Genomic DNA, 83,785 nt, shown 5'->3' with positions numbered 1-83,785 from the left:
ATGTTATCACCTAAATGGGTTATGAGTGAGATCATAACATTTCTTATTAGGTGGCCAAATTCAGTGTGCCACTACACACCACCTTAAGAAAAAAGTATGTGTATAAAAGGAACTATCAACTATGAAAGAAAAAAGATCATTAATAATCAGAATTATATATGGTTCAATGAGGGCATCCATAGGTTACCTCAAAAAGGAAAACATCATCATTTAAGCACATTTTCCATACATTTATAGTTTTCCATAGTGCTGCGATTTATTAACAAAAAGTTATAATTATCGTTACCACGCCGATCATCATCAATTTCTCTGACTTTTCGAGTGTCAATTTTCCATTGTTCAACTAAGTAATAAAAGAGTACAGCCTTCACGCTAATCGTAAGCTGCTCAGTATCCCTATCCATATCAAACTCGTAAATAAGTGTCTCTTTTTGACTTCCTTCAATTGTTGGATGAACTTTAAGCACGACTGGTATGGATATATGCCATTCCTTGTCACTTTCAATACGCTGAGTTGGTGACGCCGATATATTCGGAGCTTCTGTGACTGCTTTCAACCTAGAAAAATTGAATGACTTGAATCCATCATTATTGAACTTGCTACCTAAGCTATATGCTCTAAACATCCATGAAATGCCATCATAAAAAATAGCTGTAGGAAACAATTGTCTTTTGATCTGGGTGCCAATCGACTTGGAAAAATACTCACAATCAATAGCGGTTCTATTACTGATAGCCCTAGTTACTTTTGAAATCATTTCAACATCTAATTTTTTAGGTAGTAGAGCAACTCTTTCATACGGTATAAATCTTTGACTATCAACCTTACCCTTGTTAAATCCATTAGCCAGCATACTAAGCGCACTTTCAGCACTAAATCTAAGAAGTGGATTGAAAGTATCCAACTTTATTACATTCCTACCTTCCCTATGTTCGTACAAGACATTATCTTTTCGATACTTCTTGTAGTCAGAAATGGCTGCTGATGCAGATGCCTCCTTGATACCAAAGAAATCAGTCAAATCACTTCGATTTAACCCCCCTTTAAACATCAATATAAAATCAATGAAAGCCAAACGATCTGCTTTGGAAGTGCTTTTGGTTTTCTCCAAAAGCTCTAAGTAACTGTATTGATTGTTCATAATTCCATTCATTGCACGTTGTGAATAATCGCTATTACTGCTTATCTATCATGTACTAAAAAAAGATCACTAACAAGCACTTGATCACCGAACCAGATCTAATTATTATACGTGGTGTAGTATTAAATTTAATCAAATACTATATGATGTGCTTACACATCAATATCTGCTCAACATGTAGTTAGCAGTGTAAGTCTTTAGTACAATATGTTGATAGGTAGGTCAACTTTCTTCATCGCACAAGTAAGTGATGAATCAACGTTAAAGGGATTTCCTGGCACTCTAAAACATTGAATGAGGTATATCGTGACCGAATTATTTACTAATGCCCGAGCTCTCAGTGAGCATAAGAAATCCATGTTGGTTGAAATGTTGGACTCTGTGTTTGACAACCTAGATCTGACGAAAACTCAGCGCGAACGTATTGAGACAGCCTATAACACTGTTGGTAGCTATCTGGCGAGTTGTGACCATCCATTACTTAAAGAAGCGCAAATATATCCACAAGGCTCGATGAGACTGAGAACAACAAACAAACCTCTATACCAAGAGGAATTTGACGTCGATCTAATCCTATTTTTACCTAATGCAGGCCATGCAACACGAGACGAAATAGTGAAAGTAGTCAAACAACATCTTAAAGATAACGAAGTCTACAAAGAGTTGGTGGAAGATCTTCCAAGAGGCCTTAGGATCAACTACAAGGGTGATTATCACTTAGACATCACACCTGCCAAAGAATACGACCTTCCTGGGTTACAGGGCCATCCTTTGTGGGTCGTGGATAAGCATACAGGCTTTAAGGAGTCCAACCCTGAAGGGATGGCTCAAGGGTTTGAGAAAGCCTGTTCTATGTTGCCAGTAATACGCAGAAGGCACGAACTTCTGGAAGCCTTGGCCAATAAATCCGTTACGGAATTACCTGATCAGTCAAAGAAGAAACCGCTCAATAGGATTATCCAAATTTTGAAACGCCATCGGGACGTTTGGTCTCAGCAGGGCGAAAACCTACACGCTGATTTCAGACCAATCTCCGTGATAATCACGATGTTAGCCAGTTTAGCTTACGTCGAGGTCGTAAAGTCTGGAAAAGAATACGAAAGTGAGTTCGATTTGATTCTGGACGTTATTGAGCTGATGCCTCTTCATATTGAGATCAATTTTGATGGGGTCTTTGTCACAAATCCCACAATGAGACCGGAGAACTATGCTGAAAAGTGGAATAGGGTCGAAAGGCAAGAGGGGCAAAAATACCGAAATGCATTTTATGCTTGGCACCAGGCAGCAGTCGATACATTTGAGCGTCTAGCGAGTGCAAACAATCAAGGTATGGATAACGTTTTCGCAGCGCTGTCCGGTGCATTTGGGGAAAAGCCGGTACTTGCCGCCAAAAATCGAATTATCGAAGCCATTAATGAGAACAGAAATAATGGGAATCTGCGCGTTGCGCTTGGTACAGGAGCTTTAGCTGCTGCCACTGCAGGAAAGGTACATGCGGCTTCGCGGGTTGTTAGCCCAGTAGAGTCTGTTAAAAGGAATCAGTTCTATGGCGACTGATCCATTATTCCTAAAACGACTTGAACAACCAGAAATTGGCATTCGCAAACAATACCTATCTTTGAAGCAATTTTGTCCGGGAACAGTCGTGATTACCGACAATGATAAAACGGTGCTGTGGGAGGGTACACTTCAACCCACACCACTTTCAAGAGAATACCGTATGGTGATTAAGTATACACTCAACCATTCTCCTGTCTGCGTCATTAAAGAGCCCGATTTATCGGTCTTGGCCAAAGGTCGAAAAATTCCCCATATTTACCAGAACCAAACAGGCATAAGGGGCACTCAACTCTGTCTCTATTTACCAGTAATCAAACAAAAAAACAAAGTCAGCGAATGGCAACCAACCATGTTCTTGGCAAACACGATTCTGCCATGGGCTTCAATGTGGCTAGTGTACTTTGAGTTCTGGTTATCCAGCGGTGAATGGGACGGTGGCGGTGTTGAACATGATGCAATTGCGGAGAGCGGAAGATGAAAAAATCTATCAGTTACTTTATTGAAAAAGCCGCAGATTGGTTGTTTAGGAAGCGTTCACCGGCATTGATGGTTTTCAGGGCTGGGGTTTACTTGTTACCTCTAACATTGGCAGGAGGTTGGGCTGTATCGATCATGTACAAAGATGCAGAGAGAACCTTGTCGTTGGGATATCAATCTTCAAGTACAGCACAGTTTATTGTAGGTATTTGTTTAATTGTTGACGTCGGTTTGATGGTGTTAGGGGCTGTCTGGGAATACCAACGATATCGAGACGAAAAGAAGCGAAACGATAAAAAGAAAACCATAGTCATCGAGCAACGAGGCTTGGTCGATACATCGGATTCACCATTGAGTGAGTTTATAAAAAATAAGTGCTCATGGCCGGTCGAATCAATAGTCAATGACATCCGGGAAAAGATTACTGACAATGTAATCTCTAGGCCTGATGTGGCGTTAGCCAGAGTTAATAATTTGAAAATGAGTCTGTCTGAGAAGACGGCTCAGTCAGCAGCGTCTGATATCTCAATAGCATATGGCGGAGTATCTCCAGTTCCATTTACGTTTTATACCGGCTACCTATTAGATGATGAAAGTCAGATCTCTGTGTATGACTGGGATAGAGATGTAGGGGACTGGCGAGGACTAGATGACGTTGACGACGGAGAACAATTCAGCATTGAACCTTCATCAATTAAAGGTAATTCCGTTGTACTCGCGGTCTCGGTTTCTTATCCTGTTGATAGGCAGGCTATTGCTTCGGTTTTCACTGGTTTGCCGGTTCACTATTTGTCGCTGCCTCAGCTGGACAGAAACAACCACTGGTCGAAAGAAAAACAGGACCGACTAAGCGGGCAATTCCTAGAATATTGCAAAACGCTTCTGGGGCAAGGGGTCGAGCACATTCATTTAGTGTTGGCCTCACAAAACAGCGTAGCCTTCAGATTTGGACAGGCCTATGACAAGCGTAACCTACCAAGTGTTTCTGCCTATCAATACGAACGTCACCAACCAGTGAGATACCCCTGGTGTGTACAGATCCTACATGAAGCTGGTAAAAAACCATCAGTCGTTCAAACCGAATTCAAGCATGTCGCTTGATGTTTAAAAGTGAAAAAGGAGTCAATTATGACTAACAAAAAGCAAAGTTCATCGCAAATGGCTTCATTGGCTTCATCTGTTTTGACGAGCAATGGTTCTTCTCAGATTCAAAAAGCCTTAGCAGGTTCAGTACTAAGTCAATCCAGCACATCACATCAAACCGGTGCAGAAATGGAAAGTGTCGCTTCGGCTGTGTTACAGAGCGAAAAATACAATGATGTTACCAAATCTTTAGCTGCTTCAGTGCTTTCGCAATCCAACAAAAAGCGTTAGTAAAGTCAGGGCTGTGCATGCAGCCCATTCTTATTAAACCTTATACGAAACTAAGAATGGCTAGGTAAACCAAACACACTTTATGAGGGCAAATGAAATATGCTATTAAAGTACAAACCGGAGGGACAGATTAAAAATTTGTTGGCTAATTCAATTTAGATCGCCCCTCCGAAACCAAATATGGACGGATACCAGTTTGACACATCCAGAAGACCGTCAGCTTTAAAGTAATAATTACACAAGTTAATGACGCATTAAGGTGTGAGCACCGCTAGCACCTAATCTCGACACATTAAGCGGGGTGCTAAACGTTAAACGAGGAATGCAACACATTGAGAGTATTACTAAAAGCTTTTTTAAATATGAGAGTGACGAGCAGTGGCCTCATTCTCCATTACAACAAAATATGCATTCGGAGGTAACCTTTCATAGTCACATGGATCCCCACTATGACCTTGTGCACCAACCAAAGTACCGAGAGCTTTACAGTTATATAATACCTGCCAAACACCACCTAGTTTAATAAAGCTGACACCGATACTATCTACATAAACAGCTCTTTTCTTTGGGTTTGATAATGGATAAAACCACCATAGATATGGATACGAACCATTTTCAATGGCATTTCCTAGAGCTTCAGACTGAAGTTCACGCAAGGTTGTGCTCTGTTCCTTGATATTGAGACTTTTAGCCCACCTAAGATTTACTGGGCATTCCCAACCACAGTGAACATCAACATTGGATAGCATGCAAACTTCACCGGTAGGTTGAGCCGGAGGATATAAAAAGTGACTAGCTTTACAACGACCAGATGCAAGACGGAGACGCTCCCCCTTTAACTCGGGAACATAGACTTCTGTATAATGTAACCAACTCCTAGTTATTAACTCTTCCAACATACTCGGCATTTCATTTGTCTGGCTAAAATTCAGCATTAAGGGGCTGACAACAGTTGTCCGTATTGAAATCATTTTACCGTAAACACCAATCCCAACCTTGAGCCCAAAAGTTCAAGTATTGGGGGGCTCTCTTAAGCCACCGTTAAATTCGTCCCCTGTATTAAGCTCTGCACAACTAGCTTTAATCTCCTGCGCCTCAAAAGCACTTAAACAGTATCACTCCTAAAGATCAAAGTTCCCGAGCCTCGACTTTATGTAGTTAAGAATAGATTTGAAAAAATTATGATTTCAGTTGGAGGTGACGTTTATAATAGTACAGACTAAAAAGTACTGTACTATTATTTTATAGAATATATTCAGATATTTGAATTAATTAGTATGATTCGAGTGGTACTTTTAATTGATCCGCATTTTCACTTCGATCGCCCTGCGCGGCGGCCTCTTGCACTTTGAGGGTGATCTGCGGGCGATATTCCTTCCACAGGTATTTTAATTCTTTATCTAAGGTCATCCAGCCTTGGCGGGTGATCAAATGCGCTTTCATGTTAAGACTCTATAGTTAACTAACAACGAGCATAATTTTAAACAGGCGTGCACTGATGATACTCAGAGTCGACGCCAAAGTTAAGGACTAGCAAAAAGCACCGCTGCCAGAAATGCCAATTTAGTTACAATTTCATATGTATAGTGAATATATTCAACGATTCCCATGCAATTTCATTTGCTTAGTATTAACATGAGTTGGCAATTTGTCGCATTCGACCGTGGTTGGCTTACATCATGAGCTAGTCGCTCAGATTGAATCCAGCTATATTAAGCGCATTCTTGGCAGATTCGTTTTCAATTTCAGCCAGTTAATCTTTGTTGTATGACGGCATAAAAAACAAAAGCAATAATCCGAGCAATTTAAGGACATCCCATGGGACAAGAAACCTCGAAAATCCTCGTTGTCGATGATGATATGCGCCTACGAGCACTACTCGAGCGTTACCTGATGGAGCAAGGCTATCAGGTACGCAGTGCGGCCAATGCTGAGCAGATGGACCGTTTACTGGAGCGAGAAAACTTTCATTTGATTGTGCTCGATCTGATGTTGCCCGGGGAAGATGGCTTATCTATCTGCCGTCGTCTGCGTCAACAGGGCAGCACCATTCCGATTGTGATGCTCACCGCCAAAGGCGATGAAGTCGACCGCATTATCGGCTTAGAACTCGGTGCCGATGATTATCTGCCAAAACCCTTTAACCCGCGGGAATTATTGGCACGAATTAAAGCGGTGATGCGCCGCCAAATACAGGATGTGCCCGGCGCGCCCGCGCAACAAGAAGCCGAAATTAGCTTTGGTGAGTTTTCCCTCGACCTAGCTACCCGTGAGATGTACCACGGTGATGAAGCCATCGCGCTGACCAGTGGCGAATTTGCGGTATTAAAAGTGTTAGTTACCCATCCACGCGAACCGTTATCGCGGGACAAACTGATGAACCTCGCCCGTGGTCGTGATTATTCGGCGCTCGAGCGCTCGATTGACGTGCAGGTATCGCGTCTACGGCGCTTAATTGAAAAAGACCCCGCTAATCCGCGCTACATTCAAACCGTGTGGGGATTAGGCTATGTATTTGTACCCGACGGTGCCGCCCGTCGATGAGCTGCTTTTGGCCTGTTGTTGACGCTTTTTTGGCACGACTATGAAACTTAAGTGGTGGCAGCGACTCCTTCCGCGCAGCGCCTTTAGTCAAACGGTACTGCTGATTGGTTGTTTGCTGCTGATCAATCAGCTGGTGTCCTATGTCACTGTCGCAGTGTATGTGTTAAAACCCAGCTATCAACAAATCAACCAGTTAATCGCCCGTCAAATCAATCTGTTATTTGTCGATGGTGTCGATATCGGCCGCGAGCATTTAACCATAGTCGATGCACTCAATGCCAAAGTCCGCGACGATGGCATGAAGGTGTATAACCAACAGCAAGCCCGTGAAGCGGGCATCGAACAAGCCACCTACTACGGTTTTTGGTCATCACAGATGTCGGAATATCTCGGTGGCGATGCCGAAGTCCGTGTCACCCACGGCAGTGTTTTGCAAATTTGGATCCGCCCACCGCAGGCGCCGTCTGTGTGGATTAAAGTGCCGCTGATTGGGCAAAATGTTTCCGACTTGTCGCCACTGACCTTGTACTTGATGGTGATCGGCGCACTCAGTGTTGCCGGCGGATGGTGGTTTGCTCGCCAGCAAAACAGACCATTAAGGCGCTTACAAAAAGCCGCGATCTCGGTGTCCCGTGGCGAGTTTCCCGATCCTTTGCCGCTTAAAGGCTCCAGCGAACTGGTGGAAGTGACCAACGCCTTTAACCAGATGGCCCATAGCATGAAGCAGCTAGAGCAAGATCGTGCACTGTTGATGGCGGGAATTTCCCACGATTTGCGCACGCCGCTGACCCGCATCCGCCTTGCCTCTGAGATGATGGTTGAAGAAGATCAATATCTTAAAGACGGTATCGTCAACGATATTGAAGATATGGATGCCATTATCAGCCAATTTATTGCCTATATTCGCCAAGATCAGGAAGCCAGCCGCGAGCCCGGGCAAATCAATAAACTCATTCAAGATATTGCCCAAGCCGAAGCCAATCGCGATGGTGAAATTGAAGTCGTACTGAGCGATTGCCCCGAGGCCTTATTTCAAGGGCTGGCGATTAAGCGGGTGTTGAGCAACTTAGTTGAAAACGCCTTTCGTTATGGCTCCGGCTGGGTGCGGATAAGCTCGCAATTTGACGGCAAACGCATAGGCTTTAGCGTTGAAGATAATGGCCCAGGGATAGATGAATCACAAATTCCTACACTGTTTCAACCTTTTACCCAAGGTGATATTGCCAGAGGCAGTGTCGGCTCAGGGCTTGGGCTCGCCATCATCAAACGGATTATCGACCGCCACCAAGGCCAAATTACCCTCTCGAATCGCGCCGCAGGCGGTTTAAAAGCCCAAGTTTGGCTACCGCTAGAATAATCCCAAAATCATAATGACAACGCTGACATTTGATTGGTTCTGTCATATTTATGTCACGCGAAATTCATAAACTTTAGGCAGTTAACTTACCTTAAGTTTCCAATGAAGATTGCATCATGAAGATTTCGACCTTGTCACGTACTGCTTCGGCGCTGTTGTTATTGCTTGCGGGATTATTAGCAGCAGTAGTACTTTGGAGTAGCGATCAAAGACAGCAGATTGAGCAACAAACCCAAGTACTCCAAGGCCTGCAACAGGACTTTCTCGTAGGCGTTCGCCGCGATCTTGATGGCTATTTAACCAGCGGCAACGCGACCCAACTCGAAGAAGCCAAAGCCAAGCTGAGCAAAATCAAAAACCAACTCAGCGAACTCAACCTTGCCGCATCAGGTAATGCCGATGAGGAATTACAGGCCGGCCTGAATCAATTCATTCAAGACTTAGACACTAAATACCGCGCGGCGGGCAAACTAGCAGGTAACCCAAGACAACTGCTGGCTCACGCAGAATCCGAAATGCTCGACTATAACCGTAGGCTTGGTAGCTATGCCGACAAAGGCTTAGCCGTTAATGCAGCAATAGCCGAGCAATATTTGCAATTAAGCCGTGACTTTCCCAGTATTGTTTATCAACTGTCGCAGCTTACCGATGGCTATCTCATTGATAAAAACCAGCAACTTAAGAATATTCTCGACAGCACCAGTAAAGCGCTAAACCAATGGCGCGATCAACTCAACGCCCTGCCATTAATCGGTGTATATGAACAACAGGAAGCCGATGAATTTGCCCTCGGCGCAAGTGAGCCGCAGCAAATTGAAGTGGGCGAAAATGATCGCAACGAGCTGTTAAGCCTTGCCAATCGATACAATAAAGAAGTCGCCAACACCCACCAATTGCTGCAAGCCAATCAGGAGATGCAAGCGCAATTAATTCAAGCGATTGGCAGAGTTGAACAGCAGCTCATTGCCCTCGGTGAGGCACAGGCCGCCAAAAACCAACAGCTCAAATATGAGTTACAAGTCATTCTTTATGCAATGGTTTCGATTATGGCGCTATTTGCGATCGGCTATTTAATCCTGCAACAGAACCGCGTGGTTAAACCCCTTAAACGCCTCAATCAAGCCTTTATGCAATTAAGCGAGTCCAACAGCCGTGAACGTTTGGACATCAATCGCCGCTGCGAAACCGGCCAAATTGCAGGGCATTTTAATCAGCTACTGCATCGTTTTGAACAGGAAGATGAACTCCAACGCCAACAAATGACTAAGGTTTCTCAATCCTTAAGTCAGTTGGTCGCGCGCATTACTCAACTGTCGCAGCACACCGAACACACTCAGACCATAGTCGCCGACACGCAGTCGCAAACCGAGCATATCCGTAGCCTCGCCAATGAGGTCAGTCATACCTCGGCTCTAGTCGAGCAGAGTGCGGTCGAAACCATGCGCCAAATGCAGTCGAGCCAAGCCGAGGCCGAAGCGGTACTGAGTGCCACAGAGCAAACCCAAACGGCGGTTGGCCTTTGCCATGCCTCGCTCGAAAGCCTGAATAACTCAGTGGCAGATGTGGCAAAAATCATTGATGTAATTGGCAATATCGCCGAGCAAACTAATTTACTGGCACTTAATGCCGCTATCGAAGCCGCCCGTGCAGGCGAGCAAGGTCGCGGTTTTGCCGTGGTCGCCGATGAGGTGCGCAGCCTTAGCCAACGAACTCAGGTATCGTTAAATGAAATTGTGAAAATCCTGCATCAGCTCACCCAATCTAACCTTGCTCTCGGCGAGAGTGTCGATGGCATTGCCCAAGCGACCGATAGCCAAAAACAGCGGGCACAGAGCCTATGGCAAATGGCACAAACCGTACAAAATCAAGCGAGTGAAATGGCCAATACCGCCAAACAAGGCTCGCTCAACGCCAAGGAACAGGTGGATTACCTCGATGAATTTGTTCGCAGCATGGATAACCTGAAAGACCAAGCGCAAACCAGTTCGCAGCAGAGCGAAGTCATCGCCCAAGAAGTGCAGCAAAGCGTGGAAAATATCGAAACCAGTTTAGGTATTGCCGACAGTCGTGTCGTGCCAATGCGCGCGGCTTAAGCTTAAGCACATAAAAAATGGCAGCAAGAGATCAATCTCGCTGCCATTTGCAGGGGTTAACGAGCGTTAGTCGTTAACGAGCATTAGTCGTCAATGCGGCAACTGTGGATTTGCATGCCATCAAACTGACATTCCACATTAACCCATTTACCATCAAAGGTTGCTAATGAGGCATCACTAGCATGGTAACCCCACAGACTGTTCTGGCTCACCTTTCCGGTTAACTCCAGTTCATTACTCTGCTGTTCAAGATCAATTTCCTTCACTAGCCATTGGCCATCGGCTAATTCAACACCTTCAATTTGCAGCCATTTTTGATCAAGGGTTGCAAGGGTTAAGCCATCATCAAACTGGGTTCTCGCGTCGATAATAAAGGTAAAGCCATTGATTTGTAGCTGGTTATTGCTATCGAGCGTAGCTCGCCCTTCAAGCTCAAACTTGTTACCTAAATCGGGTAATGGGCCACCCGCATCTGAACTTTCAAAGTCGACCTCTTTGGCCCACAGGCCCTGCGCAGTAGATTGAATATCCACCTCTAGGCGCTTACCTTCCAGCAAATTGGTGCGATTACCATCTTCAAATTGAGTCTGTTCAGTCACATAGAGTCGTGTGCGGCTATTAAGCTCAAACTGGCTCTTGTCTTGGTTAACCCAAGTTACTGTGCCCTCTAACTCCATCTCGTTGAATGTCGGCACATCACTCGCATCTTCTACGTCGACTTCATGGGCCTTAAATACGGCGCCATCCTGTTGACCTTCAACCTCAACCCACACACCTTCGGCTAACTGCCCTTCTAACTCGGCATTGGCGTAATCGATCAAGGCTGAGCCTAGGCGGAATTGCTGCATAACAGGATCAAGCTCTGTTACTCGACCTTCAATTTCAGCAATTGCGAGATTCGGGAAAAGGTTAATCGACTCTACCTGCCATTGTCCGACCACTGTGGGGTAGCCATTTACCGCTACCCAATCGCCCTTTTTATATTGGCTAGCTGATGCAACGGCTAACTGTATGCCATTGACCGTAATATTATTTTGATTGATGGCACTGATTTCACCAACCAGCGCAGGATCGACAGCAACCGTTTTAGCCTGCTGACCTTGGTTAACCAAATCTAGGCGCATCCCCACTTGAATAGCTTTGGCATCCAGTGGTTGTTGTTGATAACGAATATCTGCATTGGCGATATTAATCTTGTATCCATTCACAGTGATCTGTTGGTGGTCTGCGGACACTTGAGTCACAGTCCCCATCACTTTAGCGGGTAAATTCGCGGGAGGTGGCGTCACATCCGTTGATGAACCGTCGCCACCACAAGCGGTTAATAGTAATGCGCTAATACCTACTAAGTGCTTATTCATTTTTTTCTCCCTTATTTACCTTGTTAAATCAACGGCTGGCATCTTAGTATGGGAAACGTCAAGCAAACGTGAAGAAATGAAGATAACTAATGAAAGTATTAATTGTTGATGACAATCATGATGTTATAGAAACAATCATGGACTATTTAACCCTCGAAGGCATTATTGCTGACTGCGCCTATCACGGTGAAAGCGCCATCAATTTAATACAGCAAAACCATTATGACGTGATCATTATGGATATTATGATGCCCAAATTAGACGGTATTCGTACGGTCAAAAAACTGCGCGAAGAGCTGTTTTGTAACACGCCGATTTTGTTCTTAACCGCCAGAGATAGCCTGCAGGACAAAATTGACTCCTTTACCTCGGGCGGTGATGACTTTTTAAATAAACCCTTCGCCATGGAAGAACTATGCCTGCGTCTACGGTCACTGCATAACCGCGGGCCGCGTTTAGATGTAGGTATATTGCGCTTTGGTGAAATCAGCTTAAATGTCGCAACGCAGCAAGTATGCCGCGCGGGTAAGGAAATCAAGCTGAGTAAAATCCAACGCACGATTTTGACGCTACTACTCAAACATGCCCCCGCCATTGTGAGTAAAGAACAAGTTATCGATGCGGTTTGGGGTGACGAAGCCCCCTGTAGCGACGCGCTTCGTAGCCATATTTACGGCCTGCGTAGTGCATTGGATAAGGGCTTTACAGATTCCAAACTAGAGACGATTCATGGCCAAGGTTACCGACTCCTCCCCTAAGCCATTACCGAGCTTATACAAAAAAATTCGCCTAACGTTTTTAGTGCTAACGAGCCTAATGTTCGCGATTTTCTGGGGTTTGATTTATATCGCCGAAGAACAAATTGAGGTCATTAGCCTTGAACACAAACTGGCGACCGAAACACGCGAATACCAAAAAAACTATCAACGATTTGGCGATAAAGCTCAGCTCCCCGATATCCACGAACTCACCACCTATTGGAGCAAAGAGTTTGTGCCGCAATGGCTGCAAGCTTATCAACAAACGGGTTTTTATGAGCACCAATTGGGCGCCGAAGATAAGCACTTTTTGATTTCGCCGCACCCATCAGGACAAGGTTTATTGTATGTGGTGTATAAGGATGATGCGGATGACTTTCTCGATGGATATGAGGACAGGCTGCATATTTTGATATCCTTCTTCGGGGTAGGTTTACTGCTGTTCATCATGGCCTATGGCTTATATTTTGTGCGGCTACTATCGGCACCATTTTTTGAAATTGAACGCAAAATCAATGCGCTGACGCCAGAGGAGCCAAGCTTTATCCCTAGCACACCCTACCGTGAAACCCGCCATATCGAACAAACACTACTGGAAAATAAAGCCAAAATTGCCGCCTATTTTACTCGGGAGCAGGAGTTTAGCCGCTTTGCCTCCCATGAACTGCGCACGCCCATTATGGTGATCCAAGGCTCGACAGAATTACTTAAAAAACTGCCAAACAACGGGAACGAAGCCCAGCAGCGGATCGCTAACAAAGCCATTGCCCGCATTGATTACGCAGGCCAACAGATGAAAACCCTCACCGAAACCTTTTTGCTATTAGGTAAGGAACAAATTGAATCGCAACACTATGATCAAGTTGATTTAGCCGCACGGCTTACGCAGCTATTAAGTGAAATGGCGCAGCATTTTGCCAGACACGAAATCCGCTATCAGCTCAGCGTTAACCAAAATACCGCCATTTGCGCACCGGTGAGTTTTGTAGACATAGTGATAGGCAACTTAATTAAAAATGCCTTTAACTACAGCAGTGGTGATATTGAAATCACGCTGAATAACAATCAACTAACCATAAAAAATCCGCTTAGCCTCCACAGCGCCGAGCCCACGGGCTATGGCTGTGGTTTGATCATTATTGAACGTATCTGCGAGCGCATGGGGTGGCACTTTTCGGCCCAAAGCCTAGGGAATGACTATCTGGCAACTATCCAATTTATGGATAACCGCGAGCCACAACAGCATCTAAATGAATCCGCTTAAATTCTTCACAACTGCTTCACGCTCGTCTTGGCATGATACTCGCCGCAGATGAGTCGCCCAGCGGCGTAAGATTAGAAAGAGGACATTTAGATGAATAAAATCACCTTAAGCATGTTAGCAATCACATTGTCATTGAGTGCCTTGTGCAGCCAAGCTGGATTTCAACCAACAACGGGCGAACCCCAATTACGTGGCGGCTTTCAAGGCCCCAGCGCACGGCAAATCATTCATGATGTCGTCAGTGCACTCAATGCCAGCGATGACACTCAAGTGGAGTTAACCGGTCATATCATGTCGTCAATTGGCCACGATGATTATATTTTCCGTGACAGCACGGGCGAGATTAAAATCGAAATTGACGATGATCTGTGGCTCGGACATACCGTCACGCCTGAAACCCAAGTGATTATTCGCGGTGAAGTGGATAAGGACTGGTCAGAAGTCACTATCGATGCCGACAGCATTCAACTCGCTCAATAACCGTATAAAAAAGCCCGAATAAAAAAGCCAGCCTAGGCTGGCAATTCTCTCGCTCAAGCAAGCGACACATCTGCCCCATAAGTTCAGGGGCATCCGCTTATCTTAACTTAAAGCCGCCAACACCACTTCGGCCTTGCTGACCTCGAATGACTTAGGTGCTTCAACATTCAGTAACGTTACCACGCCATCATCGATGATCATCGCATAACGTTGTGAACGCACGCCGCCAAAGCCTGCGGTATCCATCTCTAATCCGAGCGCCTTAGTAAAGCTGGCGTCACCATCGGCAAGCATCAGTAACTCAGACGCATTTTGCGCTTCGCCCCACGCTTTCATCACAAAGGCATCGTTTACCGATACACAGGCAATTAAATCAACGCCTTTGGCTTTAAACTGATCGGCCAGCACCACATAACCTGGCAAATGTGCTTCAGAACAGGTTGGTGTGAAAGCACCAGGCACTGCAAACAATACCACTTTTTTACCCGCAAACAGCTCGGTAACTTGATGATTTACCATGCCATCTTTTGTTAATTGGCTTAACGTAGCCGCTGGTAATTTTTGACCTTGAGCAATCATGTCTCTCTTCCTTTAGTTAACGTAACTCGCCCATACTAGCCCGAATCCGACAGGATAAACACCGAGAGAAAAAGGGGGATTGGCCATTGTTACTTCCAACCAGACGATAGATTGATTCTTACCTTCAAATCCTCAAACTGTGACGGAACGCTACCAATATTTATAGTGAGGCTTAGTGAACCAGCATCACTAGGAAAGAAATTAAAATATCGCATACTTTTTGTTTTAGCTGGCATTTCAATTGATAACGGTACAGCTCTATCACTCACATCTTGGTTTTTATAGCTATATCTTCCATTCCACTCATATTCATTAGCCCATGATGCTTCTTTAAGTTCTTGCATCCTTTTGAAATGAGCATTTAAAGGAGATTTCCTGTAAAAAAAGGTAACGCCTAAATCATTTACAATTTTAAGCTCAACTTCGGTATCAAGCTCAGCAAAATCATGTTCATTATCACTGAATAGCTCGATACTTATAGTCGAAGTTTCATGGGACTTATACCCTTTTAAATCAAACTTATGCTTTGATCCAGTCTCAAAAGGAAAATCTGGCAAAGTAAGCTCGTACGTGATAAGTGGCCAATAACCATATGATTTAAAATCCCCATCCCCCTTATATCCGCAAGACATAAGGGAAAGGCAAAAAGAGAGTAATATCCATTTTTTAATCAAAGCAAACTCCATGCTTCTAAATTTAACGTCCACCAAAATAAATTAGAGTACCCAAGATAAAACAAAAACATCATGCACTTTAGGTTTGCCCACAACTTACTCAGGCCAAAGTGGCTTGAATAGCTGCCTTTAAAAGTACTTGGGCAGCATCATCGAAAAAAATCGACGTTTTAAGATGGGTGTCCACTTTCTTTCACTTTCTTCTTATCAGTTAAGTAGGTACAACCCATGCATCGTTGTGCTGAAAATAATCAAACAGAAATACAGCTTGCTCCAAGCCATAAATAAAATGCTTTAATTCATTGAATTGCACACGTTCGCTCAACTCTACGCCTAAGTTCCCAATCAATACTTGGTTAGCTAATAACTCGTGAGCGGCATGGTTTCGATCTTTAACGACTTGCTTTAATAGCTTTGTATAATCGGCTCGTAAACCAACAGTTTCTAGTTTTACTCGCGACTGCCCAAGTGTGAGCTTTTCCGTTTCCGACTCAGGTATGTCAAAAGATTCCTCTAAAAGTTTTTTTAAGGCAAACTCGAGAATTTGTGCCGTACCAAGGTAAATCGAAAAACATTCTAAGAAGGACTTATCATTGTATTTCTCCATTCGCTGGAATACTTCATTTTGTACATCGCTACCTGATAGCTCTTCTTTTTCGTAGATCGAAGACATTACCCTTCCTTGTATACATAACGATTTATATCGTGCGCTTGCGTCTAATCTCACCACCAACACTTGGCAAAATTATTCACAACTCACTGATTTAAAATTTGATTTCCACAATAACAAAAATCATTCTGGGTAGAAAGTGCGCAAACGCATGCTTTCTGCTTGTTTTGCGGTGTGCATTTTGAAATAAAAAAGCAGCGTATCGATGGATACGCTGCCTTGTTAGGGTGAGACCGACTTCTTACTCTGCGTGCATAGTCAGTATGGCCTTTGATAAACTCAGTCAAATTGCATATCAAAATCAAATCTTAAATAAACTCTTCACGTTTACGCAGTACCGCCAACAGTCCTAGGCCAAGCAGAGCAAAGAAAGAAACAGCACCGCCTTCTTCGACAATAATGACCTCACCAGAGCTATCGCGATCACGACTTTCTAGCGGCAAGGCATATAAGCCATCGGTATCATCGGCGCTAATGGTGGCGACAATATCGCTATAACCAACCTCATAGACATCGATTAATACATCGTAGTGATCCGTTTGATAGCCAGTGTAGAGGGTGGTCAGCACTTCGTAATCATCCTGAGTCGAGTCACCGTAGATGGTAAACACGTCCGTGGTGTAGTAATGCACCCAAGGGCCACCGTTACGACTGAGGTATAACTCGGCAAACAGGTCGGCGCGCTCATTAAGATATGCGCCAAACACATCCACATCGAAGGTTACGCTAAAGGTTTGATAAAACCCATCGTAATCAAAGTCTTCAAACAAACGGCTGCTGGCATCGAAAATCGCAAAGCTGTGATAAATAGGGGCGCGATAGGGATCTTCAGTGGCGGCGCTTGAACTGGGGATCGGCTGACTCGTATGTTTGGCGATCACTTGTTCGCGAGTCATGGGAGTTGCACCCATCAATTGTACTCGCTGAACATTCGCACCTTGTGCCGAGAAGGACGGTGCCAGCGATTTAACCGCAGCGGCAGTAGCTTCCGCTACACTTTGAGCGGGAGCCGACTGTTGCAATAGGCTTAAGGCTTGCTGCTCTTGCTTGACGGCTTGCTCGGCATCGGTCTTTTTCATCATACCAATACTCGCTGCACTAAAAGGTGCCAAGTTTGACTCGTCGCTCGGCTGCGCGCTCACCATTGTCGATGCCAGTAATGCACTGGCCAATACCACAGCCTTCACATAAGTCGTGGTTGCGATAACTTGTTGTTTCACTGTGTTCATCTTGAATACCCCATTGGATAATCCGCTCAAATTGGTGACATTAGAGGGCACTCAAGGTGAACATAAGCTGAATGCTGTATTTCAGAGCAACACTGCTGTTCAGCCTTAATTCATCTGCTGTGGTTAACACTACTAATATGTCACAGGATATGACTCCTGATATGTAAAGAGGTTCGATGAGGATTAACTCGATAAAATCTCACGAATCACAGTGAATTTTAAAGGAATTGTGTTTACCAATTGGCTGATCTCTATGTGTTTGTTATGGTGATGAGGTATTCTTAGTCGACTCGATAAGCTATCAAGCTCGCCACTTACTTAAGATCGCCGAACCTGTACGGGTAACAGATATGAAACTTGGTTTGACACTGACCCTAGTCGCTTGTTTATGTGCCTCCTTTGGCTGCATAGCGGGCAATGATAAACACGATGATCGCAATCAATCGCGCGACCAAGGCGTTAAGAATGAGCAGCGCCGCCTTGTGGTGAATAGTCCAGACCAAGCCGTGGCTATGGCACAGCGTCAATATCGAGGCAAAGTGCTCAGCGTGCAGTCGAGCGGCTCAGGCTATAGAGTCAAAATCCTCAATAATGATGGCCAGGTTTTTTCAGTTTCGGTGGATGCCGCTACAGGACGCGTGTCGAGGAATTAATATGCGACTCTTACTCGTTGAAGACGACTTAGCACTGCAAGCCAACTTAAAACAACACTTGCTTGATGCCCATTACAGCATTGATGCCGCCAGTGACGGCGAAGAGGGCTTGTTTCAAGCCGTTGAATATAACTATGACGCAGCCATTATTGATGTCGGTTTACCTAAACTCGACGGTATTAGCCTTATCCGCCGCATTCGCCAAAAAGAGCGCGCTTTCCCGATCTTAATTTTAACCGCGCGCGACAGCTGGCAAGATAAAGTCGAAGGCCTCGATGCTGGTGCCGACGATTATCTCACTAAGCCCTTTCATCCCGAAGAATTAGTGGCTCGGCTCAAAGCCTTGATCCGCCGCTCGGCAGGTAAGGCAAGCCCAATCATCACTAACGGCCCCTTTAGTTTAAATACCAGTAGCTTAGAGGTCCGCAAAGGGGACGAACTCGTCACGCTAAGCGGCTCTGAATACAAGCTATTTGAGATTTTTATGCTGCATCAAGGCGAAGTGAAATCTAAAACAGCACTCACCGAACATATTTATGATCAGGATTTTGATCTCGACTCTAACGTTATCGAAGTCTTTATCCGCCGTTTACGCAAAAAGCTCGACCCCGATAACCAATACAATCTAATCGAAACCCTGCGCGGCCAAGGCTATCGTTTAAGAGTCATTGCTCCTGAGCAAGGTACTGATGAGTAAGCGCGCGCTTGTCTGGCAGTTATTAAACTCCCTCAAAACTCGGCTCGTCCTTAGCGCGCTGCTGTTTATCTTAGTGCTACTGCCGCTGATTGGCGTCGCCCTCAATGACGCCTTTGCCGAGCAGGTAAAAAGTGCCGCTAAAAATGAGCTGAGTGCCTATGTGTATTCGATATTAGCGGTCACTGAGGTCGAAAATAAACGGATTTTTATCCCTGAATTAGTACTCGAGAACCGCTTTAACCTTATTCAATCAGGGCTTTATGCCATCGCGACTACAGAGAATGCCGAGCTTAAACAAAGTATCGTCTGGCATTCGCAGTCGTTTATGGGCATCACGCCACCAGCACAGTTCACCATTCCTCCAACGGGCAAAAGTGCCTTTGAGCAAATCGACCTCGCGGGCGCGCCACACCTTATCTACAGCTTTAGCGTGAGCTTTGCCAGCCTGAATGAAAATGTGCCGGTGACTATCCATATCATTAAGGATGAACAGGAGTTTCAGCAGCAGATAGCCCAATTTAATCAACAACTTTGGACTTGGTTACTGATATTAATCTTGGTGATGCTGGTGTTTCAATTGAGTTGGTTGATTTGGACCATTAGGCCGCTGGCGCGCTTTACCCAAGAGCTGCACGATGTGGAACAAGGTAAATCAACCCAGCTGAGCAGCCAGTACCCCAGCGAGTTACAGGCGGTCGCACGGCAATTGAATATCCTACTCAATACCGAGCAAACCCAGCGTAAACGCTATCGCAATGCCCTTGCGGATTTAGCCCATAGCCTAAAAACGCCACTGGCGGTGATTAAAAGTCAGGTGGATTTAAGTGAAGCCTCGAGTGAGCAAGTGTCGAACATCAGCCGCATTATCAGCCACCAGCTCAAACGTGCCCAAACCGCGGCGGCCGCCTCCTGGCATTTAGGGATTAAGGTGGATGAGGTCGCCAATAAACTGCTACGCACCTTAGCCAAGATTTATCGAGAGCCGCAGATTAACCTCAGTGGCGACATCGCTGAACTGGCGGTCTTTAAAGGTGATGAAGCTGATCTCACTGAGATTTTAGGTAACTTGCTCGACAATGCCTGCAAAGCCGCCAAATCAACGGTCAAATTAACCGTCACTGGCAATGCCTATCAATTGCAACTTTGTATTGAGGACGATGGTCCAGGGATTAGCGATGCCTTGCAAACACAAATCTTTGAGCGCGGGATCCGCGCCGACTCTTATCACCAAGGTAACGGCATAGGCCTCGCGATTGTCCGCGATTTAGTGGATAGCTATAACGGCCGAATTTCCGTATCGCGTTCAGAAACCTTAGGCGGAGCCCAGTTTACCGTTAGTTTTACTCATTCAGTTTAATCTTTATTTTCAATACCATATATCGTTTTATTGGTAATAAAATAAATCTGCAACGCGCTTTTTGCCGCACAACATACTTTCAGCTTATGTTCATATTCAAGCGCCTATGATGCCAATAACATCCTCAAATAGGATTATTGGAGCAAACCATGAACAGATTACATCGATGGAACTGGTTAGTGTTATCGGCGGCATTAGTTGCCCTGCCTTTCACCGCACCAACGCACGCCACAGGCGTATCCGTCAGCCAAGGTTCAAGTGCTTCACTCAGTCAGGCTGAACTCGAACAAATGCTCGCGCCAATTGCCCTCTATCCCGATAGTTTGTTGAGCCATATTTTGATCGCCTCAACCTACCCCCTCGAAGTGGTACAAGCACAGCGTTGGCTAGAGGATCATCCTAAGTTATCGGTCGAACAAGTGATGTCGCGCACCGAAGATAAGGGCTGGGACCCAAGTGTTAAGGCACTGATGGCCTTCCCCAATGTATTGCAAAAAATGAGTGAAGATTTGGATTGGACCCAACGGCTTGGCGAAGCCTTCTTGGCCAATGAGGGCCAAGTGATGGACGGCATACAATCACTCAGACAACAGGCGGACAAAGCCAACAGCTTGGCCAATATGGATAATATGGCGGTGACCCGTGCCAACAATCAGATCATCATCGAGCCAGTACGCCGCGAAGTGGTATATGTACCCTATTATGATCCCCGCGTAGTTTACGGCACTTGGCGCTGGGGCGTGGCCTATCCGCCCGTTTATTGGCAGTTTGGCGGCTATGTAAGCAACCCTTATCGCCCAAGTCACAGTTACTTTTACTGGTCACCCGGGATCCACATTTCCTTTAACTACTTCTTTAGCTCGTTCCATTGGCATCGCCATAAAGTGGTGGTGATAGATCACCATCACTCACACCATTATCGTCCACGGGAAAGGTACTCGGTCAGCCATGGCGCGCAGTCTTGGAAGCATAAACCCGAGCACAGACGCGGCGTGGTTTACCATAATCCAGCAGTAAAACAACGCTATTACAGTGACAGCAAATACCGTGGTCGTGATTCTCACTCCAGCGGTAGTGGTCAGCACTTTACCAGCCAATACTCGAAATCACGGGAACATCAAGACGCACGTTATAACCGCGACAACGAGGGTTATAACAAGCGCCAAGATAAGGACAGAGGCAACCACTATAGCTATAGCCGTGAACGTACGCCTAACTTGCAACATACTCAGGCCGAGTTAAAAGAGCGTCGAGCGACGCCAATGGACTCATCCCAAACTCACAGAGACAATTACCAGAGAGAGCATCGCCAAAAAGAGCGTAGCGACAATGGCCGCCATGATAATCAAGTGAGACAAAATCAGGCGAAGACGATGAGGGAGCAGACTAATGACAGTTGGCAGCGGCAGTATCAACCGCGAGAGTATCAAAGTAGCGATCAACAACCTCGCCATGTTGAAACCCGAGCTCAGCCACAGCGACACGAAACGCGCCCCGAGATCAGACGCCCAGAGCCACAGCGGATGGAGCAACCCCGTCACACCACACCAAGACAGCGGGAAGAGGTTAGTGTAAGACAGAGCGAACCGCGCCAACACATGCAGGCCGCACACAGTGTGGAGCGTAATCAAGGCCGCTCGACTCAGAGCCAAGAACGTCGCCACCGGGAATAATTAACTTCAACTCAGGTTAAGCAATGGATAAATGCCATCAATACAGCAAAAAACTCAAGTAATGTCCCCTCAAACTTGCGCGTTGTACCAATGATAGGGCGAATTGATGCGTTAATAGCGAGTTTATTACAAGTCAATTCAACACTGTGAGCGGTGCAACGATCTGTTTGATATGCATTTATCATCCAAAGTTAAGGTTATACCAATCACATTAAATATCTAATCAGTTCAGAGCCTCACAGGCATTTCAATCCAAGGCGCATTGACGCAGAAATGGTCATTCCCTTTTAAGTCAATGCAACACCGGAGTGGGATGCCTGTGTGGCTCCCAAAGGGCGGGTTTCAACGCGCTTTATACTGCGTTTAAGGCTTTCGACAGAGCACCACTATGCCTTCAAGCCTTCGCCTAGTCTAAAGCGCGTTCAATTCCCGCTGAATGAACAGATATTTAATACGATTGGTATTAATTAAGCACGGCTTCCCGTTTAGTCCCACAAACAACTACCTTCTGGACATATTGTTGCGCTGGTGAGGATCAACCGTCTTTCGATTAAGATCCTAAACTCATCTCATATTTCCAAATAAACTAAATAAACAGATTTTAATAACCAAAATTAGTTATATAGTCATAGAGAAGCCTAAAATGTGGCTTTATCGTTTTATGAGTTGAGGTTGTATCGACACACACTCGGAGGAAACAATATGACTACGTTATTAATAGTGCCAGGATTTGGTGGCAGCGGCCCCTTACATTGGCAAAGTTGGATTGCTCAAAAGTACACATCATCTTTATGGGTCAATGACTTACCTTTACTAGAACCGAAAATCCATATTTGGGCCGATGCAATATCCCGTGCAATGGATAACATCGAGGGGAAAATCCTCATTTTAGCCCACAGTTTTGGCTGCTTAGCCTCAAGCCTAGCAATTGCTCGTCATCCACAACGAGTAGTCACGGCGATTTTAGTTGCACCTGCATCACCAGAACGCTTTTCAGAAAATGGCCATATTCTGCCCGAACACGATGGCACGCCGACAATTAGGAATTTATTACCGAAACAAACACTTGGTGTCACAGGTCTAGTGATTGCCAGTGAAAACGATCCTTGGATGCCTTTCAATCAAGCAGCTTCATTGGCCAAATCCTTTGGTTTCCCGACCATTAACCTAGGCTTAAGTGGCCATATCAACGTGGATTCAGGGCATGGGCAATGGCCACTGATTGATGTTCTGGTAGGTAATTTTTTGTTTAAAAATGAAAATGTGCCACCAATGCCATCCATAAACATAGCTCAAGACAAAATCACACCACGCTTATTTCAAAATGGAATATAAAATCACAAAATACACCTTTTTAGTTATCAATGTTACCCTATAATCATCGTTATGGTGTCAAAAACCACTAAATGAGGGCATCAATGGCAACCAAAGAAGAGTTAGAGCAAACCTTAGTTCCAACGCTGCTCAACAACCTTGAAAAATTGCTCGGGCGTATTGAGTTTGGAACGGTGGAATTAACCTTTCACCATGGGAAATTAGTCCAACTAGAAAAGAAAGAGAAATTTCGATTAGACCAATTATCCCAATCGAAGTAGCTGTAAAAAGATAATTAGTGACAACCCAACATCGCTGACCGGTCCACCGGAAGCCTTATTAAATAATATGAGGATTTCGGTATGAATATTTTATCTCACCTACAAAAAGCAACACTCACCTTAGTTTTGGCCTCGGCTAGTTTTCTCGCGCTCGCTGAAGATACGCTATTGAATGTTTCCTATGATCCAACCCGTGAATTTTATCGGGAATATAATCAACTCTTCAGCCAATATTGGCAAAAACAAGGCCATAAAACTCCTACCGTTCGTCAATCTCACGGTGGCTCAGGCTCGCAAGCTCGCTCAGTTATCGATGGCTTGGAAGCAGATGTTGTCACTCTAGCATTAGCCTATGATGTTGATGCATTGAGACAAAAAGCAGATTTAATTCCTGAAAATTGGCAAAGCCGCCTCCCGCATAATAGCTCCCCTTACACTTCAACTATTGTGTTGCTAGTACGTAAAGGAAATCCAAAGAATATCCATGATTGGAATGATTTAGCCCGCAAAGGTGTAGAGGTTATTACCCCGAATCCTAAAACTTCAGGCGGGGCGCGCTGGAACTATCTCGCCGCTTGGGGTTATGCACTGAAGCAATACGGCTCAGAAGAAAAAGCGTTAGAGTTTGTCACGCAGATTTATAAAAACGTACCAGTGCTGGACTCAGGCGCCCGCGGTGCGACCAATACTTTTGTACAACGACAAATTGGTGATGTTTTTATCGCTTGGGAAAACGAAGCATTTCTGGCTGTCGAACAACTAGGTAAAGGGGAGTTTGAGATTATTGTCCCGAGTGTCAGTATTCTTGCAGAGCCACCCGTCACTATTGTCGATAAAAATGTTGCTCGCAAAGGAACTCGCAAACTGGCAGAGGCCTATTTGGCTCAGCTTTATTCTGATGAAGCGCAACATCTTGCTGCGAAACACTTTTATCGCCCAGCCAATCCAACCATTTCTAATCAATATAAGGATAAGTTTCCCCAGTTAACCCTATTTACTATTGATGACGTCTTCGGTGGCTGGAACAAGGCACAACAAACTCATTTCAATGATGGTGGTTATTTCGACGCCATTTTAAGCAAAATCAGTAAATAAACTTTGTGCGGTTTCGTCCACGAGAAACCGCTTATCTACTTGATTCACCATGGAATAAGAATATGAGTAAGGCAGCTATGAAATCGGTTTTGCCAGGTTTTGGTATTACCTTGGGCTTCTCAGTTTTATATTTAAGCCTCCTGTTTCTACTCCCTGTGGCTGGATTGCTCCTGTTTACGCTGCAAATGAGTTGGGCTGATTTTTGGGTCGCAATTAGTCATCCTCAGGTTGTAGCCTCCTACAAACTATCATTTGCGGCGTCTTTTATTGGCGCCACGATAAACGCTGTCTTTGGTACGTTAGTCGCTTGGGTGCTTGTGCGCTATCAGTTCTTAGGTAAGAAAGTCGTTGATGCTTTGGTGGATCTCCCGTTTGCATTACCCACTGCAGTGGCTGGTATTGCATTGGTTACGCTCTATTCAACCACGGGTTGGGTTGGCCAATATCTATATTTATGGGGCATTAAAGTCGCCTACAGTGAGATAGGCGTTGTTATTGCTTTAACTTACATAGGCTTGCCCTTTGTAGTTCGCACCGTTCAACCCGTTTTAGCCGACTTTTCTAAGGAATTAGAAGAAGCCTCAGCCTCCCTTGGTGCGAGTCGATTCACAACGATAAAACGAGTCATTTTACCTGCAGTATTGCCTGCATTATTGACGGGTTACGCTTTAGCGTTTGCCAGAGCGGTGGGCGAATATGGTTCTGTGATTTTTATCTCAGGCAATTTGCCCTATCGCACCGAAATTACTCCACTACTGATCGTCTCCAAAGCTGAGCAATATGATTATAACGGTTCCGCCGCCATCGGCGTAGTTATGCTCGCAGCCGCATTCATCTTATTGTTAATCATTAATAGCCTACAGTGGTGGGCGAGTAAAAGAGGCTAACTGAATGAACACCTTATCTCCGGCAACCAACCACGCCACCACAGAAGCACCTTGGATAAAGTGGAGTTTGATTGGCCTTGCGTTAAGTTTTCTCGCGTTATTTTTAGTTCTACCCTTAGCAGTCGTACTCTACGGTGCTTTCGAGGCTGGTATTAATGTTTGGTGGCAAGCAATCACAGATCCTGACGCGCTTGCGGCCATTCGCTTAACGTTACTGGTATTAATTATTGTTGTACCAACCAATGCTATTTTCGGCGTAGCAATCGCTTGGGCTATTGCTAAATTTGAGTTTAGGGGAAAAACCTTACTGATCTCGATTATTGATATGCCCTTTGCCATCTCACCTGTCGTCGTGGGATTGATTTTCGTGATCCTCTTCGGTGCCCAAGGATGGTTTGGACCTTGGCTCGCTGCCCATGATTTAAAGGTCATATTTGCCGTCCCAGGAATCATCATTGTCATCATGTTTGGCACTTTACCCTTCGTGGCGCGCGAATTGATCCCACTGATGCAACAACAGGGCAAAGATGAGGAAGAAGCCTCGCTAACCTTAGGCGCCAATGGTTTGAAAACCTTCTGGTACGTCACGCTACCGAATATTAAATGGGGCTTACTCTACGGCGTGATCCTCTGTAATGCCCGTGCGATGGGCGAGTTTGGCGCGGTCGCTGTGGTGTCAGGTCGCATTCGCGGTGAGACCAATACTATGCCGCTACATATAGAAGTCCTCTACAACGAATACATGTTTACAGCCGCATTTGCAGTATCGTCCCTGCTCACAGGCTTAGCACTGGTGACTATCGTGCTCAAAAGCATGGTGGAGTGGAAAGATGAACGTAAACATAAAACCCACTAAGCGCACTACTTTATTGAAGAGACCACTATGAGCATACATATCCAGCAAGTTAATAAGCATTTTGGTAACTTTGTCGCGGTTGACTCTGTGAACTTAGAGATAAAAACAGGCGAGTTAACAGCCCTGTTAGGTCCATCTGGCTCAGGCAAAACAACATTATTACGTATCATTGCCGGACTCGAGCAGGCCGACAGCGGAATCGTCAAATTCAACGGTGAAGACATTACCACTCAACATGTGAGTGAGCGTGGCGTCGGCTTCGTATTCCAACACTACGCCCTATTTAAGCATATGACTGTGTTCGAAAATGTAGCCTATGGACTGACGGTCAGGCCAAGAAAAACACGCCCAAGCAAGGCGGAAATTGCCGAGAAGGTGCATTCATTACTCAAACTCGTCCAATTAGATTGGACCGCTGATCGCTATCCATCACAACTCTCTGGTGGGCAAAGACAACGCATCGCCCTCGCACGCGCATTGGCGGTAGAGCCAAAAGTCCTACTGCTTGATGAACCCTTTGGCGCACTTGATGCAAAAGTTCGCGCTGAATTACGCCGTTGGCTCAGACGCTTACACGATGAAATCAATGTGACTACAGTATTTGTCACCCATGATCAGGAAGAAGCACTCGAGGTGGCCGATAAAATTGTAGTGATGAATAAAGGTCGTATCGAGCAGCAAGGCACACCAGAAGAAGTCTATGACACCCCAAGTAATCCGTTTGTGTATGAATTTCTGGGTAACGTAAACCTATTCCATGCAAGGGTAAAACACGGCCATAGCACTATCGGCAATATTCATATTCCCTCACCAGAACATGCGGAGAGAGAAGAACAACAAGGTTTAGCCTATGTACGTCCACATGAAATCGAAGTTTTAACCCAACCAACGGAAAATGCTATAAAAGTTAACTTAGATCTAGTAACCATTGTCGGCCCAGTTGCACGATTAGAAGTATTGACTGAAATAGATGAGCAACTGATCCACGTTGAACTGTCCAAAGTGCAATTTAAACAGCTCGGGATCAGTAAAGGCGATAATGCTTGGATACAGCCGCGCTATTCCAAAGTGTTTCTAGGAGAGGGTATTTAACGGTTTAGAGTGTGTCGCAAAAGAGCGCGAAGATTCGCGCTCTTATTGATAACTCAGTCGTTAAAACTTTAGGGTCAAGGACTGGCCTTCTCCCATACCTTGCCACTCGATGGTAAGCTCCATTATCTCATTGATAATATGTTCAAAGTCAGATTGTGAAATCTCAGGTACGGCTAATTTACGGTTACTACAGGCCTGCTCGAGTAAATAGATAAATCCCGCATAGCTAGGCGTATCAGCAGACCATAGCAGAGATTGCAACGCTTCGACGATCGATTCGGTTTGCCAAATATCAGTTTTATCAGCAACCGCTAAAGAAGCTTCGTTATGCTCAAGGGTGAAATTGATATCGGCACCAGCACGTATTTGTGAGAAGAAAGCCCCCTGAATCCGCAGGCGTTTTTCAACGACGTAGTGAATCATATCGTGGGGAGCAATCCCCTGCTCAGGCATCTGAGTTTGTGTGGCACTACCATCCATGCGAACACAACGTAATTGAGCGTAACGGGTCGAACCTTTAGTGAAGATAACTTGCATAGCGCTGTCCTTAATGTATCCATGTCCTATCGCCAGACTGACTCAAGTATAGTGCTAAATGGATAAAAAACGGCCTAAAAATTGCGTTCAATAAAACGCAAACAATCATCGGCAGATAAGGGTTTACTGAAATAATATCCCTGCACCAGATCGCAACCCATGCTCGAGAGCAACACCAGTTGTGCCTCGTTTTCCACTCCTTCAGCCACCACGGTTAACCCTAACTCATGGGACATCGAAATCGTGGCCGCGCTGATTGCCGCATCGTTTGGATCATTTTCAATATCCTTCACAAAGGATCGGTCTAACTTTAGCCTATCGAGGGGGAGCAACTTCAAGTACGAGAGTGACGAATAGCCGGTGCCAAAATCATCAATTGCCAATTCAATCCCATATTGACGCAACTCGGCCAGCAACTTGGCATTTTGCTCAGGATACTGCATGGCGACACTTTCAGTGATCTCAAGCTCCAATGCTCCCTTGCCAAGATCATATTGAGCTAACACATTGATAATATCAGCAACTATGGTCTCTTTACGCAGTTGATGCGCCGATAGATTAACCGCCATTCGCAAGTCTTTCGCGCCCTTTTTACGCCACTGCGCCAGTTGTGCGAGTGCTTGCTCTAATACCCATTGGCCGATGGGGATAATCATGTCGATCTCCTCGGCAATAGGAATAAAGCGATCGGGAGCAACCAATCCCAATTCAGGATGCTGCCAGCGGATCAACGCCTCAACACTCACCATTTGTCCGGTGTTGATATCGATCTGCGGCTGATAATGCAGCAGTAACTCATCACGGGCAATGGCTTGCCTGAGCCCAGTTTCAATTTGCTGGCGCTCAGTCACTAAGGTATTCATTGCAGCGGTGAAAAACTGATAGTTGTTTCGTCCCGCCGCCTTGGCGCGGTACATGGCCATATCGGCATTTTTCATCAATGCCTCAACACTGTCACCATCGGTTGGGAACAGGCTGATGCCTATGCTAGGTGATGAATGTAGGGGCTTGTTATCTATGATGTAGACTTGATTCAAACCGCTGCGCAAGGCTTCCGCCACCTTAGCGACGCTATCGTGATCCGTATCGGACAACACCACGACAAATTCATCACCGCCTAAGCGCGCGACGATATCGTCACTGCTTACAATACTCTTTAAGCGCCGCGCCACTTCGAGCAACAACATGTCGCCGACATGATGTCCCAGGGTGTCGTTAATATTTTTGAAATGATCCATATCGATAAACATTACGGCAATCTGGGTTTGGCTGACAAAAGCCTCCTGAAAAACCATCTCCAAACGCGATTGCAGACTCAAACGATTCGGTAGCAAAGTTAAGGAATCATGATGCGCTAAGAAATGAATGCGTTCCTCATTAACTTTGCGTTCGCTGATATCGGTAAAACTGCCGATGTAATGGCTGATTGCCCCAGTTTCGTCGCGAACCACAGACATCATCAGCCATTTCGGGAAATCATAGCCATCTTTGTGGCGATCCCACACTTCTCCTTGCCAAAACCCCGTTTGCTCAAGCGCAGCTCGCACTTGAGCATCAATGTTTTTATCGGTTCGAGCGGCTTCAATAAAACGACAGTTTTTACCTATGATTTCATCCCTTGAGTAACCAGTAATTTGGCTAAAGGCGCTATTAACATCCACGATGACATCATTGGCATCAATAATAGTGATACCTTCCCCACTTTGCTGGAATACCTGTGCCAGCAAGTTAACTCGGGCAATAGTGCGCTCTTGCGCGGTAATATCTTCCACAATAAACAGGATAAGCGGCTCACCATTAGCTGCGGCCACTAAGGAGCCATTCAGTCTGACGGCGACTAGCTGTCCGTCTTTATGCCGATAGTGCTTCTGATAAGGACCATAACGGCGTGTTTGCTTGAGGCGTTCGAGCTGCTCAGCCTCAGTCACTTGGTAACGAATCGGGGTAAGATCCCAAGGATCAAGCGCCTGAAGCTCCTCTAGTGTGTAGCCCGTAATTTCAGTAAATGCTTGGTTAATGGCGACAAAGTGCCCATCCTCAAGACGTTTTAACACATGGCCAACGGGTGCCTTATCGAATAGGTTACGGTATTTTTCTTCGCTCTCGACGAGGGTGGCTTGAAATGCTTGATTACGCGCAATCTCCTTCGAAAGTGCCATAGTTTTTTCTGCCACTTTATCCTCAATCCGATGACGCTCACCGGAAGAGATTAATGTCACACCACTCACAACGGCACAGGTGATAAAGGCTAAAAGTAATAGCAACAGTGACAGACTGTAAGATTCACCCATCAGTTGAGCATACGACTCGTAAATCACAATATGCCATTGCCTATCGGCAAGCGTTAAGTGGGCCTGATAGTATTGGCCTGTTTTATCGCTATGTAACTTACCAGAAAAGGTAGGAAATTCTTTCTGACTATTAGCATAGAGCAAGGCTCCATCAGCACTCATATCCGTTAGCCGCCAATGCAAACCTTTTACCTGTTCGACTTTATTGATGATGCTTTGGATATCGATCACCGCCGAACAAAATCCTTTAATGTTACCGACGCGATCGAAAGAAGGCACCAATAGTAGCGTGCCTCCAAGGCCATGAGGATCTTCAGCTAATTGGATTTTGCCTGTGATCACCGGCGCAAGCGTTGATCTCCCTTTTGCTATGGCTGCCGCCCTCGCAGACTCGCTGTTGAGATCTAATCCAAGTACGGCGCGACTGCTATACATAGGTTGCACATACTTAACAGGCACAAGCCAGCCGTCGGCGTTTGGTTTGCCCCCCTCTAAATATTTGATATTGAAAGGTCGCCCCAGCTCAGCTGTGGTTGCAGACTCAAAACTCTGTTTATCGCTCGCCGCAACCAATGGTGACCAAGCCCAAGCCTTAAAGCCATCTAATTGGAGTCGATTACGTTTACCGAACTGAATAAATTCATCTTCCGTGACTATTTCACTGTTATCAAACAGGCTGGCAAGGGCAACTAATTGTTGTAGATTGGTTCCCTGAAAAGTTTCCACACTACTGATAATCGCATTGGATTGAATTTGAAACTTATCCTGCAGTTGCTGCCGCTGGTTCATATCTGCGTAATAATAAATCCCCACGCAAAGTAAAAAACCAATCACCAAAGGTAGTCCTGTTTGAATCCGCCTTGAGCGCCAAATGGGTCGCCGATCAAACACTAATATGGTTAGCGGGATAAAAATGACCGCTCCAAGGAAATCGCCCATCCACCAATTGAGCATACTGGTAACGAGATCCGAACTTGGAATCATGCCGTAAACTGCAAGTGCAGCATTACCCAATAGAGAGGCAATAATACAACCAGCACTGAGACTAACCATTGATTTTATAACAGTTTCTGGTTTATCAAAGGTCAGTAAAGGATCGATGTATCGAATAATTCGAGCAGAAATAATGGTCTGTAGTAACGTGCCCAAGGCAATACTGACGGGCAACCAACCGAGATGTAGTTGCCCACCAATATTAATATTAATCAGCAATGCCCCTATAAAAACCCCAATCCAAGGCGCATATGCTTTCCATAAAAGACAAGCAGCGATTGCGATCCCTGCCGCGGGCCAAATTGCCGCAGAATATCCGGGAGGTAAGGCAATCATCAAACCCATTTTACCGACAATAAAGTAGGCTAAGGCTATGAATAAATTGACCTTAAAATAGTGCGCAAATGCGTTGATATTTAATCCCTTGTAGTAATTGGGTTGATAATCAGAATGGGCCCATAATGCCTTAATCTGCAAATCAATCTCAAGAGTAGTCAAACCGTTAGCTCATTGGGAGTTGAAAGCCAAAGCGGTACCATGATGTAAAAATTATTTTTACGCTATCTAACCAGTTAAACTGCCACAAAACACCCTAGGGTGATAGCTACGCTTTATTGTAGGATTCAGCATTGAATATCGGCAAGGCATCACTAAAATCAGAAACTATAAACAACCAACTCGGCAAATAAGCGCGCTAAACGACTCACAGTGAAGCCAAGACATTTGCATATCTTCATCACATTTTCCACACAGAATGTGAGTGAAATCAGTTTTTATTTGGTTAAATATGTAACTATCATGTTTAATTATGGTTTTAATTAAGGTTTTTTTAATGCAAAAGCCCTTTTGTGACCTAGATCTACTTTCAATCAATCCCCGCTTCTTGTTATCCTCCCGTCCGCACAAAAAAGTTGCAGCTTGAATTTTTATTCAGCCAACAATTCTTCTCGCTCAACGCCGGACCTGTTAATTGAAATTCGCACTCAGCCAATTTTGCGCTGAAGGATTGAATCTCGTTGCGAGGTTCTCCCACTTCAGTATGACAAACTTAGCCCTGCTTTTTGGGTTACTGTTTGTGCTGCCCGCAGCTGACTTAGTGTCAGTGATGGTCGGCGGCTGCATCGATATTGGCGAATTAATCACCCTAAGTGATGGCTTTTTAATCGAGTTCTTCGGCGCCACGCTGCTGAGCATTTTGCTGCTCAATCCCCAGATTATTAAGCAATTGTGGAATTTGTTCGACAATGGCTTCAAGTTTTTCAACAGCTTAGATTTAACTAATGCTGCCCTGTTTTTAGCACCCCCAAGGCTAAAACCCCTCGAGCACCTTGCGCACGGTTGTCGCGCCCCACCATTGTAACTCTTTGTTTTAAAACTCAATTTTAGCATTAAGCGCTGAAAGTCGATCCTCAATCTCGTATTGAGGTGGCAGGCATTTTTGTGCCACGCTCGAGCCACTTTCGGATTTGCCTTCGGATAACGCCGCTCAATGCTACTGCCAATCTCTCAGGGCAGAGTTGTAAACCTTAGGGTTAGAGGAATCTTCCTTTGTTAATTCGAAATTTAAGTAAAGTAGCATTCGCGGCGCTTGCCCTGATGCTCGCAGGCTGTGATGGCGGCGTATTGGATCCCAAGGGCCAGATCGGTGCCGATGAAAAGCACCTGATCATCATCGCTACCCTACTCATGCTGATTGTGGTTATCCCCGTGATCTTTATGACCTTGTTCTTCGCTTGGAAGTATCGCGATGGTCGAGATCAGGAGGTTTACGCGCCCAAATGGTCCCATTCGAGCGCGATTGAAACCGTGGTTTGGATTGTGCCGATAGTAATCGTCGTGATTCTAGGGGTGATTACCTGGGGCTCTACCCATGATCTCGACCCTTACAAACCACTCGAACACGAGGCCAAGCCGATTACGGTTGAAGTGGTTTCTATGGACTGGAAATGGTTGTTTATCTATCCAGAACAAGGTGTTGCATCGGTAAACGAACTGGCTTTCCCAGCGAACGTACCAGTGAACTTTAAGATCACCTCTGATACCGCAATGAACTCTTTCTTTATCCCGCAGTTAGGTAGCCAAATCTACTCAATGGCAGGGATGACGACTAAGTTGCACCTGATTGCCAACGAACCCGGTACCTATGACGGTATTTCCGCTAACTATAGCGGCGCAGGTTTTGCGGGCATGAAGTTTAAAGCCATTGCCACGCCAACGGCAGCCGACTTCGATGCTTGGGTAGCCAAGGCAAAACAACAGGCGACTAAGACCTTAGACTCTGCGACTTACCAAGCCTTAGCACAGAAGAGTGAAAACAATCCTGTTGAATACTTTGGCTCAGTGAGTCACGGCATGTTCGATCAAATCGTTATGCAATACATGCACATGGACTCAAACGAGCACATGGCAGGCCATGAAGGTATGGAACACATGAGTACCGACCACAATATGGCTGGCATGCACCACGATATGGCGCATATGGCGAGCGAACAGAAGATGGCCGACATGGAAAGCTCAACCCATTCTGACACTTCATCAACAGAACACTCATCCACTCACCAAGTGGAGGCGGAGTAATCATGTCTTTTCTCGGTAAATTAAGCTTAGATGCGATCCCGTATCATGAGCCTATCATCATGGTGACCCTTGCGGTTGTTGCCGTGATAGGCCTGTACGTCGCAGCCTTGATCACTAAACACAAAAAATGGGGTGTGCTTTGGCACGACTGGTTAACCTCGGTTGACCATAAACGCCTCGGTATCATGTACATAGTGCTTGCCTTTATCATGCTGATCCGCGGTTTTTCCGACGCCATCATGATGCGTACCCAGCAGGCACTGGCCACCAATGGCGCCGCAGGTTATCTGCCGCCAGAACATTACGACCAAATCTTCACCGCCCACGGCGTGATCATGATTATCTTTATGGCGATGCCATTTATGATCGGTCTAATGAACTTAGTGCTGCCACTGCAAATCGGTGCCCGCGACGTAGCCTTCCCCTTCTTGAACAACCTCAGCTTCTGGCTAACCGCGTCTGGTGCCGTGCTGATCAATATTTCATTAGGTTTAGGTGAATTCGCCCGTACCGGTTGGGTAGCTTACCCGCCGTTGTCTGAACTAGCTTACAGTCCGGGCGTTGGGGTCGATTACTATATCTGGGCGCTGCAGATTTCGGGGATAGGGACAACCTTAACCGGGGTCAACTTTATCGCGACTGTGCTTAAGATGCGTGCTCCAGGCATGAAGCTGATGCAAATGCCCATCTTCACTTGGACTTGTACTTGGGCCAACATCCTGATCGTGGCGTCGTTCCCGATCCTGACTGCGGTTTTAGCGCTGTTAACACTCGATCGCTACATGGGTTTCCACTTCTTCACCAATGATGGTGGTGGTAACGCCATGATGTATATCAACCTGTTCTGGGCTTGGGGTCACCCTGAAGTGTACATCCTGATTTTACCTGCGTTCGGTATCTTCTCGGATGTGATTTCAACCTTTACCTCTAAGCGTCTGTTCGGCTATTCCTCAATGGTATGGGCCAGTGGCGCGATTTCGATCCTCGGTTTTATCGTGTGGTTACACCACTTCTTCACCATGGGCTCGAGTGCCAACGTCAACGCCTTCTTCGGCGTGATGACCATGGTGATTGCGGTCCCGACTGGGGTAAAACTGTTTAACTGGTTGTTCACCATTTACCGCGGCCGCCTGCGCTTAACTGTGCCAGTGCTGTGGACCTTAGGCTTTATGGTGACTTTCACCATTGGTGGTATGACGGGCGTGTTATTGGCCGTACCTGGCGCCGACTACGTACTGCACAACAGCTTGTTCCTGATCGCTCACTTCCATAACACCATTATCGGTGGTGCCGTGTTTGGTTACTTAGCCGGTTTTGCTTACTGGTTCCCGAAAGCGACGGGTTTCCACTTAAATGAGCGTTTAGGTAAAGCGTCATTCTGGTGCTGGCAGATTGGTTTCTATGTGGCCTTTATGCCGCTGTATGTACTCGGTTTTATGGGTATGACTCGCCGTATCAACCACATTGATAACCCAGCATGGAACCTGTGGATCTATATCGCTGCCGTGGGTGCTTGCATCATCATGGTCGGTATCATTCTGCAATTCGTGCAACTGTACGTGAGTATCCGTGACTGCGACCAAAACCGTGACACCACGGGCGACCCATGGAATGGCCACACGCTGGAATGGTCAACCGCCTCACCACCACAGTTCTACAACTTTGCTAAGTTGCCACAAGTGTCTGATATCGACGCCTTTACCGATGCGAAAGAAAAAGGCACCGCCTATCAACGCCAAAAACACTATCAGCCAATCCATATGCCGAAAAATACCCCAAGCGGGATCTTAATGGCGCTGGGTATTACCGCCGCGGGCTTTGCTGCGATTTGGCACATTCTGTGGCTCGCGATTGTGGGCATGGTGGGCGCGTTTATCGTGTTCTTATTCCGTGCTTATAACAACGATGTTGACTATTACGTTCAACCCGATGAAGTGGCACGCATTGAAAATGCTCACTTAAACAATGTAGTAAGGGGCTGATATGAGTGTTGCAATCCCAGCTGATTTAGACGTTGCTCACGCCGAGGAGCACCACGAGCACCATGACACGGGTGGCAACACCCTGTTTGGTTTTTGGCTCTACCTGATGACCGACTGCATCCTGTTTGCATCCGTATTCGCCACCTACGCCGTGCTCTATATGAACACCGACGGCGGTGTATCGGGTAAAGACATTTTTGAACTGGACTTTGTGCTGATCGAAACCGCAGCCCTGCTGCTCAGTAGTATTACCTATGGTTTCGCGTTGATTTTCGCTAAGCGCCACAACAAGGCGGCAACCCTCACTTGGTTAGCCATTACCTTTGCACTGGGCTGTGTGTTTATCGGCATGGAAGTCTATGAGTTCCATCACCTGATCGAACATGGCAACGGCCCACAACGCAGCGCCTTCCTGTCATCTTTCTTCACCTTAGTGGGCATGCACGGCTTGCACGTGACCGCAGGGTTAATTTGGATGGCAATCATGATGATTGAAGTCGCCAAAACGGGCTTAGGCAACCGCAGCATCACTCGCCTGAGCTGCTTAAGCTTGTTCTGGCATTTCCTCGACATAGTGTGGATTTGTGTATTCACCGTTGTGTACTTATTGGGAGCACTGTAATGGGCGCACATACTCAATCACATGACCATAGCCATGGCGCAGAGGATCTGGCCGCCAGCATCAAGTCCTACTTAGTCGGTTTTGTGCTGTCAGTGGTGTTAACTGCCATCCCATTCTGGGCGGTAATGACCCATCACTTCGAGCAATCGACAACGCTTGCTATCGTCGTTGTCACAGCACTGGTGCAGATTTTGGTACACCTTAAGTACTTCCTGCACTTGGACTTCTCTAAGGAAGGCAAGATCAACACCTTCTCCTTCCTATTTACCGCACTGATCATCGTGATGGTGGTTGGCTTGTCGGTATGGATCATTCTCGAAGCTAACGCTTTGATGATGTAACGAGACACAGCAAATGAACACACAAGCTAGATTGACATCGACGCAATGGAAAGCACGCTTCAAAGGGTATGTACAGGTAACTAAGCCTGGCATCATTTTCGGGAATCTGATTTCCGTTGCTGGCGGCTTCCTATTGGCCGCTAAGGGCGATGTGGATCTGGTCTTGATGCTGGCAAGCTTAGTGGGATTATCCTTAGTCGTCGCCTCAGGCTGTGCGATTAATAACTGTATCGACCGTGACATTGACGCCAAAATGCAGCGCACCTGCAAACGCGTCACCGTCACGGGCGAAATCCCCCTAAGCCATGTCTTGCTGTTTGGCATCGCCTTAGGCGTGCTTGGATTTGGCATCTTAGCTCTGTTCACTAATGCCTTAGCCCTGCTGTTTGCCGCTATTGGCTATGTCGTTTATGTCGGGATTTATAGCCTCTATATGAAGCGAAACTCGGTTTACGGCACCTTAGTCGGCAGCTTTTCGGGCGCAGTACCGCCCGTGGTGGGCTATTGCAGTGTGACGGGGCAAATGGATATGGGCGCAGTGATTTTATTGCTGATGTTCAGCCTCTGGCAGATGCCACACTCCTACGCCATCGCGATTTTCCGCTTTAATGACTATGCAGCCGCGAAGATCCCCGTGCTGCCAGTCGCCGAAGGGATGGCCAAGGCGAAGCACCATATAGTGCTCTATATCGCAGTGTTCGCCTTGGTCAGCACTATGCTGCCACTCGCAGGTTACACAGGCACCGCCTTTATGGCCGTGACCTGTGCCACCAGCCTCTGGTGGCTAACTATGGCCCTCAAAGGTTATCGTCAAGATGTGGATATGCCACGTTGGGCCAGACAAGTGTTTGGTTTTTCAATTATTACCATCACAGCACTCAGTGTAACCATGGCGCTGGATTTTCAAGCGGTCAGTCAAACCCCACTGTTTACCTTAGTGCGATAAACATAACCTTTATTCAAAAACAAAAGCGCTAACCTAGGTTAGCGCTTTTTTATTGCCTTAATCCTCAATAACTAAGGGACAAAAGGGCGTTAAAAAATGGATGACGAGCACTACTTCATTGCCGATTTTATATAGACATCGAAACGGTTTTTCTTAGTTTCGATAACCATGCTGGGCTTAACGCCGGCGAGGTCTTCGGCATAATCGGGGCGCTTCACCACTACACGCTTACTGGCTAAGGCCATGGCGGGGGCGAGCAAACCGTCTGCATCAAGATCCGCGCCGACTAAGGTTTGGAAGACCCGCATTTCTTTTTTTACTAAGGCTGATTTGTCACGGTGGGGGTACATAGGGTCGAGGTAGACGACATCAACTTCTTGCTCCAATTTTGCGAGTGCTTCGAGGCTGGAACCATGGAAAAGCTGCATACGTTCACGCATCCAGTCGCCGATTTCGGCATCTTGATAGGCGCGGCGTAGACCGTCTTCTAATAATGCGGCCACCACAGGATGGCGCTCTACCATAGTCACAGTGCAGCCTAAACTTGCCAGCACAAAGGCATCGCGGCCGAGGCCCGCAGTACCATCGACCACTTTTGGCGTAACGCCCTGCTTTAACCCAACAGCCTTGGCAATCGACTGACCACGACCGCCACCAAACTTGCGTCTATGGGCGACCGCGCCTGTCACAAAATCCACCACTATGCCATCGAGCTTAGGCTCATCACGCTTATGTAGCGTCAAGGTGTCTGATTCAAAACGCAATTCAAATGGCGCATCGACATCAAAAACCAGTTGCCAGCGGGCACAAATGTCCACAAGTGTTGGAAATTGCTGATTAAAAAAGACTGGAATAGGCAAAGGGATCACTGTTTAACGGGTAGAAATTGCGGCCATTATGCCAAAGAACCGCCTTGATGAACATGCAAGCAAATCACCTTGTTTGCGAGTATTAAGTTGTTGGTCAATTTGTCTAACTGCTCCTATAAAAACTCAAACATCAATCACAATGTAATTGACTGATTTATAATGGAAGAAATCTATTTATGTAACAAATTAGCGATTTATGTTATATGTCTTATTCCCAGTCAACCTTAGCGACTTCCGTATGGAATAAGGACATTTTTTGCTTAACTGGCTGAAAGGTTTTTTGTTTATCAGAGAGCAAGACTTTTTAAACCCTGATAGAACCATATTAAAAACCAGTTTATTGCGGATTATTTTGCTAAGTGGTGCAGTATTGACCACCAGCATAGTGCTGCACAGTTCATTGATTGCATATGAACTCAACCTCAGTTTTATTATTGGCATCACGGTCAGTTTTTTAACTGTGCTATTTCTTGCGCTATGGTTTACCCGTCGATGTTTACTGGCGAGTTCAATCAGCTTGCTGGTCATGGTGGTTGCAGCCTGTTTGTCTATCTTGTTGTTTGTACCTAATTTCAATTTGTCGCAGGCGGGTATTACTTTTCTGTATACGCTGCCGCTGATGGCGCTTTTTCTGTTTGGCAGAAAAGTCGCCTGCTGGATGATGTGCTTCAATGTGTTGCCTTTTTTATTATTGCTGCGTAACCAAAACCTCCCGCCCCTTGTCGATGTGGATATTAGCCTGCCCGCAACTCACGCCTATCTAAACGGGTTACTGTTTATGTTTTTTAATATCTGTATCCCCTTATCGGCAATGCGGCTATTAAAAACCCAAAAAATCCATGCACAGCAGATGATTAAGCATCAAAAGGCACTGCAACATACCTTAGATCAATATGCTGAGATTTTTGATAATAATGGCACAGCGTCTTTCTTCTGTAATGAGGATGGAGTGATTCTCAACCTAAATAATGCGGCAAAGAACATTGCTACCGATATCACACTCAATAGCACTCGCCTATGTGACATTTTTGATTTAACTGAAGATGCCAGCGTCAATTTACTCGCCGCGTCATTTCAGACCCGTTTAAAAAACAACCAAAGCAATCGATATCTCCTGCAAAAAGCCTCATTGGAGCACCACGATACCTTGTTATTTCACTGTCACGATATCACGGCGCAAACCAATCATGCGCTTGAATTAAGTCGACTTAAAAAGCACCATATCAGCACTCATTATTATGATTTAGTCACGGGTTTACCCAACGAGAACCATTGGTATAACCCCGCTCCAAGCGCGACTCATCAAGCAATGACCGTCGCTTTAGTTAAGATAGATAATCTCAGCCAAATCAATGCCGCATTTGGGATCGGCGTTGGTGATGCAATTCTAAAAGCCTTTGCCATAGAACTGAAAGAACGTGTCGGCCATCAGGCCAAAATATACCGCTTTAGGGGCGCATCCTTTGCCCTAGAATTCACCGAACTACCGTTAATCTCCCCAGAGACGCTTGCACAACAATTGCGGCAACGCATACCAACCAGTTTAAAACTGAAGCAAGAACAGCAGATTGAATATCATCTCGAATGTCGAATAGGTTGCTGTTCAGGTAATAAATCCGCGCCGCAGCAAGCCGCCGAGCAATGCTTAATTGCCATCAAACAAACCACCCAAGCTAACCCTGTCATGGTGTATTACGTTGGTTTGATTAACAATTTGCTTGAGGCCTCCTCGCAAGAAAGTAAAATCCGCGATGCGTTAAAACACAACCGTCTTGAAATGTGGTTACAGCCTAAAGTGATGGCTGATGGCCATATCATTAGCTTTGAAGCGCTCGCCAGAATGTTCGATAAAGACGGCAGCATGATCATGCCAAGCACCTTTATCCCCATTATAGAGTCGTCACAATTACAGGCGATTTTTGCGATGAAAGTGCTTAGACAGTTACTCCAACTGATCCGCTCTTGGCCAAAAAATGTCCCTATGGTCAGGATAGCTTTCAACTTGTCAGGGCAAGATATACTGTCGGATCGCTTCTTTAAAGTCTTGATCCAAACCTATATGAATCATCCTGAACTCATCCCATTATTAGAAATTGAAATTACAGAAACTTCAGTATTTTCAACATATAAAGAAACTGGCAGACGTTTAAACACTCTTGCTCGTATGGGCGTATCCATTGCGATTGACGATTTTGGCACTGGCCATGCGTCACTAAGCCAGTTAATCGATATCAGTGCCGACACCATTAAGATCGACCGTTACTTTGTGAGTCAGCTAGGTATTAGCGAGCGCCATACTCAAATTGTCAACGCCGCAATTTTATTAGCTAAAAGTTTAAACCTGAATGTCATTGCAGAGGGGATCGAAACCGAAACGCAATTAATGCAACTGACCGCACTAGGGTGTGAACAGTTTCAAGGTTACTTATTTGGTAAACCCGCCCCCGCTGGGCTTTGGCTAAAAACCTTCCAGATGCAAACCCCTTCACATTGGCTAGCCCATAAAAAACGGGCGAAGTGAGGCATTAATTTTACGCCATAGGGCATCCTAGGTATAATTGCCGACATGCATTTGCCTCCCTTTGCTTTGTTTGCAAATAACTAGGATCCCCCATGTTAAGTTACCGTCACGGTTATCACGCCGGCAATTATGCCGATGTGCTGAAACACGCTATGTTGCTGCAAACCTTGCAGTTAATGCATAAAAAAGACAAACCGCTCGTGTATATCGACACCCATGCGGGTGCAGGCGGTTATGCGTTAACGGATGAGTTTGCCCAAAAGACAGGTGAATACCTCGAAGGCGTAGCTAAGCTCTGGGATAAAACCGATCTGCCAAAATCCCTACAGGATTATGTGGATGCAGTGCGCCACTTTAACGAAGATAATCCAGAAGATCTCAACTTCTACCCAGGCTCCCCCGCCATTATCGATATGGAGCTAGGGCCAAAGGATCGTATGGTTCTGCACGAATTGCACGGTACCGATCATCTGCTACTGGATGAGTATTTCGAACAAGATAAGCAAGTTAAAGTGATTAAAGGCGATGGCTTAAAAGGGCTGATTGCCGCAGTACCGCCACTAGAGCGCCGCGCACTGGTACTTGTTGACCCCAGTTATGAGATTAAGACCGACTATCAAACAGTGGCCGACACGTTAATCAAGGCGCACAAACGCTTTGCCACGGGCGTATTTATGCTCTGGTATCCGGTAGTCAACCGCGCGCAAACAGAAGAAATGCTCTCCCGCTTAGCCACTAGCGGTATTAAGCGCCAACTACGTATCGAGCAAGCCATCAAGCCCGATTCTAACGAGTTTGGCATGACTGCCGCAGGACTATGGGTGATCAATCCACCTTGGCAACTGGATGAAATTGCTACCGAAATGCTCGATTACTTAGGTAAAACCCTCGGCCAAGCAGATGGTCATGTCAGCGTAAAATGGGAAGTTGGCGAATAAGCTCTGCCAGATTGGCTTCAACATTATGAAGCTGCAACATAGCGCAGCGGATACTTTACTTGTCCCGCTGCGTTTGTTGTTAAAGCAGAATATCGATAGTTACAGCGAACCTTATACCTTAGTGCTGCGGTAACGCTTGAGCAGAATTTGCACCCGTTCTACGTAGGCTTGGGTTTCTGGATAGGGCGGAATACCGTTGTACTGAGTCACAGTTGTAGGCCCAGCATTATAGGCCGCGCAGGCCAGCGCAATATCCCCATTGAACTGTTTTAGCATTTGCGCCAAATACTTACTACCACCGAGAATATTCTCCTCTGGCAAAAAGGCATTAGTCACACCCATCTCTTTGGCGGTTTCGGGCATCAATTGCATTAACCCCATAGCCCCCGAGCGGGATATCGCTCTAGCATTAAATGCTGACTCAGCATGGATAACCGCACGGATAAGTGCAGGATCTAACCGATGTTTATGGGCCGCGCGGCTGATTAAACTCTCGTAATTACGGGTAAACAACCGAATACCATTCCAATCGATAGTCGAGTCTGGGCGACAAGCAAAGCAATCGTACAGTAGGATCTGGTAATCGCTGCTCGATGGCGCTTTATCGGTAAAAACAGTTACGCCATTGGCCTGTTGATATTGATAAACCTTAAATTTTTCTTGGCCTTCCGCGCTGACGATGCCACTGTCAGAATAGCGCGCCACAATGCGCGGCTTAGTCGGTTTGACCTCTTCGGCGAACACGGTTGCAAAGCTCCCCCAAGTTAACAATAAGCCGAGCCCATATAGCGCAATCGACTTAAGGTAAGTAGGTGGTTGGTGCATTGCTATCATCAAAGTCCCGTGTATTCGTTTAGTTTAAGTATTTCAATAATAGCAAAGAGTTGCTTCATCTCACGGTTTAACTGGCTAAATTCTGTCGAAAAATTCGCACTATCAAAGATAGAGCGCATTTGGAAACGACTCCTACGATTGGGCAAAAATAGGATCAGCCGGTTGCGAAAGAAGGCACATTGGATATCACCAGCAAAGACCTTTGCCAGTTGCTGTAATCGCTCCATAAAAGCGGTGTTGAGCAAATAACGTGATTCAATTTGATCTGTTGAAAACACATCAAACTCTTTTTCAAACAAGGGGTCTTCTAGTCGCACTCTTTGCAGCCCCGAATGACTGTCGGATAAGAAATTCGCTAATCCGCCACGATCCTTTAATACCACGGTATGGCCGATAAACTGCTTGTGACTACTGAGCTCGACCACAGTGCCGCGAAAACGGGTTTCAGTGCGGGTTACGGTTTTGCGTTTATTACCGTCCCACTCTTCCACTCGCACATCTTTGGTCAGGGTTAACTCATTGACGATTAGTTCTACGCCTTTGTATTGACCGTGAATATAGTCACCAAAACTCACCTTGTCGTAATGAGGTAAGACTTTTGCCGCCGAGAGCCGATTTATATCAAGGCGCATCTCGCGATTGTAGATAAAGTCTTCACCAAAATACTTAAACATGATGGGATAGATTTCTTGCTGCACTTGACGCGTAAACTGCCTTGTCGGGGTAAAACTCCAAAAACCTAATAACAGTAGTGCAATGATTGGTAGCGGAAACAACACCAGCCCACGGCTATGTCCCAATATCGTTAATAGTACGAGCCCTGCAACAATCACTAAACTGAGATACAAGCGTTGACGTGTTGCCTTCAGGCTTGCTACGCGCTTGGTTTCATAACGGGCAGCAAGCGGTGCAAGGTGGGAATCATAATACTGTTGCAGCGACTCCCTATCCGCAGGCTCTGCCGACAGTTTTACCGTCTGTCGCTGGGCCTTGATGGGACGACCCAAGATAAAGGTGAATATATTCATTGAGATCGTTATTTTACGGGGGCATTTTGCCCCCGCAAATATTAAAGATTACAGATAATCTGCGGCGTCTATTGGTGCTTTAGATGCCTCACTGACTTCATAAAATGGCATCACTTTAATCTTAGCCATTGACGCAATAATCGACCCAGGAAAAATTTCAACGGCTGTATTTAACTCCGACACCGCTGAGTTATAGAAACGACGAGCCGCCGAAATATGTGCTTCGACCTCGTTATAGGTTTGCATGGCTTCAAGCATAGTGTTGTCGGACTTCAGCTCGGGATAGTTTTCAACATTAACCATCAAGGTAGCCATTTTGTCGTTTAACTGCTCGGCTTGTGCAATATGCTCTTTAACCGCATTGGGGTCAGTCTTGTTGTAATGACGGGTTAATTGCGTGCGTAGCTCAGTAATTTCAGTGAGCAATGACTTTTCATGATCCATAAATCGCTTGGCGATTTTGAGGATATTGGGCACGAGATCGGCGCGTTTAGCCAACTGCACATCGATCCCCGACAGAGCCTCAAGGGCGGTATTGCGTTTTTTGACTAGGCTGACATACCAAAGATAGGTCACGATAAAAATCAGCGCTAATCCCAGTAACAGTTTGTCCATCTTCCATCCTTAGTGTTTATTATTGTTTTTAATGGCTACAGCTAACCATAAATAAGCAAGAATTTCATCTAAAGCGTTAGCTAGTGCAATGAAATGTTATCTTTTACTGCACAGGTAAGAGCATCTGACCCAAGATTTTTTGTGACAAGATTAAACCCGAATTGATTGAAAACATTCAGCTTGGATACAGAAAAACTAAGCTATAGTTAATTTGCACAACGTTTAGAGCAACCTTTTTGCTCGTGAATACTGGACTCCCCGTGAGTCCATTTTTTTATCCAAAATCTGCCTACATACTGCTCTAGCCTCATTTAAGTTTTATTTAAAGCACAAGCATCATACTTTTCGGCCAATTTTTTCACTTTTACCTTAGCGTTAATCCAATCACTTGAGCGAGAGGCTCCTCAGCCAAGTCACGCCGCATCGATTCAGCTCACGGATAAAAAATGCGCTAGCAAAGGTCGACAGAGGCAAGGCATGAGTTTGAAATCCAATCATATTCCCATAAAGACATCGCCCCCACATGACATCAGCTCAAGTGGCTGGTTTGTACGCTTTCTGAATATTGTCGAACGGTTAGGTAATTTATTGCCACACCCTATTACCCTGTTTGCTCTATTTTGTGTCGCCGTGATTCTGGTGTCTGGCATTGCTGGCTACTTTGAGTTGACGGTGGCCGATCCACGCCCCGAGGGCGCCCACGGCCGAGGTGCCGATGGACTTATCCATGTGGTCAGCCTGATGAATGCCGAAGGCTTGCGGATGATAGTGTCCAACTTAGTCACTAACTTTACCGGTTTTACCCCCTTGGGCACGGTTCTGGTTGCCCTACTGGGTGTGGGTATCGCCGAGCGTTCAGGACTATTATCCGCCGCCATGCGTGCACTCGTCATGGGTGCATCTAAGCGTTTAGTGACAGTGACTATCGTGTTTGCGGGAATTATGTCAAACACCGCGGCAGAGCTAGGGTATGTGGTATTAATTCCCATGGCGGCGATGATTTTTCATTCCTTAGGCCGTCATCCGTTAGCAGGCTTAGCCGCTGCATTTGCAGGAGTATCAGGGGGATACAGCGCAAATCTATTGCTCGGTACTGTCGATCCACTGTTATCGGGCATAACTGAAGCGGCGGCGCGGATGATCGACCCCGACTACAACGTCGGCCCTGAGGTTAACTGGTACTTTATGTTTGTCTCGACCTTTGTGATCACTTTCCTCGGCGCCTTTGTAACCGAGAAAATTGTCGAGCCCAAACTGGGCAAGTATCAGGGCGATGATGCCGATGAAAGCGTGCATCAATCCATGGGCAATGTCACTGAGCTGGAAAAACGCGGCCTCAAGTGGGCGGGGTTATCTATGCTGGTGCTAGCGGTAATCCTTGCGCTGTCAGTCGTGCCAGAGGGTGCGCCACTGCGCGATCCTAAAACCGGTCTGGTTTCGGGCTCACCCTTCCTCAAGGGGATTGTCGCCTTTATCTTTATCTGTTTTGCGATCCCGGGTTTTGTCTACGGCAAGGTCGTTGGCAGCATTAAAAACGATAAAGACGTTATCAATGCCATGTCGCACAGTATGAGTACAATGGGACTGTATATCGTACTGGTGTTCTTTGCGGCACAATTTGTGGCCTTCTTTAACTGGAGTAATCTCGGCGCCGTGTTAGCCGTGCTGGGCGCAGATGCCTTGCAATCCATAGGGTTAACTGGGCCAATCCTGTTCCTGTTTTTTATTATGCTGTGCGGCTTTATCAACCTAATGCTGGGCAGTGCTTCAGCACAGTGGGCCATTACCGCGCCCATTTTTGTGCCCATGCTGATGTTGGTTGGCTATGCGCCAGAAACCATTCAAGCGGCTTACCGTATTGGGGATTCGGTAACTAACTTAATCACACCAATGATGAGTTATTTCGGATTGATTTTAGCGGTGGCCTGTCGCTATCAGAAAAACCTCGGCATAGGCACACTGATCGCCACTATGTTGCCTTATACCTTAGTGTTCTTCATCGGCTGGACGGCGTTTTTCTTTCTGTGGGTATTCGGTTTTGGTTTACCTGTAGGGCCGGGGGCAGCAACTTACTATACGCCTTAGGCACGAGTTTAACTTTCGCTAGGTTGATTAGGGCGTCGCAGCTAGTCTCGGCGCCTTTTTCATGGACAGATTTAACGGGCTAGTCGTACAACCATTCCATTAAAAAGCCACAAATCAGTAAGAAAACCCCAAAGTTAAACACCATCGTTTGTAATTTCGACTTAGGCGACTTATCGTCGGCTTGGGTCATGACCTGACTTAACGGTGTAAAAAACATATTGGGTTCGAGTCCCATGCCGATAAAAAATACCGCTACGGCAACACTACGGATGAGCTCGGGGACGACAAGCTGCTCAAGATAAAACTCATAGGCACCATAGGCCAAAATGCCAATAGCGATAGCATGGCAAATCATCGCTACGACAAGTTGCTTAGTGATAAGACTGCTCACCGATGACACGATTTTGCTCCTACGCCAGCGCTATGTATTGATTATGGACGATATTTGCCGCGCAGTTTATCTCTTCTGTGATTTAACTGCATCCATAGCGTCCAGCCAAATAGCACGCCACTCGCGGGATAAATATATAGTGCGACTTTCATTGCCTGCCAAAATGGTGTCTCAGCGGTGAAGTATTGAAACCCCGCCACCAAAAGTGACGTCACCCCCCCCCCAATACAGTACGCCAATCACCAAGATGAAATACCACTTTCCCCTTGCGAGAGATGCCTCTAATTTGATTAATTGATCCTTACTGACTGCCGACATCACCTGCTCTCTTTTTATCTTGACTCATTTAATATGCCCGAATTAATTCATGGTAGCTATCCATCCTTGTAACGATAATATTTTCGCCCAACAAAAAGCCCTGTAAATACAGGGCTTTGATTAGAACGCTAGATTACTCCGCCGATGTTGGCTTTTCGTCTTTCGCTTTTCTCTCTCGTTTACTAAAGATCCGCTCAACAATAACGAAGAACAGTGGCACGAAGAAGATACCTAAGAACGTCGAACTCATCATACCGCCAAGTACTCCAGTACCGATGGCATTCTGGCTACCTGAACCTACACCCGTACTAATGGCTAACGGCACAACCCCCAAACCAAACGCGAGCGATGTCATCAGAATCGGACGCAAACGCACACGTACAGCATGTAACGTCGCTTCAACCAGACCCGCCCCTTTCTCGTAGAACTCTTTCGCAAATTCCACAATCAAGATGGCGTTCTTGGTTGCCAAACCAACGGTTGTCAGCAGACCTACTTGGAAGAACACGTCGTTTGGCAAGCCACGGCCATTCATCGCCAGCAGGGCACCGATAATACCTAGAGGAACCACTAGGATTACCGCAAACGGAACTGACCAGCTCTCATACAGTGCAGCCAATACGAGGAATACCACCAGAATCGACAACGCATATAGCGCAGGCGCTTGGTTACCCGATAAACGCTCCTCATAGGATAAGCCGTTCCACTCGATGCCAAAGCCCGGTGGTAACTGTTTAACTAGGTCTTCCATAATATTCATGGCCGCACCAGTACTAAAGCCTGGTGCTGTTGCGCCTTGAATATTCACCGCAGGTAAACCGTTAAAACGTTCTAGACGTGGTGAGCCGTATTCCCAAGAACCTGTCGCAAAGGCTGAAAACGGCACCATATCGCCCTTGTTGTTACGCACATACCAAGTGTCTAGGTCTTCTGGCTGCATACGGTATTGAGCATCACCTTGCACAAATACCTTTTTAACACGGCCTCGGTCGATAAAGTCGTTAACATAGGAACCACCCCAAGCCGTTGCCAACACACTGTTAACGTTAGCAATCTCAACGCCTAATGCGCTCAACTTAGCATGATCAATGTGCAATTGATAAATTGGCGCATCTTCCTGACCATTAGGGCGAACCCCCACAAGGTTTGGATTTTGAGCTGCCATACCCAGCAATTGATTACGCGCCGCCACTAACTTATCGTGACCTTGGCCGTTTTTATCTTGCAGGTACATATCGAAACCATTGGCCGTACCCAACTCGATGACCGCTGGCGGTACGAAGGCGAATACGAAGGCTTCTTTCATTTGGCTGAATACACCCATAGCGCGGCCCGCAATGGATTGTACATCCATACCTGGCGCTTCACGCTCTGACCAATCTTTCAAACCAACGAAGGCAATACCCATGTTCTGGCCTTGACCCGCAAAACTGAAGCCCGCAACACTAAATACCGACCTTACGCCTTCTTCAGCCATAAAGTGATCAGAGACTTTCTCTAACACTTTCATGGTGCTTTCTTGGGTAGAGTTGGTTGGCAAAATTGCCTGCGTGAACAAGATACCTTGGTCTTCGTCTGGTAAGAATGCCGTTGGCATGCGCATGAAAATCCAGCCCACTGCCACCACTAATGCAGCGTAAATCATCATGACCCTGAAGCCACGCTTCACAATGCCAGCCACGCTCGATTCGTAACGGTTCGTTAAGCGATCGAAACCACGGTTAAACCAACCGAAGAAACCCGTTTCGATATGGCCATGACCCTTCTTCAACGGTTTAAGCATAGTCGCACAGAGTGCGGGGGTTAAAATCAAGGCCACCAGCACAGACAGCGCCATCGCAGAAACGATTGTGATCGAGAACTGACGGTAAATTACCCCAGTAGAACCCGACATAAACGCCATAGGTACGAATACCGCAGACAAGGTCAGACCGATACCGACTAACGCGCCAGTAATTTGATCCATCGACTTACGGGTCGCTTCGAGTGGACTTAAGCCCTCTTCGGCCATCACCCGCTCAACGTTTTCAACCACCACAATCGCGTCGTCCACGAGTAGACCAATCGCCAGTACCATTGCAAACATGGTGAGGGTGTTGATGGAGAAGCCTGTTGCCGAGAGAATCGCAAAGGTACCCAGCAATACCACAGGTACTGCAATCGTTGGAATTAAAGTCGCACGGAAGTTCTGCAGGAAGAGATACATGATGACGAACACCAGTACGATCGCTTCAAGCAGAGTGTGGACTACGCCTTCAATCGATTTATCAACGAATGGTGTTGTATCGTAGGGGTAAACCACATCTAACCCAGCAGGGAAGAAGGGACGCAACTCTTCCACTTTAGCGCGAACCGCTGCCGCCGTATCTAAGGCGTTAGCACCGGTTGCCAGCTTAATCGCAATACCCGAAGCAGGTTTACCGTTATACAGAGACTCTACGGCATAACTTTCTGAACCCAACTCGACACGCGCCACATCACCCAAGAACACGTTCGCACCCGACGTATCGGATTTAAGAATAATCTTGCGGAATTGTTCTGGCGTTTGCAGACGACTCTGTGCCGATACGGTCGCGTTTAGCTCTTGTCCTGGCAGTGATGGCGTACCACCGAGTTGACCAGCAGATACCTGTGCGTTTTGCGCGCGGATAGCACTCACCACATCTAAGCTAGTGAGGTTATATTGAGTCAGTTTCAGCGGGTCTAACCATATACGCATCGCGTACTGAGCACCGAAAATCTGAATTTCACCCACGCCCGGTACACGGCTCATAGGATCTTGGATGTTAGCGCCCACATAGTCGGCGATGTCACCCTTGTCCAAAGAACCGTCGGTCGATACGAAGCCCAATACCATCAGGAAGCCAGAGCTTGACTTGTTAACGTTAACCCCTTGAGATTGAACCTCTTGTGGTAACAAGGTCATTGCGCCCTGTAACTTGTTTTGTACCTGAACCTGCGCGATATCCGGATCGGCCTCAGCGTTAAAGGTTAAGGTAATCGATGCGTTACCAAAGCTATCACTGGTTGAAGCGATATAACGTAGGTGGTCGATACCCTTCATACGTTGCTCAATCACCTGAGTTACTGAGTCTTCAACGATTTTGGCCGATGCACCTGGATAGTTCGCACTGATCACTACTGTCGGTGGCGCAATACTGGGGTACTGCGAGACTGGCAGGGATCGGATCGATAAAATCCCCGCCAACATAATGATTAAGGCGATCACCCACGCAAAGATGGGACGATCAATAAAAAAACGTGCCATAGCTATGCCCTATTTTGCTTGGGTTTCAGAAATAACTTTGGTGGTGACTGGTGCACCTGGACGGATCTTTTGTAATCCTTCCACAATCAACTTATCGCCCGCTTCTAAACCAGAAGTAATACGCCATTGATTGTCGATAACTTCAGCTGTGGTAACAATTTTTGCTTCCACTAGACCTTGATCGTTCACCACCATTGCCACTGCCTGACCCTTAGCGTTACGGGTAATGGCTTTTTGCGGCACTAGGATGGCTTGAGGATCGGTACCGGTATTCAATACAGCACGAACATACATGCCAGGCAGTAAGATGCCATCTGGGTTAGGGAACTCGGCGCGTAGGATCACTGAGCCAGTATTTTCATCCACGCTCACTTCAGCAAATTGCAGCTTACCGTTGTGACCATAAATTGTGCCGTCTTCTAAGACTAGCTGCACGTCAGCGTTATCCGCCGCCTGCAGCTTACCTTGCTTCAGCTTGGCTTTTAGGCGTAACAGCTGAGCACTCGATTGAGCGATATCCACATTGATAGGATCAAGCTGTTGAATGGTTGCCAGAGTTTGGCTTTGGTTAGCCGTTACTAGCGCACCCGCTGTTACACTCGACTTACCGATACGGCCTGAAATCGGCGCTAATACTTCAGTGTATTGAAGATTGATTTTCGCAGTATTAATCGCCGCTTCTGCTACAGTCACGCTGGCCAGCGCTTCTTTGTAAGCGGCTTCGGCTTCATCGAAATCTTGTTTACTGATTGCGTTAGTTTTAACTAACTGCTGATAACGAGCCGCTTTTGCCTTAGCAGAAGCAAGGCTTGCATTTGCTCGAGCTAAGTCAGCATTTGCACTGACAAGTGCAGCTTTATAAGGCGCAGAATCAATTTGATAAAGAGATTCGCCTTGCTTCACATTGCCGCCTTCGACAAAGCTACGCTTAGTGATAATGCCATTCACTTGAGGACGAACTTCGGCTTCAAGAAATGCCTTGCTACGACCCGGTAACTCGACTTGGATAACCTGTGGCTTAGCCTCCACTTTGATTATCCCAACTTCCATGCTCTGCGGCCCCGCGCCGCCATGAGCGGCTTTATCCTCTTGAGGGCTACAAGCTGCCATCCACAACGCCACGCTGATTACTGAGGCAAGTTTAATTGTCTGCCGCATGAGAACTCCTTTAAATTTTAACGCCACCGTGTTCACACAATATGGATGATTTCACGGCCATAATTATAACTAAAATCAAAGCTATTACTTATCGTATACCCTATAAGGATCAACAAGAAAGATAAACAAACAAAAGTGTAAACTAATGAAAATATTCACACCTTTTCCAATACCTTATTAGTAGAATTGTTATCCTATTTAAGAAGTATGTTAACTGTAGATAAGATTGTTAGCGTTATACGATACAAAGCACTTATTCAGCCTACTCTATATCAAAAATGTTGCAAACATGTTTGGCGACACAAATGTTTATACTCGATTAACCTGAGTAAACATTTATTTGATACAGCTAGGGCATATTAGCACAAGCTTTTACATAAGGTTTTGTGCATATATAACCCCTGTGTGGTCATATTGGATCAAGCATGGAATGACCATACCTTGCTATCCGAATGCCTACTATTGCTACGTAAATCCTTGTTACAAATGGGTCAGGGAAACGAATAGATATTCAAACCTTTGGACGCGACATTTTATGACCAAGCGTTGTATAGCGCAAATTGGATATTACATTTTGCACCCCATTTAATGAAACTCAGCTTCCCAAAAAAATGCGGTTTTATAAATTACGCTTTTATTGACCCTGTTATTTCGCTGCTTATTCACATTCATTCATATCTTTTCGTTATTGGTTCATCCCAGGCGGCACCGCTATTAACAATTTATTTTTACGATATAGGTGCGCTAACAATTTCCAATCACTTTGAGATGATGATTATGAAGACTCGTACTAAATTGCTGCTCACTGGGGCGTTACTTTCTTTGGCGGCCAGCTCCCACGCTGCTGAAGATAATCAACTCTTTGGTGGCACCCTTAACGGCAATGTTAATTTTGCTTCGGACTATGTGTTTCGTGGTGAATCCGAGACCTTAGATGGCGATATTCCGGTCGTCCAAGGCACATTAAGTTGGAACCACAATCAAGGTTGGTATGCTGGGGTATTTAGCTCCAACATTAAGTTTGCTGACCCAAACTTAGAAATTGTTACCGCGCCTTTTATTGGTAAAGCGGGAGAGTTTGGCGATTCTGGCTTTACCTATGATGTCATGCTGTTTTCATACCTTTACCCCGGAGCTTCCTATTCCAACTACACCGAATTATGGCTAAAAGTGGGTAAACAATTCGGTCGAGCCAATCTGCAACTCGAAGTCACCCCAACGGTGGATGACTGGTTTGGTGTCGATGGCTGGCACGGGGTGAACTACGCTCTACACCCCAGCTATAGCTTTGACAACGGTGTAAAAATCTCAGCATCTGTGGGTTATCAAGACCTAACGGGTGATGGTGCTGAAGGTTGGGGCCACTGGAACATAGGTTTAAGCAAAGCCTATTACGGCCTTAACTTCGATTTACGCTACCACGGCAGCACTGTCGACAGTGACCATAAAGTCTATGGTACACAAACTGAAATCTTCGATGACAGAGTCGTCATTGGGATCAGTAAAAGTTTCTAATCCTGTTTTTTGCTTATACGTTCATCCCGCTGCTTCCCTGCAGTACTCCAATTGCTTGAAATATCGAGCCTTGACCAGCCAAATTTGGCTGGTCTTTTTTTATCTAAATACGATTATCACCCACGCTACAGGCTAACACCCGGCTGATATCCGCAAGGCAACGGCCCGACTCCTGTTGCCATTGATTGAACACGGCCTGTACCTGTTTTAACGCCGTTTGCGAGCTAAAGCCGGCATCTACCAGCTTGTGCGCTTTAAAATAGCCTTGCACATCATCGGTTAACAAAAAGGTATCCTTACCGATTGCGCGCAAAAAATACGGCCCGGTATTGCCACCGAGACGAGCACCGCGCTTCTTTAAGAGCGCCCAAAGCCCGACTATGTCTTCGGTCGGCCAGTCGGCAATCAGCTTAGCCAAGCTGCCATGTTCGCGGGCAATATCATGGATCATCAAAGCATTATCATAAATTGCTTGGGTTTTCTTTAGGTGGCGAATCAAGGTCGCATCCGCAGCGCGAGCTTGGATCTGCTCGGGTGACAACATTAATACCTTCTCGGGCACAAAATGAAAGAAGGATTTTTCGTAAGCAGGCCATTTATTATCGACCACGCGCCAGACAAAACCACTCTGGAACACTTGTCGGCTCATGGCCGAAAGCAGCGTAGCATCATCGTATTGACGAATTTCAGCACTCGTTAGGCACCCAGGAAGTAAGGCTTCGAGTCCCTTTTTACCGCCTTTGCGCTCACTCGCTCTGGCATAGATGGATGAGAAACTTTCTAATTGGCTCATGCTGTTACCTTTGATTATCGATATTTCACTAGCGTTTCTAGGCGTTAATAGTACCGAATTTGAGCCCACGAGGATCATTCCGTATGGAAAACCTGTTTTACGTCCATTTCTGGCCCTTTGAAGAAATTCCCACTGCACGCATGTTGATACCGACTAAAGTTAAGGCGTAGAGTCAAAAAATGCAGTGGTTATGGGGTCGGTACCTATGGAGCTTTTCTATCATCCGTTATCACGATATTCACAGAAAGTATTAATTGCTCTCTATGAGAAACAAGCGAACTTTTATCCGCGGATCACTGATTTACGCGACCCACTGGCACGCAAGGCCTTCCAGCAATTTTATCCTCCTGGCAAACTGCCATTGCTCAAAACGCAAGAAGGCCAACTGATCCCCGAATCCAGCATTATTATTGAATACTTAGACAGGCATTTTCAAAACGGTACAGAGTTATTACCCGCGGAGGCTGAACGGAATTTGTCGGTACGCCTATTCGATCGCATTATTGATTTTGATATCAATAACCCACTATTCCAATTAGAAAAATTAAAGTATGCCCCTGATGGGCATGAGTTCGAAATCAAGCAGATTGAAAAACAAATGCTTACCCAATTTCAACGCTTAGATAGCCATCTTAGTCAAAATCATTGGGTGTGTGGCGACAGTTTTACCTTAGCCGACTGTGCACTGATCCCCTGCTTAAGCTACAGCTTTGCTCACTTAAACCTATTGGATTTAGATGAGCTAGTCCGTTATTGGCAACAGGCGCAGCTTCGCGGCGCCTGGACACTCGTGCTTGAAGAAGTGCTACTAGCCGAAATGGAAGAAGACACTGGGATTAGGAGTATTCCCTAGTACCAGCGCGCCCTAAAGATTGCGCTCTTTCTTTAATTGTAAAAATGCTTTCCATTTCACGACTTCGGGCGGTAACTCAGGAGCCGGATCGGTATAGCCTGCTTCTTTAACTAATACCTCTAAAGGCACTTGCTTACCTTTACACACAAACACACCACGCACATGCACTATACAATGCAGGCCGCGCTCACTGATAAAGCGTTGTTCAATATAGAAATATTTTTCATCCCAACCCACGACCTTGGTTTCAATCTCAAACTTTTTTAAGGGCTTGATATCGCGGATATAGGTAAATTCGGCGGCGTTAACAATTGGCATCCATTTTAATTTGAGGAAACGCTTCAGCAACCCCATTTCGGCCAACATATAGGTGCGGGCCAGATCCATAAACGCTGGGTAACGGGAGTTAGTAAGATGGAAATTGATATCGCAATCACTGGGCAACGCGCGATAAGTAATGCGGCTCGTCCCCAAAAAATCAATCTTACGGCAATGGCGCGTGCGCCAAAATAACAACCAAAACAAACGGAAATACAGATTCATATGCAGTCGCCCTAAAAAGAAGAGCCACAGGCTAACAGAGGTCATACCAGAGGGCAAGCGAGATCTGGCTCACAAAAAAGGCGCCATTTGGCGCCTTTTTATGCTCAAGCACAGCTATTTAGTATGGCTTAAGCGGCAATCCCAGAGTGGCGCAGCAGCGCATCGATACTCGGCTCGCGGCCCATAAACTGTTTGAACAAGTCCATAGGCTCGGCTGAACCGCCCATTTCGAGGATGTTGTGCAGGAAGCTACGGCCCGTGTCAGGATTGAAGACGCCTTCCTCTTCGAAGCGAGAAAACGCATCCGCCGACAGCACTTCTGCCCACTTGTAGCTGTAATAACCCGCAGCATAGCCACCGGCAAAAATATGCGCAAAACCATGTTGGAAACGGTTAAATGCTGGCGGAATTAACACGGCCACCTGACGACGCACTTCGTCTAAGGTCTGTTGAATACGCGCGCCTTTTGCAGGGTCATATTCGTGGTGTAGTCTAAAATCGAACAGTGAAAACTCCAGCTGGCGCAACATCATCATGCCGGATTGGAAGTTTTTTGCCGCTAACATCTTATCTAACATCGCTTTTGGTAAAGGTTCACCGGTTTCGTAGTGACCGGAGATCTCCGCTAAGGCTTCTTCTTGCCAGCACCAGTTTTCCATAAATTGGCTAGGTAATTCGACCGCGTCCCAAGGCACACCATTGATACCTGATACGCCAGCAACATCGATTTTGGTCAGCATATGATGAATGCCATGGCCAAACTCATGGAATAAAGTCGTCACTTCATCGTGGGTGAAAAGCGCAGGCTTACCATCCACAGGGCCATTAAAGTTACAAGTGAGGTAGGCAACCGGTTTTTGTAAGCCATTGGCGGTTTGACGGCGCACGCGGCAGTCATCCATCCAAGCGCCGCCGCGTTTACCAGTGCGGGCATATAAGTCTAAATAGAAACTGCCTCTGTGCTCGCCCGTTTCGTCAAAAATATCAAAGAAACGCACGTCTTTATGCCAACGGTCAAACTCGGTGTGCTCAACAATCTTTAAGCCAAATAGGCGTGAGACAGTGTAAAACAAGCCAGATAGCACTTTATCTTCAGGGAAGTAAGGGCGCAGCAACTCTTGGGAAATCTCATACTTATGTTGCTGTAATTTCTCAGCGTAGAAACTTAAATCCCAAGAAGCCATTTCGCTCACACCATAATGCTCCAGTGCAAAGGCTTTTAACTCGGCTAATTCGGCCTTGGCTTGGTCTTTTGAACGCAGCGCCAATTCATTTAAGAAGGCCATCACCTGCGCAGGCGTTTCAGCCATTTTCGTGGCGAGGGATTTTTCGGCAAAGCTATCAAAGCCTAACAACTGTGCCAATTCATGGCGCAGTGCGAGAATTTCATCCATCAATGGACCGTTATCGAATTCGCCCGCATTTGGACCTTGATCCGAGGCGCGAGTCACGAAGGCTCGGTAACACTCTTCACGCAAGTTGCGGTTTTCGCTGTAGGTCATCACAGGTAAATAGGAAGGGAAATCTAAGGTAAATAGCCAGCCCTCTAATTCGCGGGCCTCGGCCATCGCTTTTGCGGCCGCTTTAGCTGAATCGGGCAAGCCAGCGAGTTCTGCCTCATCGGTAATTAACTTAGTCCAGGCTTGGGTTGCATCGAGCAGTTGATTGGAAAAGCCGCTGGTAAGTTCAGAAAGACGCTTAACGATTTCACCATAACGCAGTTTTTGCGCATCGTCTAAGCCGATACCCGAAAGCTCGAAGTCCCGTAAGCTGTGCTCAATCACCATCTGTTGTGCTTGGCTTAATTGAGCAAACTCTACCGATGCACGCAGTGATTTGTAGGCCTCATATAACCCTTGGTGTTGGCCAACGTAAGTGCCGTATTCGGATAACAGTGGCAAACAAGCATCATGGGCCGCGCGCCATTCATCGGTACTCACCACTGAGTTCATATGGGAGACGGGTGACCAAATCTGGCTTAACTCATCATCTACTTGCTCCAGCGGGGCGACTAAGTTATCCCACGTAAAAGGCCCAGGGTTTTGCAGCACTTCATCAATCTTGGCACGACACTGAGCAATGGCTTGCTCAACGGCAACTTGAATATGTTCAGGTTTAATCTGTGAAAAAAGCGGTAATGCAGCGCCGTTAAGCAAAGGGTTGCTCATAATGATTCCTCTACAATCTGTGTAGCTAATAAATAAGGGCTTATGTTCAATTTATCAAGGCGAGAAAACCGATTGCTATCTTCGTTTGTAGGCCTAACGCCATTTCATCAATAAAAAAGTGAACCAGCTCTCAATTAGGATTTACACTAAATTTACCCTTTGAATCTTGATAGTTTGATCGCAAATCAAATCCATTCTCATTAACGCTTATATGTATATAGGCTAACATCTGTGCATATTCTATATTTTCAATTAGATTGGCTTATTTATGGCAGCATCAGTTAAATCCATCATTAGCGCCGTAGGCGCCATTAGCTTAGTTTGCTTTAGCCATCCATGTTTGGCCAACGAGAGCTTGGCGCAAACCGAAGGGATATTAAACAGCAAATTATCTGCGGCTAACGTGCCTTTAACTGCTAACATCGATTTAGGCTGGGATAGCAAGTATGTTTCGCAGGGGCGCAATAACTTGGCTAAAGGCGGTATTTATTGGATGAATACCAGTATTCAATACGGCAATCTCACCACCTATGCCCTCGTTGGCCGTGGTGATAGCCAAGCCTATACTGAGTGGAATATTGGCCTAGAATACGCTTTGGATTTAAGTGAACATTTAGAAGCGAATCTTGGCTATCAACGTATTGAAGGCTATAGCAGTAGCCGCTGTCAGGATAACGAACTGTTTGCTGAATTGGCTTACACCGCCAAGCCTTGGCTAGTGCCTTCCGTGAGTTATGTCTACTCCACCGAGGCGGCGGGCTATTTTGTGGAGCTGAGCCTACACAGCTATTGGCAAGTTACAGAGCAATTCACACTCTCCCCCTACGTAACACAAGGCGTTGATTTTAAATATCGAACAGAAGAGCACAATGGTAGAAATCATCTCCAGTTTGGGCTAGAAGCAAGCTATAACCTTACCGAGAATATGAATATTAGTGGCCATATTAGCCACAGCATTGCGCAGGCAGATATAGAGCAAGAAGCGGCCACGAATGGCGACTTTAGCTCACAGGATCAAACCTATGCGGGCATCCACTTTAATATCAGCTTCTAAGCGTTACTCGGCCTAACTCCCTTCGGCTTGGCAAACCGTTCCCGTCCAAACTACACTCAAGATGTCGATGGAACGACCTTGATTTAGCGAGGCACAGGGAATGTTGGCTCAACAGTTAAAAATACTCACGAACACATTTATTACACTAGCATTTTGTACTCTGCCATCCTTAGCGGCACCCGAGAGCGAGCCTGAATTAGTATTAGAATCTCTCTCAAAAAGTAGCACGACTGACTCACTACCACTGGGGACATTGCTCGACAGTCAAGGTAAACCGCTGCCCATTCCCGCAGAGCAAAGCGCTTTGGATTATTCACCTCCCACCGTCAATGTTGACAATACGTCTCCAAAAACAAAGACCAACAAGACGCAATCCACTAAGACTAAAAATAAAAAATTGAGTCGCAAGCAACAACTCGCCAGCAGAGATAAAATCGCTAACGATCCTAGTTGCCGTTGGCTTGATGCGCGCATGTCACAGCTCGAAACCCAGATCGGCAATAAGCGAGAGCAAGCCGCCGACTACCATAGCGATGAGCTCAATGCTCGCAAGCAGGAGTGGCAATGCCTTAAATGCGGCGTAGAAGGACCAAACCCTGATGATTACCATCGCTGCCAATATCGCCGTTAAGCTTAAGCTAACCGCCAAGGGATAAAATCTCAGCTTCATGGAGATTTTTTGTGACAAACCAAGGTCTATACCATGGCGACTTAATGGGCTGGTCTGCAAACCCATTCCAACCTACAATGGCCTTCTGCTAATAAGCACCTCATTCTTAGAGTTAGACGGAGAAACTCATGGCTCAACATTTTGACTATATCTGCCTAGGCGCAGGCAGCGGCGGTATCGCCTCAGCTAACCGAGCTGCCATGCGTGGCGCTAAAGTGCTACTCATCGAAGCAAAACACGTTGGCGGCACCTGCGTAAACGTGGGCTGCGTACCCAAAAAAGTCATGTGGTATGGCGCGCATATCGCCGAAGCCATGAACCTCTACGCCAAAGATTATGGCTTTGATGTTTCAGTCAACAAATTCGACTGGAACACCTTAGTAAACAGCCGCGAAGCCTATATTGGTCGCATCCACGAGGCCTACGGTCGCGGCTTTACCAATAACAAAGTCACCCTGCTCAATGGTTATGGCCGTTTCGTTAATGGCAACACCATTGAAGTAAATGGCGAGCACTACACGGCTGACCATATCCTGATCGCTACTGGCGGCGCGCCAACCATCCCTAACATTCCAGGTGCAGAATATGGCATTGATTCCGATGGCTTCTTCGCCCTGCGTGAACAACCTAAACGTGTCGCAGTCGTCGGTGCTGGCTATATCGCCGTCGAAGTCGCGGGCGTGTTGCACGCACTTGGCAGTGAGACTCACCTGTTTGTGCGTAAACATGCGCCGCTGCGTAACTTCGACCCTATGCTGATCGACGCCCTCGTCGATGCCATGAAGACCGAAGGCCCAACCCTGCACACCAACAGCGTCCCACAATCTGTGGTCAAAAATGCCGACGACAGCCTGACTCTGAACCTCGAAAATGGCGAAAGCGTGACCGTTGATTGCCTGATTTGGGCTATTGGCCGCTCACCCGCAACGGGCAATATCGGTTTAGAAAACACCGAGGTGCAACTGGATAGCAAAGGTTATGTAATTACCGACGCGCAGCAAAATACCACCCACAAAGGCATTTATTGCGTGGGCGATATTATGGCGGGCGGCGTGGAACTGACTCCCGTTGCGGTTAAGGCAGGTCGCTTACTCTCTGAGCGCCTATTCAACGGCATGAGCGATGCCAAAATGGATTACAGCCAAATCCCAACCGTGGTCTTTAGCCATCCTCCGATTGGCACTATGGGCTTAACCGAGCCAGAAGCCCGCGCGCAATATGGTGAGGATAATGTGAAGGTTTACACCTCAGGCTTTACCTCAATGTATACCGCCGTCACTAGCCATCGCCAAGCCTGTAAGATGAAACTGGTCTGCGCCGGTAAAGAAGAGAAAGTCGTGGGTATTCATGGCATTGGTTTTGGTATGGATGAGATCCTCCAAGGCTTTGGCGTCGCCATGAAAATGGGCGCCACCAAAGCCGATTTCGATGCCGTTGTCGCCATCCACCCCACTGGTGCTGAGGAATTTGTGACTATGCGCTAAGCGCATGACTCAAGTTTTAAATCAGGCTCAATAGCCTGTGAATGTTGCATTTTATCGAAGCGGTTCTGATATTCTCAGCGCCGCTTTTTTTATGTTCAACGATAAGCCATCAAGCCTATTTATCCGCTCTCAACATCCCACTCTTTCGCCCCAATTATCGGTTAAAAGCACAGGTAAATTTATCAGTATTCAAATCAATTTCTCTTGCTTTATGCCAACCGAAAGTATGCAAACTGGGCATTTCAACTTGATATTTTGCTAACAAAGATCTTATTATAGTTATAGCACTAACTATTATTCACTCTAAATAAAACAAGGAGGCATTATGTCAGCTAAGCATGCTGCAGATGAAAACCCCATCTCACAGATCATCCGTTCCACCCGGGAACGCCTTCATGGAACACTACAATATTTCTGCCTGTTCGCCATTCTAAGTACCTATCTCTTTGTCATTTTGAAACCGAGCTTCATTCAAAATAACAAAGCGTTAGGAGGAAAATAATCGATGAATTCCCTCTCTTACGTTTCATTGGCAATTTATTTTATTGCCATGCTCGCTATTGGTTTGTTCGCCTATCGTAAGTCGACCGATGATGTCTCTGGCTACATTTTGGGTGGCCGCCAAGTGAGCCCGCACGTCACAGCACTCTCGGCCGGCGCCTCGGATATGAGTGGCTGGATGCTGATGGGCCTACCCGGCGCTATGTTTCTGGTGGGGTTTGAAACCCTGTATATCGCCCTCGGATTATTAATTGGTGCTCTAATCAATTATCTGGTGGTCGCCCCTAAATTGCGGGTCTACACCGAGGTCGCCGATAACGCGCTGACGATTCCAGAGTTCTTCGCCAAACGCTTTGGTCAGGCCGATAACAGCATTCGCATTATTGCCGCCGCCATCATAGTGATCTTTTTCACCCTCTATACCTCGGCGGGATTAGTCGCGGGCGGCAAGTTGTTCGAATCCGCCTTTGGGCTGAACTACGACATAGGCCTAGTCGTTACCTTAGCCGTCGTGGTGTCGTACACTCTGCTGGGGGGATTTTTAGCCGTTAGCCTCACTGACTTTGTGCAGGGCTGCATTATGTTTGTCGCCTTGGTGTTAGTGCCTTTCGTGGCATATCAAGAATTTACCAGCGCAGATCGTATGATGAACTTTGCTTATCAGTCGATCCCACATTTTACCGACGCGATGCAAAATGTGACTCTGCTTGGGCTAATCTCTAGCCTCTCGTGGGGGCTTGGGTATTTCGGTCAGCCGCATATTATTGTGCGTTTTATGGCAATCCGCTCGGTCGCCGACATTAAAACCGCTCGCCGCATCGGCATCAGTTGGATGACTGTGACCATTATCGGCGCCTTAGCGACAGGCTTAGTTGGTATCGCCTACGCCAATAAATTTGGCATGAAGCTTTCGGATCCAGAAACCATCTTTATCGTGTTTTCAGAGCTACTATTCCATCCCTTAATCAGCGGCTTCCTGCTGGCAGCGATTCTCGCGGCCATTATGAGCACGATCTCATCGCAGTTATTAGTCTCGTCGAGTTCGCTGACCGAAGATATTTATCGCACCCTCTCGAAGAAACAAGCGAGCGAGCAAGAGATGGTCAAAATGGGTCGTTACGGGGTCGCTGGTGTTGCCATTGTCGCAACACTGCTGGCACTCGACCGCTCGAACAGTATCCTCTCCCTCGTGAGTAATGCGTGGGCAGGCTTTGGTGCCGCCTTTGGTCCGCTGGTGCTGTTTAGTTTGTATAAGGCTAACCTCACCCATAAAGCGGCGATTGCGGGGATTATTTCGGGCGCGCTCACGGTACTCTTTTGGATTTATGCCCCCGTGCTTGCCGACGGTAAGGCATTGAGTAGCTTAGTGTATGAGATGATCCCTGGCTTTGTTGTCAGCAGCACTGTGATTTATCTGGTGAGCAAATTCGATACCGATCCTTGTCCTAAAACCACTAAGCAATTCCATCAGGCCAGTCGTGTATTGGCCGAGGAAAGCTAAGGAGGCGTTATGACAAACTCTCCCCGTAAACGTATCGTCGTCAAAGTGGGGAGCGCCTTAATCGCGCCCCACAAGCAAGGTTGCAGTAGCCATTATCTCTTGGGTATCGCCCAGTTTATTACTTACTGCCGCGTCCAAGGTATCCAAGTGGTACTGGTTTCATCCGGCTCGGTTGCCGCTGGTTGGCATCATTTTGAGGGCCAAGCTCAGCCCAGTGTCACAGTGAAAAAGGCGATGGCGGCCGCGGGTCAAGCGGATATGATGGCGACCTGGAATAAGCTATTTGATTTTCCCACCGCCCAACTGCTGCTGACCCATGGCGATTTACGTAATCGCGAGCGTTATATCAGTATTCGAGACACGATTTTTAGCCTGCTCGACCACGGTTTAATGCCGATCATCAATGAGAATGATGCCGTGACCGCCGACAAACTTAAGGTTGGCGACAATGATAATCTCTCGGCCATGGTGGCGGCTGCGGCCGATGCCGACACTTTAGTAATTTGCTCGGATGTGGATGGACTCTATGATCAAAATCCCCACGAACATCCCAATGCTAAGTTGATAAAGCAAGTCACTGAAATCAATGCAGATATCTATGCGATGGCGGGGGGCGCCAGCAGTGATGTTGGCACCGGAGGCATGCGCACTAAGATCCAAGCCGCCGAGAAAGCCATCTCCCACGGCATTGAGACCTTTATTATTAATGGCTTTAATGCCGATTCCTTTAGCCAGCTGCTAAAGGGGCAAAATCCGGGCACCCTCTTTACCCCCTACGAAAAACCGATGCAGGAGCATTTGCATTGGATGACCCACACCTCGCAAGCGCAGGGCGAAGTGATCGTCGAGGATGATTTTGACCTCGCACTCGATCAGCACAGCGAGCAATTAACCAGCGATGATGTGGTTGAAGTCAAAGGGGATTTCTCAGTGGGCGACACCATTCTGGTGCGTAAAGGCGATGGCACTAAGTTAGCGAAAGCCAAATCTAACTACAGCAGTTGCCTACTGAGTTTTATTACCGAGCAGGATGATCAGGCGTTTGCCAGTGAATTCCAGCAAAAAACCGGCCCCATCATTTCCGATAAGAATATCGCCATTCTTAAATCCATTTGAGTGGAGAAACTATGAGCCTAATTAAACAAATATCCGCCGATGCCGCCCATGCGGCCCGCACACTCGCCCAACTCGATGAGTCGTTAAAAAATACCGTATTACTGGATATGGCGCGCTCATTAAGGGAAAAAACCTATGAAATCCAAAGCGCCAACCTGATTGACGTGCACCGAGCGACTCAGGACAACTTAAGCCCCGCCATGGTCGATCGCCTCACGCTGAACCAGCATCGTATTGAGGCAATGGCGCAAGGAATCGAAACCATCGCCGCCCTGCCCGATCCCGTTGGGCGCGAGCGTTTTATTGGTAAACGCCCCAATGGTTTATCTATCAGTAAGATGCGCGTGCCACTCGGCGTGGTGTGCATGATTTATGAGGCGCGACCTAATGTCACTGCCGATGCCGGCGCATTGTGCTTTAAATCCGGCAATGCGGTGATCCTGCGTGGCGGTAAGGAAGCGCTACACACCAGCCAAGTGATCGCCAGCATTTTACAGGCGGTACTGACCGCCTATGGCTTGCCTAAAGCACTTATCAGCGTGATCCCTGATTCTGACCGCGCCCTAATGCTCGAACTGATGCAGCAGCGGGAATTTATCGATGTGATCATCCCTCGCGGTGGCGAAGGATTGATTAATTACGTCACTGAAAACAGTAGCATTCCGGTTATTCAGCACTTTAAAGGCGTGTGCCATTTATATGTGGATAAAGACGCTAATCAAGATATCGCCTTGGATTTGCTGCTCAATGGCAAAACCCAACGCACAGGAGTGTGCAACGCCCTCGAGGGCTTGTTAGTGCATAAGGATATCGCGCCGCGATTCTTGCCCCGCGTCGCCAAAGCACTGGCCGAGCATCAAGTAAAAATCAATGCATGCCCTCCGGCCGCCGCGTATTTCGACGCTTGCACTTATATGGCAGAAGAAGATTTTGGCCAAGAATACTTGGACTTAGAAATCGCCATTCGCCAAGTCGACAGTTTTGGGGTCGCCACCCAACATATCGCTAAGTTTGGCAGCCATCATACCGAGGTGATTTGCACCGACAATGAACTCACCGCCGCCCGCTTTCAACGCGCAGTGGATGCCGCTGTGGTAATGGTGAATGCGTCATCGCGTTTTTCCGATGGTAGCGAACTCGGCCTCGGCGCCGAAATCGGCATCGCCACCACTAAGCTACATGCCTACGGCCCCATGGGACTCGAAGCTTTAACCACTGAAAAATATCTGGTTTCAGGCACAGGACAGATTAGGGCTTAGCGATTATTAGCAGTCCAGCTAATGATTAAGCACTGGCATTCCAGTGACTCGCCGCGAATATATCCCTATAGGCTCGACGGCGGCATCTGATGCACATGGAAGTGCAAATGCCGCGATCACATGGATGTGAAAGAGCGGCCATGCCGCCAACGGTCACTTACATGCCAGTGCTTAATCTTGTTAGCTCTAAAGCGGATATAACTAAATATCACTTTTGCTCAAATTTGGGTACATGTTCCCCATTAATAATCTACCCAAGTATCACTAAAAGTATTATATTCATCCTTGAACAAGGAAAAATTCTATAACTAAAAATTTTTAATGGAATTAAATTTATGTCAATCATAAGTGATATTTTGAGTATTTCTAAAAAATTATCTCTATATAACGCCAATGAAGCAGAAACTAGGCTTAAGATTATAGATAAAATACTTTTTGAAATTTTAGAGTGGACTCATGAAGATATCACTGTTGAGGAACGCGTTAGCGAAGATGGCAACACAACATTTGCCGATTATGTAGTACGGACAGTAAATGCTGCGGTTGTGATTGAAGCCAAAAAAGTAGGTATTGCATTTGAGACGACTAACAAAAATCGCAGAATAAAATTAAGTAAAACTAATTTAGAAGGTCCCATTGGGGATGCAATAATCCAAGCAAGAGATTATTGCAGAAAACTAAGCATACCATTTGCAGTAGTTACTAATGGAGAGCAATGGGTTATATTTCCTGCAAACAGAATAGATCAAGTTGGGTTTCATGAATCTAACGCTATTGTATTTAACAGTCTCGAGTCTATTCTAAAAGACGATTTCCAAGAATTTTATAATTTATTATCTAGAACCGCAATAATAAACTCTAGTTTAGAAAACAGTCTACTTGGTTATAAAGAAGACCAAGTTGAAGAGAGAAGGCTAAAAAATTTCTTTCGCACTAACTCTTATTATGTAAATAATAATCCAATGTATCCTCTGATTGACGAAGCTATAACTACTGCATTTTCTGATACCATAACTGAAATGGAACCAACATTATTTGAAAAATGCTATGTGAATACTGCCGAAAGAACAAAGTTCGACAGAAAAATTAACATGCACATATCAAAAAGCCAAAGTCAATTTATTAAATCACCACTACGACCTTTAAATAAAAGCCAAAATAATGCATTTAAGGAAATATTACAAAAAGCTCATAATAGAGCAAAGCCTCTAGCTATAGTCATAATGGGAACTGTTGGTTCTGGAAAAACAACATTTCAACACTATACCCGTAATGTATCATCATCAGATTTGTTCGAAATGAAAGTGAATGGTTTTCACCCACAATGGCTAAGAGTCGATTTTTTAGGATATACAAATGATGTAGACCCCATAACATTTATATACGAAATGCTAATGGAGCACATAATTAATGATGAAGACATTAACAATTATGAAAAATGCGTAAAACTTGCTTATGAAAACGAAATTGCAGCGATTAAAAGTGGCCCGTCATTTTTAATAATGAACAATGAGGAAAAAATTAATGAAGCAATTGCGAACAAACTAACCGAAGAATACAATCAAAAAAAACCATATATAAATAAATTACTATCATTTTTATCTCAAAAAACCCCAATCTATTTGGTAATCGACAACCTTGACCAGTTAGCCGAAAATATTCAATCTAAAATATTCACTGAGTCCGTTGCTCTTGCACAAAAACTCAGACTAAATTTGATTATATCCATCCGAAATTCAACATACGTAGAGCATAGAAATTCACCGTCATTTAATGCTTTTGATTTTGATCCAATCTTAATTGAACCCCCACAAGTTGAATCAGTTCTTTCAAAGCGTTTTTTCCTTGCTAAAAACTTAATTAGTGGGAAACGGGGAGAGTTTATTTCTGAAAATGGAGCCAAAGTTACAGTAGAAAATTTATCTAGCATTATTGAATTAGTACAAAGTTCAGTTCTTGGTACTGAAGTAGGTAAACTATTAGAGGTTTTAGCTGCTGGTGATATTAGGAATGCACTTAGAATGACCCGCCACTTCTTAGAGCATGGATATAGTAATCCAGGTAAAGCAATGCAAACTTATTTGTCTAGTGGATCTTATACCTTACCGAGACATGAAGCATTAAGGGCTATTTTACTTGGTAGCTACCCTGTATATTCGGAAGAAACATCTTTAATTGGTAACCCATTTGACTCGAGGCTAGGTAGAACAAATCTCCAAATGGTAAGAATGTTTATTTTATCAGCATTGGTCCAATATAGTTCAGAATCGACATTCCAGTATCTATCAGGTACAGAGATAAAAACCATCATGCGTATGATTGGGATCTCAGATGAGTATACCCTTCGAGCACTAGATGATTTATGCCGATTACGGTTCGTACATACAGCAAGCCATGACAAGGCAGACTTCACATCTAATTTTTATCCAAGTCGACTCGGAGGATATATAATAAGAGATTTAATTTCTAATATGATGTATATCGAGAACATCATGATGGACACATTTATATCTAGTGAAGATATTTGGTCTAAAATGTCAGAACTAGGAAACAAAATACAGAATAGCTCAAACGATGTTGTAAAAAGACTAGAGTTAAGAATAGAGAAAATTAATGTTTTCTATTCTTATATTTCATCTTTATATAATCAATTATTATCTGAATCTCACAAGAGAAACCTTCCTAAAGAGTGGAAAACTAATCCGTTCTCAGACTCCTGTTCTAAACTAGAGAGAAATATGAAAGCCGCTCTATATTCTGCGAAACGAAACTACGGCAAAAATAATAACTAAAGGCAGCGATAGTAAATTTGGCTATGAGCACAAGGAACTTTCAACTCCGTTGGGGGCGGCAAGGGAGATCCAAGAGGGAATTGCTGTTGATCCCCTCTTGGTCGGGTGTGGGTTGAAAACCCACGACCTTGATTCACCTCGGCCGTAAGGCCGCAAAACTCAACGTAAATCAAATAGTGATTTGCTCAGCCCCATCACACTGATATTTCCCCGCTTGATAACAGCTGGGTTGCCGTGGGCAGACGGCGCCGCGGGAGCAGATAAGCCGGGCATCATTTTTAATACCGCGTTCAATCCAGTTTATATTCAATATCTTAGCCACGCTGACGAGATCGCTTTTAATATGCTTGGGAATCGCGACTGAGCCGCCGCCAGAAACACAGGCGGCTTTTAAATCATGGGCGATAGAGAGTGCATCTTTGCCTTGGGCTTCAATGGCCGGATTCAAATCGATACCGGCACAGAGCACATGGGGGTTGCCCGCCGAGTCTTCGACCTTAATCGACTCGCAGCAGTAAATCCGTGGTTCATTGCCCACATTTAAAATCGAAATTTGCGCCGATGTTCCAACTGAAGGCTCGCTGATCATTCTAAACACCGCCCAGTGCTGGCAAGGGTCTTCCACCAGCCGCATATTGCCCCAAGGCAGGGGAATGCCATTACCACGGTAAACGGCTTTGAGTTTGCCCGGCGCATAGGCATCAAAATAATGCCAATGGGGATAAGGCGATACCACAGTCATGCGCCGCATGGCGACCGAGGCCGACACTTGCAGCTGTTTATGCACCTCAATTTCGTAACCGTGGCGGTCGAGTAATTGTCGATACGGCACCTTAGGGCATAACAAGGCTCCGGCAAAGAAGCTGGACTCAAAGTCGCGCCACGCATGCAAAATATCCTGCGCGTTCAGGGTATTAGACTGCATGGTCACTTCTTCATCCATCTCCAGTTTTCGGCCGGAGATCATCACACTCTTAAGCCCATCTTTGTTGTGCAATACGCAATGACCGATATGGGCGGCGAGATCGTACTTCAGCCGACTGGGGCGATTTTTAAGGACTTTATTGATGTAAATGGTGCTGGGCGGCTCGAAGAAAGAGGTCACTAACTGATGGGAGCTTACGCCACGCTCGTCGATCACTTCCTGGGGCGTACTATCTATCCATTTAATTTTTAAGCCTACGCCCTTGGCAATATCCAGCATCTCCTCGAGGGATAAGGGCATACGTTTTAACCCAACCTCTTCGGCGGCACGTTCAAGATCGGGGAAATGGTTTTGATGGTGCTCCTGATGGGCGCGGATTAATAAGTGGGCGAATTGTCGACCCGAAATCCCCGTCTGGGATAGCATTTCGGGGATGGCTATTTGCAAAATATCATTTGAAAACAAAAAGCTGGGTTCGAGCGCCATGCCGCTGATCCCACCACGGCGCCCCTTGTCCGGCGTAATGGCACTCTCCTCGGGCACGTCGTCTAAAAACCAGTCAACGTCCTTTTGAAATACAGTGGCGATCACGGCCAACATTTCGGCACTGGGCACGCGTTTGCCGCGTTCGATCATCGACAAATATGACACAGAGGGTGCACTACCCGCATCGACGCGGATGCAACGCGCCGATAAATCTTCCATGGTTAAATTGTTACGTTTCCGTAGGTTACGTATTTTTGTCCCAAGGAAGTGTGATTTTCTCATCAAGCTCTGGTCATTGCGCATTTTGTAAAATTCACATTGTAAAATTTTTATTGTGAAATTGTAGTCAAAAAAAGACTAGACTACAAATTAAGCAATCGAGGAAGAGTTATCCACCTAGCACTGCTTAACGATTAACGCTGTTGGACAAGCTAAAGTGAAATCAAGGCCCTAATTTTTAAATTGGAAAGTGTAGAGGAACTAGCGATGAATATGTCAATTATCAAGAGCAACCAGATCCAATCGAATCTTAACAGCTTCATCGCCGAAGAAGTGCTTGCCGTCGCCCAAGTGAACGTGGCCGAACATGAAAAACTTGCCCAGGCGAAGCAGTTCCTCGACCGTCATTTCCCGCTGGATGCGGGTTCGCACCAAGATGTGATCAGCTATGTGGTTTACTACCAACACCTGCTGGCATTTTTTGCCGACGGCAGCCACAGCGGATTACGCCAAACCAAGCAGTTTGTTGCCTTCAACGGCACTAAAGATGCGCCAAGCGCCATAGTGTTACAGGACCAAGGCTGCCATGTAGAGTTATGTTTCGACCGCACTGGCATGATAGGCGCGCGGGATTTAGCGAATCTGGAAGATGTGCAAATCGAAACCCCAATGGCACAAGCGACTGAGCCAAAGGACACTCGCAACGCCACATCGCGCCACTGGTTAAGCCTGTTACATGCGGGAATGCCAAGCGCCAACGATATTCAAGACAAATTGTTTACCGCTAAAGACGGTGGTGATTACAGCCTGCAAAGCATCGTTAATCTTTAATTTAATCCTACAGTTGGAGGAGATGAAACCATAGGTGAATCTCCTCAGCTTTCCTTTATGATCATTCCATCGGCCCAACAATCAGTAAAACTGACTCTCAAAATAAATTAAATTGATTTTATTGAAGATTAATTCCATCGCTATAATACCCGCTTTTATCAGCGTCTCAGTTCTAACCTCGTTGCCATATAAAACCGCGCTCCAGTAGTTAGAACCAAACACTCAGTCGCAAACCTAAGGCGTTATGAATTTTTCATCGATAGTCTCGCAACTTAAGCAACCCCATCGCCTTGTGTTTATCTGCGTTGCGCTACTGTGTCTCGCGCCTGTTATCTCATCCCCTATGGCACTTGTGCTTGGTTTTACCTTGGCCAGCCTAGGTTGGGTGCCAAACGACTGGAATATCGCCGCCCTCACCAAAAAATTACTGTCCTATTCGATTATCGGCTTAGGCTTTGGCATTAACTTCAACGCCGCGATTGAGGCCAGCAGCCACAATCTCGGGCTGATTGTTGGCTCGATTATTTTTACGCTGATCTTGGGCTTTATGGTGACTCGCGCTTTAAAGTTTGACCCGATCACAGGCCACTTAATCGCCTCAGGCACCGCTATTTGTGGCGGTAGCGCTATTGCCGCCGTATCGCCCGCCATTAATGCCAAACCAGACCAAACCGCCACCGCATTAGCCTGTGTATTTGTACTCAACTCGGTGGCTTTGTTTTTATTCCCCGCCCTCGGGCATTTACTCAATATGAGCCAATACGATTTTGGCGTGTGGAGTGCCATCGCGATTCACGACACTTCTTCAGTCGTCGGCGCGGCCTCTGCCTACGGTGATGAAGCACTTAAAACCGCCACAACCATTAAACTGGCGCGCGCACTGTGGATTATCCCTATCGCCCTTGTCAGTGCGCTGATCTTTGGCGGCGATAAACGTAAGCTTAACCTACCGTATTTTATCGGATTTTACTGTTTAGCCATCGCAATCGCCCATTGGTTACCGCAGTTTCAGCCGCTCTACGACAGGCTGTTTATGGTGTCGAAACGTACCTTGGTTCTGTGTCTGTTCTTGATTGGTGCGGGGATTACGGTGCAAAAAATGCGGGCAAGCGGCCCTAAGCCTTTGCTGCTGGGCGTGATCCTGTGGACGGCAATTGGGGTAACGTCTTTAGGTTATATTCTGTATTTTCAATAGATTGGATTTGAGTCTAACGACTCTGATTGACGCGCTAACGCGGGAAGCTCTATTCAGCGTTGGGTTTAATCCGCCAAGCCAACCCCAGTACGCCTAAAAAGGCGGAAAACTCAATCAGCGAGCGGAGTAACCCTGTGGTTTGCGTGGATGCAACCAAGGCAATCAGGGAAAACACGATAATCAGCCAGTTTTTCAATTGCATCTTCCTGCAAACTTAGGGGATGCTCATTATTGTTTAGAACTAAAAAGCCAGCCAATATCGATTTTCAATAACAAATAGCTATAAAAACTAAGCCTGAGAGTTTAGCTTAAGCGGCTTTATGGGCGCTATCGGACTCGTTTGCCGCCAGTTCTTGGTTATGTTCTTGAATAAAATCCTCCATAAACCAAGCACAAAAGGTGTGGCGACCATCTACGTCGGCCTTGCCATAAATGGTCGACGCCTGTTGGCGAACGGTTTTCTCTTTTGTCTGCCTCACTTCGGCAATTTCTTTAAAACTCAGCCCCTTAAGCAATAAAAACGCGACTTGCTGCTCGCTCTTGGTAAAACCCCAAGTATCAAACTGGTTTGATACGGCTTGGCTGTATTCCTGTCTGGCGGAGCGCATTTGGGTCGACATATTGTCGATTTTCTTATCGGCGTACTCGAGGCGTTTTGCTAAGGCTTTAACCTCGCGCGAGCGGCGCATTAAATCGTAACTTAGATAGATGGCACCGACGGCGGTGAGCACTAAGAGTATGGCTTCCTGCACTAAGTGCCATTGCGGAATGCCTAATTGAATGTCGGAACTAATGTCAAAAAGCTTAAAGCACATGATGAGTGCCAGCAGACCAATAATGACAATATCCTTCATCTAAAACTCCTAAATAAAAGTAAAATCAATCAATTACTTTATGGGACATATGTACCATAGGCGGATTTATGATACAGGTCCCCGACGACTTTCACCCGTCAATCCCTACACTGACAGCATTGTTTAATACCACAGAATCATCTCATGTCTGTCAGTTCGTCTTGTATCAAGTTATGTCTGTTGACCAGCTTAGTCGGCAGTAGTTTCCTGTGTCTTGCGGCGGAAGCCGAACTTTCCCAAGCCCTTTCGAGCAGCCAAGCTAGGTTGACTCATCTCACTTCGTCGAATACCCAATCGGCAAATTTATCCAGCTCGACCTGGCTCACTGGCCTGCCGAGCATTAGCTTAAGTCACCTCGGGAGTTTGGATAATAGTAACAGCTACGAGCAGGAACTCTCAGTCAATTTGCCATTTAAATCGCCCGCGCTACACAGCAGCGATAAGCAAATAAAACAACTAGCCGAGCAAATTCATCAACAACAAACAGCGCTGCAAGGCTTGTATCTCTCGGGATTATTGAGGCAGAGCTTGTGGGAATACCGCCAGAGCGAAGTCAAACTGTCGCAGCTTGAGCGCAAACAGCAGTTGCTCGATAAACTCCATCGCCAGCAAAAACAACTGACCGATGCGGGGGAACTGCCACTGGCCAACACTCTGCTACTGGAGCGGGAAAGTGTCGATATCGCCTTAAGCCGCGCCGACATTCTGCAGCAACAAGCCCAATCTTTAGCCCTGTATCAACAGCTGACGGGTCAAGACCGAATGCCGAGCGCGATAGAAGAAACTGACCGCCCGCTTGGCAAGGGCGCCGAGACCTTAGCCCAACATCCCCTATGGCAATTGCTAAAGCTGCAACAACAGCAACACCAGCTGCTGATCCAAACTCAGCAAGCGGGTGAGCGCGATCCTTGGACCGTCTCACTCACTGCAAAAAATACTGCGGATACAGGCGTGGATGATCAGCAGTTAGGCATAGCCGTGTCAGTGCCCTTAACCTTGGGCTCGGCGCTGTCCCAGAGCGATTTGTCCCAATGGCAACAAGCGAATACCGAGCAAAGTCTCAATCTTGACCGCAGCGCCCTCGAGCTTAAAAACCAATGGGATCAATTAGTCCGCCAGCAAACTAACCTCGTCGAGCAACAGCGCCTACTCACCCAAGCGCTCGCCCTCAGTCGCACCATTACCGAGGAACTCGCCAAGGTAAAAGATCAAGATCAGGTGAGTTATGAAGTCTGGCTACGCCGCTATATGGAGGCGCTCGACACCGAATCCCGCTTGGCGCTCAACCGCGTCAGTTTACAACAACTGCATTCCCAACAACTCCAAGCCTTAGGAATTTCATTATGATGGCCAAGTACGGCGCATGCCTTCTCTGTTTATCCACGAGTGTTGTAGGTTTGGCACAGGCCGAAAGCTTAGCCATCAGCGCCTTAGGTAATCTCGACCTCAGTTACACCCAACCCCAAAGAGTCGCCAGTTATGAGGGCAGCCCACTGCCGGCGCAGATTGAAATCCTCCCCGGCAATGATTACTGGATCAGCACGCCCGAGAATATCCAGCAGGTGCACTTTCTCGTCGGCCAAGGCCAGCGCGTCAGTAAAGGCCAAGCGATAGTTAAACTCACAGGGCCAGAAGTGTTCCACTACCTCGCCCAAGTCGAGGCCGCGGCTACCCTGTATCAACTCGCCAAGAGTCGTTATGAGCGCAACAAACCTTTGCTCGCCAATGGCAGCATAAGCGCCGAAAAATGGCGTGAGATCAGTCAGGACTATTTCACGACTCACCTCGAATACGAGCATATGCAGCACTTTATGGAGCGCGTCCACAGCACGGATGCGGCAACTGACTCCTTAGTGGTCGCCGCGCCCGTTGACGGTATCGTTAAACTCAATGCCATCAGCGGCCCTTATATGGCGGGGGATCAGCTATTTTCACTGGTGCCCAATAACAGCATCCGCGTCAAAGTCAATGTGCCGACGGGGCAGTCACATTCCTTGTCGGCCATCAACATTAATCAATGCCATATCGCGATTGAGTCACTGTCGGCGATTGCCGAAGGCGCCTTTGTTACGGCTTGGTCATCGGCGGTGCCGCAGGAATGTAACCTGTTGTTAGGCCAGCAAATGACAGTGGTTCCCGAGTATCAAAAGGCCGTGTATTTACTCCCCAAAAACAGTGTGTTTAGTTGGGAGCAAGACAGCCAAGTGTTCACTCGGTCCGATAGCCAGCTCAATGCGCTAACGGTCGATATTTTAGGCTCAACGCCGGAGCAATATATTGTCGCCAGCGATCAAGACTTGAGTCAGCTGCAAGTCCTATCCCAGTCGGTTGCCGCGGTGAAAGGCATCATGCTCGGTTTAGGAGGCGAATAAGATGCTCACCTCTGTGATCCGTTTTTCGCTCACTCAGCGACTTTTTGTGCTGATTGTGGCGCTGATCCTCATGTTGGCTGGCGCACGAGCTTGGTTTGCCATTCCCTTGGATGCCTTTCCGGATATTTCCCCAACCCAAGTGAAGATCATCCTCAAGGCTCCCGGCATGACGCCGGAGGAAATCGAGGCCCAGATTACCGTCCCGATTGAAACCGAGCTGCTCGGCATTCCGCAGCAATCGATTCTACGCTCGACCACTAAGTATGCCATTAGCGATATCACCCTCGATTTTGAAGAAGGCACGGATATCTATTGGGCGCGCCAACAGGTGAGCGAGCGCCTCTCGGCGGTCTGGGACAGTTTTCCCGAAGGCGTGAGTGGCGGTGTGGCGCCCATGAGCACGCCGCTCAGTGAAATCTTTATGTTTTCACTCGAAAACCCCAATCTTTCCCTGCTGGAGCGACGTCAATTACTCGAGTGGGAAATTCGGCCGCTGCTGCGCACAGTGCCGGGTGTTGCCGATGTGAATATCCTCGGCGGTTATGCAAAGAGTTTTAGTATCAGCCCCAATCCTGCGGCGATGGCGGCTGCGGGCGTGAGCTTTGCCGCGCTGCAACAGGCGATTGTGGAGAATAATCACAACGAAGGTGCTGGTAAGCTCACCATAGGTACAGACACCATCATAGTGCGCTCCGAGGGACGCATCGATGATATCGACGAGCTTAAACAGCTAGTGATCAAAGCCGATAATGCCAAGGTCTATCGCTTGCAGGATCTCGCCGATATCCAGATTGGCCACCTTGCGCGCTACGGCGCCGTGACAAAGGATGGTAACGAAACCGCCGAAGCCTTAATCATTGCCCTCAAGGACGCCAATACGGCACAAGTGGTTAACAACATTAAGGAAAAGCTGGCACAAATCAGCCTAACTCTCCCTGAAGGCAGCCAGATAAACACCTTTTACGACCGCGCTAACCTGATCAATACCGCTATTGAGACTATCTCCAATGCGCTATTCGAGGCCGTAGTGCTGGTCATCGTATTGCTGGCGCTGTTTTTAGGTAATGTGCGCGCCGCGTTAGTGGTGTCCCTGTCGCTACCGCTAGCCGCACTGTTCACCTTTTTGATGATGGATTACTTCAATCTCTCCGCTAACTTGATGAGTCTTGGAGGCCTCGTTATCGCTATCGGCATGTTGGTGGACTCCTCCGTGGTCGTGGTTGAAAACATGGTGAATTTAATCGCCACTAAACAGCGTTTGCCGCGTTTACACTTGATCTTTCGCGCCACCAAAGACGTAGCCATTCCCGTAGTATCGGGCACGGTTATCGTCATCATAGTGTTCTCGCCACTGCTCACCCTCAGTGGTTTAGAAGGCAAACTCTTTACCCCAGTCGCCATCACCATAGTGTTTGCCATGCTGTCGGCGCTGGTGTTATCGCTGACCGTGATCCCCGTGATTGCCTCGTATCTCGTTAACGAAAAGGCCGCGAAAGAACCTAAGGCCATCGAAAAGCTCAAGCATCTTTACCTTGGCAGCCTAAAGGCCTGCTTTGGTTGGCAAAAGCCTTTTATGCTCATCGCCTTTAGCTTGCTGATTGTCAGTCTCGGCCTGTTTAGTCTGGTGGGGAAAACCTTTATGCCGACCTTAGATGAGGGCGACATTATTCTCCAGTTAGAGAAATCCCCTTCGATTTCCCTCGACGCCTCCATCGCTATCGATAAACAGATCCAGCAAACCCTGCTAGGCCAAATCCCCGAAATCAAACAGATGGTGGCGCGCACCGGCGCCGATGAGATTGGTTTAGATCCCATGGGACTGAACGAAACCGATGTGTTTTTAGAACTGGCTCCACGCAGCGAATGGCGTTTTGCCACTAAAGAGCAGCTTATCGATGCCATCCGCACTGTGCTGCTTAAATATCCCGGCGTGAACTTTAACTTTACGCAACCGATACAGATGCGTGTCTCCGAAATGCTCACAGGCAGTATCGGGGATGTCGCGATTAAAGTATTCGGTAATGATATCGAGACCTTAGGCAAACTCACCGGAGAGATAGAGCAACTGGTCACCGCCACTCAGGGCAGCGTCGACGTTAAGATGGCAATGATTGAAGGCAGCCCCTTTATCAATCTCACCTTAGATAACGAGCTGGCCCGTGGGTTTGGGATGAGCACTATGGAATTTGCCCGTTACCTCAAGAGCCAACTCGAAGGCGTGGTCGTCACCGAGGTGCTGCAAGGGAAGAAGCGCACGCCTGTGCTTATCGCCAATAATCAAGCGCAGATCAGCAACATTAACGAACTGCAAAATCAGCTATTGGTGATGCCGGATCATTCCCTAAAACGCCTAAGCGATGTGGCCGTTTTGAGCTATAAACAGGGCCCAATCCTGATCGAGCGGGAACAGGGAAATCGCTTTTCGGTAATCACCACCAACGTTCAAGGGCGGGATATTGTGGGCTTTGTGGAAGAGCTTAACAGCAAAATCGCCAAGGAAATCAAACTACCAAGCGGCTATAGCGTCAGCTTCGGTGGCGAGTTTGAAAACCAGCAGCGCGCCACCAGCAATTTGTTGCTGGTGATCCCCATAGCTATCGCACTGATCACTTTGATTTTATTCACCACCTTTGGCTCGCTAGCAAAATCGGGATTAATCCTCGCTAACGTCCCGTTCGCTATGATGGGCGGTATCGTCAGCTTGTATCTCTCGGGGGAGTACCTCTCGGTGCCCGCTTCAGTAGGTTTTATCGCCCTGCTCGGTGTCGCGGTGCTTAACGGCGTAGTAATGGTCAGTTATTACGAACAAACCAAATACTTATTTGGCAGCCTCAGGGAGCGAGTCGAACAGGGTGCCGCGCGGCGACTCAGACCCATTCTGATGACGGCCACCACCGCCATGTTTGGTTTGATCCCCTTAGTGTTCGCCTCGGGCCCTGGTGCTGAAATCCAAAAACCCTTGGCCATTGTGGTGATCGGTGGCTTGCTCACATCGACCATTACGACCCTGTATTTACTGCCCATGTTGTATTTTTGGCTGGAGAAACGCCGATGAGCACCGAACAACTGCTAGTCCTGATCGCCCAAAACGATATCAAGGACGATATAGTCGACACTCTGATTGAGTTGGAGTTTTTATCCGGCTTTAGCTTGGGCAATATTTGCGGATTTAGCCGAGAGCACAGCCATTTTAATATCAAGGAACAGGTGGAAGGTTATCGGGAGTTTTGTAAGTTTGAGATTATGCACCCTGCAAGCCAGCAAAGCGCCCTGCTTGAAGCACTAGCAAAGGTCTGTAAACACAACCCTTGCCGTTATTGGATTATGCCCATCTATCAAAACGGCACGCTTTCCTAACGATAAAGGGCATACAGAACCTGCTGTATGCCCTTTGATTGACTACAGAATCGGGGTTGGACGACGCACTAAGTAACCACTAACGATGGAGAGGATGCAATAGGCGGTAAAGAAGTAGAATCCGCTCTCAAACTCCGCCTTGGTCTTTAGCATTTCACCCATGCCACCAGAGGCATTACCCGCCAAAAAGGTAATGATCAGAGCCACCACAAACACATCGGCCATCGACCATTTCGCCAGCGCAGACACTAGATGATGAATACGCCACTGCAGCGCAATCGAACTCACGGTTTGTTGTACCAACATTAGACTGAGTTTTACCGCAGGGATAATGATACTAAACAGCATCACCAGTCCTGCAACTAAGCCATTGCCAGTATTATATAATTCGGTGACTGTGCTCCAAATACTGCGGGTTTGCTGCAATACTTCTACCTCGCCCTTGAGGTTATTTAGCCCTAGCAGGCCACTAACCATATTCAACATGCCGCGGGCACTGTCGCGCCCCGAGTCTTCATCGAAACTTTGGGCAACCTGCTCAATCCCCTGTTCGGCTAATTTGGCCTTATTTATGCTGCCGTTAAGGCTCAAAATGGGCTGAGTTACGCCGGGAATTAACAACGCCAAAGACAGCAGAATAACGAGAATGGGAAGGAGAGATTGACGAACACTGTTCATAACTGAGCCCAAAGCAAACTTTCACCCAGTGTAAGGCTTTTGGCGCAGCGGGGGCAATGAATGGCACTTAAGATCTTGGTAGATATCAAGTGCAACTTGGGCAATCAATAAAAGGGTGATGGATCTATATCTAAGGAGCTTGGCGATACGCCTCGCTCAATGTGAAGGTCTGATTTAAGAAGGTCTACCATGGCGACTTCAGTGTAACGCTTTGCTTTTAGAGAATAAAAACACTTCACAATTGGATGTAATGCATCTCTATCCTTGGAGGTCCAAACAATACCAACTCGACCATCGGACAATTCGACTAAAGAGCCTACAGGATATACACCTATACAACGAATAAACTCATAAACCAGCTCTTGATCTAAGTGAAATGGCGTCAAGCTCAGTAAGATCTTAAAGGCGGCCGCAGGACTCATGGCCTCTTTGTAGCAACGCGTCGCGGTTAAGGCATCAAATATATCGACAATACAACTCATCCGACCGTGGCGAGGTATCTCATCTCCCTTTAATCCCCTTGGATAGCCCCGCCCATCTAATTTTTCATGGTGCATTAGACAGATATCTTTGCTTATTTGAGACAAACCTTTGGTTTCGTTCATTATTTCAAGTGCATATACTTGATGCAACTTCATATGCTCGAATTCTTCAGGCGTGAGCTTGCCCGGTTTATGCAGGACTTTATTGTCGACCTTAATCTTGCCAATATCATGCAAAATGCCGCCCACCGCCATTTCTCTTAACATAGCGCGGTCGAGTTTAAGGTATTTACCGAAAGTAACGAGCAGGAAGGCGACATTCACTGAGTGCTCTAACAGATAAGCATCTTTAGTGCGCAGTGCTGACATACACTTTAGGGCGTCTTCATCCAACAACACTGACTCAATCATGCTGTCAGCAAGTGCTTCAAAAGGAGCGACTTCAATCGCTTTACCCTCGAATGTTTCTGAGAGTACTTTGCGAATGAGATCCTTCGCTTCGGTCAAAATGACCTTCGCCTGCGCTTGTTGCTTCTCACGGGTCAGTAGGGATTTTTTAACTTCTGATAGGCTATCGTTGCTGGCTTTACGTTTAAAACCACAATGTTCAGCCGAACGCTCCGTATCGACCCAAACATATTTGATGCCACTCTTTGATAATTTTAGAATCGAGTCCTTGTGCTTGATTTGTCCAGCATTTGCAATTGCCAACCGGCCCTGATCATTTCTGTCAATTGCTGTGACAAACATTCCCAACGTCAATTTCGACACTGGCAATTTGATTAGGTCAACCGATTCTGCCGACTCACTCATACTAGCAACCCCAAGGCATAGAGAATATTACTGCTATCGACTACGTAACATGCCGCACTATTGGGCGCACGATGCCGTTGTTTACTTCCTGGAAGTATAGGACAGTATAACGCGCATTCTATGCTGAGGAAGATAAAAGCACCATATGCTTTGATGATTAGCATCAAAGAACAAGACAAAAACCTAGTAGAATCCTATGCCATTACTCAAGAGCGAGCTAATCGTCTAATAATATAGCACTTTTTAATATTACACATTCGAAGCTTGCCACCATCCAACGGCGATATTGGCAGTTATAGCAGGAATGAAGATCATCATCTATCTGCTCATCTTCATCATCTGGAGCAAAATGAGTGCACAACCGCGCCGCCCGCCTTGCTTCTGAATATTGCTGTAAACCCACCCGAAAAATCCAACGTTCAGTCTCATATTCAAACAGTTTGAGTAACTTTTGATCCATTCCCACCTCAATAGTCCTGCAAGGCTTGCTTGCCAGCATTACGCCACAGCTCACCGTCCTTCGCGACTAATAAAACAAATTGATGTTCAAGATAGACAGCTTTTACTTTGCCTTTGAGTTGGACTTTTTCGTCTGCGGCCAAGCGGTATTTATCGGTACTCATCACCGCATCCAAGCCGGTTTGTTCGAGGATATCGGCCACAGGTAGCTCAAGGGAAACCTCTTCAAGTTGACCGAGTTTGATTTGGCCCTTCACTCGCCCATCATTGCCCATTAACCGCAATCCAAGCCCAGCCAAAGCACCAATCACACCTTGACCAGTACCACCGTGCTCAGTCAGATGAATCTGTAACTGCTCAGCAAGCTGATAGGCGGCCGCTTTGGTAATGACTTCACGCTTGGCTCTGAGCCCAAAGTCTATCAGCGCGTTCACATCATAGTCGGAATCAACATCCAAAATTGCAATCCCAGGATCTGCCTTAGGTGCAGATTCAGCCACCAGATGCGCGACCGCCAGACGATAGATCTCGGCCTGTGATAACGGCGACTGCAACGCAAAACACATAGCGCTATTGTGGGAGGTGTAAGGAATATCAGGATGCACAAATAATTGGTGCCGCGTCACAAAGGAAGCCTTGCCACCCGAGTTTTGCGCGAGCAAATGTGCAATTTCCTCAGCTATCTCGCCTGTGCCTTTAGTGCCAATGTCGTCGGTATCATCGATACAAATAAGCCAATTTTTCATCGGTATTCCTAGCAGTTAAAACTTGTCACGGTGGAGGAGGTCATGGGCCTTAAGCCTATGCAGCACGGGAGGCACCAGCAGGGCACCTAAGGTGGCAAAAAATCCGCCCTTAAGCACGCTAGCACCCCATTGGATCAGTACAACATCGAGCGCCATGCCCGCCAGCGCATTGGTCAGAGCCACCTTGACCGCCCAGGCCATACAGCCAACAATGCCTAAAATCACGCAGCGCCAGTGCAGGCTTAAGGTGAGAGGTAGCAACAAGGCCACCAGATCCATCGCAATAGCAGGTAAGATAAACTTCAATAAAATCATTGGGCCGCCCTTACCAACACCGAGCGCCATCGCGACTAGCCCTGCAACACCACCACAGGCAATCATGCTGCCAAAACGCCCAAGTACGCCGTAGCAAATCAAATAGAAGAAACTCATCAAAAACATGCTATGGCCAGAAATCCCGAGCTTAAGCCTTAACATACTCGTCAATGCCACCAGCAAAGTGGCGCAAAAACCAATAAACAGCGAGTCCTGCAAACTCAGAGGAAGTTTTTTCTTCATTTTTTGTCTCTCGGTGAGTGCCAATGGGTGACACGCGTACGCTTGCCAAAGTGACGACTCTGGGCCGCAACCGCCATCTGGCGAGATAATTTAAGTAATTGGATTAATACAGGAAACAGCACGCAATACACTAGCTCAGGCCAATTTTTAGGATTTCGCAGCGCCTTAGGGGTAATATGCGCGCCTCGCAGACATTGGATCTGGTAAATCTCGCGCACTTCGTCCGCCATATAGGGCAGTAAACTCAAAGATGCGGCCACCACAAAGGCCCATTTGCTCGGCAAAAATGCACTTAATACTTCGCCAATGCGCTCGGGCGCCGCCGTGATACACAACCACCAGCCGGGGATAGTCGCTAAAATAATGCGTCCCACCACCACGGCGCCTTGGGCGAGGTGATCAACGCCATAGAGCAATAAATAAAGACTTAAAGTAATCGTCAGTTGAATCACACCGAGTTTAACCACGCCCATAATACTGCCCCGGCGCGCTAAGCCATGGAGCACTAGCAAGCCATTCACGGCCGCCAGCGGCAGCAATAAATCGGCGGGCAATACAAAAGCGCAGGCGGAAAGTACGCAGACGAAAAACAGCGACAGCGCGCATAGCGTAGTTTCTTGCTTCTCGCGACTCCAACGCCGGCGGGCACGTAGTCGCCATCGACGACAACTAACCCACATAGCGCTCCTCCATCAGAGTGTCTTCCGTCAACAACCCATTGTGTAAACTGAGTTGCCGAGACACGGCACTATGCACGACTACTCTGTGACTACTCATTAAAATGGCGCAACCTTGCGCACTGAGGCGCCTGAGCAGATACCATACTTTGCGATAGTACTCTTTATCCATGCCCGCGAGTGGATCATCGAGTAGCAACACCTTAGGTTGCAAGCAGGCTAATGATGCCAAGGCAATAAGATGCTGTTGACCGTAGGACAACTTATGAGGCGACTGTTCGGCCAGCGCACTCAATTCGAGATCGAGCAGCATTTGCTCGGCACGCTCTTTAGGCAGTTCGAAACGATTCAAACTAAACTGCATCTCGGCCAGCACGCTGGTTTCAAACAGTTGTCGACTCGGCCTTTGCAGCAATAACCCTAACTCGGCGCCGTACACACCGAGTTTAGGTTTACGGCCTAGCACCTTGAGTGGCAAACGCTGCTTTAAGTGCAGCATGCCCGCGATGGATTTTAAGAGGCTAGTTTTACCCGCACCATTATCCCCCACTAAGGTCACTATCTCGCCGGCGTGCAATTCAAACCCTTGTGGACAGCTAAACAAGGGCTGACAACCATCGAAGCAGAAATCAAACGCCTCGGCGCTCACCTGTACTTTGCCTAAGTGATGTGTACTTCCCCAAGCTCTCACTGGCGCTTCCTGCACGGTGGCATCGCTGACGGTATATATCCCCTCGGATAAACGGCCTGCCTCTAATTGCCAATAATGCTGGATAATCTCGGCAAAGGCCGCCGCATTATGTTCCACTAACACCAATGCCATGCCTTCGGTAATTAGATTACGTAATACCGCTAACAACTCACTCACGCCATGGTCATCGAGCTGCGCCCATGGCTCATCGAGCAAGAGTAAATGCGGCTCACACACCAACTGTGCGGCAATCATCAAACGGTATTTTTGACCGAGGGAAAGGGTGCTGACTGGGGTGTCGAGCCGTAAAAACAGCCCGACGCGTCGCAGCGCTAACTGCACTTTAGGTAACATATTCTCGGCGGGGATGCCGAGATTCTCTAAGGCGAAGGCGACTTCGGCGCCCACTGTT

Annotated in this window: 75 protein-coding genes and 1 pseudogene; 45 read left to right on the top strand and 31 right to left on the bottom strand. The window is 46.7% G+C overall.

Annotated features, from left to right (window positions below):
* Nucleotides 1-206: 206 nt before the first annotated feature.
* Complete coding sequence (locus L976_RS07470) at nucleotides 207-1,142, bottom strand: WYL domain-containing protein (RefSeq protein WP_047535616.1); 936 nt, start codon at nucleotides 1,140-1,142, stop codon at nucleotides 207-209.
* Nucleotides 1,143-1,448: 306 nt separating this feature from the next.
* Between L976_RS07470 and L976_RS07465 the strand changes: the two genes are divergently transcribed.
* From L976_RS07465 to L976_RS07450, 4 genes are read left to right on the top strand one after another with little or no spacing between them, the layout of a single operon-like run.
* The gene (locus tag L976_RS07465) at nucleotides 1,449-2,699 is read left to right on the top strand and encodes a nucleotidyltransferase domain-containing protein (RefSeq protein ID WP_047540245.1); all 1,251 of its coding nucleotides are present in this window, start codon (nucleotides 1,449-1,451) and stop codon (nucleotides 2,697-2,699) included.
* Complete coding sequence (locus tag L976_RS07460; RefSeq protein WP_047535613.1) at nucleotides 2,689-3,180, top strand: hypothetical protein; 492 nt, start codon at nucleotides 2,689-2,691, stop codon at nucleotides 3,178-3,180. The genes L976_RS07465 and L976_RS07460 overlap by 11 nt, the downstream gene beginning before the upstream one ends.
* Complete coding sequence (locus L976_RS07455) at nucleotides 3,177-4,280, top strand: SAVED domain-containing protein (RefSeq protein ID WP_047535610.1); 1,104 nt, start codon at nucleotides 3,177-3,179, stop codon at nucleotides 4,278-4,280. Before L976_RS07460 ends, L976_RS07455 begins: the two co-directional genes overlap by 4 nt.
* Before the next feature lie 27 nt (nucleotides 4,281-4,307).
* Complete coding sequence (locus tag L976_RS07450; protein WP_047535607.1) at nucleotides 4,308-4,553, top strand: hypothetical protein; 246 nt, start codon at nucleotides 4,308-4,310, stop codon at nucleotides 4,551-4,553.
* Nucleotides 4,554-4,909: 356 nt separating this feature from the next.
* Here the strand turns inward: L976_RS07450 and L976_RS07445 are convergent, their stop codons facing one another.
* Both L976_RS07445 and L976_RS22725 read right to left on the bottom strand, forming a co-directional pair.
* A complete protein-coding gene (locus L976_RS07445) occupies nucleotides 4,910-5,452 on the bottom strand; it encodes a hypothetical protein (protein ID WP_156143167.1) in 543 nt (180 codons plus the stop codon).
* A gap of 403 nt (nucleotides 5,453-5,855) precedes the next feature.
* A pseudogene (locus tag L976_RS22725) lies at nucleotides 5,856-5,996 on the bottom strand (transcription elongation factor GreAB); the annotation flags it as partial.
* 375 nt (nucleotides 5,997-6,371) lie between these two features.
* Here L976_RS22725 and ompR point away from each other — a divergent pair.
* From ompR to L976_RS07430, 3 genes are all read left to right on the top strand, one after another.
* Entirely contained in the window at nucleotides 6,372-7,097 is a 726-nt protein-coding gene (ompR, locus tag L976_RS07440; RefSeq protein ID WP_037423742.1) for an osmolarity response regulator transcription factor OmpR, read from the top strand.
* A gap of 40 nt (nucleotides 7,098-7,137) precedes the next feature.
* Nucleotides 7,138-8,454 (top strand): two-component system sensor histidine kinase EnvZ, encoded by a 1,317-nt coding sequence (gene envZ / locus L976_RS07435; protein ID WP_037427393.1) that lies wholly within the window; start codon nucleotides 7,138-7,140, stop codon nucleotides 8,452-8,454.
* A gap of 116 nt (nucleotides 8,455-8,570) precedes the next feature.
* The gene (locus tag L976_RS07430; protein WP_047535604.1) at nucleotides 8,571-10,547 is read left to right on the top strand and encodes a methyl-accepting chemotaxis protein; all 1,977 of its coding nucleotides are present in this window, start codon (nucleotides 8,571-8,573) and stop codon (nucleotides 10,545-10,547) included.
* Nucleotides 10,548-10,630: 83 nt separating this feature from the next.
* Here the strand turns inward: L976_RS07430 and L976_RS07425 are convergent, their stop codons facing one another.
* Nucleotides 10,631-11,908, bottom strand: coding sequence for a DUF5666 domain-containing protein (locus L976_RS07425; RefSeq protein WP_047535603.1), 1,278 nt, complete (start codon nucleotides 11,906-11,908; stop codon nucleotides 10,631-10,633).
* Nucleotides 11,909-11,997: 89 nt separating this feature from the next.
* Between L976_RS07425 and L976_RS07420 the strand changes: the two genes are divergently transcribed.
* From L976_RS07420 to L976_RS07410, 3 genes are all read left to right on the top strand, one after another.
* Nucleotides 11,998-12,666 carry a response regulator transcription factor gene (locus L976_RS07420; RefSeq protein ID WP_037423754.1) on the top strand — a complete coding sequence of 223 codons (669 nt, stop codon included), beginning with the start codon at nucleotides 11,998-12,000 and terminating at the stop codon, nucleotides 12,664-12,666.
* A complete protein-coding gene (locus L976_RS07415) occupies nucleotides 12,638-13,930 on the top strand; it encodes a sensor histidine kinase (RefSeq protein WP_047535599.1) in 1,293 nt (430 codons plus the stop codon). The genes L976_RS07420 and L976_RS07415 overlap by 29 nt, the downstream gene beginning before the upstream one ends.
* A 90-nt stretch (nucleotides 13,931-14,020) precedes the next feature.
* Nucleotides 14,021-14,410: a YgiW/YdeI family stress tolerance OB fold protein gene (locus L976_RS07410; protein WP_047535597.1), complete on the top strand. Its 390-nt coding sequence runs from the start codon at nucleotides 14,021-14,023 to the stop codon at nucleotides 14,408-14,410.
* 102 nt (nucleotides 14,411-14,512) lie between these two features.
* Here the strand turns inward: L976_RS07410 and L976_RS07405 are convergent, their stop codons facing one another.
* The 4 genes from L976_RS07405 to L976_RS07390 all read right to left on the bottom strand — a co-directional run bounded on the left by L976_RS07405 (nucleotide 14,513) and on the right by L976_RS07390 (nucleotide 17,562).
* The gene (locus L976_RS07405; protein WP_037423763.1) at nucleotides 14,513-14,989 is read right to left on the bottom strand and encodes a peroxiredoxin; all 477 of its coding nucleotides are present in this window, start codon (nucleotides 14,987-14,989) and stop codon (nucleotides 14,513-14,515) included.
* An 89-nt stretch (nucleotides 14,990-15,078) separates the two neighbouring features.
* On the bottom strand, nucleotides 15,079-15,663 hold the full coding sequence (locus tag L976_RS07400; protein WP_047535595.1) for a hypothetical protein: 585 nt from the start codon (nucleotides 15,661-15,663) through the stop codon (nucleotides 15,079-15,081).
* A gap of 211 nt (nucleotides 15,664-15,874) precedes the next feature.
* Nucleotides 15,875-16,336 (bottom strand): hypothetical protein, encoded by a 462-nt coding sequence (locus L976_RS07395; RefSeq protein ID WP_052183975.1) that lies wholly within the window; start codon nucleotides 16,334-16,336, stop codon nucleotides 15,875-15,877.
* 305 nt (nucleotides 16,337-16,641) lie between these two features.
* On the bottom strand, nucleotides 16,642-17,562 hold the full coding sequence (locus L976_RS07390) for a choice-of-anchor H family protein (protein WP_047535593.1): 921 nt from the start codon (nucleotides 17,560-17,562) through the stop codon (nucleotides 16,642-16,644).
* Nucleotides 17,563-17,912: 350 nt separating this feature from the next.
* Here L976_RS07390 and L976_RS07385 point away from each other — a divergent pair, with 350 nt between their 5' ends.
* From L976_RS07385 to L976_RS07345, 10 genes are all read left to right on the top strand, one after another.
* The gene (locus L976_RS07385) at nucleotides 17,913-18,215 is read left to right on the top strand and encodes a PepSY domain-containing protein (RefSeq protein ID WP_037423775.1); all 303 of its coding nucleotides are present in this window, start codon (nucleotides 17,913-17,915) and stop codon (nucleotides 18,213-18,215) included.
* A 1-nt stretch (nucleotide 18,216) separates the two neighbouring features.
* The gene (locus tag L976_RS07380) at nucleotides 18,217-18,912 is read left to right on the top strand and encodes a response regulator transcription factor (protein ID WP_047535591.1); all 696 of its coding nucleotides are present in this window, start codon (nucleotides 18,217-18,219) and stop codon (nucleotides 18,910-18,912) included.
* A complete protein-coding gene (locus L976_RS07375) occupies nucleotides 18,905-20,269 on the top strand; it encodes an ATP-binding protein (protein WP_047535589.1) in 1,365 nt (454 codons plus the stop codon). The genes L976_RS07380 and L976_RS07375 overlap by 8 nt, the downstream gene beginning before the upstream one ends.
* Before the next feature lie 149 nt (nucleotides 20,270-20,418).
* Nucleotides 20,419-21,942, top strand: a complete 1,524-nt coding sequence (locus L976_RS07370) for a DUF3300 domain-containing protein (protein WP_047535588.1) — start codon at nucleotides 20,419-20,421, stop codon at nucleotides 21,940-21,942.
* 702 nt (nucleotides 21,943-22,644) lie between these two features.
* Nucleotides 22,645-23,277: an alpha/beta hydrolase gene (locus L976_RS07365; RefSeq protein ID WP_047535587.1), complete on the top strand. Its 633-nt coding sequence runs from the start codon at nucleotides 22,645-22,647 to the stop codon at nucleotides 23,275-23,277.
* A gap of 83 nt (nucleotides 23,278-23,360) precedes the next feature.
* Nucleotides 23,361-23,537 carry a YezD family protein gene (locus L976_RS22280; protein WP_052183974.1) on the top strand — a complete coding sequence of 59 codons (177 nt, stop codon included), beginning with the start codon at nucleotides 23,361-23,363 and terminating at the stop codon, nucleotides 23,535-23,537.
* Between the two features lie 81 nt (nucleotides 23,538-23,618).
* On the top strand, nucleotides 23,619-24,632 hold the full coding sequence (locus L976_RS07360; protein WP_047535586.1) for a sulfate ABC transporter substrate-binding protein: 1,014 nt from the start codon (nucleotides 23,619-23,621) through the stop codon (nucleotides 24,630-24,632).
* A gap of 62 nt (nucleotides 24,633-24,694) precedes the next feature.
* The gene (gene cysT / locus L976_RS07355; protein WP_047535585.1) at nucleotides 24,695-25,519 is read left to right on the top strand and encodes a sulfate ABC transporter permease subunit CysT; all 825 of its coding nucleotides are present in this window, start codon (nucleotides 24,695-24,697) and stop codon (nucleotides 25,517-25,519) included.
* Nucleotides 25,520-25,523: 4 nt separating this feature from the next.
* The gene (gene cysW, locus L976_RS07350; protein WP_047535583.1) at nucleotides 25,524-26,375 is read left to right on the top strand and encodes a sulfate ABC transporter permease subunit CysW; all 852 of its coding nucleotides are present in this window, start codon (nucleotides 25,524-25,526) and stop codon (nucleotides 26,373-26,375) included.
* 27 nt (nucleotides 26,376-26,402) lie between these two features.
* Nucleotides 26,403-27,467: a sulfate/molybdate ABC transporter ATP-binding protein gene (locus tag L976_RS07345; protein ID WP_047535581.1), complete on the top strand. Its 1,065-nt coding sequence runs from the start codon at nucleotides 26,403-26,405 to the stop codon at nucleotides 27,465-27,467.
* A gap of 60 nt (nucleotides 27,468-27,527) precedes the next feature.
* On the opposite strand, the gene L976_RS07340 is transcribed toward L976_RS07345, so the two are convergent.
* Nucleotides 27,528-28,004: a cytoplasmic protein gene (locus tag L976_RS07340; RefSeq protein ID WP_047535579.1), complete on the bottom strand. Its 477-nt coding sequence runs from the start codon at nucleotides 28,002-28,004 to the stop codon at nucleotides 27,528-27,530.
* Nucleotides 28,005-28,078: 74 nt separating this feature from the next.
* Nucleotides 28,079-31,702 carry an EAL domain-containing protein gene (locus tag L976_RS07335; protein ID WP_047540242.1) on the bottom strand — a complete coding sequence of 1,208 codons (3,624 nt, stop codon included), beginning with the start codon at nucleotides 31,700-31,702 and terminating at the stop codon, nucleotides 28,079-28,081.
* A 625-nt stretch (nucleotides 31,703-32,327) separates the two neighbouring features.
* Between L976_RS07335 and L976_RS07330 the strand changes: the two genes are divergently transcribed.
* The 6 genes from L976_RS07330 (at nucleotide 32,328) to cyoE (ending at nucleotide 37,756) form a co-directional block, all read left to right on the top strand.
* Nucleotides 32,328-32,648 carry a hypothetical protein gene (locus L976_RS07330; RefSeq protein ID WP_081990903.1) on the top strand — a complete coding sequence of 107 codons (321 nt, stop codon included), beginning with the start codon at nucleotides 32,328-32,330 and terminating at the stop codon, nucleotides 32,646-32,648.
* A gap of 188 nt (nucleotides 32,649-32,836) precedes the next feature.
* Entirely contained in the window at nucleotides 32,837-33,865 is a 1,029-nt protein-coding gene (cyoA, locus tag L976_RS07325; RefSeq protein ID WP_047535575.1) for a ubiquinol oxidase subunit II, read from the top strand.
* Between the two features lie 2 nt (nucleotides 33,866-33,867).
* Complete coding sequence (gene cyoB / locus L976_RS07320) at nucleotides 33,868-35,847, top strand: cytochrome o ubiquinol oxidase subunit I (RefSeq protein WP_047535573.1); 1,980 nt, start codon at nucleotides 33,868-33,870, stop codon at nucleotides 35,845-35,847.
* Nucleotide 35,848: 1 nt separating this feature from the next.
* Complete coding sequence (cyoC, locus tag L976_RS07315) at nucleotides 35,849-36,469, top strand: cytochrome o ubiquinol oxidase subunit III (RefSeq protein WP_047535571.1); 621 nt, start codon at nucleotides 35,849-35,851, stop codon at nucleotides 36,467-36,469.
* Nucleotides 36,469-36,810, top strand: a complete 342-nt coding sequence (cyoD, locus tag L976_RS07310; protein WP_047535570.1) for a cytochrome o ubiquinol oxidase subunit IV — start codon at nucleotides 36,469-36,471, stop codon at nucleotides 36,808-36,810. The genes cyoC and cyoD overlap by 1 nt, the downstream gene beginning before the upstream one ends.
* Before the next feature lie 13 nt (nucleotides 36,811-36,823).
* Nucleotides 36,824-37,756: a heme o synthase gene (gene cyoE / locus L976_RS07305; protein ID WP_011718749.1), complete on the top strand. Its 933-nt coding sequence runs from the start codon at nucleotides 36,824-36,826 to the stop codon at nucleotides 37,754-37,756.
* A 110-nt stretch (nucleotides 37,757-37,866) separates the two neighbouring features.
* Here the strand turns inward: cyoE and L976_RS07300 are convergent, their stop codons facing one another.
* The gene (locus L976_RS07300) at nucleotides 37,867-38,616 is read right to left on the bottom strand and encodes a class I SAM-dependent methyltransferase (protein WP_037423860.1); all 750 of its coding nucleotides are present in this window, start codon (nucleotides 38,614-38,616) and stop codon (nucleotides 37,867-37,869) included.
* 265 nt (nucleotides 38,617-38,881) lie between these two features.
* Between L976_RS07300 and L976_RS07295 the strand changes: the two genes are divergently transcribed.
* Both L976_RS07295 and L976_RS07290 read left to right on the top strand, forming a co-directional pair.
* Nucleotides 38,882-41,146 carry a GGDEF domain-containing phosphodiesterase gene (locus tag L976_RS07295; RefSeq protein WP_047535567.1) on the top strand — a complete coding sequence of 755 codons (2,265 nt, stop codon included), beginning with the start codon at nucleotides 38,882-38,884 and terminating at the stop codon, nucleotides 41,144-41,146.
* Nucleotides 41,147-41,238: 92 nt separating this feature from the next.
* Nucleotides 41,239-42,084, top strand: a complete 846-nt coding sequence (locus L976_RS07290) for a 23S rRNA (adenine(2030)-N(6))-methyltransferase RlmJ (protein WP_047535565.1) — start codon at nucleotides 41,239-41,241, stop codon at nucleotides 42,082-42,084.
* A 111-nt stretch (nucleotides 42,085-42,195) separates the two neighbouring features.
* On the opposite strand, the gene L976_RS07285 is transcribed toward L976_RS07290, so the two are convergent.
* Genes L976_RS07285 through L976_RS07275 form a run of 3 tightly spaced genes read right to left on the bottom strand, consistent with a single transcriptional unit; the run spans nucleotide 42,196 to nucleotide 44,561 of the window.
* On the bottom strand, nucleotides 42,196-42,918 hold the full coding sequence (locus L976_RS07285) for a lytic transglycosylase domain-containing protein (protein ID WP_037423814.1): 723 nt from the start codon (nucleotides 42,916-42,918) through the stop codon (nucleotides 42,196-42,198).
* Complete coding sequence (locus tag L976_RS07280; RefSeq protein ID WP_047535562.1) at nucleotides 42,918-43,946, bottom strand: DUF3137 domain-containing protein; 1,029 nt, start codon at nucleotides 43,944-43,946, stop codon at nucleotides 42,918-42,920. Before L976_RS07280 ends, L976_RS07285 begins: the two co-directional genes overlap by 1 nt.
* Nucleotides 43,947-43,994: 48 nt before the next feature.
* Nucleotides 43,995-44,561, bottom strand: a complete 567-nt coding sequence (locus tag L976_RS07275; protein WP_037423819.1) for a LemA family protein — start codon at nucleotides 44,559-44,561, stop codon at nucleotides 43,995-43,997.
* 477 nt (nucleotides 44,562-45,038) lie between these two features.
* On the opposite strand from L976_RS07275, the gene L976_RS07270 reads away from it, so the two are divergent.
* On the top strand, nucleotides 45,039-46,646 hold the full coding sequence (locus tag L976_RS07270; protein WP_047535561.1) for an AbgT family transporter: 1,608 nt from the start codon (nucleotides 45,039-45,041) through the stop codon (nucleotides 46,644-46,646).
* A 79-nt stretch (nucleotides 46,647-46,725) separates the two neighbouring features.
* Here L976_RS07270 and L976_RS07265 read toward each other — a convergent pair whose 3' ends face one another.
* The 4 genes from L976_RS07265 to L976_RS07250 all read right to left on the bottom strand — a co-directional run bounded on the left by L976_RS07265 (nucleotide 46,726) and on the right by L976_RS07250 (nucleotide 51,781).
* Nucleotides 46,726-47,046 (bottom strand): hypothetical protein, encoded by a 321-nt coding sequence (locus L976_RS07265; protein ID WP_081990902.1) that lies wholly within the window; start codon nucleotides 47,044-47,046, stop codon nucleotides 46,726-46,728.
* A 32-nt stretch (nucleotides 47,047-47,078) separates the two neighbouring features.
* On the bottom strand, nucleotides 47,079-47,252 hold the full coding sequence (locus tag L976_RS23850) for a hypothetical protein (RefSeq protein ID WP_231570479.1): 174 nt from the start codon (nucleotides 47,250-47,252) through the stop codon (nucleotides 47,079-47,081).
* Between the two features lie 236 nt (nucleotides 47,253-47,488).
* Nucleotides 47,489-50,623, bottom strand: a complete 3,135-nt coding sequence (locus L976_RS07255) for an efflux RND transporter permease subunit (protein ID WP_047535559.1) — start codon at nucleotides 50,621-50,623, stop codon at nucleotides 47,489-47,491.
* A gap of 9 nt (nucleotides 50,624-50,632) precedes the next feature.
* Nucleotides 50,633-51,781, bottom strand: coding sequence for an efflux RND transporter periplasmic adaptor subunit (locus L976_RS07250; RefSeq protein WP_047535557.1), 1,149 nt, complete (start codon nucleotides 51,779-51,781; stop codon nucleotides 50,633-50,635).
* A 768-nt stretch (nucleotides 51,782-52,549) separates the two neighbouring features.
* Here L976_RS07250 and L976_RS07245 point away from each other — a divergent pair.
* Nucleotides 52,550-53,296, top strand: a complete 747-nt coding sequence (locus tag L976_RS07245; protein ID WP_156143166.1) for a TorF family putative porin — start codon at nucleotides 52,550-52,552, stop codon at nucleotides 53,294-53,296.
* A gap of 103 nt (nucleotides 53,297-53,399) precedes the next feature.
* On the opposite strand, the gene L976_RS07240 is transcribed toward L976_RS07245, so the two are convergent.
* On the bottom strand, nucleotides 53,400-54,089 hold the full coding sequence (locus L976_RS07240; RefSeq protein WP_047535555.1) for a DNA-3-methyladenine glycosylase I: 690 nt from the start codon (nucleotides 54,087-54,089) through the stop codon (nucleotides 53,400-53,402).
* A gap of 205 nt (nucleotides 54,090-54,294) precedes the next feature.
* On the opposite strand from L976_RS07240, the gene L976_RS07235 reads away from it, so the two are divergent.
* Complete coding sequence (locus L976_RS07235) at nucleotides 54,295-54,942, top strand: glutathione S-transferase family protein (RefSeq protein ID WP_047535552.1); 648 nt, start codon at nucleotides 54,295-54,297, stop codon at nucleotides 54,940-54,942.
* Between the two features lie 12 nt (nucleotides 54,943-54,954).
* Here the strand turns inward: L976_RS07235 and L976_RS07230 are convergent, their stop codons facing one another.
* Both L976_RS07230 and prlC read right to left on the bottom strand, forming a co-directional pair.
* Nucleotides 54,955-55,485 (bottom strand): thioesterase family protein, encoded by a 531-nt coding sequence (locus L976_RS07230; RefSeq protein ID WP_037423843.1) that lies wholly within the window; start codon nucleotides 55,483-55,485, stop codon nucleotides 54,955-54,957.
* 128 nt (nucleotides 55,486-55,613) lie between these two features.
* Nucleotides 55,614-57,653, bottom strand: a complete 2,040-nt coding sequence (prlC, locus tag L976_RS07225; RefSeq protein WP_047535550.1) for an oligopeptidase A — start codon at nucleotides 57,651-57,653, stop codon at nucleotides 55,614-55,616.
* A gap of 268 nt (nucleotides 57,654-57,921) precedes the next feature.
* Between prlC and L976_RS07220 the strand changes: the two genes are divergently transcribed.
* From L976_RS07220 to L976_RS07185, 8 genes are all read left to right on the top strand, one after another.
* Nucleotides 57,922-58,707: a hypothetical protein gene (locus L976_RS07220; RefSeq protein ID WP_037427432.1), complete on the top strand. Its 786-nt coding sequence runs from the start codon at nucleotides 57,922-57,924 to the stop codon at nucleotides 58,705-58,707.
* A gap of 100 nt (nucleotides 58,708-58,807) precedes the next feature.
* Nucleotides 58,808-59,338 (top strand): hypothetical protein, encoded by a 531-nt coding sequence (locus L976_RS07215; RefSeq protein ID WP_047535548.1) that lies wholly within the window; start codon nucleotides 58,808-58,810, stop codon nucleotides 59,336-59,338.
* 167 nt (nucleotides 59,339-59,505) lie between these two features.
* The gene (gene gorA / locus L976_RS07210; protein WP_037427436.1) at nucleotides 59,506-60,861 is read left to right on the top strand and encodes a glutathione-disulfide reductase; all 1,356 of its coding nucleotides are present in this window, start codon (nucleotides 59,506-59,508) and stop codon (nucleotides 60,859-60,861) included.
* Nucleotides 60,862-61,186: 325 nt separating this feature from the next.
* Nucleotides 61,187-61,363, top strand: a complete 177-nt coding sequence (locus L976_RS23490) for a hypothetical protein (protein WP_023266152.1) — start codon at nucleotides 61,187-61,189, stop codon at nucleotides 61,361-61,363.
* A gap of 3 nt (nucleotides 61,364-61,366) precedes the next feature.
* Nucleotides 61,367-62,863, top strand: a complete 1,497-nt coding sequence (gene putP / locus L976_RS07200; protein ID WP_047535544.1) for a sodium/proline symporter PutP — start codon at nucleotides 61,367-61,369, stop codon at nucleotides 62,861-62,863.
* A 9-nt stretch (nucleotides 62,864-62,872) separates the two neighbouring features.
* Nucleotides 62,873-63,979: a glutamate 5-kinase gene (proB, locus tag L976_RS07195; RefSeq protein WP_047535542.1), complete on the top strand. Its 1,107-nt coding sequence runs from the start codon at nucleotides 62,873-62,875 to the stop codon at nucleotides 63,977-63,979.
* 11 nt (nucleotides 63,980-63,990) lie between these two features.
* Nucleotides 63,991-65,238, top strand: coding sequence for a glutamate-5-semialdehyde dehydrogenase (locus L976_RS07190; RefSeq protein WP_047535541.1), 1,248 nt, complete (start codon nucleotides 63,991-63,993; stop codon nucleotides 65,236-65,238).
* A gap of 335 nt (nucleotides 65,239-65,573) precedes the next feature.
* Nucleotides 65,574-68,030 (top strand): P-loop NTPase fold protein, encoded by a 2,457-nt coding sequence (locus tag L976_RS07185; protein WP_047535539.1) that lies wholly within the window; start codon nucleotides 65,574-65,576, stop codon nucleotides 68,028-68,030.
* Nucleotides 68,031-68,199: 169 nt separating this feature from the next.
* Here the strand turns inward: L976_RS07185 and L976_RS07180 are convergent, their stop codons facing one another.
* Nucleotides 68,200-69,744: a DUF3612 domain-containing protein gene (locus tag L976_RS07180; RefSeq protein ID WP_047535537.1), complete on the bottom strand. Its 1,545-nt coding sequence runs from the start codon at nucleotides 69,742-69,744 to the stop codon at nucleotides 68,200-68,202.
* A 183-nt stretch (nucleotides 69,745-69,927) separates the two neighbouring features.
* Here L976_RS07180 and L976_RS07175 point away from each other — a divergent pair, with 183 nt between their 5' ends.
* Both L976_RS07175 and L976_RS07170 read left to right on the top strand, forming a co-directional pair.
* Entirely contained in the window at nucleotides 69,928-70,491 is a 564-nt protein-coding gene (locus L976_RS07175; RefSeq protein WP_037423939.1) for a malate synthase, read from the top strand.
* Between the two features lie 244 nt (nucleotides 70,492-70,735).
* On the top strand, nucleotides 70,736-71,686 hold the full coding sequence (locus tag L976_RS07170; protein WP_047535535.1) for a YeiH family protein: 951 nt from the start codon (nucleotides 70,736-70,738) through the stop codon (nucleotides 71,684-71,686).
* Nucleotides 71,687-71,735: 49 nt separating this feature from the next.
* Here L976_RS07170 and L976_RS23170 read toward each other — a convergent pair whose 3' ends face one another.
* A complete protein-coding gene (locus L976_RS23170) occupies nucleotides 71,736-71,882 on the bottom strand; it encodes a hypothetical protein (RefSeq protein ID WP_086024028.1) in 147 nt (48 codons plus the stop codon).
* Nucleotides 71,883-71,994: 112 nt separating this feature from the next.
* On the bottom strand, nucleotides 71,995-72,540 hold the full coding sequence (locus tag L976_RS07165; protein WP_037428372.1) for a helix-turn-helix transcriptional regulator: 546 nt from the start codon (nucleotides 72,538-72,540) through the stop codon (nucleotides 71,995-71,997).
* A 144-nt stretch (nucleotides 72,541-72,684) separates the two neighbouring features.
* Between L976_RS07165 and L976_RS07160 the strand changes: the two genes are divergently transcribed.
* From L976_RS07160 to L976_RS07145, 4 genes are read left to right on the top strand one after another with little or no spacing between them, the layout of a single operon-like run.
* Complete coding sequence (locus tag L976_RS07160) at nucleotides 72,685-73,887, top strand: hypothetical protein (protein WP_047535534.1); 1,203 nt, start codon at nucleotides 72,685-72,687, stop codon at nucleotides 73,885-73,887.
* Nucleotides 73,884-74,912 carry a membrane fusion-like protein gene (locus L976_RS07155; protein WP_047535532.1) on the top strand — a complete coding sequence of 343 codons (1,029 nt, stop codon included), beginning with the start codon at nucleotides 73,884-73,886 and terminating at the stop codon, nucleotides 74,910-74,912. The genes L976_RS07160 and L976_RS07155 overlap by 4 nt, the downstream gene beginning before the upstream one ends.
* Before the next feature lies 1 nt (nucleotide 74,913).
* Nucleotides 74,914-77,967 (top strand): efflux RND transporter permease subunit, encoded by a 3,054-nt coding sequence (locus L976_RS07150; protein ID WP_047535530.1) that lies wholly within the window; start codon nucleotides 74,914-74,916, stop codon nucleotides 77,965-77,967.
* On the top strand, nucleotides 77,964-78,269 hold the full coding sequence (locus L976_RS07145) for a DUF3240 family protein (protein ID WP_011627657.1): 306 nt from the start codon (nucleotides 77,964-77,966) through the stop codon (nucleotides 78,267-78,269). Before L976_RS07150 ends, L976_RS07145 begins: the two co-directional genes overlap by 4 nt.
* Before the next feature lie 42 nt (nucleotides 78,270-78,311).
* Here the strand turns inward: L976_RS07145 and L976_RS07140 are convergent, their stop codons facing one another.
* The 7 genes from L976_RS07140 to L976_RS07110 form a co-directional block, all read right to left on the bottom strand.
* Nucleotides 78,312-78,947 carry a paraquat-inducible protein A gene (locus L976_RS07140; protein WP_047535527.1) on the bottom strand — a complete coding sequence of 212 codons (636 nt, stop codon included), beginning with the start codon at nucleotides 78,945-78,947 and terminating at the stop codon, nucleotides 78,312-78,314.
* A gap of 104 nt (nucleotides 78,948-79,051) precedes the next feature.
* Nucleotides 79,052-80,242: an HD-GYP domain-containing protein gene (locus tag L976_RS07135; protein ID WP_037428357.1), complete on the bottom strand. Its 1,191-nt coding sequence runs from the start codon at nucleotides 80,240-80,242 to the stop codon at nucleotides 79,052-79,054.
* Nucleotides 80,243-80,459: 217 nt separating this feature from the next.
* Nucleotides 80,460-80,702, bottom strand: coding sequence for a hypothetical protein (locus L976_RS07130; RefSeq protein ID WP_037423962.1), 243 nt, complete (start codon nucleotides 80,700-80,702; stop codon nucleotides 80,460-80,462).
* Between the two features lie 7 nt (nucleotides 80,703-80,709).
* Complete coding sequence (locus L976_RS07125) at nucleotides 80,710-81,447, bottom strand: DNA-binding protein (RefSeq protein WP_037423964.1); 738 nt, start codon at nucleotides 81,445-81,447, stop codon at nucleotides 80,710-80,712.
* Nucleotides 81,448-81,462: 15 nt separating this feature from the next.
* A complete protein-coding gene (locus tag L976_RS07120) occupies nucleotides 81,463-82,005 on the bottom strand; it encodes a hypothetical protein (protein WP_037428350.1) in 543 nt (180 codons plus the stop codon).
* The gene (locus tag L976_RS07115) at nucleotides 82,002-82,685 is read right to left on the bottom strand and encodes an energy-coupling factor transporter transmembrane component T (protein WP_047535525.1); all 684 of its coding nucleotides are present in this window, start codon (nucleotides 82,683-82,685) and stop codon (nucleotides 82,002-82,004) included. The genes L976_RS07120 and L976_RS07115 overlap by 4 nt, the downstream gene beginning before the upstream one ends.
* Nucleotides 82,675-83,785 (bottom strand): ATP-binding cassette domain-containing protein (locus L976_RS07110; RefSeq protein ID WP_047540235.1); only part of this gene is annotated, 1,111 nt, incomplete at its 5' end. The genes L976_RS07110 and L976_RS07115, both read right to left, overlap by 11 nt.

The organism is Shewanella sp. ZOR0012 (assembly GCF_000798835.1).
GTDB classification, from domain to species: domain Bacteria; phylum Pseudomonadota; class Gammaproteobacteria; order Enterobacterales; family Shewanellaceae; genus Shewanella; species Shewanella xiamenensis.
This window is presented reverse-complemented; position numbering and strand designations above follow the sequence as displayed.

What these genes read in the sequence shown, in the direction of transcription:
- L976_RS07470 (WP_047535616.1), bottom strand. Translation starts at nt 1,142, where the DNA reads ATGAACAATCAATACAGTTACTTAGAGCTTTTGGAGAAAACCAAAAGC.
- L976_RS07460 (WP_047535613.1), top strand. Translation starts at nt 2,689, where the DNA reads ATGGCGACTGATCCATTATTCCTAAAACGACTTGAACAACCAGAAATT.
- L976_RS07455 (WP_047535610.1), top strand. Translation starts at nt 3,177, where the DNA reads ATGAAAAAATCTATCAGTTACTTTATTGAAAAAGCCGCAGATTGGTTG.
- L976_RS07450 (WP_047535607.1), top strand. Translation starts at nt 4,308, where the DNA reads ATGACTAACAAAAAGCAAAGTTCATCGCAAATGGCTTCATTGGCTTCA.
- L976_RS07445 (WP_156143167.1), bottom strand. Translation starts at nt 5,452, where the DNA reads ATGTTGGAAGAGTTAATAACTAGGAGTTGGTTACATTATACAGAAGTC.
- ompR (WP_037423742.1), top strand. Translation starts at nt 6,372, where the DNA reads ATGGGACAAGAAACCTCGAAAATCCTCGTTGTCGATGATGATATGCGC.
- envZ (WP_037427393.1), top strand. Translation starts at nt 7,138, where the DNA reads ATGAAACTTAAGTGGTGGCAGCGACTCCTTCCGCGCAGCGCCTTTAGT.
- L976_RS07430 (WP_047535604.1), top strand. Translation starts at nt 8,571, where the DNA reads ATGAAGATTTCGACCTTGTCACGTACTGCTTCGGCGCTGTTGTTATTG.
- L976_RS07425 (WP_047535603.1), bottom strand. Translation starts at nt 11,908, where the DNA reads ATGAATAAGCACTTAGTAGGTATTAGCGCATTACTATTAACCGCTTGT.
- L976_RS07420 (WP_037423754.1), top strand. Translation starts at nt 11,998, where the DNA reads ATGAAAGTATTAATTGTTGATGACAATCATGATGTTATAGAAACAATC.
- L976_RS07415 (WP_047535599.1), top strand. Translation starts at nt 12,638, where the DNA reads ATGGCCAAGGTTACCGACTCCTCCCCTAAGCCATTACCGAGCTTATAC.
- L976_RS07410 (WP_047535597.1), top strand. Translation starts at nt 14,021, where the DNA reads ATGAATAAAATCACCTTAAGCATGTTAGCAATCACATTGTCATTGAGT.
- L976_RS07405 (WP_037423763.1), bottom strand. Translation starts at nt 14,989, where the DNA reads ATGATTGCTCAAGGTCAAAAATTACCAGCGGCTACGTTAAGCCAATTA.
- L976_RS07395 (WP_052183975.1), bottom strand. Translation starts at nt 16,336, where the DNA reads ATGTCTTCGATCTACGAAAAAGAAGAGCTATCAGGTAGCGATGTACAA.
- L976_RS07390 (WP_047535593.1), bottom strand. Translation starts at nt 17,562, where the DNA reads ATGAACACAGTGAAACAACAAGTTATCGCAACCACGACTTATGTGAAG.
- L976_RS07385 (WP_037423775.1), top strand. Translation starts at nt 17,913, where the DNA reads ATGAAACTTGGTTTGACACTGACCCTAGTCGCTTGTTTATGTGCCTCC.
- L976_RS07380 (WP_047535591.1), top strand. Translation starts at nt 18,217, where the DNA reads ATGCGACTCTTACTCGTTGAAGACGACTTAGCACTGCAAGCCAACTTA.
- L976_RS07375 (WP_047535589.1), top strand. Translation starts at nt 18,905, where the DNA reads ATGAGTAAGCGCGCGCTTGTCTGGCAGTTATTAAACTCCCTCAAAACT.
- L976_RS07370 (WP_047535588.1), top strand. Translation starts at nt 20,419, where the DNA reads ATGAACAGATTACATCGATGGAACTGGTTAGTGTTATCGGCGGCATTA.
- L976_RS07365 (WP_047535587.1), top strand. Translation starts at nt 22,645, where the DNA reads ATGACTACGTTATTAATAGTGCCAGGATTTGGTGGCAGCGGCCCCTTA.
- L976_RS22280 (WP_052183974.1), top strand. Translation starts at nt 23,361, where the DNA reads ATGGCAACCAAAGAAGAGTTAGAGCAAACCTTAGTTCCAACGCTGCTC.
- L976_RS07360 (WP_047535586.1), top strand. Translation starts at nt 23,619, where the DNA reads ATGAATATTTTATCTCACCTACAAAAAGCAACACTCACCTTAGTTTTG.
- cysT (WP_047535585.1), top strand. Translation starts at nt 24,695, where the DNA reads ATGAGTAAGGCAGCTATGAAATCGGTTTTGCCAGGTTTTGGTATTACC.
- cysW (WP_047535583.1), top strand. Translation starts at nt 25,524, where the DNA reads ATGAACACCTTATCTCCGGCAACCAACCACGCCACCACAGAAGCACCT.
- L976_RS07345 (WP_047535581.1), top strand. Translation starts at nt 26,403, where the DNA reads ATGAGCATACATATCCAGCAAGTTAATAAGCATTTTGGTAACTTTGTC.
- L976_RS07340 (WP_047535579.1), bottom strand. Translation starts at nt 28,004, where the DNA reads ATGCAAGTTATCTTCACTAAAGGTTCGACCCGTTACGCTCAATTACGT.
- L976_RS07330 (WP_081990903.1), top strand. Translation starts at nt 32,328, where the DNA reads ATGACAAACTTAGCCCTGCTTTTTGGGTTACTGTTTGTGCTGCCCGCA.
- cyoB (WP_047535573.1), top strand. Translation starts at nt 33,868, where the DNA reads ATGTCTTTTCTCGGTAAATTAAGCTTAGATGCGATCCCGTATCATGAG.
- cyoC (WP_047535571.1), top strand. Translation starts at nt 35,849, where the DNA reads ATGAGTGTTGCAATCCCAGCTGATTTAGACGTTGCTCACGCCGAGGAG.
- cyoD (WP_047535570.1), top strand. Translation starts at nt 36,469, where the DNA reads ATGGGCGCACATACTCAATCACATGACCATAGCCATGGCGCAGAGGAT.
- cyoE (WP_011718749.1), top strand. Translation starts at nt 36,824, where the DNA reads ATGAACACACAAGCTAGATTGACATCGACGCAATGGAAAGCACGCTTC.
- L976_RS07290 (WP_047535565.1), top strand. Translation starts at nt 41,239, where the DNA reads ATGTTAAGTTACCGTCACGGTTATCACGCCGGCAATTATGCCGATGTG.
- L976_RS07285 (WP_037423814.1), bottom strand. Translation starts at nt 42,918, where the DNA reads ATGATAGCAATGCACCAACCACCTACTTACCTTAAGTCGATTGCGCTA.
- L976_RS07280 (WP_047535562.1), bottom strand. Translation starts at nt 43,946, where the DNA reads ATGAATATATTCACCTTTATCTTGGGTCGTCCCATCAAGGCCCAGCGA.
- L976_RS07275 (WP_037423819.1), bottom strand. Translation starts at nt 44,561, where the DNA reads ATGGACAAACTGTTACTGGGATTAGCGCTGATTTTTATCGTGACCTAT.
- L976_RS07270 (WP_047535561.1), top strand. Translation starts at nt 45,039, where the DNA reads ATGAGTTTGAAATCCAATCATATTCCCATAAAGACATCGCCCCCACAT.
- L976_RS07255 (WP_047535559.1), bottom strand. Translation starts at nt 50,623, where the DNA reads ATGGCACGTTTTTTTATTGATCGTCCCATCTTTGCGTGGGTGATCGCC.
- L976_RS07250 (WP_047535557.1), bottom strand. Translation starts at nt 51,781, where the DNA reads ATGCGGCAGACAATTAAACTTGCCTCAGTAATCAGCGTGGCGTTGTGG.
- L976_RS07245 (WP_156143166.1), top strand. Translation starts at nt 52,550, where the DNA reads ATGATGATTATGAAGACTCGTACTAAATTGCTGCTCACTGGGGCGTTA.
- L976_RS07240 (WP_047535555.1), bottom strand. Translation starts at nt 54,089, where the DNA reads ATGAGCCAATTAGAAAGTTTCTCATCCATCTATGCCAGAGCGAGTGAG.
- L976_RS07235 (WP_047535552.1), top strand. Translation starts at nt 54,295, where the DNA reads ATGGAGCTTTTCTATCATCCGTTATCACGATATTCACAGAAAGTATTA.
- L976_RS07230 (WP_037423843.1), bottom strand. Translation starts at nt 55,485, where the DNA reads ATGAATCTGTATTTCCGTTTGTTTTGGTTGTTATTTTGGCGCACGCGC.
- prlC (WP_047535550.1), bottom strand. Translation starts at nt 57,653, where the DNA reads ATGAGCAACCCTTTGCTTAACGGCGCTGCATTACCGCTTTTTTCACAG.
- L976_RS07220 (WP_037427432.1), top strand. Translation starts at nt 57,922, where the DNA reads ATGGCAGCATCAGTTAAATCCATCATTAGCGCCGTAGGCGCCATTAGC.
- L976_RS07215 (WP_047535548.1), top strand. Translation starts at nt 58,808, where the DNA reads ATGTTGGCTCAACAGTTAAAAATACTCACGAACACATTTATTACACTA.
- gorA (WP_037427436.1), top strand. Translation starts at nt 59,506, where the DNA reads ATGGCTCAACATTTTGACTATATCTGCCTAGGCGCAGGCAGCGGCGGT.
- L976_RS23490 (WP_023266152.1), top strand. Translation starts at nt 61,187, where the DNA reads ATGTCAGCTAAGCATGCTGCAGATGAAAACCCCATCTCACAGATCATC.
- putP (WP_047535544.1), top strand. Translation starts at nt 61,367, where the DNA reads ATGAATTCCCTCTCTTACGTTTCATTGGCAATTTATTTTATTGCCATG.
- proB (WP_047535542.1), top strand. Translation starts at nt 62,873, where the DNA reads ATGACAAACTCTCCCCGTAAACGTATCGTCGTCAAAGTGGGGAGCGCC.
- L976_RS07190 (WP_047535541.1), top strand. Translation starts at nt 63,991, where the DNA reads ATGAGCCTAATTAAACAAATATCCGCCGATGCCGCCCATGCGGCCCGC.
- L976_RS07185 (WP_047535539.1), top strand. Translation starts at nt 65,574, where the DNA reads ATGTCAATCATAAGTGATATTTTGAGTATTTCTAAAAAATTATCTCTA.
- L976_RS07180 (WP_047535537.1), bottom strand. Translation starts at nt 69,744, where the DNA reads ATGCGCAATGACCAGAGCTTGATGAGAAAATCACACTTCCTTGGGACA.
- L976_RS07175 (WP_037423939.1), top strand. Translation starts at nt 69,928, where the DNA reads ATGAATATGTCAATTATCAAGAGCAACCAGATCCAATCGAATCTTAAC.
- L976_RS07170 (WP_047535535.1), top strand. Translation starts at nt 70,736, where the DNA reads ATGAATTTTTCATCGATAGTCTCGCAACTTAAGCAACCCCATCGCCTT.
- L976_RS07165 (WP_037428372.1), bottom strand. Translation starts at nt 72,540, where the DNA reads ATGAAGGATATTGTCATTATTGGTCTGCTGGCACTCATCATGTGCTTT.
- L976_RS07160 (WP_047535534.1), top strand. Translation starts at nt 72,685, where the DNA reads ATGTCTGTCAGTTCGTCTTGTATCAAGTTATGTCTGTTGACCAGCTTA.
- L976_RS07155 (WP_047535532.1), top strand. Translation starts at nt 73,884, where the DNA reads ATGATGGCCAAGTACGGCGCATGCCTTCTCTGTTTATCCACGAGTGTT.
- L976_RS07150 (WP_047535530.1), top strand. Translation starts at nt 74,914, where the DNA reads ATGCTCACCTCTGTGATCCGTTTTTCGCTCACTCAGCGACTTTTTGTG.
- L976_RS07145 (WP_011627657.1), top strand. Translation starts at nt 77,964, where the DNA reads ATGAGCACCGAACAACTGCTAGTCCTGATCGCCCAAAACGATATCAAG.
- L976_RS07140 (WP_047535527.1), bottom strand. Translation starts at nt 78,947, where the DNA reads ATGAACAGTGTTCGTCAATCTCTCCTTCCCATTCTCGTTATTCTGCTG.
- L976_RS07135 (WP_037428357.1), bottom strand. Translation starts at nt 80,242, where the DNA reads ATGAGTGAGTCGGCAGAATCGGTTGACCTAATCAAATTGCCAGTGTCG.
- L976_RS07130 (WP_037423962.1), bottom strand. Translation starts at nt 80,702, where the DNA reads ATGGATCAAAAGTTACTCAAACTGTTTGAATATGAGACTGAACGTTGG.
- L976_RS07125 (WP_037423964.1), bottom strand. Translation starts at nt 81,447, where the DNA reads ATGAAAAATTGGCTTATTTGTATCGATGATACCGACGACATTGGCACT.
- L976_RS07120 (WP_037428350.1), bottom strand. Translation starts at nt 82,005, where the DNA reads ATGAAGAAAAAACTTCCTCTGAGTTTGCAGGACTCGCTGTTTATTGGT.
- L976_RS07115 (WP_047535525.1), bottom strand. Translation starts at nt 82,685, where the DNA reads ATGTGGGTTAGTTGTCGTCGATGGCGACTACGTGCCCGCCGGCGTTGG.